Genomic DNA, 115343 nt, shown 5'->3' with positions numbered 1-115343 from the left:
ATGTAGGGCCAGAGAGTCGGGTAACGCTGTTCAACAAAGGCAAACATGGGGCATCCGAGTTGTCAGGGCGAAGATGAGTTTCAAACGACAAGCGACAAGTTTCAAGGCACGAGCCAGGAGGATAACCAATTAAAAACGCGACAACCGCACCGCGTCCGTGGGCTCTCCCCTAATAGATGCATAGAGATAAGCTTTGTCGTGTAGCCACGACGCTTGCACACAACGTGCGACGTGCAGCTTCTCCCACAGCGCGGGCAGAAAATACTCCGCCACCAGCAGGGGCGCGCCGCGTTTGATAAAGCGCGATTGGCGACCCCAGCATAGCGAATGATGTTGGTCAGTCGAAGCGAGTCGGGCCCACACCTGATCCCGCTGGCAGATCGGGCGGTTATACAGTTCAAGGCCAAGGGAGCGGCTACCCATGTGCCCCAGGGAGCGGTTTGCACCGGCAAGGCTAGTGAGCGGCAGCACACTGCGGGCAGCAACCACCGGGGTATCATCCAGATGCAGTGTCACTTCACGGATCAATGCAGCGCGCCTTACCGGCAGCGATAACAGCCGCCGTTCATCGGCTCGAGGTAAGGCAATAGCATGTAGGCCGGGAACCACGCTGAAGTGGCCGTAGCGCTTGAGACGCCGTGTCAGAGAGTCTGGATCAGCCATCCAGTCCCGAATAATCGGGGGCAGTACCAGCTGTTCCAGTGGGCGCCAAAGGCTATCGGGGTGCAGGGCAGCAGGCAACATGGCTCTCTCATGATATCGCGCACTATCGCGGGCGGCAGGACTATGGCCCATGTCTTACGGTAGAGCAAGCGGCGCCCTAGTGCTTCAGGAATCAGAGAACAGCAACCTTGAGCTTATGTAAGACGGTGCCGGCTGGCATTGATTTTTTTGCCTTACGCCGATAGGTTAACGCCCCCTGAGAACGCCCTGTATGTAGCACAGTAAGTAAGAGCTTACTTTACCTGACGAGGTTCACAATGAAGAAGTGGGAATGTGTAGTGTGTGGTTTCATCTATGACGAAGCCGAAGGTCTGCCCGATGAGGGTATTGAGCCGGGTACCGCCTGGAACAACGTGCCGGAAGATTGGGTCTGCCCCGATTGCGGCGTGGGCAAGGACGACTTTGAAATGGTAGAAATTTAAACCACTACCTCAGTCACTCCGCCTGTCCATTAATTGTTAAGGATTACTCATGCATCCTATTGTCATCGTCGGCACCGGCTTGGCCGGTTTCAACACCGTCAAGGAATTCCGCAAGCTGGACAAAGAAACCCCCATCGTCATGCTCACCGCAGACGACGGCCGTAACTATTCCAAGCCTATGTTGTCTGCCGGCTTCAGCAAGGGGAAAACCGCCGATGACCTGTGCATGGCTACCCCGGAAAAAGTGGCTGAGCAACTCAATGTTGACGTTCGCACTGGCGTGCATGTAGCCGGCATTGATGCCACTAACAAGCGCGTACTGCTGCCCGATGACCACCTGGACTACAGTAAACTGGTACTGGCGCTGGGTGCCGACACCTGGACACCGCCGCTGGAAGGCGATGCAGTGGGCGAAGTGTTTTCCGTCAACGATCTAATGGACTACGGTAAGTTCCGAGCAGCCGTGGAAGGCAAGAAGACCGTGACCATCCTCGGCGGAGGTCTGATCGGCTGTGAATTCGCCAACGACTTATCCAACGGCGGATTCAAGGTATCTTTGGTTGAGCCCATGGGCCGTTGCCTACCATTGCTACTGCCTGAGCAAGCCTCAGAGGCGGTGGGCCGTGGGCTGGCGGATCTGGGCGTGCAGTTCCACTTTGGCCCATTGGCCAAGGCTGTACATCATGGCGATAACGGCCAGTTGGTGACCGAATTGTCCGATGGTAGCCAACTGGAGTCCGACGTAGTGTTATCGGCTATCGGTCTACGCCCGCGTATCAGCCTGGCCAAGGAAGCAGGGCTGGATACCAATCGCGGCATCCTGACCGACAAGAGCCTGCGTACCAGCGCGGAGCATATCTATGCGCTGGGCGATTGCGCTGAGGTGCAGGGCCATGTGCTTCCCTACGTTCTACCGTTAATGGCGTCTGCCCGTGCCTTGGCAAAAACCCTCGCGGGTGAGACCACTGAAGTCAGCTACGGCGTCATGCCGGTAACCATTAAAACCCCGGCATGCCCAGTAGTGGTATGCCCTGCTGCAGAAGGCAGCGAAGGCGCCTGGGAAGTGGAAGCCGAGGGTAATACCGTGCAGGCTCTGTTCCGTAGCAAGGATGGCAGCCTGTTGGGTTATGCGCTCACCGGTGAAGCGGTCAAAGAGAAAATGAAGCTCAACAAGGAACTACCGGCAATAATGCCGTAACAGCCACAAGCTGTTAGCGACAGGGCGCGGGCGGGATAAGTAAGCGAGACGAATTCTCTTGCCCCGCGCTACACTATGGAACAGCCATAGAAGTCATTGGCTTGCATGGCCTATTTCCGTATTGCAATTTGACGCTTGCCCCTGACAGACAAGGATTTCTCATGAAATTTGCACTGGTATTGCTGGTTCTTGGTTGGCGGTTACGCTGGTTGGCGTGGCGTAACACAGGCTTTCAAAAGCAGCTGGAGAACCGCAATGTGGTGATGCAGTGGCGCACCTTCGCGGGCAAGCCGGCGCGCAGTTTTCATTTCATGCCAGGCAAGGTCGTGTCCAAGGCGGGTATTCACGGCAAGCCCACGGTAACCCTGAATTTCAAAGACGCAGGCTATGCCTTCCGCACCTTGCAGGAAGCGGGCAAAAACCAGATGGCGTTCATGGAAGGCATGCAGGCCGGTAATATCAAGATCGAAGGCGATCCGGGCCAGCTTATGTGGTTTATGACTTTAATGAAATTCATCATGCCCGGTGGCAAAAAGTAAACGCTGCCCCCTTACTCTGCTCTTTACGCGCAACCTAAGGCTACATGCTGGATTACGCACGTAAGGAGCTCTTGTAGCTCGAGTGCACCCAAAGGACACAGGCCTGAACCGAGAGCCTCAGTAGCCAAACGCTCTCCAATCCATTTGCTTCAAGGACGGTATATGTTGATGGCTCAACGTATTTTTGCATTCTGCTCGCTCCTATTGCTGGCGGCCTGCGCCACCACCACCGAAACCAATTCCACCTGGCAAACCAAAACCGACGAACCACGGCCGAGCTTTGCCCACCTGTATGTGCTGGTGCTGTCAGAAAACCCAGTGGCCTCTGCTGCTGTAGAACAGCAAGTAAAGAAGAGCCTGACCAAGCGCAAGGTGGAGACCACCTTAGGCAGCACCACGTTGCCGGCAACTAACCGGCAGGCAGCGGATTTTCGAAGCAAGGTTGAGCAGGCTGTAAAAGATAGCGACGCCGATGGGGTCATGGTGGTGACACTATTAAAGAGCCAAGAGCGTGACGAATACATGCCGCCCACGGTGGATTACCTGCCTATGGCTTCGGCGCCCATGTATCTTGGCTATGGCCCCTATGTAAGCTACAGCCATCGCGCGCTGTACCAGCCAGGTTATTATCAGAGCGCCACTGACTATTACCTGCAAACCCAGCTTTACAGCGTCAAAACGGCGAAGCCCGTGTGGCAAGCTCAATCTCGCAGCATGAGTCCCTACAGTCTGAAAAGCGGTGCCGAGGGCTACGCCAAGAGCGTGGTAAGTAAGCTTGACCGTGATGGCGCCCTGAAAAGATGATCTTGCCTAGCCGGGAGCCAGAGCCCGGCCTAGCCCCCCCTTGCTTTGACTCTATCTCAAGCTCTACCTTCCGATTCTGATTCTGACCATTGGTCCCCCACCGTGATTCTATCTCGCTTAACGCTATGGCGATCACCATGCCGAGGGTATGATTAAGGGTACTAGTAAGTTTGCATGGGCCAGGAGGCCCGTTGAGGCCAGAGGGGACGGCATGCATTCAACCATGAAAACGCTGCTTGAGCAGATGCGAATCACCGAGATGGATATCGATGCTCGAAAGCGTCTGCTGGATTTCAATGATGATGATGTGGACGCGCTGCTACAGTGCCGACCCCATGTGGAGAGCCGCCTCGATGATATCGTTGAGATATTCTATGGCATTCAAACCAGCAACCCGGATATTGCTGCGCTGATTGGGGATGTCGATACTTTAGAGCGACTGGTGAACGCCCAGCGTCATTACATTCTGGACCTATTTTCCGGCGTCTACGACTTAGAATACACCAACAACCGCCTGCGAATTGGCTTGGTGCACAAGCGAATTGGCGTTGAGCCAAAATTCTACCTTTCCGCAGTGCATTTGCTGCACCGGTTGCTGGTAAAAAACATTACCGAAGCCATTGATGCCAGTGCAGAGCGAGACCGCGCCTTGAAGGCGCTGGACAAGCTAATTTACTTTGACGTCACCTTGGTGTTTGAAACATATATCTTAAGCTTAGTGTCGGAAATCGAAACGGCAAAGGATCGTACCGAAGAATATGCGCGGGCACTGGAAGAAACGGTTGCCATGCGTAATGGCCAATTACGTATCGATGCCCTCACCGGCCTGACAACCCGCCGTTACCTTAACGAAGTCCTGCACCGAACGGTGAAGGCCGCTCAACGCCGCAGAGAACCAGTAGCGCTGATTTTCGTGGACGTGGATGCCTTCAAAGAAATCAATGATCGGCGCGGTCATGCCTATGGTGATCGAGTCCTTGTTGAGCTTGGCAAGGTGCTAAAAGAAACCGCCCGAGGTGAAGATACTTGTGTGCGCTATGGTGGCGATGAGTTCTGCGTAGTGTTGGCCAACAGCACTGAAGAGCAAGCGGAACTTGCCTATTGCCAACGGACTCGACGACTGCTGGCGGAGCGATTGCCAGAGGTCAGTATTAGCATGGGCGTGGTGCAGACGGGGCCGGATCATTTCGAAGACGTGGATGCATTGCTGTACGCTGCTGACCAGCGCATGTATTTGAACAAGCCTAGCCGGTGTGAACTAAACGCTGAGATCATGCATGATGGCGACGTCGACCCCATAACACCCAGGCCATGAATACTCCCCGGGCTGCCATGAAGCCATTCATGGTTAACCACAGGCCATGGTTATCCCAGCCACGGGAGCATACCCAAAGCATAAAGAAGACCCCCACTGACGCCAGCATGGTGTTGCGCATGGCGGTACCCCAGGTGGCGCCGACAAAGATCCCATCCAACCAAAATCCGGCGCTAGCGGTAACGGGCAGCAATAATACCCAAGGCAGATACTCGATGGCCGTGTCACGGATCGATGGCAGGTCGGTGAGTAAACCAATCAACGGTGCGCCGCCTAAGCAGAATCCCAGCAGGCCCACCAGCGCACAGCCGATGGTCCAGCGGCCGGTAGCCGCCACGGCGTCTGCAAAGGCTTGGTGATCCTGCCTGCCCTGAGCTTCCCCCACCAACGCTTCCGCAGCATTGGCAAACCCGTCCAGCAGGTTACTCAGGATTAGTAGAAAGGTAATCAGTACCGCATTGGCCGCTAGCGTAGCATCGCCGAGCCGTGCGCCTTGGGCGGTGAAGAAAAAGAAACACGTCAGCAGCGCCAAGCTACGAATAAAAATATCCCGGTTCACGGCCATCAGTGCCCACATAGCCACAGGCTGCCACACGGTTTCCCTATGCGCGGGCGGTCGCAGGGCAGCGCGCAGCCAGAACAGACCACCGGCCAAGCCCACATATTCTGCGCAGGCGCTCGCAATGGCCACACCACGGACATCCAGATTCCAGACCTGTACCAGCAATATATCCAGCAACGCATTGGTACTGTGCATCAACACCGTCATTTTTAAGGGCACGCGGGTGTTGTGGGTGCCGATGGCAAAGCCAATAAGGGCAAAATTGGCCAGCGCGGCAGGAGCACCGAGAATGCGGATGTTGATGTAATCCCGCGCCAGCCCCTGCACCGCATCACTGCCGCCCAGTAGCCACAGGCCCGCATCGCGCAGCAGCGGTGACAACAGAATCAGGGCAAACCCGAGCAGGGTCGATAGCAGCAAGCCACGCAGTAACACCACACGGGTGTCCCGCTTGCCCCCCTGCGCTTGAGAAGCAAAGCCGGTGGTACCCATGCGCAGGAAGTTGAATGAAAAATACAAGAACATGAAGAAATTGCTGCCCAACGCCACCGCCGCCAGGTAGCGAGGATGCGCCAGATGGCCTACCACCGCCGTATCCATAAGCCCCAGCAACGGGGCGGTCAAATTGGACAACAACAACGGCCAGGCCAGCATCCAGATACGTTGGTTGAGGGTCACACTCATTCAAACTCCGGAAAAACCCTTCTACTACGCCGCTGTAGGCATTCTCATTCAGGGGCATGAATCTTGCTCAGCACGGCATCAACCTGAAGGCCCATCAGTCATGCCAGGGTGCGACAGGTTCAGACCGATATCCGATTGCTCGGCGAGGGTCTGGTTCGCACCTTAAGAGGTGCTCCTACCAAAGAGGCTTGTCATGACCCCCTGCGCAACAGCGTCAGCACAAACAAGCTGCTGGCGGCCACCACGATGGATGGACCCACCGGCGTGTTGGCGTACCAACTTACCGCCAACCCGACCAGCACCGACAAGGTGCCCAGCACGCTGGCCACCGCAGCCATCTGTGCTGGCGTATGGGTCAGACGGCGGGCGCTGGCGGCGGGAATCACCAGCAACGAGGTAATCAGCAGCACGCCCACGGTGCGGATGGCACCGGCGATCAGCAGGGCCAGCAACAACATCAGTAATAGCCGGGTGCGTTGTACTGCGATGCCTTCCACCTGGGCCAGTTCTTCGTTGACGGTAATGCTGAGCAGTGCCCGCCACTGCCACAGCATCAGCATCAGAATGACCATGGCGCCTACCCACAGGCCGGTCACATCCTGCCAGCCTACGGCGAGCAAATCCCCGAACAAGTAGGCGAACAGATCCACCTGGATGCCGGTTTGCAGGCTAATGGCGATGACCCCGAGTGCCAGGGTGGTGTGGGCGACAATGCCAAGCAGGGTGTCTCCGGCCAGTTGCCGTTGCCGCTGCAGGCCGCTGAGGGCGGCAGCCAGCCCCAGGCACACCGCCACCACCGCCACATACAGGCTGATATCCAGCGCTAGCGCCAGCGCTGCGCCCAATAGCGCGCCGTGGGCCAGGGTGTCGCCAAAAAACGCCATGCGCCGCCACACTACAAAGGCACCCATGGGGCCGGAGACCAATGCCACGGCCAGCCCGGCCAGTAATGGCGGCAGTAACAATTCAATCATGATTGCAGGGCCCGTTGTGATCGTGGGAATGCGTGGCATTGCCGTGCAGATCATGGTCGTGATCATGATCGTGGGTGTATAGCGCCAGGTTAGGTGTACCGGCACCGGGGCCGAACAACTCGTGGTAGGCCGGGTCCCGGCTTACCGACTCCGGGCTGCCGGAACAGCAAACGTGGCGCTGTAAGCAAATGACTTCATCGGTGGCCGCCATGACCAGATGCAGATCGTGTGAAATCAACAGGATGGCACAGCCCAGCTCGTCACGAACGGTCTTGAGCAGGCCATAGAGAGCATTCTGCCCGGCCACATCCACGCCCTGGGCAGGCTCGTCCAGTACCAACAGATCCGGCTTGCGCAGCAAGGCGCGGGCCAGTAGTACCCTCTGCATTTCTCCGCCGGACAGCTGCTGCACCCCGCGCCGACGCAGATGGGCCACCCCGGCCCGCTCCAAGGCCGCCCGGCGGGAGGCCGTAGGCCCCGGTGCCGCCAACCACAAAAAACGGTCCACTGTGAGCGGCAGGCTGTCGTCGATCTTGATGTGCTGGGGCATGTAACCCACCCGCAGGCCTTTACGGCGGATCACCGTGCCATGGTTACTGTCTGGCTGCACTAGCCCCAGTACAAGCCGCGCCAGCGTGCTCTTACCGGCGCCGTTGGGGCCAATCAGCGTAGTGATGCGACCGGGGGCCAGGCTCAGGCTGACGTCAGACAGCACAGCGTTGCCTCCTAGCGTAACCGACACCGACTGCACAGTGACCAAAGGTTCTGGCATAAGAAAAGGGCCCGAAGTACAAAAACGTAATGATATACTGCCGCTCTTTCGCCTGCACTGAAGGGCGAGTTAACCGCAGCAAACGACAAGGCGCGCCAGAGGCGATGCAGGCTGCCTCCGCCAGATAGGGTTTCTGTTGTCGGTGCGGCTGAGTCGTTATTCGAGTGGAGCTACGCCCATCCCGCACCTTGCGACTTGGAGGTTGCTCCTGCTGCGTCATTTCAATTCAAGGAACCCCATGCGTCATTTCTGGTTAATCCTTTTGTTATTCCTTGGCTCCCCAGCCTGGAGTCAGACCGTGGTAGCCAGCGTGGAGCCGTTGGCGAAGGTACTGCGCAGCCTCTATGGTGAAAAAATTACGGTCACTACTTTAATGCAGGGCAACCAGAATCCGCATCAGCTGGCATTATCCCCTCGCCAAGCGATGGCGGTGCAGCAGGCGGATCTGGTGGTGTGGTTGGGCGCGGACGTGGAGGCTCCACTGGCGCCTCTGGTGGCGCGCCGCAAGGGCCGGACTGTGACCTTGCTGGAACTGGAAGGCGTGTACCGGCGCAAGGGTGAGCATCAGCACCATGAAGATCATGACCATGAGGGGCATGCTGCCAGCACCGACCCTCACCTGTGGTTATCCGTGGATAATATGGTGTTACTGGCGGGCGCCGTCGGTCAGCAATTTCCGCACGGGCTAACGCCGGGCCAGCCCCAATTGTGGCAGCAGGAGGCCAAGGCTCAGTTGCAAGCCGAGAAAAAGCAGTTGATGCCATTGGCGCAGGTACCCTGGCTGAGCTATCACCAGCCTTGGGGTTATCTAACCGAAAGCCTTGGGTTGGCCAACCCGTTGGTGGTATCAGAACAACTGGGGGCCGGGCCGGGTAGCCGTCGTTTTGTCACCCTGGCGGGGCAGGTGCGAGACCAGCAAGTGCGTTGCGCGGTTCAGGAACCGGAAGCTCGGGCCGGCCTGCTCAAACGTCTGTGCCCAGACTGTTACGTACAGCCGTTGGATCCGTTAGGACGCGACTCCTTACAACAGAAGTACCTGCCCTGGTTGTCAGAATTGAGTAGTGGGTTTGCTCAATGCTTACAAGCCGCCAAAGACACCTGAGATTCCAGCTCACCGAGGGGACGTGTGGCGCAACATTGTCCGGCGGTGCGGTGTCTGAGCATTGTTGGGCAATCTAAGCCAGACCTGAGGCCAGAAGGAATGCTGCTAGTACCATTTTAATGTTTGCGATCATAGTGTTACTGGTCCAGCCGCACTATTTAATGGTAATTCGTAACGCGCCATTTTGGCCATGTGTCGGGAAGTCAGGGCGGGTCAATAGAGGGTAACAAAGAGTTGAGTCATTGAGGCAACCTCCGAAACGAGTATGCTGATGCGCTTGATCTAAAAAACGGTAAGCCTGGATGTCGCATAACAACACACAATCATTGGCGATCGCCTGCTGGGATTTATCCTGGCTGCTTCAGCGCGATATTCGCGATGGTGCTTTTGCTTCGCTGGAGCGTGTGTTCGATGAGACTCAACAACGGGGCTTTAATACCCTGCGGTTGGACCCCTGCCCCCACTTGATCGCTACCCCTGAAAACGGCATCCATATGGATCGCTGTGAACTGATGCCCCAAGGTGCGCCTGCGACTGAGGTAAAAATTCGTCATCAGCTCCAGCAGGTATTGCAATCGGCCCACGAGCGGGGACTGAAGGTTTGGTTCAGCAGCCGTTTCATTAATGACAGCCGCGCCCGCCGGTCCTTTGTGCGGCGCCCGGAAGATTATGTCCGGGTATGGAGTGAAACCCTCTCGCTGATAGAGCAGTGGGGCTATCTGCACAATGTAGCAGGGGTTGATTTCTGCTACCAGTTTCCTTCCCTACCCTATGCCCACGGCGTGGCCAGGCGGGTTTTCAAGCGCTCGCCAGAGCGCTCGTTGCCATCGCACTGGTCCGCTGCCGCCGGCGAGCGACTGGAGGATTACCTGCGCGAAGTCCCCCGCGCGTTGCATGCCTTGTTTCCGTCGGTACCCGTCGGCCTGAGCACCACCGTGGCGCTCAGCGAACAGTTTCGACAACTGGACACCAGTGAACTGGATTTCCTCGATTTCAGTGTGTGGCTAGATAATGATCCACGCTATCGACTAGCCAGCGGCGACGCCCTGCCGGCTTCCGGCATGCTAGGCAAACTGGCCAACCCTATGAAGCAGCTGTTGCTGGATGCCGGCGGTATGCACTGGCAGCGGCGGCTGGAAGATCAGCTGCAACGGCGCATGGCTTTTACTCGCTTGCGTCGGCTACAACCGGTAATCAGTGAAGGCTTCGTGCGCCAGCCGCAGAATCTGCACAAGCTGCCTACCGGCTGGGCAGACCTGCACGAGATGATGGTAGTAAATGCCTTGACCCAAGGGGTGGAAAGGCTAACCCCGACCTCGTTAGCGTGTCCAAATTACCCCTGGTTGTGGCAGGAAGAAGAGTACCTCGCCCATCTGAATCACCTTATTCTATCTGGTCAATCATAGCCGCAAGCCACATCGTGCCAAGGTCTGGCTATTTACAATAGCCACTGGCGTCGCGCCAGAAACGTTAGGGCCTGTTTGCCATTGAAACCTGATCAAGCTGTTGGGGACCAAACACGCCGTCATCCAATATATTTGCCGCGTAGAAAGTCATAACCTTTATTTTAGAAGAACTAAAAATGCGTGGCGGTGAAAACGAAGCTTCTGTGAACGGCACGATCAAACCAACGCCGTTTGCCCCTCTGTTGGGCCGCCCAACCAGCATAGCGCCGATACTCGCACAGTGGGCGCAAGTCGAGGTGTGGGCACCGGAATCACCGGCCTGAATAGAAAAATCATCGTAAATCACCCCTCCAAGCATCTTTAAGATGCAATTTAGCTGTACACGAAGGAGGAATCCGGGTATCTTTACTCCCAGCTAAAAGATCGTACTTGAATCACGCACTTCATTTCGTTGTTTTCTCTGTATAACTCGTCCTGCAGTTCCGAAGTCCAAGTCCCCGTTTTTCAGCTACTTACGCCATTGAGGCGAAACTTCATTTTTTCAGGAATAGTGTTATGTCTACAGTTAAAGGCACCGTTAAGTGGTTCAACGAAGCAAAAGGTTTTGGTTTCCTAGAGCAGGAAAACGGCCCAGACGTTTTCGCTCACTTCAGCGCCATCACTGGTTCCGGTTTCAAAACCCTGGCTGAAGGCCAAGCGGTTGAGTTCACCGTAACCCAGGGCCCTAAAGGCCCACAGGCTGAGAACATCGTCGCTCTGTAAGCGATCGTTCCAGTTAAAAAAGGCGCCCTTGTGGCGCCTTTTTTGTGTCTAATTTTCTCTAACGCATAAGCATCTCATGGCATAACCCCTACCCACATTGCCCCATTTGGGGTATACCCTGACTTAACACCAAGCGCCATAATCATCATTGCATTCGCCTGAACACTTATCTGATAGGGAACTTGTGATGAAGAAACTCACCTACGCCACCCTGGCTCTGGCCATTTTTGCTGGCGCCGCAATTGTGTCTGAAGTGCCTCTGGTCGATGAAGCTCGCGCAGAATGTAGCAGCATCTGGGCCAGCTGTTCCGAATCAGAAACATCTGAGCTGCAATCCGAGCTAGATAATGCCGGCTGACCTCTCCGGGCCGCCCGCTTGGGCGGCCCATCCCCGCCAAAATGAAACAGTTTTTTTCTAGCAGAAAGTATGCAGAAGCGCGCCTTTTCCTTTTACTGATGGCGGGCTCTCTGGCGATTCTTTTCAACCATTTCTACCACGTAACCTATAGCGACCTGTCCCAGTGGAAAGGCGGAGGCATGGGCATGTTCTCCACCCAGGATGCCCCCGGCACCCGGGTAGTTTCGATTATGCTTGAAACCCCAGAGCAACAATTTCTTGCCAACAGCCAAGCTTTAGGTCGGCCACTTGCTCATTTCAATGCCATGCCGACGATAGAGAACCTTCTATCCCTTTGTCACTATGCAGCCAACAAAGTGTGGCTACCTAGTGGCACCGTGAGAACCGTTACCCTGAATGACCAAACCCTGCGCAGCTACGCTGTCGCCGGCCTTTCCGGAGACAAAACCAGCAGTCATCAGCCTCTAGCCGTAACAGGCTTGCAGCTGGTGGCATGGAAAACCTTGCTTGACGTGCCCACCGGCGCCCTTACCCGCACCCCTCTGGGCAGCGCCTACTGGAATAACGCGGAGGGCTGCCGTGTTAAACACTGACGCCATCAACCGGCGACTGAGCACCACCCTCACGTCGCCGCTATTGGAAAAGTTGTGTGGCCGGGAGCAACAGGATTTTCTTGCCGTCGTTGGGGCTTTAACTCTGGGCATCCTGATTTTTCATGGCTTTCCCCATGTCTATTTCGCCATCCCTTTCCAACTGTTGGTCATCAGTTACCTGGTCTGGCCAGCGCTACTGCGACAAGGCCCCTTCTGGTTTGTGGTCTTTTTATTCAGCTCCGCAGCCTTATGGTTGAACTGGACACACGCGGATAACCACAAATACCTGCTTTGTTACTGGGTATTCAGTCTGTTTCTAGCATTCGACAACACGATTGATCGGCCCGCTTTTCTAAGGCGCTGTGCTCGTTATCTGCTTTTCTTCACCATGATGATGGCCGTGGTACAGAAAACCCTCTCTCCGGATTACCTAAGTGGCGATTTCTTTGAGTTTATTCTCATGACAGATAGCCGCTTTAGTGCTCTGGGCTCACTGGTAACGGGGATGGATGGCGATATTTTCTCTGAAAACCGCCAACTTTATGTACGGGCACTAGACCCCTTACTTGCCGACCAACCCACCGCCACACTGCACAGCTCTGAGGCCTTGCATCGCTTGGCGTTGGTGATTACTTGGGTCAACTATGTAGACCAAATTGCCATTGCCGTCATGTTACTGCTTCCACTCTCCCGGCGCGGTGAAATTTTCAAACATCTGCTGTTGATGGCTTTTATCATTCCTGTTTACGCAGTAGCTCCGGTCATCGGGTTTGGCTGGTTGATCATCATTTGGGGATATTGTCTGGTGCCTAACGACGTGGCCGGCTTAAGGCTAGGCTACTTGGGGTTATTCCTGTTACTTTGTATCTACGAGTTTCCTTGGCTGAGCCTCTTGGTTTATTCCCCATGATCCCCAATCCAAACGACACCTATCTGGTTTACGATGGCGAATGTCCCGCCTGCCGTAACTATGTGCGCTTTATCCGTTTCCGTAACACGATTGGGCCATTACATCTAATTGATGCCCGCCAAGCGCCGCAATGGGTAGCCCATATGCAGGAAAAGGGCATTTCCTTGGATGACGGCATGGTATTACTCCTCAACGGTCACTATCTCCATGGCGCCGATGCGGTGCACCATATCGCCTTACTCAGCAGCCCAAGCGGCCTATTTAATTGCATTAATGCTTTTGTGTTTCGCTCCCGCAAGCTGTCTCGTTGCCTTTATCCTGTGCTTAAAATATGCCGCAACACACTGCTGTTTCTTATGGGGAAAAAGCCGCTAAATACCCACTAACCTCTACCCATTTACCCCGCTCCAAACCCCTTACCAGCATATCGAATACCGTGGTGCGCTAAACACAGATTTTTCTATACTTAGCGGCTCACCGGTTCAGGGCGGATCAAGACTCAAACAATTCTTTGATGGGCATCAAATCCGGGTATTGCGCCTGTTCTTTCTTCGCCTGGGCTTGAAAGGTCAACATCATATCGTCGGGCCGGAACATACCCGCTTGCCATGTAGCCATGTATTTCAGGCTATCCTCAACACTGTGGTCACGGCTGTAATTAAGCATTTCCTTGCAGCCCATCACCGCCAGCGGAGAATTCGCAGCTATATCCGCAGCAATGCCCATCACGGCCGCTAGCATGTCATGCGTATTACCGTAAACACTATTGACCAGCCCTTGCTCCGCCGCCTCTTGGGCGCCAAACTTGCGACCGGTATAGGCCAGCTCCCTCACCAGGCCTTGGGGCATCAACTTAGGCAGACGCTGAAGTGTACCCACATCCGCAGTCATACCCAGCGGGGTTTCCTTGATGGTAAAGAACGCGTCCTCTGTGCAGTAACGACTGTCCGCCGCACACACCAAATCCAATGCGCCACCAATACAGCCTCCCTGAATCGCTGCCAGCACTGGAATTCGCACCTGCTCGAGCACACTCAGACAATCTTGCAGCTGCAGCACCACCCGGCGAAGGTTCTCTGCCATTCGTCCCGGGTCCCCTCCCATTGGGGCACCACTAGGATCCGAAAACACCGCCAAATCCATGCCCGCAGAAAAGTGTTTGCCTGTGGAAGAAATCACCACCACTCGAGCATCAGTGCTCGCCTCTATATCCCGCAAGCAACGGGGCAACTCCAGCCAAAAATCCTTGTTCATACTGTTCAGCGATTCAGGACGGCTGAATTGCACGTGGGCAATAAAATTTTGCACGGTAACATCAAACGAGCGGTATTCAGGTAACGCAGACATGCGTCTTCTCTCCCATTGTTATAAGCACCATTGCCAATGGCTTCCGGCATTTGCAACACAGCCTTACCCAATCTGCCCACATTGAACAGATCCGATCACGCACTAAACTGTGCTCATGACGACATTTTAGAATTCGCCCCCCCACCATTAGTACCCAATCCATTAACCACCATTTAGTGTTCCTAGAAACACCATAAAAAACGGCGCGGGGAGCTGGCGCGCCGTTTTTCCTCTGCGTGCTTTCAAGGCACGCAATGATCAATTCATCTCTCATCCCCAAAGCAATAAGAACACCAGCTCGCACAACACCACGCTGGCCCCAAGCGTATCACCGGTATAGCCGCGTAGGTGTCGCCAAAGATATCCACCCCACAGCAACGCCACCACAACAACAGATAACAGCGCAGGAATTACCGCACCCGCCAGAGCCGCCACAACCACGGTCAGCGCGGTAGCCACACACAACCGCTGCGTACTAAACCCTTCTGCCACCGGTTTGCTTTTACTGGTATTTGGATCCGTTACATACGGCAAATATCGCATTAACCACAATGGCGTTAACCGGCTAACGACCGGGCTCAGCAATAAGGCAAGCCAGACCGTTTTCGCCTCCGCCAGCAACAGGCCCTTTAACCCCAACGCCATGATCAGCGCCACCGTCCCATAGGTGCCAATGCGGCTATCTTTCATGATTTCAAGGCGCCGGGCCACGGTATAGCCACCCCCTAGCGCATCCACGCTGTCCGCCAGCCCATCCTCATGAAAAGCCCCGGTGATCCACAGGTGGAACACCAATATTAGCGCCACACAAATTCCAGTGGCCCAGAAAGCATCGAGCAATACAAATAAGCCCGCGTACAGCGCGCCCAGCAACAGCCCCACCAGAGGAAAATACACGCTGGAGCGATTCATTAAGGTCTGGCTGTAATCAATACGTACCAGCATCGGTATTCGGGTGAGAAAACCCACCGCCAGCCAGAACGCCTGCCACTCTTCTTGCCAGTCTCTGTGGGTAAACCTTTGCTGCGCGTGGTGATGACTTTGATGCTTCTTCATTAGGCTTCCTGCTATCAATCACGATAAGGCTATCTCTTTTCCCGCTGCGCGACGCCATACCGAACAAGGCGCACAACTAGGCGCCCAGGCTAATGATAAAATGCGACGTGGAGACGAGAAAGAACGCCTTCCTCTCGCCCTCGGGGGCATCCCCCCGCTGGCCAAAACAACGCAACGGCCTGGCGCTGCGACACATTACTGCACGGAAGCGCGGCATAACTCCAGCCATCGTTCGATCCCCGGGCTACGGTACTTTTGGCGGTGCAACACAAAATAGAATTCCCGATTGAAGTCACGGTGTGGCACCGACAACTCCACCAAAGACCCTCGCTTGAACGCCTCTTGCAAGCACACCCGCGACAGACAACTAATCCCCAACCCTGTTTCCACCGCCCGTTTAATGGCCTCAGTGTGTTCCAGCTCTAGGGCCAGATCTAACTCAGCCACCAGGCCATGCAAAGCCCGCTCGAAGGTCTGACGAGTACCCGAGCCCGACTCACGGACAATCCAGTGGGCCGCGCGCAGGTCCTCATCAGTAAGCGCTTGCTTACTTGATAGCGGATGATCCGGGCTACAGAAGACCACCAGCTCGTCCTCCCGCCAAGGTAACAGCTCCAGATCTGGATGATTCAGCTCACCCTCTATCAGGCCCAGATCCAGCTCAAAGCTCAGCACCCGATCAACAATGGAGCGAGTATTAGCCACCTCCAAGTGCACCCGGGCGCCGGGCTGCTGAGCCATGTAATCCGCCATAATCGCCACCGCCAGATAATTGCCAATGGTCAGAGTGGCGCCCACATTCAGACGTCCCAAGTCCCGGCGGGATTGCAGATCGGATTCCAGCTCACGGGCCTGGGCCAGCAGCGCTTCTGCACGGGGCCAGAACTGGCGGCCCAGCTCATTGAGCTTCAATCGCTTGCCGGCCCGCTCAAAAAATTTTATATCGTAAAGGCCTTCCAGTTCCTTAAGTGCCCCGGAAGCCGCCGACTGAGACATGCTCAGATGGTGAGCCGCATGGCTCACATTTTCAAAGTGCGCAATGGCCAGAAAGACTTCCAGCTGCCTGAGGGTATAGCGCATGACCATCTCTTTATGATTGAATGAGAATTATTATTAAATGAATGATATCGGATTCCCCGATAAGATCTATCGGTATAACCCATTTTACCGATAATCTCCATTCGGTTAAATTTCCACCATCTGGAATTTTGGAATAAGCGCTGATTTAACTATGTCTAATTTGAATACCGAAACCGTCAAAAGCGTTCGCCACTGGAACGACACCCTGTTCAGCTTTACCACCAGCCGGGACCCGGGTTTCCGTTTCAAAAACGGACATTTCACCATGATTGGTCTGGAGCAGGACAACGGCCGCCCACTGCTGCGCGCCTATTCCATTGCCAGCGCGAACTATGAGGAAGAACTGGAATTTTTCAGCATCAAGGTGCAAGACGGCCCGCTGACGTCCCAGCTGCAAAACATTCAGCCGGGCGACAAGATCTACGTGAGCCGCAAGCCCACCGGCACGCTAGTCGCCGACCACTTGCTGCCGGGCAAAAACCTGTGGTTGCTATCCACTGGCACGGGCCTCGCACCGTTCATGAGCATCATCAAGGATCCGGAGGTGTACGAACAGTACGACCGCGTCATTCTCACCCACGGGGTGCGTCATGTCTCCGAGTTGGCCTACCAGGACACCATTGAACACGAGCTGCCAAACAACGAGTTCTTCGGTGAGTTCGTTAACGGCAAACTGCTCTATTACCCCACCGTCACTCGAGAGCCGTTCCGCAACGAAGGTCGCCTCACCGACCTGATGACCAGCGGCAAGATTTTCGAGGACCTGGGCCTGCCCAAACCAAGCCTGGAAAACGACCGCTTCATGCTGTGTGGTAGCCCGGCCATGCTCAAAGACACCACCAAGATCCTCGACGACTGGGGCTTCAAGGAAACCCGCGGTGGCGAGCTGGGTGAGTACGTGATCGAACGAGCGTTTGTAGAGAAATAACACAAGACGCAACATGTTTTTCGCTGTATTCAATACGCGATAGCAAGCGTTTGACGTTCACCGCCACTTTTTTGGGGTCTGTCTCATTCTCCGCAACGCAAAAACTTCGTTAGGCATGCCGCTCTCGCCACTGGCTGGGCGTCATGCCCATCGAGACCTTAAAAGCGCGGGTGAAATTGGCCGGGTCGGCAAAGCCCAGCAACTGGCTAATACGCTGAATTTCCATATCGGACGCTGCCAGCAGATGGCAGCTGTCACGGCGTCGGGCTTCTTCTAGCAGCGACTGAAAGCCCAGCCCCCTTTCCTGCAAACGGCGCCGCAAGGTACGTGCTGTTAGGTGTAGATGTTCGGCAAGCTGCTCCGGCGTCGGGTAGCCCTCAGCATCGAGAACTAACAGCTCACGCACCTGACGCAGCAGGGTATCGCCTGGGGCCAATAAGACACTCTCCCGCTCACATTGGATCAAAGCCTGACTCAATGCTTCCGGGTTTGCCGTGGGCAACGGGCTGTCCAGCCACCGCACCGCATCCGCCGCCCATATACCTGCCCTAGCTTGACGATAACGCACCAAAACCACACTATCGTCCAGGGTTTGGGCTGACGCCATCGGCTCGCCCTGCAACCAAATTTCCGGCATCAGCGACAGGCCCGGAAGGATAAACCGCATGCCACTGGCCATGCTGCCCAGCATGGAGCCCAGCACCAGATCTCGCACTGTGGCTGGCAACATCACTTCCGGCAGCAACTCAAAAAACAGGCCGCTACCTTCGACCTTTACTTCAAGGGCGGCACTACGGCCCCGCAGGTCCCAGAAACGTTCCAGCAGGCCAATCGCTTCCCGGGCGGTACCCGCACACATGAGCAGGTAGCCTAAGTTGCCGTGGGCAGTCAGAGGCATACGCTGCCCCACGGCCAAGCCAATGCCGTTGTCGCCGGTCAAGGCTGCCGCGGCCGCAAATACCTGAACGGTCTCCTGCAAAGACACTTGCCCAGAGGGGTCGTCCAACCGTGACGGGGCTAACTCGGCCCGCGCCAGCAGCGTATCCCGATCGACTCCCCGCTGAACAGCCACATCCACACACATGCGTGGATAGGTCACCGGCTGATTCCTTTGGCGAGTCCAGTCGGGGAATTGTGTCCAGGGTATGGTTGTTTTCGGCTCAATCAATTTGGCCACCAATGACAAGTGCTTTGTCCGCCAAGCATCTCACGCCCCCACTGCACTCACCAGTACCGTATAGGCCATCTCCCACCGTTCCTTTTCCGCCAGGAGGCTCAATATGAATGCACCGGCAAAGCCGCTTCACGATAATCCCGCCGATAGCCGACCGGCCATGATGATTCCCACCGTCCGCCGCCCGGAGTTCGACCTAGCTGACGATGTGCCTAAATACTGGTGGGATAGCGACCCGGTTAAAACCTTGATGCTCAGCGCCCTGTCTGCCAGCTTTCCCGCCGGAGAGCGATTTTTCATCGACTCAGTGCGCCATTACCAAGACCGCATTAACGACCCGGAGCTGAAAACGGCGGTACACGCTTTTATCGGCCAAGAAGCCCACCACTCCAAAGAGCACAAACTGCTCAACGGCTACCTGGAAGAGCGAGGGGTTGGCCTTGGCCGCTTAGATCGTGAAATTCAGGTTTTTATGGACTGGATGCGCAAGAACCTGTCGCCGGAACGGCAGCTGGCCCACACCGTGGCAGTGGAACATCTCACCGCATTAATGGCCGAGGAGTTTCTGCTCAAGTATAGCGCTCTGGATGAAATGGATCCGCGCATGGCGCCGATCTGGGCTTGGCATGCCATTGAAGAGTCCGAGCACAAGGCAGTGGCGTTTGATGTGTACAAGCAAATCGGGGGCAGTGAACTCACCCGCATCACAGAAATGGCCTTCGTGAGCGTTCTATTCCCGCTCTTTTCTACCCTGCATTTGGCACAACTAATGAAGGAACAGGGCGAGTTGACCAATGTGAAGTCGTGGCTGGGCGGCCTCAATTATATGTGGGGCAAACCTGGGGTATTCCGCAAGCTGCTGCCCTCCTACTTCAGATTCTACAGCCCGAGCTTCCATCCCTGGCAGCACGATTCCCGCGACCTTGTGGAAAAAGCCAAGAAAAAATGGCTCGGTAACTGGGCCTGATTTTCATTTTTTCAGGAGACTACACGCCCGGGCGCCTGATGCTTTAAGTCACAGATACCAATTTAAAAAATTGTGTTTTATAGCCTCCGGCGCCCGGGGAGTCTCATTCCACTTCGACCAGATCAAAGCTCTGTTTAATCTTCCCTCCCTCACGAATCGAGGTAAGCACGCTATTCAAGCGTGTCGGATCAAACGCCTGCGTCTGCAACTTGGCAATCTCGACATACAGGTTGGTTGCCGCTAGCACATTACTGGAGATGTCTTGGTCGCTATGTACCACGCCAAAACTCACGTCCGGGCCGATCAGGTCGATAGTCTTGTTATCCAGCAACAGAGTATCGAACTCTGAGACTAGCGCGTGGGTAACGGTGTATTGTCCAGCCGGGGTGGTAATTACCTGGGGGGTTTCAAATTCGATGGTTTCTCGTGATTTCACATAGGTCCCTGGCGCCGCTACCGCCATGGGCAAGGCAAGACCAAAGCGCACCGATTTCGCCTTGGCGGATTTCACGTTGCCCTCTTTGTCGATAACAAATTGACGGCGCAGACCCGGTTCCATGCCCAGCGCCATCACCCGCCCCGTTTCATCCTGCCAAGAGAGCCCTACTTCATAACCGTCATCAAATTCCTGCAACACTTCCCAGATAATAATCTGGTGTCCTCTGGCTGGATTTTTTATAACCGACTTGTCACCGACCTTTGCATCTTCATGGATATAAACGTGATCCGGCGCTTTCATTGCCGCAACCATGGGTACTTCCAGCAGGGAACAACCCTGCAGCATAGCCAGAGCAGAAAAACCTGCCATCTAGGCAAATCGACATTGCGTCATTAACCCCATACCTTCCCCCGATTAAAAATGCGCCGCAGCACTAAAAAGATAACATTACCGTATAATGTCGGACTACTGCGTTAATTTTTTATTCATTTTGTATGAGATCAGGTGGAGCAAGAGATCGCTATCACTTGTCCAACGACAAGCTCCACGTTTAGAGTCTGCAGAACACGGGGCATCACATAAAATGTTGGCGGGTAGCGAAGACGCATGCACACCGCGCCAGTTTATTCACCAGGTAGCGCTATTTTTTCGAGCTAGGCTGTAAGGTTACCGGCCGGGCTAATGCATCAGTGGCTTGCGGTGGTTTTTCGTCTAGGTCTTTTCGGGCGCCGCAGGCAACACATTCCATCCATTGCTGATCACCCTCTATGACGCGCTGTATCTTGTCCATCTGCCCACACTCAGGGCAGCTAGCACCAGCAATAAATTGGCGTTTCATCATCTCTCTCTAGTTAACGCCAAGCGCCCGGTGCCACACGTATTCGCGTCGACTCCGGGCGTTCGGTATCAGGTATTTTATCCATTAATCCCGCAATGACGTAGCAACGGTTCTACGCTCGGTTCACGACCACGGAACGCCTTGAAAAGCTCCATGGGTTCGCGGCTACCGCCTTTGGCAAGAATTTCCGTACGAAATGCCCGTCCGGTTTCTTCGTTGAACTCGCCCTCTTCTTCAAAGCGAGAATAGGCATCCGCCGATAACACTTCTGCCCATTTGTAACTGTAATAACCTGCGGCATAACCACCGGCGAAAATATGCCCGAAGCTATTGGGGAAACGGTTAAATGAGGGCGGCCGAATCACTGCTACTTGTTCGCGCACCTCATCCAATATCTGATAAATATTCAGCCCCGGCTGGTATTCAGCATGGATGCGCATGTCAAATAGAGAAAATTCAATCTGCCTCACCATCTGCATGGCACCCTGAAAGTTTTTTGCGGCAAGCATTTTTTCCAGCTTTTCCTTCGGTAACGGCTCGCCAGTTTGATAATGACCGGAAATCAGAGCAATGCCTTCCTCGGTCCAGCACCAGTTTTCCAAAAACTGGCTAGGCAGCTCCACCGCATCCCACGCCACACCATTAATCCCGGAAATACCGGACACATCTTGCTCGGTGAGCATGTGGTGTAAACCGTGGCCGAATTCATGGAACAGGGTCACGACTTCGTCGTGGGTCAACAAACCCGGCTTACCACCAGCCGGCGGGGCGAAATTACAGGTCAGGTAAGCCACCGGGGTCTGCACGCTGCCATCAGGCTGACGACGACGGATGCGAGCATCATCCATCCAAGCCCCCCCACGCTTGCCAGTACGGGCATACATATCCAGATAGAACGCCGCACGGACACCTCCATCGTCATCCACCAACTCGTAGAAGCGCACATCCTCGTGCCAAGTGTCCACGTCTTTGCGTTGTTTAAACTGAATGCCGAACAGCTTGCCGACCACCGAAAACATGCCATTGATTACCGTGTCTGCCGGAAACCAGGGGCGCAACTCTTCTTCTGAAATATCGTAGCGGGCTTCGCGTAAACGCTCACTCCAAAAACCAATATCCCATGGATTCAAATCCCCCACGCCTTGCTCGGCAGCAAACGCTTTGAGTTCCGCTAGCTCCTGCTCCGCCTGGGGTTTGGCGCGGCGCGCCAAGTCTTCGAGAAACTGTACAACCTCACTAACATCTCTGGCCATTTTCGTCGCCAAAGACTTTTCCGCGTAGTTAGCGAAACCCAATAGCTGAGCCTGTTGATGTCGCAGCGCCAGGATCTCATCGATAATTTTCGCATTATCAAATTGGCCAGCTTGTGGACCTTGATCAGAGGCCTTGGTGGTCCAAGCGGTATATATCTCTTTACGCAGTTCTGCGTTCTTACAGTGGCTCATCACCGCAATAAAAACCGGGGCGTCCAGGGTCAGTAGCCAACCCTCTTTGTCCTCTGCTTTAGCCCGATCTGCGGCGCCGGCCTTCGCGCTTTCGGGCAAGCCATCGAGTTCATTTTCATCGGTGATGTGTTTGCTCCATGCTTGAGTAGCATCAAGCGCGTTATCCGAGAATTTGCTGGTCAACTCAGATAACCGTTTTGAATTTTCCATGTATTGCGTTTTCTTTTCTTCCGGCAAGTCCACACCGGACAAACGGAAATCGCGCAGAGTATTGTCGATATCTTTTTGCTGGGCTTCACTCAGCGTGGCCCACTGATCGCTATCGCGCAGCGCCTGATAGGCAGCACAAAGGGCCGTATTCTGCCCCACTTCAGTACCGTATTCGCTAAGCAGCGGCAGGCAACTATTATAGGCATTACGCAAGGTTTCATTCTGGGCCACGGCATTCAAATGCCCGGCCGGGCCAAATGCTTTACCGAGACGGTCATCTTCCTGATCCAATGCCTGTACCAGGTGGTCATAATCGAAATTACCTTCGGCCAGCACCTGCTCGATACGGGCACGGCCCTCTGCTACCAGCTGCTCCACGGCAGGGAGAACATGTTCTGGCCGGATCTGTGAAAAAGGGGGAAGTGCTGGATAATCAATCAGCGGATTGTTGCTCATGGGTGTCCTGTCCTGCTTCGGGTTCAGCGTGTGTCTGCGCGGGCGGCAGCCGGTGACGAGCAGTGTCGTCCGGCTGCAACAGCATCTGGAATACCAGCCACTTGCTTAGCAGAAAAACGCCAAGCAAGATCAGTATGGCTAACATTATACGGGCGGGCTGGCGTTGCATGCTCGTCCCTGGCCATTGAAATGAACTATCGAGTGTATCAGTGATGGGGATTCGCCGCTTTGAAGACAAGGCCCCGCAGTTGGGGAAACGGGTATTTGTAGATGAGGACGCCACCGTGATTGGCGAGGTCATACTGGGCGACGATTGTTCGGTGTGGCCCAAGGCTGTGATTCGGGGCGACATGCACGCTATTCGTATCGGTAACCGGGTCAGCATTCAGGATAACGCTGTACTACACATCACTCACGACTCCCCGTTCAATCCCGGCGGCTTCGGGCTGCAGGTCGGCGACGATGTCACCCTGGCTCACCAAGCCATGTTGCACGGCTGCACCCTCGGCAACCGGGTCATGGTGGGTATGCAGGCAATCATTATGGACGGTGCTATTGTGGAAGACGATGTGATTGTCGCCGCCGGCTCATTGGTTGGGCCCGGCAAAAACCTTGAAAGCGGCCACCTGTATCGCGGCCAACCCGCGCGCAAAATCCGTCCGCTCACCGAGAAAGAAAAAACCTTTTTGCCTTATGTGGCGGGTAATTATGTGCGCTTGAAAGATCGATATTTGAAAAGCAGCCAATAATCAGAACATCTAGTAGCTGAGCAAAAATTAAGCGCTTCCTAATCGGTGATTATTCCCTTCGTTCACTTTCCTGATCGCACGTAAGCAAGCTCACAGCTAAATTTTCCACATGAACGACATGTTGCCAAAACTGGCGCTTTCATCCCGGCTGCGCAGAGGCGAGGTGGAGCTTTGTATTGCCAAAGTGAACGAAAAGGTATCCCAGTGAACGCCGCCGCCCGCGGTCACACCCAACACCCCGTCGCGCGTTTCCACGTTATATTGCCTAGCGTGGGTCTCCAGGTAGGAATATCCAATATACTCACCAAAAGTGGAGATAAAAACTTCCCAGCCGAAGCCTGTGCCATCAAACAGCCCAACCAATGAGCCGGCTGTACCAATACCCGCATAGTCAGGAATAAAATTACGCGGCAGATTGTGACCCACACGAAAGAAGCCACCGGCGGAACTGGTCCCGTGAAAATTGTTGGCATCTACACCCCAGGCATAACCGAGCTCACCCTGAAGCGCTGAATCCCACTGGAACTGTTTGAAACGGCGGGCATTAATGAAATAGAGGCCGCCAATCAAGTCCGTGCCCAACTGGTTATCCCACCCCTGCGGCTCATCAGACCCGGTGACCTTGTGGGCCAATTTTTGGCTTTGCTCCGCGCCCGAAGACGGACCCACTACACCAAGTCGCATGCCGTACCCTACCAGGCTATCGTCATCCCAACTGAACAGCCCCATTTCCAGGTTGCTGTATCCCGCATAAGGTAAATCATTGTAATTGGGGGCGGACTGACTGATATCCTTAGGCGTAATCATCATCTGTTCTAAGCTGAACGTCAGAGCATGCTGATCATCACGGAAGGCAATCCCCGGTAAGGGCGATAAAAAATCCGCCACTCCACAGGTAACATTGCTATTACTCTCACAATGGTCGTGAGCCTCTCCCACCCAACTGATACGCACGCCATTGGTGTAATGCCCGTCAGAACCAACAAACAAGTCATTATCCCAGGACAAGCCGAATGTAGAAGCTATAACACTTACTGGCAGCAATACGCCTAACAACAGAATAAAGCGCAGAAACATATTTCACTCGGCATCAATGTGAAGCGGCCCTGATGATGAGCCGTCCCCCAACGCACAGGGGGGTTAAAAACGCCAACGACGCTGCATGACCAAAAACGCAAACGATGCTGACCACGTTATCAATATCAAACCATTCAGGGCTTCTACCCCAGCAATCAGACGCAAGGTTCCCACTGGAAATAGATCCCCCAACCCCAAAGAGGTATAGCAGGCGGCAGAGAAATACAGGTGATCCAAAAAACTGCCGTTCACCGCCCCGCCAATGCTCATGGCAGTATCTCCCACGTCCAACAGCAGATACACCCAAGCATAGAGTGTTATTTCCACCATGTGAGCCGCGAACATAACAATCACCACCACCAGGATTTCGCCGCGGAAACTTTTCCAGCGCTTAAGTAAGCCTGACAGGCTAGCCAAGGTCCAATAATGCAACATCACCGTAGCCAGCACCATGATCAGACTGACCACAGACGCGTACACGACCTCATACATTACTGTACCGTCAGCCATGGGCTGCTAACGCAACGAGGCCATGACGGGCGCGGTATTCGGACGCCAGCCCCGCCAGATTTCAAATGCTTCCGCGGCCTGCTCAACTAACATACCCAAACCATCCGCTGTAGCCGCAGCCCCTTGCTGCTCTGCCCAGCGCATGAACGGGGTGGGCTCACTACCATAAACCATGTCGTAGGCCACCGCGCCCTCTGCCAGCAAACCATCAGGCAAGGCGGGCATCTCACCGTGCAAGCCCGCCGAAATCGCATTAATTACCAGATCAAACTGCCCCATAAGGTTATCCAGGCCACCCCCCAGCACGGGTGGGCCTTCTCCTTTCATGACGTTGCCCGCCAAGGCTTCGGCTTTCTCCTTGGTGCGATTAGCAATGCGCAACAAGGTGGGCTCTTGCGCCAGTATCGGCCCCAGCACACCGCGCACAGCACCCCCCGCACCCAGAATAAGCACCCGCTTCTTACGAATTGTCCAACCCTGATTATTACGGATATCTTTTACCAAGCCCGCGCCATCGGTGTTATCCCCATGCAGCTGATCGCCATCCCACCACAGGGTGTTCACCGCACCGGCCTGGTCTGCCCGCTCGGTGATGGCATCACACAGCGCAAAGGCTTGCTCCTTAAAAGGAACGGTGACATTTGCCCCCAGCCCGCCGGCCTCACGGAAGGCCTGCACCGCCCCTGCGAAATCATCCAAGGGCGCTTCGCGTTTTTCATATTGCACGGGGTCGCTATGCTGGGCAGCGAATGCATGGTGAATTTCTGGCGAACGCGAGTGACTTACCGGATTACCAAAGACACAATATAACCCGGTATCCGCCCTGTCTTTTTCTCCGCTCATACCCACTCCCGGTGAATCAAAAATTTATGGTAAAGCTCACTCTCGGCACTGTTCGGTTCGGGGTGGTAATCGTAGTCCCAGCGTACCAACGGCGGCAGCGACATTAGGATTGACTCGGTACGGCCACCAGACTGCAGGCCAAAGATAGTGCCGCGATCGTAGACTAGGTTGAACTCCACATAACGACCACGGCGGTACAGCTGAAACTGGCGTTCGCGATCGCCAAATTCATGATCTTTACGGCGCGCCAAAATCGGCTGATAGGCCGGAACATAGGCATCACCGATGCTGCGCATCAAGGCAAAGCTCGTATCGAAATCAAACCGGTTCAGATCATCAAAAAACAGCCCCCCCACCCCGCGCGGTTCATTGCGATGCTTGAGATAGAAGTAATCATCACACCAGGTTTTGAATTCCGGATAGATTTCCTTACCAAATGGTTGGCAGGCAACTTTAGCAGTCTGGTGCCAGTGCACCACGTCCTCCTCGAAGCCGTAATAAGGCGTTAGGTCAAAGCCGCCGCCAAACCACCACACCGGGGCTTCGCCTTCTTTTTCTGCTACAAAAAAGCGGACATTGGCATGGCTAGTAGGGACGTAGGGATTTTTCGGATGAATCACCAGTGACACGCCCATGGCCTGAAAACTACGGCCGGCCAACTCGGGGCGCGCCTCAGTAGCCGAGGGCGGCAACTGCTCACCGAACACATGGGAAAAGTTCACTCCACCCTTTTCAATCACGGCACCATTTTCCAGCACCCGACTACGACCACCCCCGCCTTGCTCCCGCTCCCAGCTATCTTCACGGAAAGTGGCTGCGCCGTCTTCAGCGCCCAGCGCATCGCAAATTCGGTCCTGCAAATCCAACAGGTAGTCTTTCACCGCCTGCAGCGAAACCTCTGACATGGTGCTCTCCCCCGGGGCTATCGGTGTATTCATGGTCGCAAGATGCGCCCACTTTCCAAGTCAATAATGGTAGAGGGTTTGGCTGCCCGGTCACAGGCACCACTGACAATAAAGTCGAGCTGGTTACCCAGCTGGCGAGCCACCTGATAACGATTACGCGCTGCCGGGCGGCCACTGATGTTGGCACTGGTGGAAATGATCGGCTGACCGGCCAGCTGGCATAACTGCCGCGCCAGCGGGTGGTCCGGCACCCGCACCGCCACCTTACGGTGCTCCCCTCGCACCCAGGCAGGCAAGCGATCACTAGCATCAACCAGGTACGTTATCGGAGCCGGCCATTTTTTCTCCAACTGAGCCGATTGCTGTTCGTTCAGGTGCAAATACGGCGCCAACTGCGCCAAGCTCTCACCAATCAGAATCAGCCCTTTGCTCACCGGCCGATGTTTGATGGCTAGCAACTGCATAACCGCGTTTCGGTTAAAAGGGTCGCAGCCCAGACCATAAACGGACTCGGTAGGATAGGCCACAACGCCGCCTTCCTGAATGATCTGTGCCGCACTGAGCAGATGCTGATTCATGACAAAGCCCTGAAAGCAAAAGCGGCAAATTACCCTGCACAGCTCAGGGACTCAAGCGTGGGAATCCATGGAAAGACCTTGCCTGCTCAATCTTCGCTACCCTGACGCTTAAGATACCCGCCAGCCACCCGTTCCACCCAGCCCTCCAGCTCCAAATCCGCCAACTGCCCAGCGAGCGCCGCGACCGGCAAGCCAGTCCGCTCCTGTAGCGCGTCAAGAGAATTAACCCCACTGGTGAGCTGGGTCAGCAATGCTGGCGCTTCGCAGTGAATCCCGGCGGCCTCGACACTACGCTGAAAATCACCAAAAGCCTGAAATATATCGTCCACGGACTCCAGCCAGCTGGCGCCATCACGCAGTAGCTGGTGGCATCCCTTGCTGAGCGGATTATGGATGCTGCCCGGAATCGCAAAGACCTCTCGGTTTTGAGCCAGCGCGGTACGTGCAGTAATCAACGAACCACTTTTAATGGCGGCCTCCACCACAATAGTCGCCAGGCTGAGACCGCTGATAACACGATTACGCATTGGGAACTGTGCCGGAAGCGGACGCGCGCCCGGCGCGAATTCCGACACCAGCGCACCCCCAGTATCCACAATTTCTTCAGCCAACGAACCGTTACGGGGCGGGTAGATGCGATCCGGGCCATTACCCATTACTGCCACCGAGCGCCCAGCACTGACCGCACCACGATGTGCCGCAGCATCAATACCCAACGCCAACCCACTAGCAATTACAAATCCACTTGCCGCCAGTTTGCGAGCAAATCGGCGGCTATTATCTAGGCCATCGGCAGACGCATTACGCGCCCCCACGATCGCCAGAGCCGGTGAATTCAACGCCTCTACGTTACCGCGCACGGCGATTACGCCAGGAGGATCATGAATCTGTGCTAATAACGGCGGGTAATCTTCATCACCAAACGCAATCCAGCGCCAACCTTGTCCGCTCAATTGCTCATAATACGCCTGGAGATTACCCGTATTGTCCAACAGGCTGGCTCGCTCTTTCAGGCCGGCCGGTAACAGAGGAAGAAAATCAGAGGCCGCAGCAGAGACGCTCCGGTGTTGTTTCAAAGCGCGCCCCAAGGCCGCTGAAGAGGGGGAAAACAACGCCTGCAATAGAAGGCGCTTAAATTGTCCGTCCATTCGCCCACCTCCTTGTGTGCGTGACGGTTTATCAGGCGTCGAAACGCCGGCGGTGAGCGCTACCGCATAGGAATCAGTAACTACCCGCCGGACTTTCAGCGATGTCGTTCATGTAAATAGGTCGAGTGGACTCCATAATCAAGCTGTAGCTGACCTTATCGAAAACCCGGAAGATCACCATGGAACCCGTTCTCTCGCGGGGCAGCTGAACCATGTCACCCTGCTGACGATCACGAACCACTTCGCCCTGACCATATATATCCAACACATTGCCTTCTTTCAGACCATCACGCAGGCCCTTGTTAATCACTACTACGTCGTTACGGGCCACACTGTTAAGACGATCGAAGAAGCGAATCACTTTCGCCTCAATCTTAGTATCTGGTGCAGACGGGTACAGTACGGCTCGAACACGGCGATCTTCCGTGGAGAACAGGCGGTCATCAATTCGCAGATCCTCACTGGAGTCGGTGACTCGTAGAGAAATCATGTCGTCATCGTGGCTGGACACTCGACCGAGGCCGATTTGACGAGCTTCGTAGCCCAGCACCTCATTGGTATCCGGGTCCACGTACTGTTCACCGGTCCGATAAAAACCGTAGCCCTGCTCCAAACCTTCCCATTGCGTTTTAGTGTCACGGGCATAGACCGTATCGCCTTCACCGAAGATGACACGTCGATCACGGCCACCCACCAGATAAGGCGCTTCAATGATTTCCTGGCGATCGACCACCAGCCCTTCCTTCAGATAGGACTGGATGGCACTAGCCGGAATAGCAGGAATAGCCTGGTCATTGGCAATTTCACGCACCCGCGGGGTGAGTTTCACTGTACCATTGGACATCACGGTCTCTTCCACGCCCCGCTTCACCGAAAGGCGCGGTTCACCGTCAACATAGGAAAGGCGGATTTCGTCACCGGGATATATCAGGTGAGGGTTACTGATTTCCTCATTAATCTGCCAGATTTCTGGCCATTGCCACGGTTCTTGTAAAAAACGGCCGCTGATATCCCAAAGGGTATCGCCGTTTTTCACGAAATACTTGCTGGGGTGCCCATCTTTGAGCACCACCGCTGCGGAGGCCATACCAGACACCGCCAGCACCAGGCCAAAGGTCAAGGCGCGCTGGACCGATTTCATCATCATCGGATTCCTTTTATCATTATTGGACTCATCCCCGAGAGCGACCGCGACCCCTTTATTGTAGACGCGGTTCCTTTTGGATATTAGCAATGCGATCATATATTTAGCAACCGAAATTCGAGTACTACTGCAACTTCTGAGAAGGTACATGGCTAAACTGGAAATACTAGAATTCCCCGATCCCCGGCTACGCACAGTAGCAAAGCCGGTGGAAAAGGTAGATGACGAGCTTCGCAAACTGATCGACGACATGTTCGAAACCATGTATGCGGCCCCAGGAATCGGCCTAGCAGCCACCCAAGTTGATGTGCATATCCAGCTGATCGTTATGGATCTGTCTGAAGATCACAATAAACCCATGGTATTCATCAACCCGCAGATCACCCCTCTCACCGAAGAACAGGCCCCGTACGAAGAAGGCTGCCTGTCGGTGCCCGGGTTCTACGAAAAGGTGACTCGCCCGGCACGGGTGCGCATTAATGCTTTGGACCGTGACGGCAACGCTTTTGAAGTGGAGGCAGACGAACTGCTCGCCACCTGTATCCAGCATGAAATGGATCATTTGGACGGCAAGCTGTTTGTGGACTACGTTTCCCGCCTGAAGCGAGACCGCATTAAGAAGAAGCTGGAAAAGATTCACCGGCAGCAGGGCTGAATTGAGAATTTACATTTTAAAAGCGCGAAACAGCTTCCAAGGTAACGAACCGTCGTACCCGCGATTTCAACCTTACCGCGCGGCCATGACCTTAAACGTGAATTGCCTGAAGAGATGCCCGCTTGCGCTTTCAGCTTTGCTCTAGCCACGCATCTCCACCATTGACACTAACCGACCTAAAGGCCATTTTTTGAAACCCTTACGTCTCGCCTTCGCCGGCACCCCGGATTTCGCCGCCGCCAGCCTACAGGCCGTGCTGGATAACGGTCATCAGGTTGTGGCAGTGCTTACCCAGCCGGATCGCGCCGCCGGGCGCGGCAAGAAACTGCAGCAAAGCCCGGTCAAACAACTGGCCCATAGCCAAGGCATTACCGTACTGCAGCCGGAAAACCTCAAGGGCGAAGCCATTCACCAGCAGCTGCGTGACCTAAACCTGGATGCACTAGTAGTGGTGGCCTACGGCCTGATCATTCCTCAAGCAGTGCTGGACATGCCGCGGCTGGGCTGCCTGAATGTGCACGGCTCGCTATTGCCGCGCTGGCGCGGTGCCGCGCCCATCCAGCGGGCCATTACCGCTGGCGACACGGAAACCGGCAACACCATTATGCAAATGGAAGCCGGGCTCGATACCGGCCCCATGCTGCTGAGTGAATCACTGCCCATCGGCGATAGCGAAACCGGCGGCGAACTGCATGATCGATTGGCCGCCCAAGGCGCTCGCCTGCTAGTCACCGTGCTGCAGGACCTAGAAAAGTACCTGGCCAACGCCACGCCACAACCAGATGAAGGCATCACTTACGCCCATAAGCTAAGCAAGGCCGAAGCGCGGCTGGATTTTCGCCTGCCCACAGGCGCCCTCTACAATCGCATTCGAGCTTTCAACCCTTTCCCGGTGAGCTGGGTGCCGCTGAACGGTCAGCCCATGCGCATCTGGCGCGCCAGTGAAAGCCCACAACCGGCACAAGCAAATGATGAACCGGGCTATATTCTCAGCGTGGACGACCAAGGTATCCATGTGGCCACCGGCGATGGCAGCCTGATACTTGAAGAACTTCAATTGCCCGGCAAACGACGGATGGCGGTATCCGACCTACTACGAGGCAACCCCACCTTGTTTTCGGTAGGCGAACCGCTGGGCGATGCCATTATCAATGAATCTGGTGACCACAGTGGCAACGCCTGACCCGCGCCTGAGCGCGGTACGCGCGCTAAACCGGGTACTGCCAGGCAAGGGCGACGGCGAAAGTCTCCGCGAGGTACTGCGCGACTTCCCATTGCAAGGTAGCGACGGCGGACAAATGCGCGATATTTGCTTTGGCGTCTGCCGCCATTTGCGTCCTCTCAATCACTGGCTTAATCAACAGCTATCCAAACCCCTCAAGGGCAGCGCCCAACCGGTACGCCTAGCCTTGCTGGCGGGCCTCTACGAGCTATGGTTCAGCAACCGGCCGGCCCACGCCATCGTCAACGCCTACCCGCAGCTATGCCGAAAGCTGAAAGCCCCCTGGGCTGCGGGCCTTAGCAATGCGGTGCTGCGCAAAGCTAGCCAGATCACCCTTGAGCAAGCCGTGGCCGACGCCCCCATCAATATCCAGTTAAGCCTGCCGGACTGGCTGTTTAAACGCTGGGAAAAGGATTGGCCCAACAACGCCGACGCCATGGCCCGCGCCAACCTGCAAACGCCCCCATTTACCTTGCGAGTAAATCGGCAGCAGCAACAACGAGCTGATGCCATCGCCGCCTTGGGCGAAGGCGCCCGCGCCGGCTACATCGCCCCTTACAGCATTTACCTGCAGCCCGCCCGCCCGGTGCTCCAACTGCCCGGCTTTGAGCAGGGCGCCCTGTCCGTTCAGGACGAGGCCGCCCAGTTGCCTGCTGAATTGCTGCAAGCCCCGGCAAAGGGTCGCATCCTGGATGCCTGCGCCGCCCCCGGGGGCAAAACTGGTCAACTACGTGAGAAATTCCCAGCCGCAGATCTCTCTGCGCTGGAACTAGAAGGTAAACGGCTAGCGCGCATCCGCGAGAACCTGGCGAGGCTGGGCACCGACGTGACCCTGCTGCAGGGTGACGCCAGCGATCCGAAAACCTGGTGGGACGGCACCCCCTTTGATGCCATTTTGCTGGACGCGCCCTGCTCCGCCACTGGCATCCTGCGCCGCCAGCCAGATGTGAAGTGGCATCGCAAAGCCTCGGACATCGGTGTACTGGTTGATTTACAAGCGCGCATGCTGGATGCACTATGGCCCCTGCTCAAACCTGGCGGCATGCTGGTGTATGCCACCTGTTCGGTACTGCGAGACGAGAACGATCATCAGGTGCGTAACTTCCTGCAACGTCAGCCACAGGCTAGGGATGTGACGCCACGGCCGGAAGGGGCCACAATGGTGGACGCAGGGTGGCAACTGTTCCCGGAACAACACGGTCCGGACGGTTTCTACTTGGCTTGCCTGCGTAAAGAATCGGGGGCCCAACTCAGTTCATGAAAATTATTATTCTCGGTGCTGGCCAAGTCGGCGGTACTCTGGCCGAAAACCTGGCCAATGAACGCAACGACATCACCGTCATCGACACCGATGATGAGCGCCTGCGCGAGCTGGGCGACCGGCTAGATATCGGCACAGTACGCGGCATGGGCTGCTACCCGGCCGTACTCAAGAATGCCGGCGCTGAAGATGCGGACATGCTCATCGCGGTGACCAACTCTGACGAGGTCAACATGATTGCCTGTCAGGTGGCCTACTCCCTATTCCGCACACCCTCCAAGATCGCCCGCATTCGTACCGCCCACTACACCAGCCGCTCGGAAAAACTGTTCAACGAAAATGCCCTGCCCATTGATGTAATCATCAGCCCCGAACAGGTGGTAACCGATTACATCAAGCGTCTGATTGAACACCCAGGTGCCCTGCAGGTAGTAAACTTTGCCGGCGGCCGAGTACAACTGGTCGCTGTGCGGGCCTATTACGGCGGCCCACTGGTGGGCAACGAATTACGCGAATTGCGCACACACATGCCCAACGTGGATACCCGCGTGGCGGCTATTTTCCGTCGTGGCCGCCCCATCATCCCGGAAGGCAACACGGTTATCGAAGCCGATGATGAAGTGTTTTTCATCGCTGCCAAAAATGATATCCGTGCCGTTATGAGTGAACTGCGTCGGTTAGAACATAACTACAAGCGCATCATTATCGCTGGCGGCGGCAATATTGGTTACCGCCTAGCCAAAACTATTCAGCATCGCTACAACGTTAAAGTCCTTGAGCGCATGCCCAAACGGGCTGAATGGCTGGGTGAAAAACTACACCAAACAGTGGTGCTGCAAGGGTTGGCCACCGACCGAGACGAACTACTCAAAGCCAACATCGAAAACACCGATGTATTCTGCGCGCTGACCAACGATGACGAAGCCAACATCATGGCCTCACTGCTGGCAAAACGACTGGGCGCTCGTAAAGTGATGACCCTGATTTCCAACCCGGCCTATGTAGATCTGGTACAAGGGCATGACATTGACATCGCCATCTCGCCTCAGCAGTCCACCATTGGTAGTCTGCTTAGCCATGTGCGCCGAGGCGATGTAGTCAATGTTTATTCCCTTCGCCGGGGCGCGGCAGAAGCCATCGAAGCGATTGCCCACGGCGACGCCAAGTCATCCAAAGTGGTGGGGCGCGCCATTGATGAAATTGACCTGCCAGAAGGCACCACCATTGGTGCCGTAGTGCGCGGCGAAAAAGTGCTGATTGCCCACGACCATGTGGTGATCGAACCGAACGATCACGTCATCCTGTTCCTGATCGATAAACGCCGAACCCGAGACGTGGAAAAACTATTCCAGGTCGGCTTTACGTTTTTTTAGGAAACGCATGCACGCAAAAACGCAAAAATGCACTACGCACAAGCAAAGCCGTGGCTTCATCAGGTTGCCGCGTGATGCGTGGTCCGTGCCGGTTTTCCAGCAGGTACCCTCATGCACTTCGCGTTAATTTCGAAAATCCTCGGTCTGCTGCTCGTCGTCTTCAGCTTTACCATGATGCCGCCAGTGGCAGTGTCATATTGGTATCAGGAAGGCAGTGAAACCCCCTTTCTAATTTCCTTTGTGATTACCCTAGCGCTTGGGTTGAGCCTTTGGCTGCCGTTCTTTCGTAATAAATCAGAGTTACAGACCCGTGACGGCTTCCTGGTGGTCACTCTTTTCTGGTCGGTACTGGGTGTAATCGGGGCACTACCGCTAATCATCAGCGATGACGTGCCGGTGGGATTCACCGATGCGGTATTCGAATCCATATCCGGCCTAACCACCACCGGCGCCACCATTCTGTCGGGAATCGATTTCCTGCCCAAATCCATTCTGTACTACCGCCAGCAGCTGCAGTGGCTCGGCGGCATGGGCGTAGTAGTATTAGCCGTAGCGATTTTGCCCATGCTTGGCATCGGCGGCATGCAGCTATACAAGGCCGAAATTCCCGGCCCCATGAAAGATACCAAACTGACCCCGCGCATTGCGGAAACCGCCAAGGCGCTTTGGTTTATCTATCTGTTCATTACCATTGCTTGCGCCGTCCTTTACTGGGCGTTTGGCATGACTGTTTTTGATGCCATCTGCCACAGCTTTAGTACCGTCGCCACCGGAGGCTTTTCCACCCACGATGCCTCCATGGCCTACTGGGATAATGCCCTTATCGATTGGACAGCCACCATTTTTATTCTTATCGGCGGGCTCAACTTCGCCTTGCACTTTGCCGTATGGCGAGGCCGGTCACTGCTGGCTTATCTACGAGACCCAGAGTTCCGCTTTTTCATCGGCTTATTCCTGATCTACACCGCCATCATTACTGTCGGCCTGCTGTTCTTTCATTATGATTTTACCGTGGATGACGCCCTGCGCCATTCCGCCTTCCAAGTAGCCTCGTTCAGTACCGGTACCGGGCTGACCAGCACCAACGCTGCAGCCTTCCCTGGGTTTATTCCCTTCTTGTTGGTATTTACCAGCTTTATTGGCGGCTGTGCCGGCTCAACCGGCGGCGGCATGAAAGCCGTACGCGCAGCGCTGGTTTACCACCACAGCATTCGCGAACTACGTCGACTCATTTACCCCAACGGCGTGTTTGCTTTGCGCTTCGGACGTCAAACGATTCCCGACAGGGTGCTCCAAGCAGTATGGGGCTTTGTGGGTGTTTATATCGCTATTTCGGTTATTTTTACCCTACTGTTTACTATGACCGGCATGGACCTAACCACTGCTGTCAGCGCCGTGGCGGCCAGCCTCAACAACCTAGGAGTGGGTATCGGCCAGGTAGGTGGCGGCTTTGCCAATATCACCGACAGCGCCAAATGGATGATGACCGTACTAATGGTCGCCGGACGGCTGGAAATCTTTACTCTACTAGTGCTATTCACGCCGATGTTCTGGAAGCAGTAACACAAACTGCAACTAATCGTAACACTACGAGCACCCACCAAAGCCTCTCCCCACCCTCTTTAGTATGCGTATACAACGCTGAACGGGCTTTCTATCGCTATAGGCTTACATAACCCTCCCTTTTTAAGCCCGATTAGTTATCTTCCGCTCTCCATTGATGCCATAAAGGAATAAAAATACATCAAGCCAAAATTAACCCGTTTTCAAACCATTCTTTTAATGCCCTTAATAACAATAACTTAAACATAAAACAGCAATAGTTTCGCTTCATCATCTCTTGCGAATACCATTCAAGTATATAAGCAAAGGGGGAGGCACTTAAAATTTATAAGTAGCGACAGTCCAAATGTGATTTGGTTTACAGAATGTTACGTTGAATAACCTAACAACAACATTTGGAGTACAAAAATGAACAATTTCACTCGCATCATATCCATCGCCGCTATCAGCGGCATCAGCTCAATCGCCATAGCCAACACCGGTGAAGTAATTTTCAACGGGGTGGTCAGCGACACAACGTGCACGTTGGATGTCTCCCAACAAGGGATCGCCCAAGCAGATAACACCGTCACTCTGGATCCAATTACTACCGCCGAGTTCCTAGCTTCAGATACCGCCTACAAGGCAACCGGATTCTCCCTTGTTGCTACCGATGCAGGCTCTGCGACATGTAATCTGACCGGCAAAGGCGCCTCCGTACAGTGGACAGGTCAACTTTATGTCGGTCATAACATCCTGCAAAACATCGCTACTGGCGGTGCTGCCAATGTTGGCATGCAGCTGCTTGAATCTGATGGCACAACACCAGTAACCGTTAATGGCTCTCCATCGATCATTGCCGATGCTTCAGGTGCGAGTCTTGACTTCAATGTAGGCTATGCCGCCACTGACGCTACCGCAGTAACAGAAGGTCAGGTTCGCTCCATCGCCAACTACTCAATTGTTTTTAACTGAGTGAAGCACCGGGGGGAGGCCTGCCTCCTCCCCTTTACGGCGAAGGGCGTCCCAAATGGCACATCAGAAGAAGAGATATACGGTTAACTCTTTAGGGCTATTCATTCTGATTGCCTCAGCGCAAGCGGCTAATGCCGAGCAAGAGACTCAAACAACAACCCACTTCACATCTCATTTTTTTGTCAACCAGAACAATACCAACATAGACATTAGTCACCTTGAAAAGGGGCAAGGTCTGATACCGGGGATTTACCCTCTCAGCATTTCAGTTAACGGTGCTCAGGTCACAGATACAGACGTGGAAGTCATCTCTCAAGAAAACGGCACAGCACCATGCATCACTCACCCTCTCGCTGTGCAATTGGGAATCAATACCCCCTACTATTCTCGTTACACAGATATAACCATGCGCTGCATCGATATAGCTGCTGCACCAAACAGTTTCTTAACACTGAACGCCAAACGCATGAATCTTGATATACGGGTCCCACAAATTGCATTAACCACAACCCGGCAGTTGATAGAGCCAAATTTATGGAATAAGGGTATCAACAACTTTCGGATGAACTATCTGGCTTCAGGAAGCAAGCAATCAAGAGACCAACAAAGCAGTAGGTCCCAATTTTATACTGACCTCAATCTGGGTGCAGATATCAATGGCATTCACTTTCGTAGCAACCTAAATTATTCAGACTCTACCGGGCAAGAGGCTGACTGGCAGAGTAAAGAAAGCTATGCCTACACCGCAATACCCTCTTTGAGAAGCGAACTCACCGCGGGGGAAACCTTTCTTCGCAGCAATCTCATCGACGGGTTTGCCTTTACCGGAATCAGTCTAGGCACTGATCGCGCCATGCTAGAACCCCGATTTCAGGGTTATGCACCTGTCATTAGGGGCATTGCCCAGAGTAACGCCAGGGTATCAATTACGCAGAACAGCTATACCATTTATGAACAGTTTGTCCCACCGGGTGAATTTGCCATTGATGATATACCATCGCTGAGCAATGGCGACTTAACCGTCACTATTACTGAAGAAGATGGCTCGCAAAAACGCTTTGTTCAGCCCTACACCCAAATCCCGAATCTAGTCAGGCCGGGGCTATGGGAGTATGCAATTACAGCAGGCAAATATCGTAACGATAATACCGATGAGCCTTGGTTCATCAATGCTGAAATCAGCCATGGCTTGGATAACGATGTTACCTTATTTGGCGCAAGCCTAGTAAGCCAAGAGTATTCGATACACACCATGGGAGTAGGCTTCAACCTGGGCAAACTGGGTGGATTTTCTGTGGATGCGTCCAGATCATATTTCCGCCCCGACGAAATTGGAAAAGATGCGGATGGTAACAGTTACCGTTTTTTCTATGCCAAATCCCTAACCCGATCCACCAATATTCAGATTCTCGGTTATCGTTATTCTACCGAGGGGTTTCGCACCTTTAATGAAGCGGTAATCGAATCAGACGGCAGCATTATTTCGCAAAGAAAAAGTCGGGCAGAAGCCACGCTCACCCAAAGTTTAGGAAGTTATGGCTCACTATACTTCACAGGGTCTCAGGAAAAATATTGGAAAACCAAAGGGGAGAGAAATTTTCTTGTTAGCGGTTACAGCAATAATTATAAGGATATGAACTATAGCTTATCTTTCTCACACAACGAAAACCTGAACGGTAAGCGTGACAATACCGTTAGCATCAGCGCCAGCCTGCCTTTGGGTTCGAAAAACAGGCGCCCCACTTATATCAATTATCAGCAAACCCACAGCGATGCCGGGACAGACTTCAATGCAGGCATATCAGGATTACTTTCCGATGAGCGTTTCTCATACAACGTAACCAGCGGCAGAAGCAACGACGACCTTGTAGAAAGCTCAGCTCGGCTATCTTATTCCGGTCAAAGCACAGGGATCACCGCTGGCACCTCACATAGCAAGTACCATGATCTTTACTTTGCTCAGGCAGGCGGCTCGGTTCTTGTTCATAAAGGTGGGATCATTTTCGGTCGCCGACTCGGCGAAACGGCGATCATTGCAGATACTGGAGGTGTAGAAGATGTTACCTTCCAAACCGGGGCTCTCCCTATAACCACCAACAGCAAAGGGATGGCTTTACTGCCTCAAGTCCAACCCTACCGCCAGCAAGAAGTCTCCATGGATTTTTCCAAGCTTGATGCCAACCTGGAAACCAGTAATCGTAGCCACTTTATCACCCCCGAACGGGGTGCGGTGTCCCTTGCCAAGTTCAACATCTACCCAACCCAGCGGTTCCTGGTTCGTATAATGAGCGACAACGGTCAAGTCGCTCCTTTTGGCAGCCTTATTGTTGATGCTGGCGGTAACAATGTTTCCACTATTGATAGCAGCGGTTACGCGCTAATTAACCACACCCAGAATCAATCTAGTTATTTCATTCCCGGTACCGGTTGTACTTTCAGCCTGCCTGATCAAATTGAATCTGCGCCTGGCATTACGATCATTGATAAGCTGATATGTGTTACCAGCGGAGACAATTAATGAAAAAGACATTTATTTTTATCGTCGTTATCTTTATTTTTATCAGCAGCCACGCTCAAGCCGCTTTCGTGCTTGGCGGTACGCGAGTGGTCTACAACGCAGGCGACAATGACGTCACCCTCTCTGTTATGAATACCAGCTCGCTGCCCTATGCTGGGCAAGCATGGACTGATCCTTTCCATCAGGAAGCAGGAAATTCGATCCACAGCGACGCGCCGAATTTTGTTATTACCCCTCCGGTGTTTCGAGTAGAGCCAGGAGAAACCCAAAAACTACGTTTTATCCTGGCCACGCCCCCTCCAAGCGAAGAGGTGGAGTCAGTTTATTGGATCAATGTTCAGGAGATTCCACCGGAGCCTAAAAATTCCAACACGCTACAATTTGCTCAACGTATTCGGATCAAGCTTTTTTATCGGCCTGACGCACTAAATGAATTATCCGCCTCGGAGGCCCCGACATCCTTGAAAATCAGCCTCACCGAGGAAGGGGTGAGCATTAAAAACCCGGCCCCCTTTTCTGTTTCTTTTTTTTCTCCTCTACTGGAAGACAAGACGGGAAAAAAACATCCTCTAGACGAATTATTAACCTTGCTACCTGGCGAGGAATTCATTGTTAAGTGCCAACCCTGTGGTTACACCCGATTCCATTTCCAAAGTATCAATGATTTCGGTGGCATTGATGACCATGAGCCGAGGGAGATCTCACCATGATTCGATTATTACTAGCCATCATGGGTGTTCTTTTTATGGGCTTATTTAGCCATTCGGCCAGTGCTGTCGGTTTCTGCCTGAACGGCCCCTTCGATCAGAACATCGTCTTTCAGAGATCATCAGGGTCCGTGGCCATTCCTGGCGATTCCTCTGACAGCTACTCTGTCGTCATTGAAGAAACATCAACCTATACCGGCTGTATTTCCGTTGGCGTCATCCCCACTATTTATAGTGAAATCAACTCCCCTTTCACCAATACAGGAAATTTCCCACCGCCTTCAAGCGTATCGTTACCTGCTGGATTTAGCAGTCAAACCGCCTCGCGGTTACAAGTTTCCTCTGGAATACATCTACAAACTTTTTACGCCATCGAAAAAGGTCCATTTACTCGCTATTGCGGACTCAATGGTAACGTTTGCTCTGGAGCGCTATTGAGCCTTGATGTTCTCTCCTCGATAACATTTCATACTTATACTGTTATCACATTCGGCACCATGAACAGTTTTATCGGTAGCAGCATCAGCCAATCAGGAGGGATTGGTCGAATGGAGATCAACACCGGCCTTTTGGGGAGAATCAATGTGGATATTTCCGCCACCATCAACTATATATTCACTCGTTCAAGCTGTGATCTTGCTACGCCCTCACAAACCGTCACGCTGGACCCAGCAATGGCTTCCTCGCTAACACCCGGAAGCTATGTATCCGCTACGCCTTTTGATATTCAGCTTGTTAACTGTGTGCCACCTCGATCACTCTCAGATTCAGGAAACAGCTTTTCCGGTTCACTAATCCGTGTTGCCTTTCTACCCGCTTCTGGTCAGCTGGTTGCAGGTTCCACCACTGACCTTCGACCCCTTGATCAAGGCATGCCCGGCGTTGCAGAAGGTGTCGCTTTTCAACTCAGGCAGCGCAATACCGCTACCCCTGTCACACTGGATGGACAAACCACGCTTACTGCCCCCCTTGGGACACGCAACCCTGCTGATACGACTGAAACCTTCGAGCTGGAAGCCGGCCTAGTTAAAGTTAATGGTGAAACGGTGACTGCTGGCAATGTATCTAGTGCCGTCACCTTCGAAGTCGAATACCGCTGACCCGAATCTTTCGGCTTCTCAAAATAAAAAAGCCTCGGCATAGTCGAGGCTTTTTTATTCAGCATTGATAAAGAACAGTTATCCGCATTAAGCGATATTGTTCACTCGCTTGCCATCGCGGAACAGTTGATCCAATTCACCCTCGTAATACGCTTCTACTCGAGGATTCATCACCTTTCTCCACAGTGGCGGTATCAAGGCCAACACATACATGGTGGCGTAACCTGCCGGCAACTGCGGACTTTCTTCATAATGGCGCAAGACCTGATAACGACGCTTGGCGTAAGCATGGTGGTCACTGTGGCGCTGTAGTTGAAACAGGGCCAAGTTAGTTAACAAGAAGTTGGAGTTCCAGCTATGTGCAGGTGTCACCCGCTCGAAACGCCCCTTGTCATTCACACGGCGATGCAAACCGTAGTGTTCAATGTAGTTAATGATCTCTAAGGCTAGGGCGGCAAAGAAACTCTGCCCCAGAAAGAACACCACCCCCTGCCAACCCCAAAGCAGTCCGAATGTGGCCGCGAACAACGCAGAAATGCTGTACCACCAGATAAGTTCATTATGAACACTAATGTTCTTCTTCCCTTTACGCTCCAGGTATTTTTTTTCCAGACTCCAGGCGTTAATGAAGTTATGTACAAACGCCTTGGGAAGAAAGTTATACAGACTTTGGTTATAACGGCTGGACGATGCGTCATCCGGGGTAGATACGTGGACGTGATGACCCCGCACATGCTCCACCTTGAAACCCGCATAGGTGACGCTAGACAGCAACAAACCACCCATCCAATTTTCCACTTTGGGATCTTTGTGGATCAACTCATGCCCCAAATTGATTGCGATAATGCCACCTACGGTGCCAATAGAGACAATCCAACCGATTTTGCCCAGCAGACCGTAGCCATTGTTCATGAAAATATGACCAGCATAGAACAATACCGCGATCCATACGAAGCCCATGGCGATTGCAGAGACCCGGTAAAAAACTTCCTCACTCATAGTGGGAACCTGCACATCTTCACTGGGATTAGTCGGATCTTTACCCACCAAATAATCCAGTACCGGGATAATCCCGAAGATGAAGGCATACATAAACCAGGCCCAATAATCCTGCGTGCCACTTTCCACCCCCACGAAGGCAGAAAAAGGAACAAGCGGCACCATAATTGCCCAAAAAGCCAGGTAGCCATATTTTTTCATTTTTAGCATTACATCAGGATTCGTATTCTCGAACATGGCTCACACCTCGCTAGTTCAAGCCAAACAGTCACAGTCATCAATGTCACGGTGAGACTACCCATGAGTTCATGAATTGTCAAACAACTCAATTAATGAGATATTAGGCCCATGATGGATAATGGCCCAAATTAGACAAGGCCCCAGTAAGGACCCCACCATGTCGCTACAAGCCGTGAGCCTCAGTGAACAAATCGCCCGACATCTAAGCGAACAGATCATTACCGGCGAACTCGCCCCCGGCAGCCGGTTGCCGGAAAATGATCTTGCCAAGCAATTGGATGTGAGCACCAACTCACTCAGGGAAGCCTTTCGGCTCTTGGAAAAGCAGCACATAATTGAGCTTCAACCGCGCAAAGGCGCACGTGTTTGTGAGGTCACCGACAAGCAGGTACGCGATCTTTACGATTTCCTGTTTATGCTACTGTCAGGGCTCGCCGGGCAGGCCGCCGCCCGTTGGCAACCCGGCGATATCGAAGATTTAGTGGAAATGCTGCCACAGCTTGAGCAGCACTTTATGAATAACGATATGCGCTCTGCACATAAGCTAGCTTTCCATTTTGTGGAAATCGCCACCCGGCGCTTCGCCCATAACCGCTATTTGGCCAGCAACATTCTGAACCTCATCCCCCTCCTTAAACGCTATTCCTTTATCGCTCTGCAGGAAGATATCTCGGAATTCGATGTATCACTCCAGATTTTCAAGCGCCTGCAAGTCAATGTCGTCAGCCGCAACGTGGCCGATGCTGAAGCGGATATCCGCGAATACGGCGAGAATCAATGTCAAATCGTTCTGCGCGCCATTGCCAAACGCAATGTGGCTTAGCAAAGAAGCTAAAGGGTTAACCTTACGACGCCACGCATACAACGATTAAATAGCACCTTGTTTTCCTGGTGCCTCAGGCGCACTTCCCCCCCTCGCTGATACCGACGCCGTAGACGGCATTCTGCTAACGGCGGAGGAAGGGTATAGACCTTAACCCATACAGCATTAACACTGGCCTAGGTGACGAAACGGCTGCTGTTCCTCCAACTCAAAAGCCAACTCAATCAGAGTACGCTCATCACCAAGACGCCCATTCAGTTGTACTCCAATAGGCAGCCCATTTTCTGCTTTTCCAAGGGGGAGAGAGAGGCCCGGACTACCCGACGCGTTATTGGCAGGAGTGAAGGTAGAGTAGCGAAGTAGCCGTTCAAGCTGAGTGTCAAAATCCACATCAGCGCCAAGATACCCCAGTTCAGGGGTAGTATGGGCGAGCACAGGAGTAAGAACGACATCGTATTGGCTAAATACTTGGGCATAGTGGGCCTGGCTTTGTTTGAGTTGACGCAACATGCCGGGGGTCCTCACAAAGCGCTGTCGGTAATAGCGGGCCAGTCCCTGTGAGAGCGGGTCCAATTGCTTGCTATCGAACCCTTGGGGAAACAGGACCCGCCCGAATTTGCTCACAAAAAAAGCCAGCATGGCCCAGTAGAGCAAGAAATCATCCACGAAACGCCGCGGCAGATCGATATGGGCCACATCCACATGATGGCCCAGCCCAGCCAGCCGTTTACCCGTCGCCTCTACCGCTGCACGAGTCTGCGGGCACGTGGCGTCGCCGGCGATAGAATCCACCATCAGGCCAATACGTAGACGTTGCTTGCCAGGGCGACGAACGTGGCCGATAGGCGGCAGTTTGCGGTTACGGTAGTACTTTTCGGCTTCCGCAAAGAAATTGGCGGTGTCGCGCACGGTACGACTGAGTACGCCATCACTGATGATATTGATTGGCAAGGCTTTGCCAGCTTCCTGAGTAACCAAGCGACCACGAGTACTTTTCAAGCCCACCAAGCCGCAGGCAGCGGCGGGGATGCGAATAGAGCCCCCACCATCGTTACCGTGGGCAATGGGCACAGCTCCAGCTGCCACTAAGGCTGCGCTGCCACCAGAGGAGCCGCCAGCAGAATACTTAAGGTGCCAAGGGTTACGAGTGGAGGAACCCTGGGCCCACTCCGTGGACGCAGTGAAACCAAAAGCCGGCAGGGTGGTTTTGCCTAGTATATTAAAACCTTGGGCCAGATATTGTTTGGCCAGCACGCTGGTTTTCTTCATGGGTTTAGCCCCAACCGCAGCACTGCCATGACCTGTAGGCAGCCCAGCCAAATCGATATTGTCTTTAATTAAGCTGGGAACACCGGAGAAAAAACCATTAAAGCCGCCTTCATTCGCTCTATCTCGGGCGTCGATGAATGTTTCCAAAGCCAAACCATTAATGACAGGGTTAACCCGTTGCAAGCGGGCAATGGCGGCCTCCGTAACATCTTTAGTTGTGATGTGGCCTTTGCGCAAGCGTTCTGCCAAGGCCGTGGCGTCATCCGTGCCTAGGGCGTCATCACTAAAAGCATGCAGACGGTATTGGCTCATAGGGCTCTCGCGTGTTGAAAATACTATTGGTACGAATGTACCTTTTTGAGGCAAAGAAGACGGTGGCTGATTGGGCCAATCAGGCCTCTAATCACCCTCGGGCCCGTTCTACTCGTTTGTGCTGGGCAAGCAAATGGCGAGCCAGTGTTGTTAGCTCGGCAATGCTGCGAACCACAGCGTCAGGGCGATGGGGGTGTTTAACTGTATGTGGAAAGATCTTATCCAGCCATGCTTGATCCCAGTTAGCCCCATTATAGAAAACGGAAGTCACCCCAGCTTCCTTGGCCGCAATAACATCCGTGGTGCTGTCGCCTACATACCAGCAGCTTTCCGCGGGCGGTTTATCGAGGATTTTCATGGCTTCATATAGCATCTGAGGTGAAGGCTTACGCTCTTCGACATCGCTGCCGCATACCACCACATCAAACAGATCTTCCCAGCCGCTGCCGTCCACTAGAGCCAGTTCGTGTTCCAAAAATTCGCGTTTACGGTTGGAAATCAGGCCGAGCCGTATATTCAGCTGGCGAAGATGCTCAAGTTGCTCGCGAGTGTCCGGTTCTAGGGGGTGAACCTCTGCTACATATTTGCGATAGGCTTGATCAAAAACCCGGTGGGCACGCTCTTTAGCTTCCTGATCACTACCGAATAGCACTTCAAAAATGTCGGTGCGGGATATTTTTCGCTGGGAAACAATTTTGGGATGAAGTCGACGATGATCTTTAACGTAAATCAATAGCTTGGCATCTTCGATGGTCTTAGAGTCATCCGGATCCAGTAGCCGATTCCAAAGGTCAATTTCATGCAACTGAGGAAGAATATCATCTACCGCGTGATACATGGCGTCGTGGGTATCCACTAGGGTGGCATGCCAGTCAATGAGGATAACATCAGGGCGGGCATGGGGAAGTTGCAGAATGCTCATGATGACCTTGAATGTGAGAAGTGCGTGATTGTTGCTTATTTCCTTGTTGCTGTTTTGCCATGGCGTAGCGGTCTACTGCATCTAGACATCAACGTAGGGGGTAAAGTTGCCACTCTACGTGAGATGTCAGATGGCCAGGAAGCGACGTTTCTTTTCTTCTGATTTCAAACAGAAAACCACCAGGTTGATGCCCCATTCAGGCTACACCGTTCTCCACACCACTGCATCGTTGGAGGGGAACATCGAGCGCGCTACGATTATCTGGCATGAGAGAACGGCATTCTGTCGAAAAGCATTACCGCTCTGTTGGTATCAGGCAATCTGTAGCGTACGTATTGGAAGCCCCTTAACCAGCTTTCAACAGCCCGCTATATATGAACCGCGGCGTTTGAGCTATTCGATTGCGGTGCTTACTCTCTACGCACAACGAGTCGTGGATTAGACTATGCCCAACAGTCCAAACCCAAACCTGATCATGAAGGCTCTGGGGCATACTTATGGACAACGATGCAAACCTTGAAACTCCATAGCTCTTAAATCAAGACAGCCAGTTTGCCGTCGGTAAGTTCCAGCAACTGTTGTGGCTCTATCAGGTGAATGGCCACAATCAGTACGACCCTCACTCCTTCAACGCCCCATCTTCTCAACCAAAAAATCCACACACTGACGCACCTTCGGCGACAAATGCCGGTGGCGAGGGTAAACAACCCACACAGCGGTATGCGTGCAGGCGTACTGATCTAACACCGACACCAACTGACCACGCGCCAAGTCTTCCCCCACATAATAATCGGGTAATTGTGCCAGCCCGATGCCCTTGCGAGCCGCATCCAGCAAGGCGGCCCCAGAATTGCCTTTCCAGTTTCCCTGGACCTTGCTGTGGCGATGCTGGCCGTCCACATCAAAGGTCCACTGCTCCGACGAGCCCTGCAGACAATTATGGCCGCTTAACTCCCCCAACGTATGTGGGCGAGCATGGCGAGAAAAATAGCCCGGCGAGCCCACCACATATTCCCGTCGCGGGCAGAGCTTACGCGCAATCAGGGAGGAATCCGGCAAGGCCCCGGTGCGAATGGCTACATCGAAACCTTCATCCACGATGTCCACCCGCCGGTTGGTGAAATCCAGCTGCACGGATAATTGCGGGTGACGCGCCAGAAAGTCGTTCACCAGCGGCGCGATGAAACGCTCGCCAAAAGTGGTGGCGCAGGTCAGCCGCAACACCCCCGTGGGCTGTTGCTGGAAATCACTGATCGCATTCAGCGCCTCCTGAAACCCATCAAACAATTGGCAGCAATGCTCGAAATAGACCGTGCCCGCATCCGTGAGCGTTAACCGCCGGGTGGTGCGATACAAAAGCTGCGTCCCCAGCTGGGTTTCCAGCCGCGCCACCAACCGGCTCACATGGGAGCTGGACACGCCCAAGTGCCGGGCGGCCCGTGCAAATGAACCACCACGCACCACCTCCACAAAGGCCTCAATCCGGTCCCAATGCTGCATTGTTGCTCCTGAGCAATAATCTATTGCTGAATTGTGCCTTATTTCCCTATTGCATACCCAGTAGACTCAATGCTCGTTTAATTATGATCTGGAGACAGGGTATGAAATCGCGCGCCGCCGTGGCCTGGGAAGCAGGTAAACCTTTGGTTATCGAAGAAGTCGATGTGGCCGGCCCCAAGGCCGGCGAAGTGCTGGTACAGATCGTCGCCACCGGCGTCTGCCACACCGATGCCTACACCCTGTCCGGGAAAGATCCGGAAGGTCTATTCCCCTCCATCTTCGGCCATGAAGGCGCCGGCATCGTCCAGGAAGTGGGCGAAGGCGTCACCAGCCTGAAACCCGGTGACCATGTAATTCCGCTCTACACCGCCGAATGTCGCAAGTGTAAATTCTGCCTCAGCGGCAAGACCAACCTGTGCCAGGCCGTGCGTGCCACCCAAGGCAAGGGCCTAATGCCCGATAGCACCAGCCGCTTCTCCCTGAAAGGCAAACTGCTGCACCATTACATGGGCACCAGCACCTTTTCTGAATACACCGTGGTGCCGGAAATTTCCCTAGCCAAGGTGAGCAAAGAAGCCCCGCTGGATAAAATCTGCCTGCTCGGCTGCGGGGTCACCACCGGTATTGGTGCCGTTCTTAATACCGCCAAGGTAGAAGCCGGCTCCACCGTGGCCGTATTCGGGCTCGGCGGCATCGGCCTGTCGGTGATTCAAGGCGCGGTGATGGCCAAGGCAGAGCGTATTATTGCCATCGACACCAACCCGGGCAAAGAAACCCTGGCGCGGCAATTTGGCGCCACCGACTTCATCAATCCCAAGGATTACAACGACTCTATTCAAGAAGTGATTGTCGAGCTCACCGACGGGGGCGTGGACTATTCCTTCGAGTGCATCGGCAATGTCAACGTGATGCGGTCTGCTCTGGAGTGCTGCCACAAAGGGTGGGGTGAATCCATTATTATTGGCGTAGCCGGTGCCGGTGAAGAAATCTCCACTCGCCCGTTCCAGCTGGTAACCGGTCGAGTCTGGAAAGGCTCTGCCTTCGGCGGCGTTAAAGGCCGCACAGAGCTGCCCGGTTATGTGGATCGTTACATGAAAGGCGAAATCAAGATTGATGAATTCGTTACCCACACCATGGGCCTGGAAGACATCAATACCGCCTTCGACCTACTTCACGAAGGCAAGAGCATTCGGTCCGTCATTCTTTTCTAGCCTTTACTGTGGCAGCCAGCCTGCTGGTGAAAATCGCTTGCAGGCGAGCTTCCACTACCGTTTTAGAGGGGTTGCCTCATGTCCGATATCGAACTGGTTTCTGCCACTAAATCCTTTGGTGGCTGGTTGAAACGCTATAAACATCACAGCCAGGCACTCAACTGCGAAATGATCTTTGCCCTCTACCTGCCTCCGGCAGCGGAGGGCAATGATGTGCCGCTACTGTGGTGGCTGTCCGGGCTAACCTGCACCGATGAAAATTTCATGCAGAAAGCCGGCGCTCACAGAACTGCAGCCGAACTAGGGCTGGCCATTGTTTGTCCGGATACCAGCCCGCGGGGCACAGACCTACCCGGTGAACACGACAGCTACGACTTTGGTTCCGGTGCCGGCTTCTATGTAAATGCCACCCAGTCGCCCTGGAGCCAGCACTACCGCATGTACGATTATGTAACGGAAGAATTGCCCGCGCTGGTTCAGGAACATTTCCCCCTCAACGGCAAGCAGGCCATCAGTGGTCATTCCATGGGCGGCCACGGCGCCCTGGTCTGTGCGATGAAGAACCCCGGCCGCTACACCTCAGTGTCGGCCTTTGCCCCGATCTGCAACCCCAGCCAATGCCCATGGGGCGAAAAAGCCCTAGGCGGCTATTTGGGTGAAGACAAGGAACGCTGGAAAGCGTGGGATAGCTGCGAGCTACTCAAACGCAGCGGCAGCCCGCTGCCGCTAATGGTGGATCAAGGAGACGCGGATAATTTCTACCGCGACGGCCAGCTTCGCCCGGAAGCATTAAGCGCCGCCTGCGAAGAAGCTGGCGTACCAATCACCCTACGCATTCAGCCCGGTTACGATCACTCCTATTTCTTTATCGCCAGCTTCATTGATGATCACCTCAGGTACCACTTTTATCACTTGAGCCAGTAAAGTCCGGCAAGGCGTGTTGCAACCACAACATTCATGGCTTGTATGCCTCCCCCATCTGCTTGCGGGTACGCGCCGGCGTCGTACCCGTCCAGCGCCGGTAGGCACGACTGAAAGCACTGTGTTCGGAAAACCCCAACAACAGGGCAATATCCCCCAAGGTCAGCGACCGGTCTGCCAGGTAATGGCGCGCCAACTGCTCGCGAGTACGATCCAGCAACTCTCGCCAGGTTAATTGCCTCTGCGTAAGGCGCCGCTGCAGCGTCCGCACAGACATATGCAGCTCAGCGGCCAGCCGCGGCAAGGTCACTGCCGCTTCCGGCATTAACCTCACCATGGCGTGTTGCAGTGCCCGATCAAAACTACCGGACCCCGGCAACGCCGACAGCATGGCCTGGGCTTGCCGGTCCAGCAGGCTACGCATGCTCGGGTCGCTGTGCGGCAAGGCAATGGCGAGAAAATGCACAGGAAAGGCCACGCAAGTATGTGCCTGTTCAAAAACCACTTCACAACCAAAGAAAGCCTCATACGCTGCCCGAACCGGCGCCGCGGGGGCGGCAAAGGCGAACGCTACCTGGGCCGGCACCGGGGGGGCGTCCACTTGCCGGCGTAGAAAGCTGATCAACGCCGCTATGGCGACGCTATCCGCCAGCTCCCCAGTGGTAATTTCGCCGGGCCAACGCACCAATATCTGATCGCCTTCCCCCACCGCCTCCACCATGTCCTGGCCATAGAACAGGGTTTCATAGCGCTGGTAGGCGAGCATGGCCTCGCCCAAGGTCCGGCAGGTGAGAATCAGATATCCCAACATACCCACATGACGGGGCTGTATTAGGGCGCCAATTTCCAGCCCTGGCGCCAGCCGCTCCGGGCGCAACGCCACCGCTTGCTGCAATAAATCCCGCCATAACGGCAGCGGCACCAAATCCGCAGGGGATCGGCTGTCCAGCACGGCTCGCAATGTCGGAGCCGGCAGGTTTTCTCGATCAAGCCAATCCGTGAGCAGTTGCACCCAAGCACCAGTAACGCGCATGGCGGTGGCCATGGGATCTCCTTATCGACAACGTTGCCCTATTGGCGCCAATTGTCAAAAATAAGGCACAGATCGTCAATACAGGAAGTCGTACTTGTCGCACACTGCCAGCTCTACCACGCTCCTCACCAATCTCGAGGCTCCCATGGCACTAATGGACTGGTTCAACAATGTCTGGCAAAACAGCGGCCTGGCACCACTCTGGAATGTGCTGCCCAACTGGCTAGCTCTGGATGCACGGCAACTGATTTTCGTGGTGGCAACGCCACTCTTTATCGGCCTGTTTCTGTGGGAGTACCGCAAGATTCGCCACAACAATCGGTTGGTGGATGGTCGTGAATCGTGGCTGAATTTCATGCTGGGAGCAGGCTATCAAACCACCGAACTGCTGTTCGCCGGGCTGATTGCTTTTCCGGTGTATGCCTTTGCCTACCAACACCGTCTACTGGACGTGGAGTTGACCCTATTCACGGCCATTGGCCTGTGGTTGCTGGTGGACTTCTGTTACTACGGCTTCCATCGCACCTCTCACCGGGTGCGCTGGTTCTGGGCCGCCCATGTGACCCACCACTCTTCCGAGCGAATGAACTTCTCCACCGCCATGCGTCAAAACGCTACCAACATTTTTAATGGTGGCTGGCTGTTCTACGTGCCGCTGGCGTTCCTGGGCTTCAACCCGGTGTGGATCGGGGTGTGCTATGCGCTATCGCTGGTGTACCAATACCTTATTCACACCACTCTGGTGGGCAAGCTGCACCCGGCCATCGAATTCATTTTCAATACCCCCAGCCACCACCGTGTCCACCATGGCCGCAACCCGGAATACATCGACCAAAACTATGCCGGTGTCTTTATTATTTGGGACCGTCTGTTCGGCACCTTCGTGGAAGAAAAAAACGACCAGCCAGTGGAGTACGGCATCACCCGCCCGGTGTATAGCAACAGTCTGGTGGTGAACTGGTGCCACGAATACCTGGACATGTTCCGAGCCATGGGCCAGAAAGGCCCGCTAACGCAGCGCCTGAAACATCTATGGAAACCGCCGGAATGGGAACGGGAGCAGTCGCGCTAAAATTAAAAGACCTTTGCATCACCCGCAAAGAAACCTTCAGCAATAATCACCGCCGCCATAGAATCTACCCGGCTATCTGCTTTCTTAATACCGGTACGTTCGCGGGCTTCGCGGGTGCTCAGTCGCTCATCGATCAACCACACTTTTTTGCCGAAGCGTCCGTGCAAACGATTGGCAAATTTTCGCGCGCGGACAGTAGATTCACTGTCGCTGCCATCCATATTGAGCGGCAAACCAACCACCAATGCTTCCGGCTCCCACTCTTTTAGCAGCGCGGCAATGTCATCCCAGTTGGGCTGGGTGTTTTTGCAAGGCAAGGCTTTCAGAGGAGTGGCGGTACCCAGCAGCTCGTTACCGCTGGCCACTCCGATTTTTTGTGTACCGTAATCAAAGGCTAAAATCATAATGAGACGGCATACTCCACGCTAGACACCCCAGGCTGGCACCGGGTGTTGTATGGAGCCTTCGGCATGTCAGCGTGAGTCAACAATGCCCCGCCTGCGTAGCGATCAGGCTCATATCAACACCAATGCGGGCAGCGGCAGCGTGCCAAGTTTGTTCAAAAGGTGTCTCAAGCACCAATTCGCGGCTGGCGGGAGTGCTGAGCCAGGCATTATCGACTAGCTCCTGTTCCAACTGACCGGCATCCCACCCAGCATAACCAAGACAAATGAGCGATTGTTCAGGGCCTTCACCAATAGCGATGGCTTCCAGGATATCGCGGCTAGTGGTGAGAATCAGTCCATCGCTGAGAGGAATGCTGGCGTGCCAGCGGGTAGCCGCGCTATGCAGTACAAAGCCGGCCTCCTGCTGTACTGGCCCACCGGCCACCACCCGATGTCGTTCCGACGGCGGCACTTCGATCTCGATATCCATGTCGCTGAGAATATCGCCCAGGCTGATTTGCACCGGACGATTAAGCGTCAGCCCCATGGCCCCTTCACTACTATGTTCAACGATATAGGTAACGGAATGTTCAAAATCCGGATCGGCCATTTGTGGCATGGCCACCAGCAACTGGTATTTCAAAGGTGAGTTTTCCATGGACACAGTATCCGGGGCAGAAGAGAGGGCTGCAAGCGACAAGCCTATCGCCAATTCGATGCTATTGCCGAAACGTACCAGCAGCGCCACGGCCCTAGGTTGATTTTACTTCAGTGGCCAGCGAAACAACATGCACCCATGCCCAGCTCTACCCTATCTTTGTGAAAGCCACTACTTAGACGACACCCTGCGATTACTATCGAATTTCCAGGTACGGATAATTTCCAGCACATCCATCTTCCGGCTCATTTCAGTCGTGAATGTATCGAACGGTGCAGCCAATCGCACGCTCTGAATCGCCGCTTGATCAAGGAATTTATGGCCTGAGGATTTAAGCAGTCGCACTTCTTTTAGGGTGCCATCTTTCTGGATCGCCACCATCAGGCGCGCCGCTCCGTATGTGTTGCTGCTCAGTGCCCGGGCAGGAAAGTTACGGGTCCCCATCGTTTCCACTTTGCGACGAAAGCCATCGATGTAGACCGCTTCAAAGTGAGCCTTGGTAGAAACTGATGTCAGGCGACGTACCCGGGGACGCTTGGCGTAAGCCTGTTTCTGTTCATCCAGCCGTGCCTGCAAGCTGGCAATCTGCTGGCTCAGATCCTGCAGGTTTTCCTGTTTAGCCACTTTCAAAGGTTTAGGATCAGTCTTTTTTTTCTGGTCCGCACTAACCTTATCTTCACTGTCCTGGGCCGTGGTAATCACCAGCTCCTGGCTGACCCGATCCCTGCGTTCCTGGGTAGTCTTTTCCTTGAGCTGCACCTTTTCCAGCTGACTGTCAGCAAAATCAGCCTGCTCGGTAGTGGTAAGCTCCCGCTTGTCAGCCTGATCCCCGGAACCGTGCTGGTTACTCTGTGCAATGAAATCTGCTTCCTCTGGCTCACTATCGCTATGATGTTGGGCTAGGGTTACTTCCAAGGTATGGGGAGCCGCACGCTGCAGTTCCGGGGCAAAGCTCACCCCGAAGATCAAAATGCCATGAAATGCCAACGCAAGAAAAGCCGTGAAGGTGAGGCGATCAGAAGCGGTAGCAGATGCAGGGTTTGATTCCATATTATTGTTTTCACTACAACTCTTAGACGACTTTAGTTAACCATTGGATTCCAATCATGGCGGGCAACACCCGCCACACTAGGGTAGCAGCCAGTGTGTCCCGCCCCTGCGGTCGGATCTATGATGTCGACCGCAACTCGAGCAGAGCGTCAAATAACTGCCCGGCAATGTTGATATCAAAAATCGCATCCAACTCTCGGACACAAGTAGGGCTAGTCACATTGATTTCTGTGAGGTAGTCACCAATTACGTCGAGCCCCACAAAATAAAGTCCTTTGCGCTTCAGCGTCGGCCCCACCTGTTCACAAATCCAGCGATCCCTGTCACTCAACTCCCGGCCCTGCCCAGTCCCCCCCGCCGCCAGATTGCCTCGTAACTCGCCTTCTTTGGGAATCCGCGCCAACGCATAGGGCACCGGCTCTCCGTTGATCATCAGAATGCGCTTGTCCCCTTCAGTAATTTCCGGCACAAAGCGTTGCGCCATGATCGGCGTCTTACCGTGCTGGGTCAGTACCTCGATCACCACCGAAATGTTCGGGCTATCTTTGCGTACTCGGAAAATATTGCTACCGCCCATGCCGTCCAGCGGCTTCATCACCGTATCACCAAACTCCTGTACAAAATCTCGCAGCAGGGTGGACTGACTCGATACCAGTGTCGGCGCACAACACTGCGGGAAATCAGTAGCGAACAGTTTTTCATTACTATCACGCACGCTGCCCGGACGATTCACCACCATCACCCCTTCCTGCTCTGCCTTTTCGAGCAGGTAGGTCGCATAGATGTATTCCGCATTAAACGGCGGATCCTGACGCATCAGAATAATATCCAAATCCGCTAGGTCGTGATTCACAGTATCGGCCAGGCGGTACCAATCGTCGTTATTGTCGGTGACAGACAGTGTCCGAGTGATGGCAAAGGTGCGACCATCACGTATGTACAGGTCCCCCGGCTCCATATAAAGCAGAGACCAGCCGCGCCGCTGTGCCTCCAGCAGCATGGCAAAGGTGGTATCTTTCCAGGGTTTGATTTTGGCGATAGGGTCCATCACCACACCAACACGCAGGCTCATGGGGTCTCCGTTCTATAAGGCGCAGGCAACTCAATCGCTGCCGGCGGGGGAATTGGTACGATCTGTGCTATGAACCAAGCAATGTTAGCAGCGCACAGAGCGGTTCGCTATTGGCGCCGACGCTTATTAAGTAAGGCCGTTAGCGGGACATTTTCTCAAGTTTCATAAGGCCTTATAGATTGAATATAGAATCTATGTTAAAAACTTCGCATGGGCTAACGACGCTACAAGTCCCGCTCAGAAAGTCATTAGAAAGGCTAAAAATTACAATAAGTTGCGGCCAATTACGGTCCACGGTTGAAGGCAGTTTCCATGACTGACAATTTCCAAGACCTCAAGGTAATGGTAATCGACGATTCCAAGACGATTCGTCGTACCGCCGAGACTTTGTTAAAGAAAGCAGGCTGTGAAGTAATCACGGCCACCGATGGCTTCGATGCCTTGGCCAAAATCGCCGACAGCAAGCCCCATATCATTTTCGTCGATATCATGATGCCGCGTCTCGATGGTTATCAGACCTGCGCGCTGATCAAAAATAATAGCGCCTTCAAGGCAACCCCGGTGATCATGCTGTCGTCCAAAGATGGCCTGTTTGACAAGGCCAAGGGACGCATCGTTGGTTCCGATGAGTACCTGACCAAGCCGTTTTCCAAAGACGAGCTTTTGGGTGCCATTCGTCAGCATATCAATGGTTAAGCGGTTAAGCCGCTAAACCTGAAGAGGAAAAGATGGCACGTATTCTGATTGTGGATGACTCGCCCACTGAAACTTACAAGTTGCGCGAGATTCTAGAAAGACATGGCCACGAGGTGATCGAGGCCGCCAACGGCGCTGATGGCGTTGCCACCGCGCGCTCCGAACTCCCCGAGCTGGTCTTGATGGATGTGGTAATGCCTGGCCTTAACGGTTTCCAAGCCACCCGACAACTCACTAAAGGCGCCGATACTGCCCATATCCCCATTGTTATCGTCACCACCAAAGATCAGGAAACGGACCGTGTCTGGGGGAAACGCCAAGGCGCTCGGGATTACCTGACCAAGCCGGTGGACGAAGACGTGCTCCTACAAACGGTCAACCGCATGCTGGACGACGCCTGAAGGAGCTCCTCATGAGCAACAATGCCTCCTCCGCATACATCAAACTGGCTGAATACAACCAGCGCTGTCGGGAGCAGGCCAACGATCTGCCCATGCAGCAGGACGCGGTTAGCTACTGGAGTGGTGTGGGCTTTGTGCTTGATGGCAAGAAATTCGTGGCGCCACTGGATGAGGTTTCCGAAATCCTTTCCGTGCCAGCTTACACCCGGGTTCCCGGCGCACGAAGCTGGATGAAAGGAGTCGCTAACGTTCGAGGCCGCCTGATGACCGTGATGGACCTCTGCGGCTTTCTGGAAAAAAGTTCACCGGTTCAAGAACGGCGCCGTCGCTTGCTGGTGCTGGACCAGAACGACCTCTACACCGGCATGGCCGTGGATGAGGTATTGGGGATGCAGCACTTCCCCATTGATGAATTTGTGGAATCACTCCCGGTCAGCGATCCCGCCGTCACGAATTTCGTGCGCGGGGCCTACCGGCGGGAAGGGGAGTATTGGTCCGTGTTCAGCCTGACTCGGCTGGCAGAGGATCCACGTTTTATGCAGGTAGCCCATACTGGCTAATCGTATAAAGCAACTCGGGGATCATAAGAAGAGTGTACGCTAGGCCAGGAGCCAGATTATGAAGTTCAATTCAGGAGCATTGTTCGAAAAACTGCGGGGGGGCGCAGGCGAGGGCAACACGCTGAATATTGCCCTTTATGTAGGCCTAGCCATCTTTATCGTACTAGCACTGGCTAACTTTCTGCTGTCCGCCACTACGGCAAACAAGGCCCAGGAAAACATCACCCGCGCTTCCGAGATGCGGGTGATCTCCCAGCAAATTGCCAAAAACGCCCTGGAAGCGGCCGCCGGCAACGCCGACGCCTTTGAATTGCTGGATAAATCGCAGAAGGGCTTCCAGTCAGCCTGGAACGCCGTAAAAGACGAACAGGTTAGCGACCCTGAAGCCATGGCCCGTCTGCAAACCCTATGGGATGAAGTGAACGCCAACGCCGACGTGATTCTGAAAGGGGAGGACACAGTACTGGACCTGCACGAAGTGGCAGATACGCTGGCCCAGACCATCCCTTCCCTACAGGCCGAATACGAAGGCGTGGTGGAAATTCTAGTGACCACCGATGCCGCCCCAGAACAAATTGCTTTTGCACAGCGCCAGTCCTGGCTGGCTGAACGCATCGTTAGGTCCATCGCCAAAGTGCTAGAAGGCGGCGACGGCGCGGTAATCGCTGCAGATTCCTTCGGCCGTGATGCCAGCCTGTTTGGTCGTATCATGAACGGCATGATTGAGGGTGACGCGGCCATGGGCATTGACCAGGTAAACGACCCCGATGCCCTGGATTATCTGGCTGAAATTGCTGACTTGTTCGATGAATTCGTTAACCAGTCCGTGGATGAAATTCTAGAAACGGCCCCCGAGTTGTTCCAGGTACGTAACGCAGCTGACACCATCTTCCGCCGTTCTCAGGACCTGTTGGAAGAATCCACCAACCTGAACAACCAGTTTGAAAACACCACTAGCGGGCTGTTTCCATCCGTATGGCTAGGTGGCGTGTCCGCGGGTCTCGCGGTGCTGTTCTTCTTTATCATCATGGCCCAGCGGAACCGCCAAGCGGCAAAGCTGAAAGACGAACTGGAAAGTGAAAACCAGCGTAACCAAGCGGCAATTCTACGTCTGCTCGACGAACTGGGCGACCTAGCAGACGGTGACCTAACCGTACAGGCCACTGTCACCGAGGATTTTACCGGTGCCATTGCTGACTCCATCAACTATTCCATTGACCAACTGCGTAATCTGGTACAAACGATCAACAACTCGGCGGTACAGGTCGCTTCCGCAGCCCAAGAAACTCAGTCCACGGCGATGCACCTGGCCGAAGCCTCCGAGCACCAAGCCCAGGAAATTGCCGGCGCCTCCGCTGCGGTGAACGAAATGGCAGTGTCCATTGACCAGGTATCCGCCAACGCCGCCGAATCAGCCGCGGTAGCAGAGCGGGCAGTAGCCATCGCCAACAAGGGCGCCGAAGTCGTACAGGCCACCATCCACGGCATGGACACCATTCGCGAACAGATCCAGGAAACCTCCAAACGGATCAAGCGTTTGGGTGAGTCCTCCCAGGAAATTGGTGACATCGTATCCCTGATTAACGACATTGCCGACCAGACCAACATTCTCGCCTTGAACGCCGCCATTCAGGCATCCATGGCCGGCGAAGCCGGCCGAGGCTTTGCAGTCGTTGCGGATGAGGTACAGCGCCTCGCAGAACGCTCCGCCGCCGCCACCAAACAAATTGAAACCTTGGTAAAAACTATTCAGACCGATACCAACGAAGCCGTTATTTCCATGGAAGCTACCACTGCCGAGGTCGTAAAAGGCGCGCGCTTGGCACAGGATGCGGGCGTGGCACTGGAAGAAATTGAAAGCGTATCCAAAACCTTGGCAGACCTGATCCAGAACATTTCCAACGCGGCGCGTCAGCAAGCGGCCTCTGCGGGACATATCTCCAACACCATGAACGTGATTCAGGAAATCACCTCACAGACCTCTGCCGGTACTACTGCCACGGCTCGTTCCATTGGTAACTTGGCTGAAATGGCCCAAGACATGCGTAATTCCGTTGCCGGCTTCCGCCTACCGGAGCACTCCTGATCCGGCTTAAGCCGGGCTCAGGAGCAATGCCATGGGTGCTGCAATGACAGATCGCTGGTCGATCAAACGCATGCCCACTATGAATGCGGAGCAATTCCAGCTGTGGCAAACGCTGCTGGAAGACCGCACCGGCATGACGCTGTCTAACGAGCGCAAGACCTTCCTCGAAACCAGCTTAAACATGCGCATGCGCGAGCTGGGCATTGAAGACTACGAGACTTATTACGAACACTTAGTTATGGGCTCGACCCAGTCACGGGTCATGGAGTGGTCGGTACTGGTGGACCGCTTAACCGTCCAGGAAACCAGCTTCTTTCGGCATCCAGGCTCTTACGCACTGGTGGAAGAATTTAGCCAACGCTTCATGGCCGAGCAACCGGGTGGGGCCAGCCTAGACGTGTGGAGCGTGGGCTGCTCCACCGGCGAGGAGGCTTACTCCCTCGCCATTATAATTAACGAACAATTTTCCACTAGCGAACAAAAACTGTTTTACGGTATCACCGCCACGGATATCAGCCTGCCCACCTTAGCAAAAGCCCGCAAAGGCGAATATGCAGCGCGCCGAGTGCTGCAGGTTGACCCGTTGATACGGCAGAAATATTTCACGCCTAGCAACAACGGGCAAACAGTAGAAATCACCCGCGACCTGCGCGAACGCATTTGTTTTGCTCGACTGAACGTGCTGGATCTTAGCACTGCGCCAATAAACAACATGGACCTAATTTTTTGTCAGAACATGCTGATTTATTTTCGCCGTTGGCGTAAGCGCCAGATCCTGAACCGACTGGCAGAACGGCTCGCACTGGGAGGCATTCTGATACTTGGCCCCGGTGAAGTTACCGACTGGCAACACCCGGACCTGGAGCGGGTCCATTTTGCCGATACACTGGCATTTCGGCGCTGTAAATAACAAACACAGAAAGAAATAAAACAACACGCGGCACGCATAAAAGAAAAAAACTTGGGGTAGCACTAAGCAGCAATCATCAACACGAGGATGCTGCATGTTGCGCATTAAAAAAGCCGTCCCACCCAAAAGGCGGGTTTATATATGACAGGAGACGTCATGAGTGACCGTCACGATTATCTGGCTCTGGACTGGGTTCGCGGGGAAATCCAGGAAACCCTGAACCAAGCGCAGCAGACATTGGAATCGTTCGAGAACAATCCGAACGACACCACTCGTATGCGCTTCTGTCAGACCCACCTGCATCAGGTGTACGGCACCTTGCAGATGGTTGAGTTCTACGGTGCGGCACTGTTCGCCGAGGAAATGGAGAAACTAGCCCAAGCCCTGCTCAACGGCAGCGTGAGCAATGTGGCTGACAGTCAGGAAACCCTGATGCGGGCGATCCTGCAGCTGCCCCCGTACCTAGACCGAGTCGCCAGCAACCGCCGTGACCTGCCGGTGGTCCTGCTGCCGCTGCTCAATGATCTGCGCGCAGCGCGCGGTGAATCGCTATTGTCGGAAACCGCCCTATTCAAGCCGGACCTCAGCGAAGCAACCGGCCAAGGCCAGATTCGTGACGACAAGCTCAACGATCCCCACTTTACCCAGCTGGCGAAAAAGATCCGCCAGATGTTCCAAACCGCCCTGCTCGGCATTCTGCGTAACGATAATATAGGCAAGAACCTGGGCTACATGGCCAAGGTTTTCACCAAGCTGGAGCAAGTCACCGGCGACGCGCCTCGTGCACCGCTATGGTCGATTAGTAATGCACTGGTAGAAGGGCTTTCAGAAGACGCCATTATCCTTGGCTCTTCGGTGAAACTCATGCTCGGCCACGTCGATCGCAATCTGCGGGAGCTGGCTGTGGACGGCGCCGCCAGCCTCAACCGCCCCGCCCCCACCGATCTGATCAAGAACCTTCTTTACTACGTGGCCAAAGCCGACGTGGACAGCCCCCGCATCCGTGATGTCCAGGCCCGTTTTCGGCTGGACGAGGCACTGCCCTCCGATGACCTAGTCAACACAGAGCGCCAGCGGATGACCGGCCCGGACGCCCAGGCCATGAGCTCCGTGGTGCAGGCGCTTTCCGAAGAACTCACTACCGTCAAAGACACCCTGGAGCATTTTGTTCACAGCGGCGACTCCGACACCAGCAAGCTGCAGCCCCTTACCCTTACCCTGAAACAGGTGGCCGACACCGTGGCCGTACTGGGCCTTGGCCAACCTCGGGCGCTGGTGGAAGAACAACTGCACGCTATGGAAGGTATCGTGGCCGGCAAAGCACCTGCCGAACGTGAAACCCTGATGGATATCGCCGGCGCGCTGCTCTATGTAGAAGCAACCTTGGCGGGTATCGGCGGCGACCGCCGTAACGCCAGCCACAATCGCCAAGGCGACGATATGCCTAGCCATGTAGGCCAAGCGATGGATGCTGTACTTCGCGAATGCCGCGCTGGACTGGAAGAAGCCAAAGACGGCATCGTGGAATTCATCGCCTCACAATGGAACCCCGAGCCCCTGCAAGAGGTACCAGCACGCCTGAATGCCGTGCGCGGCGGTCTGGAGGTGATTCAGCTGGGCAAACCCGCGCTGATTTTGCAGCAGTGCGTGCAATTCATCGAAGAAAAGCTACTCGCCGTAGATAAGCCCAAGCCTGACTGGCGCAGCATGGACACCCTAGCTGACGCCATTACCTCAGTAGAATATTACCTAGAGCGTCTGAGTGACGACCCGGAAACCACCGACGATATCCTCCAGCTGGCCCGTTCCAGTGTGGAAATTCTGGGCTATCCACTGCTAGAAGAACAAAACTTTGTCGATAGTGATGTTAAATCCATTGAACTAGCCACTTCGGACATGGGTAGCAGCGCCCTGGAACATGATATGGACGCCTGGTCCGGTTTTACTGATAAAGCCGAACCGCAAGATAACAATAGCAGCAACGATGAGGCGCGGATCAATTCCCCCCAGGAAATCACCTTACCGGCTGAACCAGAAGAGGAACCGCAAACACCCGCTACAGCGGCTACCGAAACTCAGGCGCAAGACGATGATCTGATTGATGACGAAATCATTGAGATCTTTCAGGAAGAAGTAGGCGAGGTGCTGGACGCACTAGACCAGTACTTCCCTCGCTGGGTCGCCAACACCAGCGATGAAGAATCCTTGGTAGAATTCCGCCGCGCCTTCCACACGCTGAAAGGATCTGGCCGCATGGTCGGCGCCAGCACCGTGGGCGAACTGGGCTGGTCCGTGGAAAATATGCTCAACCGGGTTATCGACCGAACCATTGAGCCCAGCGCCGTGCTGATTGCCCTGGTGCAGGAAGTCCGTAACCGAGTACCTGCATTGGTCGATGCTTTTACGCTGCGCCAAACCGACCCATTCGACGTACAGCCTTTAATCGACGCCGCCGACACCCTAGCCAATGGTAGCCAGATCAGGCAGGTCCCCACCTTGGCCGGTGCGGCTAGCAACACCACCCACAGCAATGACAACGCAGGAATTCTCGACGACATCGTCATGGACACCACCGCCGATGCCACTCTTGACAGCCCTGCGGACGCTGAATACATCACTCTAGACAACGCCAGCGAAAACGAGAACCTAGAACTAACCGAACCAGCACTAAGCGACAGCGCTAATTGCGAGCCTGCCGACAATGACCTGTCCACTGAGGACCTGGCCGCCTTTGAAGCTGCTGCCAGCGAAGACGCCCTCAATCCTTGGGAGACAGAGAGCAGCAGGGATGATGTATACCTGCTTCCAGCGGACAACGATCCCACTGGAATCGACGAAGGCATCAGCCTGGATTTACCAGAACAGGAACCCGCTGACGACGCTGATAGCGATACCAGCAATGCATCCATAGAAAGCCTATCCGACATCCCGGACATGAGCTGCGCCCCCTTTGAAGAGGACAGCAACGAAAGTGGCCCAGACCCCATGTTGCTGGAAATCTTTTCCAGCGAAGCCCGTCGCAGCCTGGCACTAATTGCTCAATGGCTGGCCAACAACGACACCGACCTGTCCGAGCACCCGGTGGATGACGGTGTCCACCGTGCCCTACATACTCTTATGGGCAGCGCGCGGATGGCCGAAATCGAAGCAGTAGCCGAAGTAGCCGAGCCAGCAGAAAAACTGACACGGGATCTGATTAGCAGCAACCGCCGGGCCAACCAGCAGCAGATAACTCTACTGGCTAAAACCCATGACTTGATTCTCGCCAGCCTGGATAAAATCACCTCGCGCCCCCCAGGTCATCTACCTGGCGCCGACGAATTGGTCCACTCCCTGAATCAGCAACGCGATCAACTGCAAGATAGCAGCAGCAACGATCCAGACCCGCACATTCTTTCTATTTTCCTATCCGAAGGCATGGATCTGATCGTAGATTCGGAGCCACTACTAAGCCAGTGGGCACAGCACCCCGAGCACACCGATGAACTGGTGCACCTGCGCGATGCATTGGAACGGCTTGCCAACAGTGCTGCCACCTCCGACCTCAACGAAATCCACGATCTGGCAGCAGCGCTGACGGGCTGTTACAGCGCGGTGCAGAGCGCTCATCTGGCTTACAGCGAGCGTCTATTCACCTTAGCTAGTGAAGGCCAAGAAGCGCTGATGAATATGATGGACTGCCTGGCCGCCGGCCAGACCGTCCACGCGAAACAAGAATTAGTAGAGGCCCTGCGTAAGCTGACGGGAGGCGACGACCCTAACGGCAGCCTGGCCGACAGCAGCAGCGACATTACACTGGGCAGCACAGTTGTAGTGACCCAACGGGCTGAACACACCACGGATAGTCACCGCTACGAAGCCCACATGGACCCGGAGCTAATGGCGCTGTTCCTGGAAGAGGCCGAGGAAATCCTCGAGTCCGCCAGCCACAGCCTCGACCAGTGGGAGGCCGGCGACAACAGCAACATCAGCAGCCTGCAGCGTGACCTGCACACCCTGAAAGGCGGCGCGCGCATGGCCGGTGTCGCTCCGGTGGAAGACCTGGCCCACGAACTGGAAAACCTTTACGAAAGCTATAACGCGGGGCAACTGGAATCCCACGCGGCGCTGTTCCACCTACTGCACCAATGCCACGACAGCCTGGCAATGATGATCGAAAATCTGCAGGCCAACACTCCCCCTGCCGATCATGCTGAACATAGCGAGCAAAAAAACAGCTTGGCCACCCCACAACCCAACACCACTGGCGCCCCCATTACGATTGAGGACGCACCCGCGTCCATTGATGTGCCCCCTCAACCGAAGCGCGACCCAGAGTTGGTGGAAATTTTTCTGGAAGAAGCGGATGAAATTCTTGAGTCTGCCGGCAACAGTCTGGAATTGTGGATCAGTCAACAGGACAACCTGATTGAACTGCAATCCCTACAACGGGATCTGCACACCCTCAAAGGGGGGGCTCGCATGGCCGAAGTCCCGGAGCTGGGAGACCTAGGCCATGAACTGGAAACCCTGTACGAAGGACTGGCCCAAAGCCAACTGGCTATCGAACCCAGCTTATTTGATTTGCTTCACCGCTGTCATGACCAACTGGCTGAGATGGTGGAGGCACTGAGAACCAACCAACCGCTGCCAAATGGCGGGGTACTGATCGCCGCTATCCACGACTATATGGCTAACCCCGTAACCTTTGCCTTGCCCGCATTATCAGCCATACAAACGGTACACCCCAGCCCCCCCTCTGCCGACGTGGTTGAGCAAAACCCTCCCGCGACCAGCCATGAATCCGCATCATCAACCCCGGCGGCTGATGATGCATGGCAAGCGGACAGCGACCCTGAGATTCTGAATATTTTCCTGGAGGAGTCCGAAGAATTATCGGAAATCATTAATGCCTGCCTAACCTCCTGGAGGGATAATCCGCAAAGCACAGACTTCACCGACGACTTAAAACGGGCGCTACATACCCTTAAAGGCGGTGCACGGCTGGCCGGGCTCAAGCAACTGGGTGATATCAGCCACAATTTTGAAAACTATTTACTGGCGCTGGAGCGTCGTCGTCAAACCCCGGCACCAAGCGATTTCCAGCCCATGCTCCGCTGGCATGATCAAATCAACCGGGGCATGGAGTCCGTCGCGGCGGCGGCACGAGCCAATACGCCCGCCGCCCAGGGGGCAAACACCACCGATCAGCTTAATACCTTACTAACCGCCCCTCCTCAGCCGGCCCCCCAGCAACCGCAAAAAGACGCCCGCCGTCAGCGACAGGCTCAAGCGCAACCACAGGAAATGGTTCGAGTCGGCGCCGATGTTCTTGAAGCATTGGTAAACCTAGCCGGGGAAACCTCTATCAACCGTGGCCGGGTCGAGCAGGGCATCACTGAGTTTGCCTTCAACGTAGAAGAGATGGGCAACACCGTACAGCGCCTCTACGAACAATTACGCCGATTGGACTCGGAAACAGAAGCGCACATCATGTCCAACTATCAGAAGGGCGTGGATCTCGGCGAACACGACGAGGACTTCGATCCGCTGGAAATGGACCAGTACTCCGAACTGCACCAGATTGCCAAGCAGCTCTCCGAGTCCGCCTCTGACTTGCTAGACCTGAAGAACACCCTGCTGGACCGTAATAAAGACACGGAAACCTTGCTACTACAGCAAGCGCGCATTAATACCGAGCTGCAGGAAAAGCTGATGCGCACCCGCATGGTGCCATTCAGCCGTTTGGTGCCACGGCTGCGCCGTATTGTTCGCCAAATCTCCGGTGAAGTGGATAAGCGGGTAGACTTCGATGTGATCAATCCGGAAGGGGAACTGGATCGCTCCCTGATGGAGCGCGTGGTCGCCCCACTAGAGCATATGCTCCGTAATGCCGTGGATCATGGCATCGAAACCGGTGATGCTCGCAATGCCGCAGGCAAGAACCCTACTGGACATATAAACCTCGAACTGGGCCGCGAAGGAGGAGAGGTTGTCATCACCCTCTCCGATGATGGCAAGGGTATCGACACCGATGCGGTGCGCGAGAAAGCAATAGAACAAGGCCTAATCGCCGAAGACGCCCAACTCTGCGAACAGGAAATCCAACAATTCATCTTCCACGCCGGTTTCTCTACTGCCGCCGCAGTAACTCAGATCTCAGGCCGCGGAGTAGGCATGGACGTGGTGGCCAGCGAAATCAAGCAAATGGGGGGTTCAGTCGCCATCGACTCCCATAAAGGGCAAGGTACACGCTTCATCATTCGGCTGCCGTTCACCTTGGCCATGAACCGCGCCTTGATGGTAAAAGCCGCCGACGATTCCTACGCAATCCCGTTGAATCAGATCGAAGGCATCGTGCGAATCAGCCCCTTCGAATTACAGCACTACTTCGAAGAAGAGAACCCGGTCTATACCTATGTGGGCCAAGATTACCAGTTACAGTATCTGGGGCACTTTGTTCACGGCAACCGTGTACCGCATTTGGAGAATCAAACCACCCCCATGCCGGTACTGCTAATTCGCAGTACCGAACATACCGTGGCTATTGTGGTAGATGAACTAGTTGGTTCCCGGGAAGTGGTGGTCAAAGCCGTAGGCCCGCAGCTAGCGACCATAGCCGGCATCAGCGGCGCCACCATCCTCGGGGATGGTTCCGTAGTCATCATTCTTGATATCCATTCCCTGATTCGTGCCGCTCATGTGCAAACCACTGCCCTTATCTCGGATGAGGCGGTTCCGGCCCTGCCTCAAGAACCCGAAGAAGAAGCCCTACCCCAACGCGAAACTCCGCTGGTCATGGTCACTGATGACTCGGTTACCGTGCGCAAAGTGACCACCCGCTTGCTGGAACGTAATGGCTACGAAGTGGTCACCGCCAAGGACGGCATGGATGCCATTGCCAAGCTGGAAGATATTCGCCCGGATGTAATGCTGCTGGATATCGAAATGCCCCGCATGGACGGTTTCGAAGTGGCCAGCCATGTGCGGCACGACAGCCGCTTACAAAATGTGCCAATCATCATGATCACCTCCCGTACCGGCGAGAAGCACCGCGAACGGGCCTTCGATATTGGCGTTAACTGCTACATCGGCAAACCGTTCCAAGAGAGCGAACTGCTTTCCACCATTCGCGAGCTGCTTGGTGAACTGCAGGAAGTGGATAACGGATGACCGCGCCCGGGCGTGTTGGCGTTATTGCCGACAGCACATTGCAAGGGCACCTGCTCTCCAGCGCAGTGAAAAGCCAGGGTTATCAGGTCGTAGTCAGCACCGAACCCGAAACCTTGGAGGATCGCTGGCTGGAAACTGACGCGCTGGATCTGCTGGTCGTTGATCTGTCCAGTGAAGATCGCTGGCAGCAGTTTCTTGATGACCTGCTGGAGCGAGCTGAAGTGCCGATCCTGTTTTGTGACGGCCAGGCACCGGCTCGCACCGACGTCCTCTATCCCAAATGGGAACGGCGCCTAGTCACCAAACTGGTGAGTTTTATCGGCAAACCGGCAGCAGAAGAGCGGCTTGAGGTAATTCCCGCGCGCCCGCCCCAAGTACGCATTCCCCAGCCTCGGGAGTTTCATGCCATTCGCCCCGGCGACCGGCCCCGGCAAGTGTGGGTACTGGGCGCCAGCTTGGGCGGACCGGCCGCGGTGAAACGGTTTCTTGACTGCCTGCCGGCCAATCTGCCAGTGGCCTTTGTTCTGGCACAACACATTGACGGGCGCTTTCTAGATACCCTGTGCGGGGTGCTGGGCCGAGACAACTCGATTCATTGCAAGATCGGGGTTGATGGTGAAGCCCTGCGCCACGGAGAGCTGGCCATTGTGCCGGTGAAATATGCAGTACGCTTTCGTCACGACGGCCGTATCCAGTCAACCGGTGCACCCTGGGAAGGCCCCTATGCGCCGTCCATCGACCAGGTGATCCAGTATGGGGGCGAAGGCTTTGCTCGCGCATGCGGGGCCATTCTATTTTCCGGAATGGGCAACGACGGTGCTATCGCCGCCCCGCGTCTGGCAGCCACTGGCTGCCCGGTATGGGCACAAAGCGCAGAAACCTGCGCGGTCAGCAGCCAACCGGATTCGGTACGCGAAACCGGCTGCGTGAGCTTTAGCGGCTCACCAGAACAACTTGCACTACAACTGGTGGAACGAGTAAGAAGGGAACTGACACAAAACCCATTCCCAATGCATCCAGAGTATTAACAACCGTAACGGCTCGTGCTCGGCCCCGCAGCCCGCGACGAGAGACACGATGACAAAAGAAGGAACAGCACTATGGCGCAGTTGCCCTCCGATATTTCCAGTCTGCTGATCCCTATGCAGGGGCGCCCTTGGCTGGTGCCCAATATTGTGGTGGCTGAGGTGATTCCACTGCGCCAACCAGATCGTCCTGGCCATGGACCGGAGTGGCTGCTGGGTTGGCTAAGTTGGCGCGACCAGCAAATCCCGCTGCTGTCATTCGAAAAACTCAACGAGTCAGGCCAGGTCACCATTGGTCAGGATGCTCGTATAGCAGTGCTGAATACGGTGACTAGCCAAGTACCCTTTTATGCCATGATAGTGCAAGGGATTCCTCGTCTACTGAAAGTGAGCAAAGATGACCCGGTGGAAGAACCGATGGATACCGGACCTGCTGAAACCATGTACATTCAGGTCGGTGGCGACCTAGCGGTGATTCCTGATCTAGACGCCATTGAAGGCGCCGTGGCGGGGCTGCAGAAACCGGCATGATTGATCGTGACAGACTAGCCATCCTGGCGGCGGAAGAGTCCACCAGCCCCCGCAGCGGGAAACCGTTTCGCAACCGCTTTGCCACCCCACACCACGGCCTCGGTGCTTTTTTGCGCTGGCAATGGGACTCCCGAGGGCGCTTCCCGGCGCACCAGTCCTTCCCATTACACAGACCCGACCCGGAGCAATTGCACAAGCCAGGCCATCGGCCTCAGATTACCTGGATCGGTCACGCTACTTACCTGTTCCAGCACCATGGCTGGAACCTGCTCACCGACCCGGTGTTCTCCGACCGCTGCTCACCCTTTAGCTTTGCGGGGCCGAAACGGGCGGTACCGCCGGCACTGACCGTGGATCAGCTGCCCGACATCAATGCGGTATTGATATCGCACAACCACTATGACCACCTAGATAAAGCCTCAGTAAAACAATTACAGAAACGTTTCGGCCGCGATATTCTTTGGTTCGTGCCCGAAGGTATTGCTCCCTGGCTGCGCAAACTGGGGGTAGAAAGAATCATCGAGCTAGGCTGGTGGCAAAGTGACTATCACGGCCAGGTCGAGGCTTTCTGCCTGCCCGCCCAGCACTTCAGCGGGCGCGGCCCTAACGACCACAACCAAACACTGTGGTGCAGCTGGCGCCTAAATTTCCCGGATTTCAGCCTCTATTTTGCGGGAGACACCGGTTATGCACCATTATTTAACGAAATTGCTAAGGTATTCGGACCGGTAGATCTGGCATTATTGCCCATTGGAGCCTATGAGCCGCGCTGGTTTATGTCCCCTGTGCACATTAATCCCGCGGAGGCGGTAAAAATTCATCAAGATATCCAAGCTCGTCAGTCTCTCGCCATGCATTGGGGCACCTTCGTGCTGACGGATGAACCCATGGATGCACCGCCGAAAGCCTTGGCCAAAGCACTCTCAGAGCAACACATCGAACACGTACATTTTCAGGTTCCGCAACACGGCGAAACCCTGACCATTGAACTAACACATGAATAAACAATATCAAGGCCGCCGCCTGTGGCTGGTGGTTCGTCTACTGGCTTGGTTACCATTACCCTTGGCCACCGCTTTCGGCGCATTTGTAGCCACCCTGATTACCCTGGCGCCGCTACGCTACGCCAGCGCCTATCGAGTGGTGCTAATTAACTTGCTTGCGACCCACCCAAGCATGTCCTTGGCCGAAGCCAAACGCATCGGTCGCCGTAGCATGGCGGAACTGGGGCGCACCCTCACCGAATTCAGCCATGTCTGGCACCGCCCGGTCCAAGAGACCCTTGCCCGAGTTACCCAGATCCACGGCGAACAAGCCTTTCTCGATGCTTGCGCTAGCGAGCGCCCCGTACTCATGTTGTCCTTGCACCAGGGGAGCTGGGAAATCAGCAATCTATATTTAGGCGATAAGGGAAACCGCGAAAAGACCTTAATCATGTACCAACCCCACCCGGCCACCTTAATGGATGCCATGGTCAAAGCGGCCCGGGAGCGCACCGGCTCCGTCCTCATTCCCACCAATAGTCAGGGGGTCAAAAAAGCGCTGGCGGCCATGAAAGCTGGCGGCACCTTAGGCATTCTCTCCGACCATAACCCGGGAAACCGCAGCAATCCGGTGGTTCCTTTTTTTGGCTATGAGGTGCCCACCCCTGCCCTGATCGATAAACTGGTACAACGCTATCGGCCCCATGTATTTATCGTTTCGTGCATCCGTGGCGAGGGTGGGGTGAAAGATATCCAGCTCCATTTCGAGGAGGCCCCGGAAATCGAACAGGCTAGCGATACCATGGAAATCCTCACCACCATGAACGCTGGCCTGCAGCGTTGTATTGACCGCAATCCGGGCCAATACCAATGGACATACAAGCGCTTCAAATGGGGCCCACGCGGTCGGCGCAATTGGTACAGACACTCCCTGCAATTGCTTCACCGCATCCGACAAGGGGAGGACCGCAAGTCTCTCGGCTTGCACCCTGACACTGACAAAGATCAGTAAAACAGTCTTAAGCATTGGTTAACCTTCTACTAGTAAACTTCGGTTAACAAAAAGGGGGGCACTATGGCAACTAAACCGACGAACTGGCACCCATTACATAAAGGGCTTCACTGGCTAGTGGTTTTGCTACTGGTGATGGTCTGGGGTGCCGTAGAGCTTCATGAGTTCTACGAGAAAAGTGACCCCATGCGCGAATGGTGGAAAATGCTACACTTTTCCTTAGGGCTAACCGCCCTAGTCGTTATGCTCATTCGGCTTTATGGCCGCGCCCTTTACCCTAGGCCGACGCCGATTGGTGCTGTTTGGCAGCGTCAATTATCCAGCCTTGTGCATGGGCTGCTATACATAGTCATCTTGGCCATGCCCCTCAGCGGCTTTGCCATGCGTCAGCTTGCTGGCAAGAGCATCGAAATTTTTGGCGCTCTCACTGTACCTCAACTGGTAACGGTGAATATGGATCTAGCCAAGCAAATCGCGTTCATTCACAAAGACGTGCTGTGGACCATTCTGCTAACGCTAGTTGTCATTCATATCGCAGGGGCACTGTGGCACCATTTCATCAACAGAGATACGACCCTACAGCGCATGCTCCCAGGCAAACACAATGACACGCTGTAATAGACTTCATTTCCCTCTATCCGTGCAGTGTAGGAGACAACGTGCAGTCGAGTGGAAAAGGGCTCGCCTGCTAACGGTCTCCTACCAACGCTAACGCTCCCCATCTAAACAAACAGCACCGGCCACCCTCGCCTCCCGAATCCTTCTGCACAGACTGTAGACCCGCCCCTCACTGGTCGGAAAACTATTGTGCAAGCAAGAGGGCAGATTGCCTGTACCCCGCTGTGGCGGCACAATGCCTGTGCACTGGGCCGTCCAACGGCTCCTCACATTTTTTCCCCCAAGAGAAGCTTGCATGACTATCCAAAATGACAAGGTCGCCACCTTGCACTACCGCCTCTTCAACGCCGACGATGGTAGCGAAATTGAAAATTCCCGAGACAACGGCGAGCCTATGGCCTACCTGCATGGTTACAACAATATCATCAAGGGCTTGGAATCAGCGCTGGAAGGAAGAGCGACCGGCGACAACGTGGATGTGACCATCAGCCCTGAAGACGGCTATGGTGAGTACGACAACACGCTGTTCCAACGCATCTCCCGCAAGTACCTGAAACACGCTGGTAAGCTTGAGCCAGGCAAAGTCGTCACCGTCTCCACCGACGAAGGCCCACGTATGCTCACCATCCTGAAGGTGGGCCTAAAAACTGTCGACGTGGACGCCAATCACCCCTTGGCGGGTAAGGCTCTGCGTTTCGTTGTCGACATCACAGATATTCGTGATGCCACCGACGAGGAAATAGCCCATAAGCATGCCCATGGCGCTGGTGGGCACCAGCACTAAAATTGGCGTCGAGCCACTGAGCTACAACGCGGGGTAAGCTTTCCAGGTCGATCCACTTGCGCCCGCGCTTTTACCGTGAACCGCACAAAACCATAGATTTAGGGCCGCGTTCTAGCTCGTAGCTTGTCGCTATATCATTTTCAGTCTTTTCCTACCGACGTACCTGCCATCAACATGCTATCTTTGTGCATCAGAATAATACAAAGGGGCACAGGCATGGATCTTCCGGAGTACAGTTACTGGATCATCGCAGGACTCGCGTTGGTGATTGCCGAATTTGCCATTTCCGGTCTGGTTGTGATTTTCTTCGGCATTGCCGCTTTGTTGGTGGGCAGCCTTAAATTTATTGGCCTGCTCGACGACACCACCTGGGAGCTCACCGTTTTCGCGATCACCAGCCTGTTATCACTGGTCTTTGTGCGACGCGTTCTTAACGACAAACTGATGGGCCGCGAACAGCAACGAGAAGGCGAAGAAGACAGCGCTGGCTTGATCGGCCACAGAGCCACCGTGGCTGAAGCCTTTGCCAAAGGCACGGGTACCGTAAACTATCGCGGTGCCCGCTGGCAGGCACAATGCAGCCACCCCCTTAATCCAGGGGATATAGTGCGCATCACCCAACACGAAGGGCTTTGGCTCACCGTGGAACCTTGGCCCGTGATATCCCCACAAGACACTCAAAAAAACTGACTCCGTGACAGTCGAACATCCCACTTTTCGTTTTTATCGCTACTTTGACTTTCGACACAATAAGGAACTGTACCCATGGCTGGTTTGATTATTTCCGGACTGCTCGCCCTCGGCGTTGTCGTTTTACTGTTTATGGTAATTCGCATCGTTCCCCAGCGAGAAATTTATGTGGTTGAACGGCTGGGAAAATACCAGTCATCCATGGATGCTGGCCTACACTTTTTGATGCCTTTTATTGATCGTGTCGCCTACAAACATTCTCAGAAAGAAATTGTTCGCGACGTACCGCGCCAAAGCTGTATTACCAAAGATAATATCGAAGTTTCTATCGACGGCGTGATGTATCTACAAGTGGTCGACCCCAAAGCTGCCAGTTACGGTGTAGACGACTATGTCATGGCTGCCCAGCAGCTGGCTCAAACTACTCTGCGCTCCGTTATCGGTAAAATCGATCTAGACAAAACCTTCGAAGAGCGCGGCGAAATTAACATGGAAGTAGTTAGAGCTGTGGACGAAGCCGCACAGCCCTGGGGTGTAAAAGTCCTACGTTACGAAGTAGCCGATATTAACCTTCCCGTCTCCATCAAAGATGCCATGGAGAAACAGGTTCGTGCCGAACGTGAACGTCGCGCCGTGGTTGCTGAATCCGAAGGTGAACGCCAAGCAGCGATTAACCGTTCCGAGGGTGACCGCCAGGCAGCGATTAACCGCTCTGAGGGTGAGAAACAGGAGATGATCAATATCTCTGAAGGTGAAAAAATGAAACAGATCAATGAAGCGGAAGGGCGCGCTCAGCAAATTGAACTGATTGCCACCGCCACCGGCGAAGGTCTGCGCCAGGTTGCCGCAGCCGTGAAGGAAGACGGCGGCCAGGAAGCCGTTAGCCTGCGCATTGCAGAGCAATACGTGACCGCCTTCGAAAAAGTTGCCAAGGAATCCACCACCATGCTGCTCCCCCAGGGCCTCAGCGATATCGGCGGCACCGTCGCCAGCCTGCAAAAAGTCCTTAAGACCGTGGAAAAAACCCCGGCCTGAGGAGCAAGTTAAAAATTGAAAAGCGCGACCGGGGTAAAAGCGGTAATCGAAACCGCTTTCCCCGCGCCGCAGCGCCAGGCGCCTTTCACAGCCACTACCGCGCAAAATTCAACACACAATCTCGCGCCTTTTCAACTTCAAATTTCAAACTCACCTGCAAGGCTTGCATTCTCTTCTTATCACCCCAATAGCCTTGATATCCCATTACAAAGATTCAGGAGTCACCATGTCCCGTCATTTTGAAAAAGCCAACGGCTTGTTCGAGCATCCGGACGAGGTAACCCAAGAATACCTATTCAATCAAACCATGCTGCGCGTTAAAGATCCGAAACGCAGTCTGGATTTCTATACCCGAGTGCTGGGCATGCGACTGGTGCGCAAGCTTGATTTCCCTGAAATGAAATTTAGCCTTTATTTTCTTGGCTATCTAAGTGAGGAAGAAGCGGGAGACGTACCCAAAAATGATGCCCAGAGACTGACTTTCACCTTCGGTCGTGAAGCCATGCTAGAGCTAACCCACAATTGGGGCAGCGAAGAGGATCCAGACTTTTCTTACCATGACGGCAATGCTGAGCCCCAGGGTTTCGGCCATATCGGTATCACCGTTCCCGATGTATATGCCGCTGCCGAGCGCTTTGAGAAAATGGATGTGACTTTCGTCAAGCGTCCGGATGACGGCAAAATGAAAGGTCTCGCTTTTATCAAAGACCCCGATGGTTACTGGATTGAGATTCTTCAGGCCGACATGATGGAACAACAGCAATCCTAATCATCATGTTGCGTACTATCGTAGTAAAACCCCGTCCGGCTCGTTAGATCGGAACGAAAAAAAGAATCAGCCCCCATGCTACAATACCGCCATCACTGCGGTTAAACATTGGGGGTTTTCTTGCTGACACGCCTTCCTCCCTGGGTCGAAGTTGGAGCCTTTTTGCTCGCGTTTCTGGCGGGCAGTGTCAATGCCGTAGGGCTACTGGGCTTTAGCCATCAATCCGTTTCTCACCTGACAGGCACCTCATCACTGTTAGGCCTAGCATTGGCCGAATTAGCTCTCAGCAATGTATTACACCTGCTTTTCACCCTGATAAGCTTTCTCGCCGGCGCCATCCTCAGCGGCTTACTCATTACCAGCACGGCCCTCAAACTTGGCCGCCACTACGGTTTTTCCCTGCTGATTGAAGCGGCCCTACTCATCTTGGCGATGCTATTTCTGCAACGTGGCAATGATATCGGTGTCTATCTGGCATCCATGGCCTGCGGCTTGCAAAACGCCATGGTCACCACTTACAGCGGCTCCATCATTCGCACCACTCACTTGTCAGGGATCTTCACTGATTTGGGCATCATGCTCGGCAACCGTTTGCGCGGTATTCCTCTCAATGGGCGCCGGCTGTTGCTGTTTCTCTTGCTGATTAGCGGCTTTATCTGTGGCGGAGTCATCGGCACTTTATTATTCCGCCTGCTGCATTTTTCTGCGCTGATCGCGCCGGCAACCTTAGCCGCGTTACTAGCGGTAATTTATTGGGGATACAGCCGACAACACCGCTAACGCCATCCGTATCCACGCAGGGTCACCACGTTAATTGTTCGGAGAACCAGAGCCGCAGACGTCATTGCTGCCAGGCATAATCCATCTGCCGGGCGGTGCGCTCGGCCAGCTCACGGCTGTGCAACCGCTCAACCAAATGCAGACTCATATCGATACCCGCAGAAATACCCGCAGAAGTGAGTCGGTTTCCATCTTCAACCCAACGCACTTCGCTGTGAACGTCTAGGTCAGGAAAACCCGCGCGTAGCTCAGCAAGATCTTCCCAGTGCGTTGTCACTTTTTCATTGGAAAGCAACCCCGCCTTGGCCAACAGAAACGCACCGGTGCAGACCGACGTCACCCAACCAGCCGGCTCTCCAGCCCGGCGAATTGCGCAAAGCAGGGCAGGGTTACGGATGGCCTGAGTATGTACACCCCCACTAACCAACAACACATCCAGCGGCGGATGATCATCTAGGGTGAAGTGGCTTTGCACGGAAAACCCTCCACGAGCCATCACCGTTATGGTTTCACTGATCAATGAAACACACCAAGGCGTGACCTCACACAAGCGAGCCGCCGTAGCAAACACCTCATAAGGGCCAGCAAAATCCAATACCTCGGCATCATCGTAGATCACAATCCCGATTTGCTGCATGACGGTTCCTATAGATTATTTAGCAGAAGAAACGCGCCGAATCACCAGAGTAATGCCGCCCAGAATGGCCGCCGATGCCAGCACCAGACGCAGAGTGAGCGCCTCATCCATCCACAATACGCCCGCCAGCGCTGCAAGCACCGGCACGCTCAATTGCACCGTGGCTGCCGTAGAGCTAGCCAGCCCACGCAACGCCAGATACCAGGTAGCGTAACCGGCTCCCGATGCCAGGGCACCGGACAACGCCGCATACAGCAGCCCCGACACCTTTGGCCATTGGCTCGGCCAAGCGAACAGCGCCAACGGTAGCAGCCAGATCAATGCACGCAGGAAATTGCCCGCGGTGACCGCCGTGGCGTCGGCCGCGCCCTTGCCCCGCAGGGAGTACACACCCCAGGCTGCACCTGCCACCAGCATCACTATTGCTGCCGCCAGCGGCGGGGCCGTCGCGCCGGGCAACATCAACGCCACCAAGCCACTCAGCGCCAATGCCAGCCCCAGCCACTGGGCTCGCGCCAAGCGCTCCCCACGATATAAACCAACACCCACCATGGTGGCCTGCACCGCGCCGAACAGCAGCAAGGCGCCCGTACCTGTGGCGAGCGCCACGTAAGCCAGCGAAAACCCGGCGGCGTAAACAAACAACGCTAAGGCCGAGCCATGATTACCCTGTGTGACCATGGCTTTCACTTGCCGGTCTCGCAGCAACAGGATCAGCGCCAACATCAGCGCTCCGGACAGCAAACGCACTGCGGTAAAGCTGGCGGCATCAATGGCGCCTTCACGCAACGCCAAACGGCACAACACCGAATTGGCCGCAAAAGCCAGCATCGCCAAAGCCGTCAAGACCAGGCTACGTTTCGCTGACATCAACAAACCACCCATAGTGCGTTCACGATGGATCTTGGCCGGATCTCCACTCGGCTATTTTTCTGGCCGATTAACGGCATACCCTCTCCCTGCCTTTTGCGTGCGGCTAGCCCACCTCGCCCAGCAACACACTTACCGTGCCCACATTAAACAGCACCGTGCACCAGAAAATTCCAGTGAACGGTTGCTTACGGGTTTTGTGACGAAACAGAGAACGAGCCAACATCGCACCGGGCCACCCCCCGGCCAGCGCCAATAGGTGCAAGCTTTGCTCAGAAGTACGAGAACCCCCTCGCACGGCGACGCGCTTATCCCACCCATAAAGCCCGAATACAAGCACCGACGGCACCGCATAAACGCCTGCCAAGTAGGGCAGCAGCCTGTTGTGGCGGGCATAAATGCCCAACACTAGCGCAAACACTGCAAGGGCCATCAGTGCCGCGATGATGCCCGATGCAGCAACTGCCTTGGAACCTGTGCGACGGCGCGATCTCCGGGGCCGGGCCTTCCCCTTAGTGGCCATGCCAGGCCCACAGGGCCGCCAGCAACGCCACCGGGGCGGTTTCCGCTCGCAACACCCGGTTGCCTAACGCGAACGGGCTAAAGCCCGCATCCGCCGCCTGCTGTAATTCATCATTGGAAAAGCCACCTTCCGGCCCCGTCAGCAACGCCAGCTCCGTTTGCCCCTGCAAGGCAGCCGCAGAGAAGGACTTTTCGCCCGGATGGGCTATCAACTTCAGGGCGGGAAGATCAGATGTCAGCCAGTCACGCAGGCTCAGCACGCCGTGCACCACCGGCACCCGGTTCAGGCCACATTGCTCACAGGCACTGATAGCGACTTGCTGCCAATGGCCCAGCTTCTTTTCCTGACGCTCACCCTTTAGGCGGACTTCACAACGTTCCGTGTCCAGGATCACCAGGGCAGTGGCGCCCAGCTCAGTGGCCTTCTGGATCGCATAGTCCATGCGCTCGCCTTTGATCATCGGCAACGCCACCGTCACCGCCAAAGGAGCGCAACGATCTTCATCCGTGAACGTAAGCGGCTCAATGCAGACCGCCTTTTTGTTGATGGCAGAGATACGCGCTAACCATTCACCGCCGCGGCCGTTAAACACCACTAATTCATCAGCCACCGCCATGCGTAACACCTTGCCAATATGGTGGCTTGCGCTAGCACCCAACTCTACAAGCTGACCTACATGAAAGTTCTGATCATCAAAAAAGCGGCGCGGCATGGAATCTCCATCACGAATAGGTGCCAGCGGGAAAAACAAAAGGCTACCATACCTGCGCCACGCCCCCGGCGTGATTTTGCCAACCCGATGGATGAGACATTGCCTATGGGCGAGATTGTACAGTCGGCATTCCGGCCACCACTATGGTTACGCAACCCCCACCTGCAAACCCTGTGGGGGCCCATGGGCCGCACCCTGCCGGAAGTCACGCGGCGCACGGAACGGCTGAACCTGAAAGACGGTGATTATCTGTTGCTAGACTGGGCCGGACCACAGAGCCAACCCGGGCAGCTGACGGTGATGTTATTACATGGGCTATCCGGGTGCAGCGACTCCCATTACATGCGCGGCATACAAAAAGTGTTGGCTGAAGCGGGAATCCGTTCTGTGGCCATCAACAGTCGCGGGGCCAAAAAACCCAACGACACCGCGTTGTGTTATCACGCGGGCGAAGTGGATGATGTGGATGCAGTGATCGACCATGTGTTCCACGAAAACCCCACTGGCCACCGCATTGCCATCGGCGTCTCTCTAGGCGGCAGCCGGCTACTGAACTGGCTGGCCCACCGGGACAACAACCACCTCAGTGCCGTAGCCACCATTTGTGCTCCCTTGCGGCTGGATATCTGTGCCAACCGGCTGGATCAAGGCTTGTCGAAATTGTACCGCCAACACCTGTTAAAAAACCTTTTGACCAACTTCGAAAGGCAGAAAATCCATCTGGACAAGGTCAACCCCCCGGAGGCCAAACGACTACATCGCCTGAACATGAATAGCATCCGTTCGTTTTGGCGCTACGACGACCAAATCATCGCCCCGTTATATGGCTTTCGGAGTGCCTGGCATTATTACGCGCAATGCTCCGCGGGTCCCAAGTTGCTACAAATCCGCACCCCCACGTTGATGCTGCAAAACCGTGACGACCCGTTTATGACTCCACAAACGTTACCCCGGCAGGAAGAGCTCGGGCCAGCGGTGACACTGGAGGTAAGCGATTACGGTGGGCATGTGGGCTTTGTCGGCTACAAAAGCCAGCGTTACTGGTTAGAACAACGGCTATTAGCGTTTGTGCAAGGTTTCGGGATTCGCTGAGGCTCCACAGGCAGCCCTCAGCAACCCGAGGGTGACAGCTCAACAGCATGGCCCAGCAGCAACTCGCTGGTGTTATGGGCGGCTCGATAACGCTCTTTCATTTCCGCCAGGTGATCTCGAGCCTCACCTTTTAGGAAGGGCTCCTCGAGGCAAATAATCTGGTACACCCCATGACGCATCAAGCTCTCATCCAGCTCCTCATTAGCAGCAGCATCCGGGCGCAAACCATGTACCAGGGAGGCCCACGATGACATCAGCACCCAGGTATTGACCATCAAACCCTGCAGTTGCTCATCATCCAACGCCAGTATCCCGCTGCTACGCAGCTTTTCGTAAATCACGGTCCCGCGTACCAGAATGGCTTCCACAAACTGTTGATAACGTGTTGCTAGAGCAGTCTCCTCCGCGTGCAGAAAATGAGACAGGTCGCGGTGAAAAAATCGATACTGCCACATGGACGCCAACAGCCCCTCGAAATAATGCACCTTCACCTGCCAGCTCAACGGCCCCTGAGGCGCCTCCAACAAGCTCAGCAATTGTTGTTGGTAACGGTCGAAAAGCGCTGACACGATCACGCCTTTGTTTCGAAAGTGGTAATACAGGTTGCCTGGACTAATCCCCAGGGCCTCGGCAATGTGGTTGGTGGTCACGTTGCGCTCTCCTTGTCGATTGAACAAGACAAGGCTGGTTTCCAAAATGCGCGCTTTAGTGCTGGTCATAAGGGGCCAAATGTGGTCTTTCTGATACACGATGTTGACTCTTAGAGTAATTACTCTAAAAATCAGACTCAAGATTAATTTTTAATCACTCCATCATACATAACAATTCAACTAGGGAGGCGAGGACCATGGTCGCCGAAGTAAAAGATCTGCACAGAAATAACCCAGACATCGCCCGCTTGCAGAGCATATTCACTGCTCAAAAAGCCGCATACCGTCAGAACCCTTACCCTAGCGCCGAACAGCGTCTTGAGTTAATCAGCAGACTCAAGCCATTGCTGGTCGATCATGTTGATGCTTGGATCGACGCTCTGAACAACGACTTCACCACCCGTGCTGCGGATGAAACCAAACTCGCAGAAATCATGATGACCCTAGAAGGGCTGAAATACACCACTAAGAAACTACGCAAATGGATGAAGCCCTCCAAGCGCCATGTGAGCGCCATGAATTGGCCGGGCAAAACCTGGGTGGAATATCAGCCGCTCGGCGTGGTGGGCATTATCGTGCCCTGGAACTATCCGGTGCAGCTGGCGGTAGTACCGCTAATTACTGCTCTGGCCGCCGGTAACCGGGTGATGATCAAGATGAGTGAGGCCACACCTCGCACTGGCGCGCTGCTGGAAAAATTGATCACCAACATCTTCCCACAGGAACAAGTTGCCGTGATCAATGGCGAAGTGGATGTAGCGCAGGCTTTCTCTGAACTGCCTTTCGACCACCTCCTTTTCACCGGCTCCACGACCATTGGCAAGCACATTATGCGCGCGGCCTCCGCTAACCTGACTCCAGTCACCCTGGAACTGGGCGGCAAAAGCCCCTGCATCATCGGCCAGGACTTCCCCATGAAGGACGCGGCCGAACGTATCGCCTTCGGTAAATGCTTGAATTCCGGACAAACCTGTGTGGCTCCAGACTACATTCTCTGCCCAGAAAATCGCGTGCAAGAATTTGTCGACGCATGGAAAGCCCAGGTTACCCAGTCCTACCCGACCATGGTGAACAACCCGGACTTCACTGCCATTGTGAACCCACGCCAGCAAAAAAGGCTGCTGGGTTATCTCGACGACGCCAAAGCCAAAGGCGCAGATGTAATTGAGATCAACCCGGCTAATGAAGACTTCAGCGGTAGCCAGAAGGTGCCACACACCTTGGTACTGAATGTGAACGACGACATGGACATCGCCCAAGACGAGATCTTCGGCCCACTGATGATTGTCGTGCCTTACAAAACGCTGGATGAGGCCATCGAATACGTGAACGACCGGCCCCGCCCGCTAGCGCTTTACTATTTCGACTGGAATCAGGACAACTGCAATCGTGTGCTCAAGAACACACACTCCGGCGGCGTATGCCTGAACGACACCATCTCTCATGTAGGTGTAGATGACATACCTTTCGGCGGCATCGGCCCGTCTGGCATGGGCGCTTATCATGGCCCAGAAGGTTTCCAAACTTTCTCTCAGGCCAAAGGCATTTACAAAAAAGGGAAGATGAACGCTACCAAATACATACTCCCTCCCTACGGGCGTAGTATCCATAAGCTCATCTACAAGTTCCTGCTGAAATAAAAGTAACCGTAGCTGCTATAGGAGCGTCGCTCATCGCGTCATTCAAACTTAACTAGGTGCCCGTTACCACAAAGAGCACCTAGTTAAGTTGGGCTATTGCGCCGCTCCTACACTACAGATAACGACTAATACAAAAAAAAGAGTGCGCAATGGATCAGGAAATCAATCGCCGCGGCTTCCTCAAGCTCAGCGCCGCAGGCAGTGCTGTGCTGGCTACCGGTTCCGGGCTGGCCCTGCTTACTGGTTGCTCCAGTAACGACGGACCTGCAACCGGCTACAAACACTTCCGCCAACAAGACGTCGACCTGCTTACCCCGCTGGTGGGTGCCGTGCTCGGCCCTGCCCTCACCAATGTAGGCGCTAGCGCTGAAGACGGCATGAAAGCCTTCGATGACCTACTCGAAGGCGGCATGCCCGGCACCCGGGCTGCACTATTTCAGGTGCTCGATCTGATGCAACTGGGTGCCGCCCGCTGGTATATAACCGGCACCTGGGCCAGCTTTGCCGATCAGAGTGAACAAGAAATTAAGCAAACCCTCACCGAATGGTCCGCCAGTGAGCGAAGCCTATCACGCATGGCCTTTAAAGGGCTGACCCAGCCGATCCATATGGCTTGGTATGTAAAACCGGCCGCCGCTCGCAGCACCGGCTACCCCGGCCCGCCCAAGAAAATTATTGCCTAACACGGGCCGCTTGCGGCCTTTATCGCGTGTACTGCTAGCCAAAGAAAAAGGATAATGCCATGCAGGACCTCACTACCCTTACCATCAACGTGAAAGACCCGTGGAAAAACCCAGCCAACGGCTGGGATGTTATCGACGGGCGCACCATCACCGACAACCGCACTTTAGAAGCCGATGTCATCATCGTAGGTACTGGTGCTGGCGGCGGCGTTAGTGCAGAAATACTCAGCCAGCGCGGCCTCAAAGTCATACTGGTGGAAGCAGGCAAACTAAAAAGCTCCGACGACTTCAAACTGGATGAAGGTAAGGCCTACCGTGACCTCTACCAAGAGGGCGCGCTACGCGCTACCAAGGATGCCGGCATGACCGTAATGCAGGGGCGCACGGTGGGCGGCACCACCGTGGTTAACTGGACGAGTAGCTTCCGCACCCCCCAGAAAACCCTGCAATACTGGCACGATGAATTCGGCGTACAGGGGCTTAGCCAGGCACAAATGGCTCCCTGGTTTCAACAGATGGAAGATCGTCTAAACATAGAAAAGTGGGCCATGCCGCCCAACGCCAACAACGACATACTGAAACGGGGCTGCGATGACAAAGGCTGGCATTCCGCCATTATCCCCCGCAACGTAAGCGGCTGCTGGAACATCGGTTATTGCGGCATGGGCTGCCCCACCAACGCCAAGCAATCCATGCTGGTCACTACCATTCCCAGCGCTCTAGATCACGGCTCCACACTGATTTACAGCGCTCAGGCCGACACCCTGATCATTGAGGGTGACAGCGTTACCGGCGTGCGAGTGCGGCCACTAAACGATGACAAAAAGCCTACCGGCGCCACAGTAACACTAAAAGCCAAAACCGTAATTGCCGCGGGGGGGGGCATTCAAAGTCCGGCACTGCTGATGCGCTCCGACGCCCCAGACCCGAACGGGCTAGTGGGTAAGCGTACCTTCCTGCATCCCACCACGTTTGTGTTCGGTCTCTACGATAAAGAAATCGCTCCGTATTACGGCGCCCCACAATCCATGTATTCCGACGAGTTCACGTTTAAACACGGAGTCGATGGCCCGGCGGGTTACAAAATGGAAATGATGCCCATGCATCCGGGCCTGTCTGGTGCATTAATAGGCGGATTCGGCGAACAAGCCCGGGAAGAAATCGAACGTCTTCCCAACTTGGCCACCGCTATTGCCCTAATTCGCGATGGCTTCCATGAAGATAACCAAGGTGGCACCGTGGAGTTGCGTGATAACGGCGAACCTCTGCTCGATTATCCCGTCAATGACTACCTGCTGGAAGGTGCCAAACGATCCCACCTGACCATGCTGGAAATGCAATTTGCCGCTGGCGCCAAAGAAGTACGGCCCAGCCACGCTCATGCTGGTTACTACAAAAGCTGGAAAGCAGCCCGCGAAGGCGTGGCACAACTGGACTATGCCCCTGTCGTTACCGCGCTGGGCAGCGCCCACGTTATGGGCGGGCTAACCATGGGAGCTGATGAGAGCCGCTGCACCGTCAACAGCGACGGCAGCTACAAGCACCTGAACGGCCTCTATATCATAGACGGCTCCGTATTCCCCACCAGCATTGGCGCCAATCCACAACTCTCCATCTACGGCCTCAGCGCCCGCAATGCCTCAGCATTGGCCGATAAACTGAAAGGCTGAACCACCGCCATCATCCCCCTGCTACGTAGTTACCCTGCGTAGCAGGGGCACGTCCTTACCCCTCTATGCGTGCTTTTTTCTCATTTTCCCTGTCAAAACCTCAGGAAGCAGGCGAAGCCACGCGCTAAATGAGGTATAAGTGCGGCATGAAAACCCCACAACGTTTACAGCCCCTGGTCGATGATGGACTCGTCGATGAGGTCATCAGCCGTCTGATGAGTGGCAAGGAAGCCGATATTTTTGTGGTTCGCTGTGGCCAAGAGATCCGCTGCGCGAAAGTCTACAAGGAAGCCGCCAAGCGTAACTTCAAGAAAGCCGCCCAGTACCGGGAAGGGCGCAAGGTACGCAACAGCCGACGCAGCCGTGCCATGGAAAAAGGCTCGAAGTTCGGCCGCGAACAGCAAGAAAAGATCTGGCAAAGCGCCGAAGTGGATGCCCTGCGATTACTCGCCCAGGCCGGCGTCCGCGTGCCCAAACCCTACGACATGCTCGAAGGTGTGCTATTAATGGAGCTGGTCACCGACGACGAAGGCGACGTCGCGCCTAGGCTCAGCGACGTTGTCATGTCCGCCGAGCAGGCCGAAGAAGACCACGCCCTGATGATGCAATACGTGGTTCGCATGCTCTGCGCCGGCATCATTCACGGTGACCTGTCAGAATTCAATGTCCTCGTGGACGATTATGGCCCGGTAATCATTGACCTGCCCCAGGCCGTGGATGCCGCCGCCAACAATAACGCCGAGGCCATGCTGTATAGGGATGTAGATAACATGACCCGTTACTACGGCCAATACGCACCATCACTGCGCGGCAGCCGCTACGGCCAAGAAATTTGGGCCTTGTATGAAAGCGGGGAACTGACACCAAACAGCGAACTCACCGGCCAGATGAATGATGATGGGCACATTGCCGATGTAGATGATGTATTGGCAGAGATTAAAGCCGCTTTTGAAGAAGAACAAGAACGCCGCGAACGCATTACCAACAACCACGACGATCCCTACGCCTAAGAAAGGCCGGGCAGGCGGCATTCCCTCACGCCTCCCGGCACAGCATCAAGAGAAGCGGTTAGTAGGCCCTTTTCATTTGCATAGCGCCAAGCAGGATACTTGCTATCCACTTTACGCAAACGTACGGCGAAGTCATCCCGGATGGTATCGGCTGGCCTACTGTAACAAACCAACGACCAACGACAACTTCAGCAACAGCTTCACCTAAGTCGGCTTTCTGATCCTCTTACTAAACACGAGAAAACCTCTGCAAAACACCGTACGTGCTCAGCCATCCATAAGCCCCCTAAATATTCTAACGCTCACGCAAAAGAATAATGTAGTGGTCAACTAATACCGGACAGTGATTTAGGTTTTTCCTCGGCCATGGCGGATGCAATCCCGCCATTGTAGCTGTGAGGCCTGTGGTGATTGTAGTAACCCATTAGATAGTCACCGATATCTTTCTTTGCTTCGGGCAAGTCGCGGTAGCCCATCGTAGGAACCCACTCTGACTTTAGGCTTCGGAACAGCCTTTCCATTGGCGCATTGACCCAGCAATTGCCCCGTCGGCTCATGCTTTGCTGCATCCGATAGCGCCATAGACGCTGCCGGAACATGCGGCTGGCGTACTGGCTGCCCTGATCCGAGTCGAGCATGACTTTATCGGGTTGACCACGCTGTCCCCAAGCATGATCCAGGGCCTTTACCACAAGATCTGCATCCGGGTGGCTGGAGACCGCCCAACCAACAACCCGTCGTGCGAAGAGATCAAGCACGACGGCCAGATATAGGTGATATCTCCGCACCACACCTGATTAGGGCTTGCTACCGTAAACTCTCGATCCAGATGGTTCGGTATATCTGGCCGCTCTACTGTCGCCTGCTTGTAGGCATGGGGCCCGGGCTGCTTACAGATTAGTCCCAGTGCACGCATAAGACTGCGCACTTTGAACCGGCCAACTTTCTTCCCCTGCTCATTGAGAAGCTTTTGTATCGTGCGGCTTCCCACTGAGCTTCTACTCTGCCTGAATAGACGATTAACCATCGCCTTCAGGGTCACACGCTCCGCATCAATGTAGTGGCGTCGCTGACGATACTCGTAGTAGCTGGAGCGGCTCACATCAAACGCCGTACAGACCGATTCAACAGGCTCCTCCTCACTCAACTGGTCTATCAGCGCGTACGATTCAGATCGTCCTACATCAAGAGAGCGGTAGCCTTTTTTAGTATGCTCTTCTCCCGTTCCAACCGATCGCAGCGGGCCTCCAGCTCCTGAATACGCCGCTGTTCAGGGGTAGGGCTTTGCCTTTGGGCGTGACCCCATGGCGCTCAGCTTCAAGCTGCTTCACCCTGCGCCGCAGCGCACTCTCGACAACACCAAGCGATACGCTAACCTGAGAAATTGTATAGCCTTGATCCAGCACTAGAATCGCGGCCTCCTGCTTGAATTCAGGAGTAAAGGAACGTCTTTTTCTGGTCATCTGGCACCTCGCTTAAGGTGGTAACTTTACCACCTACGTTGGTGTCCGGATTCATTAGACCACTACAGACATACCGCCAGCGGTGTATCGCCAGAAAGTAGAAAACCCTAGTTTAGAACTGTCTCACTAAAAGGGGAGTGGACAAAAAGATGACGGGCATAAAAAAATGATTATGCGTTTCGCGTGTTGACTAAAAAGCAAGCCCTACATATACGTATTCCCCTTACTTTATATAAGCGAATGCTTACATCAGATCGCCATTTCTGAGGAGCCTGCTCGCCTGCGCGGCCTATCCTATGGTGCCTACACGCTCCACACACACAGCTAGGCACACCTGCAACTCTGTCACTGCATCAGGTATGCTTGCGGCACAACAGAGGGTATCCGGCTATACCCGGGTACAGTTTCTACCGTGACAAAGCGAGCCTCAGCATGACCAACCGCGTAATTTACCCCGGCACCTTCGACCCGATTACCAACGGCCACCTGGATCTAGTGGAACGGGCCGCCAAAATGTTTGATGAGGTCGTGGTAGGAATCGCTGCGAGCGAGAAAAAAGGCCCACTCTTCTCTCTGGATGAACGAGTAGAGCTAACCCAGAGCGTGCTCTCTCACCTTCCGAATGTGCGAGTCACCGGATTTTCCAAGCTACTGGCTCATTTCTGTCGTGAAGAAGGCGGTAACATCTTGCTACGGGGCCTGCGGGCCGTCAGTGATTTCGAATACGAGTTCCAGCTGGCCAATATGAACCGCAAGCTCGCTCCGGAGTTGGAAACGGTTTTCCTCACGCCGGCAGAGCACCTGTCTTTTATTTCCAGCTCACTGATTCGTGAGATCGCATTGTTGGACGGCGACGTGAACAACTTTGTGCCACCACTGGTGGCCGAGGCGCTGGAAGAGAAACGCAAGGCGCGACAGAATTAGAACATCGCGACCCGCTTCTAGCGGCAAGCCAAAACGCGATTCTCTACACGATGATCTGAAAAGAGCGTAGCTGCACCCGAGTGTTGAGGCGAGAGCAGGGCCTAAAGTCAAATCATCCACGATAACCGTGTCGTTGCTTGTTTCAACGCCAATAACAATGCAGGAAGCTTCCTGTGGGAGCGCCGGTTAAAGCACGTCTACCAGGGTATAGCTGAATACACGGAGGAATCCCCATGCGCCATCTGCTTTCGCTCCTGCTGCTAATTACTGTTACCGCCCAGGCCGCCGGGCCAGGCAAGAGTGCGGTTGCCAGTGCCCATCCACTGGCAACTCAGGCTGGGCTGAATATTCTGGAGCAGGGCGGCAATGCCTTTGATGCGGCAGTCGCGGTGGCCGCCACTTTGGCCGTGGTCGAACCCTATTCTGCCGGCATGGGCGGCGGTGGCTTCTGGCTGCTACACCGGGAACAGGATGGCTTGCAAACCTTTGTAGATGCCCGCGAAACGGCTCCCGACGCGGCCACCGCTGCCATGTACCAAAACAAAGAGGGTAAGGTGATGCGCGACTGGGCAGTAAACGGCCCCAGCGCTGCCGGCATTCCCGGCCAAGCCGCCGCTTTCGTCCATCTCGCGGACAATTACGGTAAGTTGCCGCTCACTTCCACTCTAGCCCCCGCTATTGCTTTGGCCGAACACGGCTTCCATGTAGAGGAGCATTACCGCAAATTAGCAGGTTACCGGAAAGACGTGCTTAACCGCTTTCCGGAAGCCGCCGCTATCTTCCTGCACAACGGCAAGGTGCCGCCCAACAACCACCTGATCAAACAAGCAGATCTTGCCCGGGTACTCAGAGCCCTCGCTGAAAAGGGAAACGCGGGCTTTTATCAGGGCGAAGTGGCCAAACAGCTGGTAGACGGAGTGCAACAAGCTGGCGGTATCTGGACACTGGACGATCTTGCTAACTATAAGGTTGTAGAGCGCACCCCCACCGTCAGCCAGTTCCGCGGGGGCCGGGTAATCTCAGCCCCACCACCGTCGTCTGGCGGCATCGTTATGGGCGAAGCGCTCAATATTCTCAGCCAACTCAACGACGGCAACACCGCAGAAATAACCCCGCACCTGGCCATCGAGGCCATGCGCCGCGCCTATCAGGACAGGGCACGGTATCTTGGCGACCCGGACTTTGTGGATATACCTGTGGATAAGCTGTTGAGCATAGGCTACGCCAAGCAACGCGCCAGCAGTATTACTCTCGACAAGGCCACTGCCAGCAGCAGCCTGGGCGAGCCCGTCGGCGTAGAAGAAGGCTTTCATACCACCCATTTTTCGGTACTGGATAAAGACGGCAATCGAGTGGCCGCTACGCTAAGCATTAACCTGCCATTCGGTAGCGGCTTTGTGGCCCCCGGCACCGGCGTTCTTCTCAATAACGAAATGGACGACTTCTCCGCCAAACCCGGCAGCCCCAATGCCTATGGCCTGGTCGGCAGCCAGGCCAACGCCATTGCCCCCGGCAAGCGCCCCCTGTCATCCATGACCCCCACCTTCGTGGAGTTCGACGACCGCATCGCCATTCTCGGCACCCCCGGCGGCAGCCGCATCATTTCCATGGTAATGCTGGCCGTGCTGGAAGCCAGCAACAACAAACCAGTGGAAGACTGGGTCAACGCAGTGCGCTACCACCATCAATACCTGCCCGACGAAGTGCAGGCGGAGCCGGCATTCATCGACAGCCAAGCCGCAAAAGACTTGGTACGTAGGGGGCATAAGGTGGTTTCCACTGGCCGTAACTACGGCAACATGCAGGCTATACTGTGGCGCCAAGATAGTGGCGAGGTCACCGCTGCCAGCGACCCACGAGGGATCGGTAGCGCCGAAATTCGAGCCCCACATTCATCCAAGGAGCAATCAACAGAGTAGAGGCAAAGCGTTAACTTAATCCTAGGCCAGCAGGCTTTTCTGCCCTCAAATGGAGGTTCGCGTGGACGCTAATGTCACCCTACACCCCCTGAATCAGGGCTTTGCTAACGATCTGTTTACACTCACCAACAGTAATCGAAACTTCCTGCGCGAATGGTTGCCTTGGCTGGATCAGGTGTTAACGGTCGACGACACAAGACACTTCATTGAAACCGCTGAAAAAATGGCCGCCACTGGTGACGCCCACTCCTTTGCCATTGTTCATTTGGGGACTGTATGTGGCGTCACCGGGTTCAATAATATCAACCAACCTCATCACACAGGATCCATCGGGTACTGGCTCGCGCAGACCCACACGGGTCAGGGCATCGCGACAAGTGCGGTCAGGCAACTCCTCAATATTGGTTTCACAGAATATACACTCAACCGGATCGAGATCCGCTGTGCGCTGAACAACAGGCGAAGTCGAGCCCTGCCGGAACGATTGGGTTTTGTGTACGAAGGAACGCTCAGGCAAGCCGAATGGCTTTACGACCGGTTCGTAGATCAGGCGCTCTACGCGTTACTCAAATCCGACTATCGACCATAAATTCGACCGTCGAAAATGACCACACCCTAAGCCCTTACCCACGGCCCCGTGGCCCTTATACTGCAGCAAGTGATCCGCTGGTACTCTTTACCGCTAACTTACCGCCTAGCGAGTTACAGTCTGACAAGGTCGCCTTTATGCGATCTCTGCTCAATCCTGCTCTCCCGTTGATGCAAGCCCCATGGCTGGCCAGCAACCGGGCTAACCATACCATCTGACCGCAATATTTTCTGAGCGCCCCACACGGGGGATAGTCAACCGTCTAATGCATGAGTTAGGCTACTTTCCGGACATCGCGCCTGCCTTTTCACTAGCCGGCAACGCCATTGGCCCATTGCGCACAGCAGCAGAAGCGCTGTGCAGCGGTAACGCCTGGCTAGCCGATGAGTTTTAACGGCGGATAGACACAATGGGGGAGGCTTATCTCCTCTCATCCTAAGGCTGTCGTCAGCCGTGCTATGGCCCCATTTAACCTTGTGAGCAACTTGGCAAGCGTCAGAATCAACACCCTGTTTACTGCCGCGCCTGGCAGTGTGAATCATCTCCGTCCGCTTGCCGGACGTAATAGGAGCAACCACCATGCAACGTATCGAAATTCACAAGACCTTTCCGTTTTCCGTGGACAAGCTGTTCAACTTTCTCAGCGTGCACGAAAATCTGGAACTGATTTTTGCCCCGGCCAAGATCAAACGTATTAAAGACGGACAGGACAGCCCCAACGGGGTAGGTTCTACCCGCAAAATGCAGATCCTGATCGCGCCACCGTTCGAAGAAACCGTCACCAAGATAGTGCCTAACGAGCGCATTGAATACGCCATCACCAAGGGCAGCCCTCTCAAGCACCATAAGGGCGTCATGCGCTTTTCCGAAGCCGCCAATGGCGGCAGCAAGCTGGACTACACCATCGAGTTTGAAGGCAAGTTGCCACTGATCGGCCCGATCATCAAAGCCGGCCTGGGCCAGGCTATCGGCCGAGGGCTGAACAAGCTAAAGCTGTAAACCGCACCCTGTAGGTCAGATTAGCCACAGGCATAATCCGACATTAGGCAATGAACTCGGCAGCAGGCTGCCGGGTTCCGCCGCTTCACGGCTAAGCCGACCTACAAACGTTTCTCTAAAACCCGCATAAAAAACCGCCGACGCCCTTGCTTGTGCAGACATCGGCGTTAAACCGGTTATTTTTTGGTGTTTCAAGGCGGGTTAGCCGTAAGGGTCACCCGCTGAACCTTCTCAAAATTTATAATCGAACCGTACATTGGCCCCACGTGGCGCCCCGTAGAACGCCTGCCCAACGTACAACGAGTTGTAATATTTTTCGTCCGTCACGTTGTTCACGTTCAGGGTGGTGGTCAGGTGTTTGGTCCAATCGTAGCTGGCCATCAGGTTCACCAACGCATAGCTATCCTGGGTGGTTTTCGGTACGCCACCCGTGCCGCCCCGGTAAATGCTGTCCTGCCAGCTGACCTGCACACCGGTTTTCAGTTTCTGGAGGGCGGCGGGACGATAGGTGGTAGACAGGCGGACAATTTCCCGCGGGGTATAGGTGCGAATTTCATCGCCGTCCTGGTCTTCAATTTCCAGCCAGGTGTAACCACCGGCTAATTGCCAGCCGGGCAGAATTTCACCGCTAATTTCCCCTTCATAGCCAAAGCTTTCCACATCCACACCGCCGTAATAAGTATCAGGGCCGATCATCCCAGCGGCTTCTGCCAGGTTTTCCTGATCTGTTCGGAAGGCAATCAAGGCAGTATAAATCCGACCATCCTTCCATTCGGATTTCAGGCCCAGCTCTTGAGTTTCACCAGTTACTGGCTCCAGGCGCTGACCTGTGATGTCTTCTTCGGTCTGTGGATTAAAAATTTTAGTGTAGCTACCGTACACAGAATGCACATCCGTCAGGTCGTAGATCAGACCAACATAAGGCACGGTTTCGCTGGCACTGGCATCTTTACTGGCGCCGTAACCTTCACCCTCGCTGGTCACGTCCACATAGCGAGCGCCGCCAATCAGGGTCAGCGGGTCGGCCAGGCTAAGGCGAGTGGCCAGGTAGGCGCTGCGGTAGCGGTCATCCCACTTGCTACCGCTGGTGGAGGCATCGAAGGTCGGCTTGGGGTAACTACCACCAAAAGCCCAGTCCGGAGTCAGCGCGGTTCCGATGCCCTGCCCATAGTTTGAGGTTTCCTCAATACGGCCTTTCGCATAGTTAGCTCCAATCACCATTTCGTGAACACGGCCGCCCACTTCGAACGGGCCGCGGGCGTACAGATCAAACACACGCTCGGTGACCTTGTCGTCATACTGGCTGGGGTAGGCGAACAGGCCGGTTTCGTCCTTGTTGGGTGTGCCGTACACATAGAACAACTTGGATTCACCTTCCATCTTGCGGTAGTTGAACACCGCATTGGCTTCCCAACCGTTATCGAAACGCTGCCGCAGTTCGGCGAACACAGACTCGGTATTACTGTCCCAGTATGCCCAGTCGGCGGCGGTGCTGGTTTCCACGTCGTAGTCGGTCGCGGTGCCGTCGGAATAGAACAGCGGCAGTGACCCCCACATGGGGCTGTCTGCATTGCTGTTCTGGTAGCTATAACCCAACGTGAACAGCGTTGAATCAGTCACATCAGCCTCAACCACCCCGTAGAAAACACCACGCTCATTTTCATAACGGTCCAGATAAGAATCACGATTCTGATACGCTGACACCATACGACCACGGACCCGCCCATCCTCAGTCAGGCTACCGGAGGTATCCACTTCAACACGGCGGTTATCCCAGGAGCCATAGCTCGCGGAAAGTGTGCTATGGGCATCTAGTGTAGGGCGCTTGCGAACATAATTGACGGTGGCGGAAGGATTGCCCAAACCGTTCATCAAACCATTGGACCCGCGCACAATTTCCACCCGTTCAAACAGGCTCGTATCCGTATCTCCATTAACGATTTCGTAGGGCAACGGCATGCCCAGTCCGTCGTACTGGTAGTTGGTAATTTCAAAGCCGCGAGCGTTGTAATACACCCGATCGGTTTCCACTTGGTCAACCACCACCCCAGGTGTAGCCGCCAATGCTTCGCTCACCGACACGATCTGGAAATCATCCATCAAGGTCCGCGACACTACTGAAACCGACTGCGGCGTTTCCCGACGGGTCAGCGACAACCCGGTGGGTGCGCTCAGCGGGGTTTTCGGCTGGTAGCTTTCCGAAGTATCGGCAAGCGTGCCTTGGTTTGTTTCTTCATTCACCGTTACTGACGGAATTTCATGTACGTCATCGTTATCGGTTTCCACCTCTGTTGCCGTCGAAACCAGTGGAAATAGCAACAGTGAGGCCGCCAACGGGCGGCCCCAAAAACGTGCAGAAGTGATGATCATGATCGTGCCTGTAATTGTCTCTGCATCCCGGACCATCACTAACCGCTACTAACATACCTTGCGCTAGCGCGAGCGACCGGACTCAGGAACAGATGATAATGCAGGCGCGAACCATTCTCAATTGCCCCCTGTTTTTTGGCCTGCTTTGCCCTCAGACAATAACGATTGCAGTTCAGCCCTCCCTCTCGCGTTGGTTTCCACTAACATCTCCATGTCCGCGCGATGTTCAATCTGTTCCAGTAACAGGCGCTCATCCAACTCCCGAAAACTGCGCACCAAATCAATGGCCGTGGACTCAGGCACCCCTAACTGCATTAACGTCAGGCGCGCACTCAGCAGGGCGGATTCAAAGCTTTCTCGAATCACTTGCTCCACTCCAAGGGCATGCAGCTTGTAAGCGTGATAGCGGTCACGGGCACGAGCCACGATGGTCACATTGGGGAAATGGTCGCGCACCAGCTCTGCGGCTTTCAAAGAAGCGTCCACATCATCCACGGCCAGCACCAGCACCTTGGCCTGTCCCAGCCCGGCGTTGTGCAGCAGATCTAGCCGGGTCACATCACCGAAGTACACCTCATTACCGTAACGACGCAGCAAATCGATTTCGTCCGGGTCCGAATCCAGCGCAGTGAAGGGGATCTGGCGCCCCACCAGAATCCGGGCAGTGATCTGCCCGAAGCGACCTAGCCCAGCAATCACCACCTGGGGGTGGTGATTGCTGGGCATGTCTTCTTCTTCCAGATCCTTGCGCGGTGCCTTGCCATCCGCCTTAGGCCACAAAAGCGTTACTAGTTTCAGCAACAACGGGGTACAGGCCATAGACAACGCCACCACCAGATTCAGCTGCCCGGCCAGAGTGCTATCGAGTAAATTCAACGTCTGAGCCTGAGTCAGCAGCACAAAGGCAAACTCACCGCCCTGGCTAAGCAGAATGCCGAACATGACGGTACTGCGCCATTGCGCTCCACGCAGTCGGCTAATGGCGACCAGTACCAGCCCCTTTAGACCCAATAACATAACCAAGAACAACGCGATGTTGCCCGAATGATCCAACAGCAGACGCAAATCCATGGTCATGCCGATGGCCAGGAAAAACAGCCCGAGCAACAGACCCTTGAATGGCTGGATATCGGTTTCCAGCTGCTCCCGATACGGCGAATTGGCCAGCAGCACACCCGCCACAAAAGCCCCCAGCCCCATAGACAGCCCCAGGTGTTCCATCAACGCCGCAGAACCCAACACCAACATCAGTGCACTGGCGGTCATCAGCTCCCGGTTACGCAGCTTGGCCTGCCAGCCGAGCCACGGGTTCAACGCATACTTGCCCGCTAATACCATCGCCGCCAGCGCAACGAGGCCTGCCAATAACTGGGGGCTATCTTCACCCGCCTGGGCCCCGGCCAGTAACGGCAGCAATAGCAGAATCGGGATCACAGCCAAATCCTGAAATAACAGAATGGAAAAGGCTGATCGCCCCTGAGAGGTACCCAGCTGGTTGGTTTCCACCAGCATTTGCACTACAAACGCCGTGGAGGACAGCGCGAGGGTGGCCCCGATCGCCACGCTTTGATGGCTATCGAAGCCCAACAAATAAAAACCGCCGGTCAATAGCAAGGCACTGAACACCATTTGGCTGGCCCCCAGCCCTACCAGCCGCTGGCGCTGCGCCCATAGTTGCTGCGGGGCCAGCTCCAACCCGACCAAGAACAGCATCAACACCACCCCCAACTCGGCAAAATGCAGTACATCGTTACCGCCACTAACCAGCCCAAACCCCAACGGCCCTACAGCAATGCCCGCCGCCAAATAGCCCAGAATGCTGCCCAGCCCCAGCCGTTGGAACAACGGCAACAACACCAGTGTCGCCCCCAGCAACACCAGCGCCTGCGAGAAAAATCCGTCCACACCGCTCTCCTTTTTGTCTTAGCTAATGCTAGCGGATTTCGTTTGTTCACGTTGTTAAAGGCATTTAGCGCACGTTTTGCACCATAATTGCCCAGGGAGCAGCAAACCCTTAGTATTGCGCTCTTTTTCTGCCCTGGATTAGTGCACACCATGAGCAAGCAAAGCGATCAGCTCCGCCAGCAACTAGTGGGTGGCGTGTTACGGCAGCTGCATCTGGAAGCCATGAGCGAACGCTTTAATCCCCGTGTGGTGTTGGCACTGTTTAATCTCGTCAATGGTGGCCTGAGCATTGCACTGATCGCCAGTGTGGCGCTGGTTACTCAGCAAGCGTTTATCTTTCCCTCCCTGGGCGCCAGCGCCTTTCTGTTATTTCATCTTCCCTTGGCGGAAGCCGCGTCCCCCCGCAATGTGCTGTGCGGCCATCTGATCGGCGCACTGTGTGGCTGGGCATCGTTATGGGTATGCGGGCTGCATGATGCGCCAGCCGCCTTCATTACCGGGGTAGAATGGCCCCGTGTGGTGGCGGCAGGGCTGTCATTGGGCATGGCCAGTGCATTGATGATCCTGTTTCGGGTGGCTCACCCCCCGGCCGCCGCCACCGCACTGATCGTGTCGCTGGGGCTAATGCATGAGCTGCAACAACTGCCGGTGTTGCTTAGCGCCGTGGCATTACTGGTTGCTCAGGCTTTCGTAATCAATCGGCTTGCCGGCATTCCTTACCCATTGTGGAAAACCCCTCAACCGAACACCTAATACCCCGCGCCCCGACACAATGAGAATGATTCCGTTTTATGCTAGGCTGCGCGGCATTGTCAGCCCGGTTGGATTCTGCATGCGCGCATTACTGGTTCTACTTCACCGCTGGTTCGGTCTCTTCATTGCCGCTTTTCTGATTATTGCCGGCTTGACCGGAGCCGTGATTTCTTGGGATCACGAATTGGATGAATGGCTTAACCCGCATCTTTTTACAAGCCAGAGCCAAGGCGAGCCACTGCCCATGCTGGAACTGGTCCGTCATGTGGAAAACGCGGACCCGCGAGTCCGGGCCAGCTTCTTTGCCCTAGAAGCAGAGCCGGGCCATAACGCCGAAATCTGGGTGGATGCCAAAGTAAACCCGGACACCGGGCGGCGCTACGAACTGGGTTACGACCATGCCTTCGTAGATCCGGTTACCGGCGAAATCGTCGGCAAACGCGAATGGGGGGAAATCTCCCTGCACCCGGAACACCTGATGTCGTTTCTGTACAAGCTGCATTTCACCCTGCACCTGCCGGAATGGAACGGCATCAACCGCTGGGGCATCTGGTTGATGGGTGCCGCCGCCATGGTCTGGTTATTCGACACGTTTATCGCCATGGCGCTGACTCTGCCGCGCAAACGCCGCACCCAGAAACCGGCGGGCAAGAGCTGGCTGCAACGCTGGAAACCCGCCTGGATGATTCGCCGCGGCGCGGGCGCCTACAAACTGAATTTCGACCTGCACCGGGCCGTCGGCCTGTGGACCTTCGCTTTATTGTTGATGCTAGCCTTTACCTCATTTTCCCTAAACTTATACCGAGAAATCTTTTACCCGGTCATGTCTATAGTGTCCGAAACTACCCCCGGGCCGTTTGAAACACGCACGCCCACCGCATTGCATGACCCCGTAGAACCCCAGGTTAGCTGGCCTGCATTGTTCCAAAAGGCTCGAACGCACGCGGACAATCGCGGCTGGGACGAGCCCATGGGTGACACCTTCTACAGCGACAATTTTGCGGTCTTCGGGGTGCGCTTCTACTACCCAGGGGAAGACCACGATAGCGGCGGAATGAAGGTGAAGAGCCTCTATTACGATGGCCGCAGTGCCGCTTTAATTGGTGAGGAAGAGCCCTGGGAAGGCACCGTCGCGGATGTCTTCAGCCAACTACAGTTCCCCCTGCATTCTGGTCGCATCGTCGGTCTACCTGGGCGCATTATCGTCTCAATCATGGGCATTGCGGTCGCCATGCTCTCCATCACCGGGCTGGTAATCTGGTGGAAGAAAAGAAAGGCGAGGGTAACGAGCAAGCGTCGTAAACAAGAAGCAGCGATGGCGGCTACCACCACGCCTTGAGCATTGCAGAAAGCGTGTCACTCCAAGGGCCGGACAAACGCTTTTACGTTGCTGCCTAGGGCTTCACTCACTCCCACGCTGCGGTTCGCAGTTAGGGAGCATCGCCCACGAAAGAATAGAGGTATGTTTGCCCAAACAAAAACCCCCGCGTTTGCGGGGGGGGGGGTTGTGTTTACCACTTGAGGGGAGCGTCCGAGGATCCCGGCGTCGCAGCCTGGCCAGCGGGTGACGCCAACGAACGTTGGGCCTGCTTGTCCGAGCGTACCCGGTCACCTACTTGCAAAGGGCTCGCTTCACCTTCCACTCGAGCAATGCCGTAGTCGGTGCGTACATCGCTCACCTTAAGGGTGGCCAAGGCTTCGCCTTCCAACTTGATGGTCATACCGGTATCCGGGTCTTTCATTTCCCCGGCAGGACGATACACCTTCATGATGCCGCCTTTCTCCAAACGCCCTTGGCCCTGGCTCAGAAATACCGCCTCACCATCAACTTTAATCACCTGCACCGGATAAAGCACGTCAGTGGCATCACCGGCAATGGCGCGGGCAATTTCCGGGTAGATCTGATCGGCTAAACGCTCCGGGTGATTACGGTCGTCGATGTTGAGCTGGCGGGCAATCTCACGGATAACCGCTTCTGATTTGTCCCACTCGTAAAGATCGCTCCACAGAATTTCCGTGGTAGTGGTGTCGATAAGACGATAGCGGACCCGCACATAGGGGGCGTAACCACCCATCTTAGCGCCGTAGAACGCTTGCGCGCTGTCGCCAATCTGGAAGTCTTCAATGGTACCCACCAACAGCAGATCCGCGCCCTTACGCTGACCCAGCCGTGCCATTTCTTCCGGGGCGATGCTGCCTTGGGCCACCACGCCCAACTCTTCATCGACATCCGCAAGGTAGGTACGGTCCAGCACCCGGTAGCGACCGGACTGGGAAAATGCCATTGTTAGGTTATCTTGAAGTTGATGCTGCACTTGGCTCGCGGGCACCTTGATATCACCGAGATCATAGCTGCTTTTGGCGCTCTCAAAAGTAGCAATGGCAATGCCTGGCAAGTGAGAGCGGTCCGGGCCGATAGTCTTGGGCCGCAGGATCTCCGCTTGAATCTGCGCCTGCCAGATACCGTCATTTACCTGCTTCACTGTCTGGACCTGGTAGGTTTTTATGTTACCCAGCGTTGGCAACTGCGGCTCCGGCACCGACGTCTCTTTGCCCTGCCAAGTAGACACATCTCCCTTTTGGTTGATCACCCATTCATACACATTTGTGCGGAAATTAGGATCCACCGCCAAGGTCACACCACCTCCCTGACGCACAGCCGCGACCAGGGCATTGGTCATGGCTTGCTCCGGGTTATCGCCATACCCCCGCGCTGACACGGAAACGGTTTCGGTCATCGCATAGCTCAAAGACGAACAAAGCAGCAGGATAAGAAAAAAGGGAGAGAAAAGACGTTTGATCATGAAAGATCTCCTTGCCAATAGCGGCAACCGCTCCACCACTTATATCACGAATAAGGCCGGCATGAACCGGGAACAAAGCGTATCAATAACGCCGTTCCCGCGCACCCCAATAACGGAGGCAAGCCTCCCTGCCTCCAACCGCCTCGGTAGAACTAGGCGTGGGTTGCCGTAGTCATTTGCCACCGCAAATACCGTCGCTTTACAGGCCGAACAGGCTTTTGGATTTGGTCTTGCGGATTTCTTTCTCGTTCGCCCACTCAATGATACCGGTCTGGATGTTGAGCAACTTCAGGGTGAATTTGTAATACACATCTTTGGTGCTGCCATCACGCTTCACAATGGAAGAAAAGTTACCGTACATCATGAACTCAGCGCCGATTTGACGACCCATGGCCGCGGCAGTGCTCTGATCCACCAGGCCGGAATCACTCTGGTAATCCAACTGTTCGCGTACACGATTAACCACCGTCATGTCGGCAAAACGAAATTTACCGGAATTGATCAGCTTGGACTGGATGGTATCTGTGATGGATTCCGTATCCACATGCTCGGTGGTCTTGTTCTTGATGCGATCGACAAAGACCACCGGGCGACGGCTCTGGGTCATCTGCACAATGGGCGGGAACACCAGCATGTCATCCACCATCTTGCTGGCAATCATCTGCAGGTCAGTGGAACCGAAGTCGGTATTCACGGTTTCACGGCCTTGGGCATCACCATAATCCACAGTGGAACAACCAGACAGCACCAATGCAGCGCCGAGCATCATCATTGAAAATAAACGTACCATTCTTATTTCTCCTTGTTCCTTGTTGCGTCAGCTGGGCTGACCGTTATTCCTGCACCCAGATTTCGAAGCGCACGGCGGACGGGTTGGGGGACACCCCCTGCACACTGTTCTGGCTACGACCGGCCATCACCACCTGCCGCCAGGGCTGGGCTTCTGGCTCAAGCTCGAAACCGTCGGCATCAAACCATTTGAACTTGTATTGGAAGTCGAGCTGGAATTTCCAGTCGTTTTCCAATACAGCCTGAACCTGAAGCAAATCGCCAACGCGCTTTTGACGCAGGTCTACAACGGAAATGCGGCTGGAGAGCAAGCTATTGCTGGAATGCACCTTAGTGACGACTTCGCCGTCTTCGGTTACTTCCATCTGGCCTTTATTGCTGGCGGAACATGCCGCCAGCACCAACGCTACCAGTATTGCCAACATCGGGCGTAAAAATGTCATAGGGGACCCTCCTGAACGGGTAATATGCGAGTAATCAACTGGCCAGGTACGGCCACTGCATGAATCACGGTGAGGCCCCGGCGCACGACCGGAACCGTCAGCGTTCTGTTACCTGCCGGGGTACTTAGCACTAATACGTGCTCACCTTGAGGCAAGTGAAGTCGGGTAGCCTGAGCATAGGCTGGCAAGCTCAGCCAGCTGCGACGGTCGGCCTGCTCACTAACCAAATTATAAATCTGAGTGCTCAATGAGCCTAATAGGCCGAAGTTGTCGTTGGCCTGTTTTTGCATGTTGTATTTAGCCGTGGCCCGCAGCGTCTGGCGTACCAACATGCCGGGCATGCGCTCTTTCAAATCTTTCGCGGCCAAGCCGCCCACATCCGCCAACACCACGGTTTCGCCCAACGGCTGGCTAGCGCTGTCGAGCACTCGCAGGCTGTCCGGGCGTGGCTTGCTGCTAATCGCATAGGTCGGGAATGCCACGGAAAACACCCCGTGGACAGTGGGAATCGGCAGGGAGAACTCTTCCCGGGGTTGCACAAAGCCCTGTTCATAGAGCACCGCCACCATGCCCTCATCACTGCCACTCCGAGCCTCTGGGTTAGACACCCGTTCCACGTCTTCCTTAATCATATCGATGCCGGAATGGATCTCCAGCGCTTTCTTGTAATCGACCAAGGCATCGTTATATTCACCATGCGCCTCCCAGAACAAGGCAGACAGATAGAAGGTCCAGGCATTCTGGAAGCTGGCTTTAACGTCACCGGCTACCGCATCAATACCCTCGAAGTAACCATCGAACTGGGACACGTCCACGTCGTTCTCTTGCGCCTTTTCCTCAGCCTTAGCGATTTCCTTTTCCCGTTTGCTGGCCGACACCCGCTGCTCCAGTGCCGCCGCCCGCAATTCTACAGCGGTGCCGGTGACATCGTTTTCAGCCCAATAATTCATGGCCTGATAGGCACGGGTAAAGATGCGCTCGTAGTCCGGTGCCACATAAGGGCGGGCATTATCGTTGGTGAGCAAAGAGGTGCCGCTGGCGGCTAGAGAGGACACTTGGATTTTCGCGCTGGCGTCTTCAGCATCGTATTTGGACACCGCATCGGCAAAGGCATTACGGCTGACCTCACCCTGGCCATTGAGCTGCGCGACCCGGCCTAACTCTTGAAGATACAACACGCCATCGCCCCCGGCGGTGGCTTTCTCCAATTTCTGCATGGTCCCCAAACTGGCAGCCTCATTCCCCAATGTGGCTTTCCATTTTTGTGCCTGGCTGGGGTAAGAGACGAACAGGGAGTTCGTGGCACACCCACTCAGCGTTGCCAACAACGCCACCCACAGGCATCCCTTCCTTAATAAATTCATGGTCTTAGTGTACGCCCCAAGAAAAAAGCCGAAGCAGGCAAGTTAGCCTGACTCCGGCTTTTTGTCGAGCAGTTCACATATCGCCGGCACAATATGCCGGCGCATGTATACCGCAAGCTCTATGCCCTAGAACAGCACCCGGGTACGAATGGTGCCGTCGATAGTGCGTAGCTTTTCCAGCGCCAATTGGCTGTAGCCCTTATCCACATCAATAACCACGTAACCAATCTCTTCGTTGGTTTGCAGGTACTGGCCACAAATGTTGATGCCATTTTCGGAGAAAACCGTGTTGATCTGAGTCAGCACGCCGGGCACGTTCTTGTGGGTGTGAAGCAGGCGGTGCATATCTGGATGCGGGGGCAGAGCCACTTCCGGGAAATTCACCGCACCTAAGGTAGCGCCGTTGTCGGAATAACGGATCAGCTTTTCGGACACTTCCGTACCGATGTTGACCTGGGCTTCCTTGGTGGAGCCACCAATGTGCGGAGTCAGAATCACATTATCGAATTCGCGCAGCGGGCTGATGAACTCGTCATCGTTACCTTTCGGCTCTTCCGGGAACACATCGATGGCCGCGCCCAACAGGTGGCCGTCGTTCAGGGCCGCCGCCAACGCTTCAATGTCGACAACCTTGCCGCGCGCATAATTGATCAGGTAACCCTTGGGCTTGATCGCACGGATCTGCTCTTCCTGAATCATCCAGCGGGTATCAGCAGTGTCCGGCACGTGCAGGCTCACCACATCAGACTGGGCCAGCAGATCAGTGAGAGTACCCACCTGCTCAGCGTTACCCAGCGGCAGCTTAGGTACCACGTCGTAGAACTTTACTCTCATGCCCATGGATTCAGCCAACACGCTCACTTGCGCACCGATGTTGCCGTAACCCACGATACCCAAGGTCTTGCCACGGATCTCGTAACTGTCCTTGGCAGACTTCAGCCAGCCACCACGGTGGGCAACCGCATTCTTTTCCGGAATGCCGCGCATCATATTGATGGTGTGAGCAATCACCAATTCCGCCACCGAGCGGGTGTTGGAGTAAGGCGCGTTGAAAACCGGGATACCACGCTTCAGGGCGGCCTTCAGGTCTACCTGGTTAGTGCCAATACAGAAACAGCCAACGCCAATCAGTTTTTCCGCTGCCTCAAACACCTCTTCGGTGAGCTGGGTGCGGGAGCGGATGCCAACAAAATGAGCATCCTTGATTTTGGCAGTCAGGTCATCCCCGGTGAGCGCGGTGGGCAGCAGCTCCACATTGGAGTAACCATTCGCTTTCAGGTTCTCCACGGCGTTTTCGTGGATGCCCTCGAGCAGGAGAACGCGGATCTTATCCTTCTCAAGAGAAGTATCGGCCATGATTCTGTCTCGGTAGCCTGTGAAATGGGCGCGTATGTTAACATAGCGCGCTCAAATTGAGAGCAACCCATGCTGTACTTCTGCTCAAGTCAGCGTGAACCCGTTTCAACCCCCCGGTTAAACCCGTTCAGGAGACCTGTTGATGACTGCCCTTGCCCATGCTGCCTTAGAGCAACTAACTGATTTGCTTGGCAATCGCTGCCTCACCGACCAGGAAAGCGCCGAACGTTACGGGGTCGACTGGACCAAGGTATGGGCACCGGCACCCTGTGCCGTGGCACTGCCGGAAACCACCGAGGAAGTGCAACAGATCGTCGAAATCGCCAACGAGCATGGTTTGCACCTCGTGCCATCCGGGGGTCGCACCGGCCTGTCCGCTGGCGCAGTCGCCGCCAACAATGAGCTAGTCGTGGCCTTTGATCGTATGAATACGATCCTCGATTTCAACGAATTCGACCGCGCCGTCACCGTACAGCCCGGCGTCATTACCCAGCAGCTGCAGGAATTCGCCGAACAGAAAGGTCTGTTCTATCCGGTCGATTTTGCCTCCGCCGGCTCCAGCCAAATCGGCGGCAACATCGGCACCAACGCCGGTGGCATCAAGGTAATTCGCTACGGCATGACCCGCGATTGGATCACCGGCCTGAAAGTGGTCACCGGCAAGGGTGAACTACTGGACCTGAACAAGGGCCTGATCAAGAACGCCACCGGCTATGACTTCCGCCACCTGTTTATCGGCTCTGAAGGCACCCTGGGCTTTGTGGTAGAAGCCACAGTAAAACTGGCCCGCGAGCCCAAAGACCTGACCGCCCTGGTACTGGGCGCGCCAGGCTTCCGGGAAGTAATGAAAATCCTCCATGCCTTCCAGCAGGACATCGACCTCACCGCCTTCGAGTTCTTCTCCGACAAGGCCATGGCCCACGTGCTGGAACACGGTGTCGCCAAGCCTTTCGATACCGAATGCCCGTTCTACTGCCTACTGGAATTCGAGCAATTGTCTGAACAAATTGGCGACCAGGCCATGGCCATTTTTGAACGCTGCGTGGAAGAAGGCTGGGTACTGGACGGCGTCATGAGCCAGTCGCTACAGCAGCTGGATCAGCTGTGGCAGCTGCGCGAACGCATCTCCGAATCCATCGCCCCTCACACCCCCTACAAGAACGACATCTCCGTCACCGTCTCTAAAGTGCCGGACTTTGTCGAAGACATCGACACCGTGGTGCAAGACGCCTACCCGGATTTCGAAATCGTCTGGTTCGGGCACATTGGCGACGGCAACATGCACCTGAACATCCTCAAACCAGCAGACCTGCCCAAGGAAGACTTCTTCGCCAAGTGCAATAACGTCTCCAAGTGGGTGTTCGAGATCGTGCAGAAATACAACGGCTCGATTTCCGCCGAACATGGTGTGGGCATGACCAAGAAACCCTACCTCGAATACTCCCGCAGCCCGGAAGAAATCGCCTGCATGAAAGCGGTGAAACAGGTATTCGACCCCAACAATGTGATGAACCCGGGAAAACTGTTCGATGTTTGATGAGATCAACGAAATCCAAGTAGACCCGGACGGTTACCAACATCGCTGGATCGACGGCTCCGCCATGAACATGCCGGTGGGCAAGGTGGTCTGCGTGGGCCGCAACTACGCCGACCACGCCAAAGAGTTGGGCAATGAAACCCCGGATGCCCCTATTCTGTTTATGAAGCCCGCCACCGCACTAACCAGCCTGCACGAGCCGCTAGTGTTGCCCGAAGGGCAAGGGCCGGTGCACCATGAAGTGGAAATGGTCGTGCTGATCGGCAAACGCATCCGTAAGGAAACCCGCCTGGATCACGTGCGCTTCAGCGTCGCCGCCTACGGCATCGGCCTGGATCTGACCCTGCGCGAAGTGCAGAACCAGTTGAAAGAAAAAGGCCACCCCTGGGAACGGGCCAAAGCCTTCGACGGCGCCGCCCCGGTATCCGGCTTTATCGATGCCCGCGGTATCTCGGTGCGCCAGGACCTGGGCGTTACCCTAGAACTTAACGACGCCGTAAAACAACACGGCCACACCGGCCAAATGCTGTTCCCCACCTTCGAGCTGTTATCGGAAATCAGCCAGACCTTCACCTTGGAACCAGGCGATGTAGTTTTCACCGGCACCCCCGCCGGCGTCGGTCCGCTGAACAGCGGCGACAAGTTCACCGCCAGGCTGGGCAACATCATTCAGGTGTTTGGCTCCGTCGCCTGATAACGGCACAACTCCCGCCGCCGCCTTCCTGGCCCCTCATGATGGGAGCACCCCAGGAACCGCGAAACCGCCAAACACGGTGTTGAATACGGGGATCTCCAGTAGCCTTGGAGCCATAGTGAGGCGCAACGCGCCTCTATGTGATGACCAAAGCAAAACTGCCTGTGAGATTTCTGAGCATGAATGTTTACATCGCGAAGCCCCCAAGGGCGGCATACGGCGTATGTCAGAACAGGTTATCGCTCAGCGATCAAACCACCTAGCCCCTCTCATTACACCCGCACTTATGCCCCAAGCCGCTTTGTGCCAAGCTGCACATTGAGCTAGCAGTGAGGGCAAGCCCCATGAAGAAACTGAAAAACGAGAAAGAGCTGGTCAAGAAAGCCATACAGATAGGGGTCGCCTACGCAGAGAAACGCGGCGTGGTGGAATTTGAAGCAACCGATTCTGCCTCCGAGAAGTTGCTCTATATTTATCGCCTGCTGGTCCATGACAAGATCATCCAGCCATTACCAGAGGACCAGGTGTCGCAACCCACGATTCAGCACAAGCTGGCGATCTGGGCCTCTAAACAACCGTAATGAAACAATAACGCCGTGCTATGGGCTCTGGGTCTTACGCGCGGCAAACACCGTACCCAGCAAAATAATAGCGAGCAGGGCAGCGGTGTCGCTGCCCAAATTACGGTCGTTGATAGCGCTATTATCCTCTGTGAAATAGCGCTCTAACCGTGATTACATCATCCGAAAGTGTTTTCGCAAATTTTCGTTGACCCAGCCGCCCAGCCGTTCACGACCAATACCGTCGACAAAATCCCGCACCTGCTGCGTATAGGCACGATCTTCTTCAAGAATATGGTGGAACAGCCACTTTTCCAAAACCCGCAATAGCGACTCTGCCACGTCGACACCCTCTTCATGACGCCGCAGCAGGGACTCAATGTGAAAGATGAACTTGCGATGCTGAGAGTGGTGATCATCCAGCTTGTCGTAGCCGGCCCGCTCCATCAGTGCTTCCTCAAAACTGAAGTGGGATTCGGTGTAGTCCACCAGATCATAGAGCACTCGGGCCACGCCCAGTTGGGCGCCAGGCTGGCCGACTAGACGGTCTAGGTCGTTGATGTAATCCACGATGCGTTTATGCTGCTGGTCGATGACCAAAATGCCCAGTTCATAGGCCGGGCCCCATACGAGGCGCATGATCCCTCTCCGGTTAGTGGTGTGGAGGCAAGCAATATGGGCTTTACGCTAGCAGCGGGCAGGGTAGCCGATGTAGACATAGATCAATGTTTAAACAGCAGTGTGCTGAGTAAAGTCCACAGCCGAGAAAACCGTCCTCCTACAGACGGTGAGGGTTAAAAGCGGGATAATGACCGCCACAGCCATTCCTCGACTCGGTAGCCCCGCCATGGAAATCAACGTCAACTTCCTCGATAACCTTCGTTTGGAAGCCAAGTTCGACGACTTTACTGTCATCACAGACCAGCCCATCCGCTACAAGGGCGATGGCTCAGCACCCAGCCCATTTGATTATTTCCTGGCATCGTCGGCCATGTGCGCGGCCTATTTTGTGAAGGTGTACTGCAAGGCGCGGGATATCCCCACCGATAATATCCGCTTGTCGCAGAACAACATCGTTGACCCGGAGGACCGCTACAACCAGATCTTCAAGATTCAGGTTGAGCTACCGGAGGATATTTCCGACAAGGACCGCCAGGGGATACTTCGCTCGATTGATCGCTGCACGGTGAAGAAGGTGGTCCAGACCGGGCCTGACTTCCAGATCGAGCAGGTGGACAGCCTCACCGAAGACGCCCAGGCCCTGCTGATGGTGGAACCGGACGAGGCCCACCGTACCTTTATTGAAGGCAAAGACCTGCCGCTGGAGCAGACCATCGCCAACATGACCGCGATCCTCGCGAAATTGGGGATGAAGATCGAGATCGCCTCCTGGCGCAACATCGTTCCCCATGTGTGGTCTCTGCACGTGCGCGACGCCGCCTCCCCCATGTGCTTTACCAACGGTAAGGGCGCCACCAAGGAAGCCGCGCTATGTTCAGCACTGGGCGAATTCATCGAACGCCTAAACTGCAATTTCTTCTACAACGACCAGTTCTTCGGGGAAGAGATCGCCAACAGCAACTTTGTCCATTACCCCAACGAAAAGTGGTTCAAACCCGGGCCCAACGACGCGCTACCCGAGGGCATTCTGGATGACTACTGTTTGGGCATCTATAACCCGGAAGGGGAGTTGGGCGGTTCCAACCTGATTGATACCAACTCCGGCCGTGCCGACCGGGGCATCTGCTCATTACCGTTCGTTCGCCAGTCCGACGGCGAGACCGTGTATTTCCCCTCCAATCTCATTGAAAACCTGTTCCTGAGTAACGGCATGAGTGCCGGCAATACTTTGGCCGAAGCCAAGGTGCAATGCCTGTCGGAAATTTTTGAACGGGCGGTGAAGAAGCACATCATTGAAGAAGAGATTGCCCTGCCGGATGTGCCCCAAGAAGTATTGGCCAAGTATCCCGGCATTGTTGAAGGTATCACCGCCCTGGAGGAACAGGGTTTCCCGGTACTGGTGAAAGACGCCTCTCTAGGCGGGCAGTTTCCGGTTATGTGCGTAACGCTGATGAACCCGCGCACCGGCGGGGTTTTTGCCTCCTTTGGTGCCCACCCAAGCTTCGAAGTCGCACTGGAACGCAGCCTTACCGAGCTGCTGCAAGGTCGCAGCTTCGAAGGCCTCAACGATTTGCCACCGCCCACGTTTAATAGCCAGGAAGTCTGCGAGCCCAACAATTTCGTGGAACACTTCATTGATTCCAGCGGGGTCGTGAGCTGGCGTTTCTTTAGTGCCCAGGCCGATGAATCTTTTTGCGAATGGGATTTCTCTGGCACTACAGAAGAAGAAAGCGCGCGCCTGTTTGGCATTCTCGAAAGCCTGGAGAAAGAAGCCTACGTGGCTGTCTACGAAGAGCTAGGCGCACCGGTGTGCCGGATTTTGGTGCCGGATTTTTCCGAGGTGTACCCGGTGGAAGATCTGGTATGGGACAACACCAACATGGCGCTGGATTACCGCGAGGACATTCTCAATTTGCACCGCCTCAGCGATGAGCAGCTGAGCCAGCTGGTGGAACGGCTGGAAGAAAGCCAGATTGATAACTACACCGACATCATCACCCTGATCGGTATCGAGTTCGATGAGAACACCGTATGGGGCCAGCTCACTATTCTGGAATTGAAGCTGCTGATCTATCTGGCATTACAGCGCCATGAAGATGCGCTGGAGCTGGTGGACATGTTTATTCAGTTCAACGACAACACCGTGGAACGCGGCCTGTTCTACCGAGCTGTTAATGCGGTACTGGAAATTACCCTGGACGAAGAGTTGTCACTGGATGACTACCGCACAAACCTGGGGCGCATGTACGGTGAAGATACCCTGGAAACCGTCATTGGCGCTGTTGAAGGCAGCCTCCGTTTCCCCGGCCTGACCCCCACCAATATGCAACTGGAAGGGCTGGAAAAACACCAACGCCTAATCGAAAGCTATAAAAAGTTGCACGCAGCACGGGCAAAATAAGACTTGAAACAAGCCAGATCAACGCGGAGAAAATATCATGAGCACAATAGCAAAACGGTTTTGGTCGGTGTTGTTACTGCTGGTGCCTGGTTTTGCGCTGGCCGATACAGCGGCAATGGCAACCTATCTCTCTGCCAAACCGTTACGAATGGAGATACGTTATTGTGAGTGCGCGGTCACTGCATCCGATGGTCGCTCAACACGTCCCTTGCCTTCATTCATGGCTTCAGCTGACGCCCTGAACGTTGCTGTGGATATTGAGGATAAAGGGTTCATTGCCTCTGAACCGTTCACTCTGGGCTACGCCATACAGCCGGACCCTGAGCAGCCTGACCAATTCCGCTTCCAGTTCGTTGGTGACTACAGCACCAGCCAACGAGGGCATAGCACCGCACAGGCCACATTGCTTCTGGTAAAGAATCAGTGGGTAACTCTTTTCGGTTCAAGGGCAGGGAATACTGAAACAGGGGTTGCCGTGCGGCTAACCGACGCGACCGGACCATAGACCTGCCAACGCTATCGGCGGTCAGGCGTTAGCCACATTAATAACCACTTTTCCCCGGCAGCGGCCGGAACGGCTGCGGTTATAGGCCGCTTCGCTCTCTGCCAACGTAAAAACGCTATCGATTACTGGTGTCAAAGAACCCGCTTCCACCATGGCCTTTAGTGTTTCCAGATCACGCCGATAAGATTCGACCACCACTGTGCCGGCTTTTTTGCCCAACAGCCGATAGAGCGGGGTGGCCAACATAGATTTGCCATCGCCACCAGTGGAAATGAAGTAGCCCTTCTTGCCCAACAGCGCGGCACACGTTAGCGGCGTTTCATAAGATGTCACATCGAATACCAGATCGAACTCACCTGCCGAATGGCGGTAATCCCCCTGGGTGTAATCAATCACCGCATCCGCCCCTAACTCACGAACAAAATCGGTGTTCCGACCACTGCACACACCGGTGACATGCAGGCCCAGGTTTTTCGCTATTTGAACGGCGAAACTACCCACTCCACCAGACGCGCCGATAATCAATACCTTTTTCCCCGCTTCCGCTTTCCCTTTACGCAACCCTTGCAGCGCGGTGAGGGCGGCCAGAGGCATGGCGGCGGCTTGAGTAAATGACAGGTTCTCCGGCTTTTTTGCAATACGGCGCTGATCAATCAGGGTCAGCTCTGCCAGCGATGCGGTTCGCAGGCGCATATCCATTCCATAAACCGCATCACCGATCTCAAAGTCACTAACATTAGGACCCGTGTCCACCACGATGCCTGCCAGGTCATCACCAAACAGGGGCTTTAGTTGTTTAACCATCACCGGGCTCGCTGCCACCGCCAAATTGTAGTTCAGCTTCCAATCCTTGGGGTTAACCGACGCCGCATGGACGGCCACCAGCACGTCATCCGCTTTTAATCGTCCTGGAGCATCTGTCTCAATCAGGGAGAGGGTGGGCTTGAGGCCCCAGCCGGTGGTAGCGATGGCTTTCATGGTTTAGCTCCTGAGGCATTAATACGGCCCCAAGCTTAACAAAGGGCAAGAGAAGGTGAGCAATCCTATAACGCCAAAGGGATAAGCAGTTTGTGTCAATGAATAACGTTGCTATCCGCCGTCTTTGCTGGAAATAAGCGACTTATTACAGGGCTCAGGATTCTTTTTCATCATAATGTCTCGAACGTTTATCCTTACACCGTAACAGTGCAGGATAGAGCCCTATATTTTCGTATAGCTTCACTCATGATGCTCGCTCTACTAGCCGGCTGAGCCGCTAACACCATAGCAAATTCCAATCACCAGACCTGCCAGCGACCGGCCACGAAAGAACCACACTGGATTTTGGGGCTTTTGCAGAGGCGAGAGGCTTTCTCTAAAGCTCGGCGTACTATTCAAACAATGTTTCTGCCAAGGTTGCTTCATCAAAATGACGACGACCTTTGAACGCGATCGCATGCTCGCCTGGCTGGCGCATGGCGCCGGCAGACGGTATTCCCATGGGCCATAAATAGAACCGCTCTGCCCGTTTTGAGATTGGCACAAGCCCACGGGCATTGAACAGGCTGGCGACAGTACCATCTTGATGTTTCAACGCTCGGAGCGCGTTGGCATCAGCCAGCTGATAGGAGCTGGTAGGTAAGAGATCTGATGTCGGGGTCACGCGAACCAGATAATGGGTGTCTGGCTCCAGCAACAGAGTGATGCGTTGATCATAAGCATCCACCACGTAGCCGGGATAGAACACCGGCTTATCACCCTCTATGTCTGCCGCTTTCAACGTCGGGTCGACAAGATAAATTTTGTGATAACAGCCACATGGGTGAATGCTGTCGTAAAACAGCACCTTGCCATTGGGCTTGAGGGTCACCCGCCAAATCACCCCATCAAGAGAGCCCGCATAAGTATCCAGCCAACCACGTTTCGGGCGCTTGCTGAACCAAAATTGGTAGTTGATTTGTAGAAGGTTTTTGCCACGAAAATGGGTCCAGCTTGGCCAAGTATAACTGACAGGTGTCTCAGTGCGGATTACCGGCGTATGCGTTTCATCTAGCTGAATCTGCCCCGGCACATTCCAAGGCTGGGTGTCGGACACCGCAACAACCGGCGCGTAGTGCGATAACATTGCCTGCCATTGCTCTGTATCCGGCAAAGGTATGCGCAGCGGATTCGCCGACAATACGTCCGGCGCCACCGGCACAGTGCCGCCCGTAGGCGGCGAAAACTGTTGCCGCGGTTGACGCGCCGGATCACGAAAACGCGCACTCATTTCTCGGTGGTAATCATCAATCGATCCTGTGGCCAGCCAGGCCATAAGAGGGTACATCCCGGCTACCCGCAACCACGTAGCATAACTGTCCGGAATTTCGGCTTGGGGTAACACAGAAAAATCTGTTCGGGCGGCGAGCACCGGTAGGCAGGAGGCCAGCAATGTTTGCGCTGTTTGCGGGGAAAATCCATCACTATCCGTGGTTAGCCGCTGAACCAGAACGGACTGATCTCGCCAGGCCTTGGCTGTAGCCAAACGAATCCACTGCTGTTGTTGAGGCTCACTGACGGCCTTGCGCTGCTGAAAGGCTAACCAACGATTCACGCCCAAGTGAGGAAAACCTGTCAGCGTTCGTGCCTGCGCATCACCAATGCCGGCTCGGGCCAAGGCCTGCTGCAAAGCAAAATACCCGGTTTCGCAATCAGTATCAGCCAACCCGGTGAGCGACAGGCTCAGCAACAGTACCGTCAGTGCGTTGCGCATTATTAGCATAGTTCTCCAGCGCGGCCAGCGCCGCTTCCCTCTGCCCAGGTGCGAGCCGCGGTCAGCCAACCATGTGGTATTCCGCCTCCCGTGTTGACTCGTTGCTCATACACCACCGATTACAAGGCTGCGCCTGCAACGCCCCGCGGCACAGCAAGCTAATCAGCCCTCACCTGCCGCCGTTGTTCCGGCGGAGAGCGCATTATACTGTGCCGGCAGCTCAGTATAATAGGCACGAAACCGGCACGCATGAGCAAGCCCTTGGCCTGATACCACCGTCGTTATGCGACTGCACCGGGATTAATAGCACATTAGCCTGTTGCGCCTGCCACAGACCGCGCGGCTTGAACGGTTCCAGGTGCCAACAGCAGAGAACCTATGGCGATGGCGATGGCGATGAGAGAGGGAACAACAAACACCGGGACACTGCGAATCACCCGCACAGTCTGTGTGAGCAATACCTAGTGTGGATCCACTTTGCCACGCAGGGATTTGGTTTTCCCGTGCTTGGTCTTGCTGTCCAGGCGGCGGCGTTTGCTCCCCAGGGTAGGGCGGGTGGCCTTGCGGGGTTTTTGTTCCACCGTCACGCTTTTTATCAACTGGGCCAGCCTGGCTAGGGCATTTTCCTTGTTCATTTCTTGGGTGCGGAACTGCTGGGCCTTGATCACCACTACGCCATCACTAGTAATGCGCTGGTCACTCAACGCCAACAGTCTTTCCTTGTAGCGGTCGGGCAGGGAGGAAGCGCGAATATCGAAACGCAGGTGGATCGCCGAGGCGACCTTGTTCACGTTTTGGCCACCACTGCCCTGGGCGCGAATCGCTTGTAGATCGATCTCGTTGTCCGGAATCTGTAAATCACGACTGACTTGAAGCATAACCATAACTGCGGCAAAGGGATTGCCAGCCTAACAACAAGAAACAGCAATGACTATTATCTCGCCTGGTGCCGCACGCCAATACCCGCTCTTACGGCATCAGCAGCACGGAAGCCCAGCACAAAGAAAACAATCAGCCTTTGCCCCACATACGCGGCAACACGTTAAGCTGACCGGGTTGTTTGCGGTGCAGCAAAGCCATGCCCACATGGCCAATTATCATGACCAGCAACACCCAACCTAATACCCCATGAAGCAGGTTTGCTGGCTCTATCATCCAGGTAATCTTGTCACCCTGGAAGCCCGCCATCAGCTCAATCCCAAAAGGATTAAAGGCTCTACCGGAGCCATATTGGCGCAACAACGCCAAGGCCGGAATTATGAACAATAATCCGTACAGGCTCAGATGCCCCCATTTCGCAGCCAGACTGAGGGAAGGCGGGCGGCGGGCCAGATTGATCAGCGCCCAACCCAAGCGAATCACCAGCAACACCATCAAAACCAGCCCCAGAGGTTTGTGTGTTGGCCAGAAAAACGTTTCAAACGCTGTGTCTTCAAAAGCATAGTGAGACAAAGCCGACAAAAACTGCCAAACCAACAATAGAGCCATGCTCCAGTGCAACAATCGGGTGAGGCTGCCGTAACGCGTGGGGGAATCGTTCAGCGACATGAAGTTCTCCTAGTAGGTCGCACAGGGCGGCCTAAGGTCTTTAGTTATAATTAAATGCTATTTATAAACTATGACAGACAAATGTGCAGGCAATATGGAATGCTCTCGCGGTTCTGAACGTTAAGCCGCAGGCCGAGCTGAGCACCGACCTGCGCACACCGAATCAGACGACCGGGACAGCGAAGTGGATCATTACATGAACCTGCATTTCACCCACAAGGAAGCCGAGAATCGCCCCCACAGTAATCAGTATCCATTCATCCTGCTGAAAAGCCGGGCGTAACAACCCTTCGAATTCTTCTTCGGTCAGTTCCTGCATTTTTTCTACCATGAGGTTTTTCAGGTCCATGGCTTCTTCTGCATAGGCTTCCATATGGCTGAGTGTTTCAGGCAAATACTGCATGACTTTTTCGGATACCGAGCGTTTCATTTCCTGATATTTGGTACTGCCCACCGCAAACACCACCAGCGGTTTAGCCACCCCGGACTGCTCATCTAGCGTCCGTTGTACCTGCTTTTGCACTAGCCCGAATAATCGGTCTGACATGGGCCCTTTGAGAATCGCTTCAATCACGGCAGCCGGAGTAACAATTTCGCTAGCCACCAACTCACCGTAACGAGCCGCAACCTGTTTACGGCGCTTCAAAAACAGACCCTGCCATTCAAACAATCCCAGATACCGCACTGGTTTTTTGGGGTTAAAGATCATTTTCAGGGCCAGCCAATCTGTGAACCAACCGGTAAACAACCCGAACAGGGGGATCACCCAGATGTTATGGGTAAAGGCCCACACCACCGCTTGAATAAGGCCGATGGCAAAACCGAAATAAATGCCGGAATTACGAATAAATTTGAATTCCACATGACCGGCCTCCAAAAACACGCGGTTGAGCAGCTCTTTGTCACGCACCAGAGCATTGATGACTAAATCTTTGAGATCGAAAACCCGGGTGATGTTATTTTTAATATCCTCCATGATCTGTTCGACCATGTGCGGCGCTTCATTCTGGATTCTCTTAATAATTAAACGCTTAACCGATTCCGGCGCGGCCTCCCACAGGCCTGGCTGATATTCTGCAGCCACTTCTCGGGTGATATCTTCCACCGAGCGAATCAAGGGCTCACGAATTTCCTCTGCCACCCGATGAGGATCCAGTTTATTGAATACATCCTCCGGTTTCAGTAATCGCTCCATCATCAGGTCACAGGCAATGCTGGCCATGGTAGCCGCCTTGCCGGGCACAATGCCCTGCCAACCAAAAAATGGCCGCCAGCCGACAAATTGAAGCGGTTTGAACATCATCTTGATGGCCACCACCTTGGTGCCATAACCAATCGCGGCGGCCACAAAAGGCATGGACAGATAGAGCGCCCAATTGGCCTGCACATCAGCCAATATCAGGTTGAGATCGGTAATCACGGGCTACTCCTCAATGTCCGCCGGGGTGGTCATTAACGTCCATAACTGGCGACCCAAAGGACTAATTCGCAGGGTTTCCCTGCGGATAGACAGCTTCGGCAAGTGAATTTGCAACTCTGCCTGCGCCTTACGAAAATCACTGTCGCCTTCACACAATTCGTAATCCGTTCGCAGCGATTCGGTGAAATCGCTAGCGATAACTAGCCCTTGAGCAAACAAATGGTTCAGGTACAGAGCAATGAAGTCGTTACATTGAATACCCGCAGCCCGGCCGGCGTTGGAATAACGGTAGAGGACTTCGCCACGGGAAAAGCGACTGCCGCTATAAAGCGTGAGAAGCGCAAAGGCACTGCCATCCGAAAGCGCCGCCAGCAATCGAGCTTCATCACCGGTTAAGCTCGCCAAATGCCGTTCAACCAGCATGGTCTGTGCCTGGGGAACGCTCTGCTCTATGGACACACCCAGTAATTGATGCAAGTTTTGCGGGCTACCCTCCAATTCACCTGGATGATGAAGTGCTTCCAGGCGCTGTTTTAGCCCGTGCAACAACTCATGCTCTACCTCATGGTAGCGGGCATCCGCCCGCTGTACGGGAGGCAACTGTAGTAATAGTTGCTGAATTCGCGCCCGCAGTGAGGCCGGCGAGAGGGGAGAATCAGGCACGTTGGTTCCCTGTTGTTATTGTCGTTATGGGCACACTCTGGCGTCAGCTCTATGCCTAGCCGCAAAGAATACAGTGCACCCTTTTATTGTTAATTTTCCGGTCTTTTTACCTGGCTGCCAAGTTACCGTGCGTATGTTTTACGCAACGAAAGCACTATCAGGGGCATTCTCGCAGTGCTAAAACGCGTTTGCGCAAGTCGCTGGCTTGCACCTCCTGGGGCGAGACGCCTGTGCCCACGGCCAATTTGATACGTGACCAGAAACGACGGGGCAGATGCGTCAAGGCCTTGCCGCCCTTATGGCTGAAAACGCTACCCCACAGTCCGGATAAGGCCATCGGAATCACCGGCACAGGGCTGTCGCTAACAATTTTTTCAATCCCGGCACGGAATTCATCAATCTCGCCATCTTCGGTTAGCCGGCCTTCTGGAAAAATACACACCACCTCCCCGGCTGCTAATTCTTCTCGAATACGCACAAATGCCTGTTCATAAATCTTCGGGTTACGGGATTTGGAATCAATCGGAATCGTCTTACCGGTGCGGAAAATATAATTTAGCACCGGCATATCGTAAATCGGTTTAAACATGACAAAACGAACCGGACGGCGGATGGCACCTGCCAACA

The 115343-nt window shown here is 54.8% G+C and carries 112 protein-coding genes (2 of these 112 cut by a window edge); 60 read left to right on the top strand and 52 right to left on the bottom strand.

The window, feature by feature from the left end:
• Together ubiA and ABO_RS00825 are read right to left on the bottom strand one after the other, a co-directional pair.
• On the bottom strand, nt 1-47 hold the beginning of the coding sequence (gene ubiA, locus ABO_RS00830) for a 4-hydroxybenzoate octaprenyltransferase (protein ID WP_011587462.1). It extends 826 nt beyond the left edge of the window; only the first 47 of its 873 coding nucleotides appear in the window; the start codon lies at nt 45-47; its stop codon lies beyond the left edge, outside the window.
• Between the two features lie 82 nt (nt 48-129).
• Entirely contained in the window at nt 130-744 is a 615-nt protein-coding gene (locus ABO_RS00825; protein WP_011587461.1) for a chorismate--pyruvate lyase family protein, read from the bottom strand.
• A 236-nt stretch (nt 745-980) separates the two neighbouring features.
• On the opposite strand from ABO_RS00825, the gene rd reads away from it, so the two are divergent.
• From rd to ABO_RS00800, 5 genes are all read left to right on the top strand, one after another.
• Nucleotides 981-1145: a rubredoxin gene (gene rd / locus ABO_RS00820; RefSeq protein ID WP_011587460.1), complete on the top strand. Its 165-nt coding sequence runs from the start codon at nt 981-983 to the stop codon at nt 1143-1145.
• A 49-nt stretch (nt 1146-1194) separates the two neighbouring features.
• Nucleotides 1195-2343, top strand: coding sequence for a rubredoxin--NAD(+) reductase (locus tag ABO_RS00815; RefSeq protein WP_011587459.1), 1149 nt, complete (start codon nt 1195-1197; stop codon nt 2341-2343).
• Between the two features lie 161 nt (nt 2344-2504).
• A complete protein-coding gene (locus ABO_RS00810; protein WP_035461490.1) occupies nt 2505-2882 on the top strand; it encodes a hypothetical protein in 378 nt (125 codons plus the stop codon).
• 162 nt (nt 2883-3044) lie between these two features.
• Complete coding sequence (locus ABO_RS00805) at nt 3045-3686, top strand: hypothetical protein (RefSeq protein WP_041704614.1); 642 nt, start codon at nt 3045-3047, stop codon at nt 3684-3686.
• A 211-nt stretch (nt 3687-3897) separates the two neighbouring features.
• On the top strand, nt 3898-5001 hold the full coding sequence (locus ABO_RS00800; RefSeq protein WP_046961615.1) for a GGDEF domain-containing protein: 1104 nt from the start codon (nt 3898-3900) through the stop codon (nt 4999-5001).
• On the opposite strand, the gene ABO_RS00795 is transcribed toward ABO_RS00800, so the two are convergent.
• The 3 genes from ABO_RS00795 to znuC all read right to left on the bottom strand — a co-directional run bounded on the left by ABO_RS00795 (nt 4958) and on the right by znuC (nt 7993).
• The gene (locus ABO_RS00795; protein WP_011587455.1) at nt 4958-6247 is read right to left on the bottom strand and encodes an MATE family efflux transporter; all 1290 of its coding nucleotides are present in this window, start codon (nt 6245-6247) and stop codon (nt 4958-4960) included. The two genes, ABO_RS00800 and ABO_RS00795, sit on opposite strands and share 44 nt — an antisense overlap.
• 191 nt (nt 6248-6438) lie before the next feature.
• Nucleotides 6439-7221 (bottom strand): zinc ABC transporter permease subunit ZnuB, encoded by a 783-nt coding sequence (gene znuB, locus ABO_RS00790; RefSeq protein WP_035461496.1) that lies wholly within the window; start codon nt 7219-7221, stop codon nt 6439-6441.
• Nucleotides 7214-7993: a zinc ABC transporter ATP-binding protein ZnuC gene (gene znuC, locus ABO_RS00785; protein WP_011587453.1), complete on the bottom strand. Its 780-nt coding sequence runs from the start codon at nt 7991-7993 to the stop codon at nt 7214-7216. The genes znuB and znuC overlap by 8 nt, the downstream gene beginning before the upstream one ends.
• A gap of 238 nt (nt 7994-8231) precedes the next feature.
• On the opposite strand from znuC, the gene ABO_RS00780 reads away from it, so the two are divergent.
• From ABO_RS00780 to ABO_RS00750, 7 genes are all read left to right on the top strand, one after another.
• A complete protein-coding gene (locus tag ABO_RS00780) occupies nt 8232-9095 on the top strand; it encodes a metal ABC transporter solute-binding protein, Zn/Mn family (protein ID WP_011587452.1) in 864 nt (287 codons plus the stop codon).
• A 302-nt stretch (nt 9096-9397) separates the two neighbouring features.
• Nucleotides 9398-10501 carry a cellulase-like family protein gene (locus ABO_RS00775; protein ID WP_011587451.1) on the top strand — a complete coding sequence of 368 codons (1104 nt, stop codon included), beginning with the start codon at nt 9398-9400 and terminating at the stop codon, nt 10499-10501.
• Nucleotides 10502-11056: 555 nt separating this feature from the next.
• Nucleotides 11057-11263 carry a cold-shock protein gene (locus tag ABO_RS00765; RefSeq protein WP_007149147.1) on the top strand — a complete coding sequence of 69 codons (207 nt, stop codon included), beginning with the start codon at nt 11057-11059 and terminating at the stop codon, nt 11261-11263.
• 187 nt (nt 11264-11450) lie between these two features.
• Nucleotides 11451-11621, top strand: a complete 171-nt coding sequence (locus tag ABO_RS14440; RefSeq protein WP_155849272.1) for a hypothetical protein — start codon at nt 11451-11453, stop codon at nt 11619-11621.
• Nucleotides 11622-11662: 41 nt separating this feature from the next.
• The gene (locus ABO_RS00760; RefSeq protein WP_011587449.1) at nt 11663-12214 is read left to right on the top strand and encodes a hypothetical protein; all 552 of its coding nucleotides are present in this window, start codon (nt 11663-11665) and stop codon (nt 12212-12214) included.
• Entirely contained in the window at nt 12201-13124 is a 924-nt protein-coding gene (locus tag ABO_RS00755; RefSeq protein WP_011587448.1) for a hypothetical protein, read from the top strand. Before ABO_RS00760 ends, ABO_RS00755 begins: the two co-directional genes overlap by 14 nt.
• Nucleotides 13121-13510, top strand: a complete 390-nt coding sequence (locus ABO_RS00750) for a thiol-disulfide oxidoreductase DCC family protein (protein ID WP_041704602.1) — start codon at nt 13121-13123, stop codon at nt 13508-13510. The genes ABO_RS00755 and ABO_RS00750 overlap by 4 nt, the downstream gene beginning before the upstream one ends.
• A gap of 106 nt (nt 13511-13616) precedes the next feature.
• Here the strand turns inward: ABO_RS00750 and ABO_RS00745 are convergent, their stop codons facing one another.
• The 3 genes from ABO_RS00745 to ABO_RS00735 form a co-directional block, all read right to left on the bottom strand.
• Nucleotides 13617-14471 carry a crotonase/enoyl-CoA hydratase family protein gene (locus tag ABO_RS00745; protein ID WP_011587446.1) on the bottom strand — a complete coding sequence of 285 codons (855 nt, stop codon included), beginning with the start codon at nt 14469-14471 and terminating at the stop codon, nt 13617-13619.
• A 270-nt stretch (nt 14472-14741) separates the two neighbouring features.
• Nucleotides 14742-15527 (bottom strand): adenosylcobinamide-GDP ribazoletransferase, encoded by a 786-nt coding sequence (gene cobS, locus ABO_RS00740; RefSeq protein ID WP_011587445.1) that lies wholly within the window; start codon nt 15525-15527, stop codon nt 14742-14744.
• A 195-nt stretch (nt 15528-15722) separates the two neighbouring features.
• Nucleotides 15723-16607: a LysR family transcriptional regulator gene (locus ABO_RS00735; RefSeq protein WP_041704598.1), complete on the bottom strand. Its 885-nt coding sequence runs from the start codon at nt 16605-16607 to the stop codon at nt 15723-15725.
• 151 nt (nt 16608-16758) lie between these two features.
• On the opposite strand from ABO_RS00735, the gene ABO_RS00730 reads away from it, so the two are divergent.
• The gene (locus tag ABO_RS00730; protein WP_011587443.1) at nt 16759-17535 is read left to right on the top strand and encodes a ferredoxin--NADP reductase; all 777 of its coding nucleotides are present in this window, start codon (nt 16759-16761) and stop codon (nt 17533-17535) included.
• A 109-nt stretch (nt 17536-17644) separates the two neighbouring features.
• On the opposite strand, the gene ABO_RS00725 is transcribed toward ABO_RS00730, so the two are convergent.
• The gene (locus ABO_RS00725; protein WP_231868095.1) at nt 17645-18634 is read right to left on the bottom strand and encodes an AraC family transcriptional regulator; all 990 of its coding nucleotides are present in this window, start codon (nt 18632-18634) and stop codon (nt 17645-17647) included.
• Between the two features lie 181 nt (nt 18635-18815).
• Here ABO_RS00725 and ABO_RS00720 point away from each other — a divergent pair, with 181 nt between their 5' ends.
• Nucleotides 18816-19676, top strand: a complete 861-nt coding sequence (locus ABO_RS00720) for a metal-dependent hydrolase (protein ID WP_011587441.1) — start codon at nt 18816-18818, stop codon at nt 19674-19676.
• Nucleotides 19677-19779: 103 nt separating this feature from the next.
• On the opposite strand, the gene ABO_RS00715 is transcribed toward ABO_RS00720, so the two are convergent.
• The 4 genes from ABO_RS00715 to ABO_RS00700 all read right to left on the bottom strand — a co-directional run bounded on the left by ABO_RS00715 (nt 19780) and on the right by ABO_RS00700 (nt 23233).
• Nucleotides 19780-20484: a hypothetical protein gene (locus tag ABO_RS00715; RefSeq protein ID WP_011587440.1), complete on the bottom strand. Its 705-nt coding sequence runs from the start codon at nt 20482-20484 to the stop codon at nt 19780-19782.
• Nucleotides 20485-20755: 271 nt separating this feature from the next.
• On the bottom strand, nt 20756-20956 hold the full coding sequence (locus tag ABO_RS00710) for a YheV family putative metal-binding protein (protein WP_011587439.1): 201 nt from the start codon (nt 20954-20956) through the stop codon (nt 20756-20758).
• A gap of 74 nt (nt 20957-21030) precedes the next feature.
• Nucleotides 21031-23064 (bottom strand): oligopeptidase A, encoded by a 2034-nt coding sequence (prlC, locus tag ABO_RS00705; protein WP_011587438.1) that lies wholly within the window; start codon nt 23062-23064, stop codon nt 21031-21033.
• A complete protein-coding gene (locus ABO_RS00700; protein ID WP_041704593.1) occupies nt 23042-23233 on the bottom strand; it encodes a hypothetical protein in 192 nt (63 codons plus the stop codon). Before ABO_RS00700 ends, prlC begins: the two co-directional genes overlap by 23 nt.
• Nucleotides 23234-23276: 43 nt before the next feature.
• Here ABO_RS00700 and ABO_RS00695 point away from each other — a divergent pair, with 43 nt between their 5' ends.
• Entirely contained in the window at nt 23277-23813 is a 537-nt protein-coding gene (locus ABO_RS00695) for a gamma carbonic anhydrase family protein (protein WP_041704587.1), read from the top strand.
• 96 nt (nt 23814-23909) lie between these two features.
• Here ABO_RS00695 and ABO_RS00690 read toward each other — a convergent pair whose 3' ends face one another.
• From ABO_RS00690 to ABO_RS00660, 7 genes are all read right to left on the bottom strand, one after another.
• Entirely contained in the window at nt 23910-24890 is a 981-nt protein-coding gene (locus ABO_RS00690; protein ID WP_011587436.1) for a lipid A deacylase LpxR family protein, read from the bottom strand.
• Nucleotides 24891-24953: 63 nt separating this feature from the next.
• Nucleotides 24954-25400 (bottom strand): ion channel, encoded by a 447-nt coding sequence (locus tag ABO_RS00685; protein ID WP_101235032.1) that lies wholly within the window; start codon nt 25398-25400, stop codon nt 24954-24956.
• A gap of 6 nt (nt 25401-25406) precedes the next feature.
• Nucleotides 25407-26243, bottom strand: coding sequence for a shikimate dehydrogenase (aroE, locus tag ABO_RS00680; RefSeq protein WP_011587434.1), 837 nt, complete (start codon nt 26241-26243; stop codon nt 25407-25409).
• On the bottom strand, nt 26240-27148 hold the full coding sequence (hemF, locus tag ABO_RS00675) for an oxygen-dependent coproporphyrinogen oxidase (protein ID WP_011587433.1): 909 nt from the start codon (nt 27146-27148) through the stop codon (nt 26240-26242). The genes aroE and hemF overlap by 4 nt, the downstream gene beginning before the upstream one ends.
• A gap of 29 nt (nt 27149-27177) precedes the next feature.
• Entirely contained in the window at nt 27178-27726 is a 549-nt protein-coding gene (locus ABO_RS00670; protein ID WP_011587432.1) for an L-threonylcarbamoyladenylate synthase, read from the bottom strand.
• Nucleotides 27727-27812: 86 nt separating this feature from the next.
• Nucleotides 27813-28874 (bottom strand): DNA-processing protein DprA, encoded by a 1062-nt coding sequence (dprA, locus tag ABO_RS00665; protein WP_011587431.1) that lies wholly within the window; start codon nt 28872-28874, stop codon nt 27813-27815.
• Nucleotides 28875-28947: 73 nt separating this feature from the next.
• Nucleotides 28948-30018 carry a LysM peptidoglycan-binding domain-containing protein gene (locus tag ABO_RS00660; protein ID WP_231483530.1) on the bottom strand — a complete coding sequence of 357 codons (1071 nt, stop codon included), beginning with the start codon at nt 30016-30018 and terminating at the stop codon, nt 28948-28950.
• A 148-nt stretch (nt 30019-30166) separates the two neighbouring features.
• Here ABO_RS00660 and def point away from each other — a divergent pair, with 148 nt between their 5' ends.
• From def to ABO_RS00615, 9 genes are all read left to right on the top strand, one after another.
• Nucleotides 30167-30673: a peptide deformylase gene (gene def / locus ABO_RS00655; RefSeq protein ID WP_011587429.1), complete on the top strand. Its 507-nt coding sequence runs from the start codon at nt 30167-30169 to the stop codon at nt 30671-30673.
• A 190-nt stretch (nt 30674-30863) separates the two neighbouring features.
• Nucleotides 30864-31856: a methionyl-tRNA formyltransferase gene (fmt, locus tag ABO_RS00650; RefSeq protein WP_011587428.1), complete on the top strand. Its 993-nt coding sequence runs from the start codon at nt 30864-30866 to the stop codon at nt 31854-31856.
• The gene (rsmB, locus tag ABO_RS00645) at nt 31825-33156 is read left to right on the top strand and encodes a 16S rRNA (cytosine(967)-C(5))-methyltransferase RsmB (RefSeq protein WP_148201411.1); all 1332 of its coding nucleotides are present in this window, start codon (nt 31825-31827) and stop codon (nt 33154-33156) included. The genes fmt and rsmB overlap by 32 nt, the downstream gene beginning before the upstream one ends.
• On the top strand, nt 33153-34529 hold the full coding sequence (gene trkA, locus ABO_RS00640; protein WP_011587426.1) for a Trk system potassium transporter TrkA: 1377 nt from the start codon (nt 33153-33155) through the stop codon (nt 34527-34529). Before rsmB ends, trkA begins: the two co-directional genes overlap by 4 nt.
• 111 nt (nt 34530-34640) lie before the next feature.
• Nucleotides 34641-36092 (top strand): TrkH family potassium uptake protein, encoded by a 1452-nt coding sequence (locus ABO_RS00635; protein ID WP_011587425.1) that lies wholly within the window; start codon nt 34641-34643, stop codon nt 36090-36092.
• Nucleotides 36093-36500: 408 nt separating this feature from the next.
• On the top strand, nt 36501-37046 hold the full coding sequence (locus ABO_RS00630; protein ID WP_011587424.1) for a fimbrial protein: 546 nt from the start codon (nt 36501-36503) through the stop codon (nt 37044-37046).
• Nucleotides 37047-37101: 55 nt separating this feature from the next.
• A complete protein-coding gene (locus ABO_RS00625; RefSeq protein WP_011587423.1) occupies nt 37102-39564 on the top strand; it encodes a fimbria/pilus outer membrane usher protein in 2463 nt (820 codons plus the stop codon).
• Entirely contained in the window at nt 39564-40274 is a 711-nt protein-coding gene (locus ABO_RS00620) for a fimbrial biogenesis chaperone (protein ID WP_050731492.1), read from the top strand. Before ABO_RS00625 ends, ABO_RS00620 begins: the two co-directional genes overlap by 1 nt.
• Nucleotides 40271-41371, top strand: coding sequence for a fimbrial protein (locus ABO_RS00615; protein ID WP_011587421.1), 1101 nt, complete (start codon nt 40271-40273; stop codon nt 41369-41371). Before ABO_RS00620 ends, ABO_RS00615 begins: the two co-directional genes overlap by 4 nt.
• Nucleotides 41372-41458: 87 nt before the next feature.
• Here the strand turns inward: ABO_RS00615 and ABO_RS00610 are convergent, their stop codons facing one another.
• Complete coding sequence (locus ABO_RS00610) at nt 41459-42607, bottom strand: alkane 1-monooxygenase (protein WP_011587420.1); 1149 nt, start codon at nt 42605-42607, stop codon at nt 41459-41461.
• 160 nt (nt 42608-42767) lie between these two features.
• Between ABO_RS00610 and ABO_RS00605 the strand changes: the two genes are divergently transcribed.
• Nucleotides 42768-43433 (top strand): GntR family transcriptional regulator, encoded by a 666-nt coding sequence (locus tag ABO_RS00605; RefSeq protein ID WP_035461551.1) that lies wholly within the window; start codon nt 42768-42770, stop codon nt 43431-43433.
• Between the two features lie 165 nt (nt 43434-43598).
• On the opposite strand, the gene ABO_RS00600 is transcribed toward ABO_RS00605, so the two are convergent.
• The 3 genes from ABO_RS00600 to ABO_RS00590 form a co-directional block, all read right to left on the bottom strand.
• The gene (locus tag ABO_RS00600) at nt 43599-45014 is read right to left on the bottom strand and encodes an amidase (RefSeq protein ID WP_041704579.1); all 1416 of its coding nucleotides are present in this window, start codon (nt 45012-45014) and stop codon (nt 43599-43601) included.
• Between the two features lie 91 nt (nt 45015-45105).
• Nucleotides 45106-45936 carry an HAD family hydrolase gene (locus tag ABO_RS00595; protein ID WP_011587417.1) on the bottom strand — a complete coding sequence of 277 codons (831 nt, stop codon included), beginning with the start codon at nt 45934-45936 and terminating at the stop codon, nt 45106-45108.
• Between the two features lie 627 nt (nt 45937-46563).
• Nucleotides 46564-47436 carry a LysR family transcriptional regulator gene (locus tag ABO_RS00590; protein ID WP_011587416.1) on the bottom strand — a complete coding sequence of 291 codons (873 nt, stop codon included), beginning with the start codon at nt 47434-47436 and terminating at the stop codon, nt 46564-46566.
• Nucleotides 47437-47537: 101 nt separating this feature from the next.
• Here ABO_RS00590 and ABO_RS00585 point away from each other — a divergent pair, with 101 nt between their 5' ends.
• The gene (locus tag ABO_RS00585) at nt 47538-48647 is read left to right on the top strand and encodes an S-(hydroxymethyl)glutathione dehydrogenase/class III alcohol dehydrogenase (protein ID WP_011587415.1); all 1110 of its coding nucleotides are present in this window, start codon (nt 47538-47540) and stop codon (nt 48645-48647) included.
• A 78-nt stretch (nt 48648-48725) separates the two neighbouring features.
• On the top strand, nt 48726-49571 hold the full coding sequence (fghA, locus tag ABO_RS00580; RefSeq protein WP_011587414.1) for an S-formylglutathione hydrolase: 846 nt from the start codon (nt 48726-48728) through the stop codon (nt 49569-49571).
• Nucleotides 49572-49602: 31 nt separating this feature from the next.
• On the opposite strand, the gene ABO_RS00575 is transcribed toward fghA, so the two are convergent.
• Nucleotides 49603-50613: a helix-turn-helix domain-containing protein gene (locus ABO_RS00575; protein ID WP_011587413.1), complete on the bottom strand. Its 1011-nt coding sequence runs from the start codon at nt 50611-50613 to the stop codon at nt 49603-49605.
• Nucleotides 50614-50746: 133 nt separating this feature from the next.
• Between ABO_RS00575 and ABO_RS00570 the strand changes: the two genes are divergently transcribed.
• Nucleotides 50747-51673 (top strand): sterol desaturase family protein, encoded by a 927-nt coding sequence (locus ABO_RS00570; RefSeq protein ID WP_041705199.1) that lies wholly within the window; start codon nt 50747-50749, stop codon nt 51671-51673.
• Nucleotides 51674-51675: 2 nt separating this feature from the next.
• Here the strand turns inward: ABO_RS00570 and ruvX are convergent, their stop codons facing one another.
• The 4 genes from ruvX to gshB all read right to left on the bottom strand — a co-directional run bounded on the left by ruvX (nt 51676) and on the right by gshB (nt 54839).
• Nucleotides 51676-52077, bottom strand: coding sequence for a Holliday junction resolvase RuvX (gene ruvX, locus ABO_RS00565; protein WP_011587411.1), 402 nt, complete (start codon nt 52075-52077; stop codon nt 51676-51678).
• Nucleotides 52078-52156: 79 nt separating this feature from the next.
• On the bottom strand, nt 52157-52717 hold the full coding sequence (locus tag ABO_RS00560; protein WP_035461621.1) for a YqgE/AlgH family protein: 561 nt from the start codon (nt 52715-52717) through the stop codon (nt 52157-52159).
• Nucleotides 52718-52888: 171 nt separating this feature from the next.
• Nucleotides 52889-53767 carry a TonB family protein gene (locus ABO_RS00555; RefSeq protein WP_011587409.1) on the bottom strand — a complete coding sequence of 293 codons (879 nt, stop codon included), beginning with the start codon at nt 53765-53767 and terminating at the stop codon, nt 52889-52891.
• 118 nt (nt 53768-53885) lie between these two features.
• Nucleotides 53886-54839 (bottom strand): glutathione synthase, encoded by a 954-nt coding sequence (gshB, locus tag ABO_RS00550; protein ID WP_011587408.1) that lies wholly within the window; start codon nt 54837-54839, stop codon nt 53886-53888.
• A 312-nt stretch (nt 54840-55151) separates the two neighbouring features.
• Here gshB and pilG point away from each other — a divergent pair, with 312 nt between their 5' ends.
• The 16 genes from pilG (at nt 55152) to ABO_RS00470 (ending at nt 74871) form a co-directional block, all read left to right on the top strand.
• Nucleotides 55152-55535 carry a twitching motility response regulator PilG gene (gene pilG / locus ABO_RS00545; protein ID WP_011587407.1) on the top strand — a complete coding sequence of 128 codons (384 nt, stop codon included), beginning with the start codon at nt 55152-55154 and terminating at the stop codon, nt 55533-55535.
• A 32-nt stretch (nt 55536-55567) separates the two neighbouring features.
• The gene (gene pilH, locus ABO_RS00540; protein ID WP_011587406.1) at nt 55568-55936 is read left to right on the top strand and encodes a twitching motility response regulator PilH; all 369 of its coding nucleotides are present in this window, start codon (nt 55568-55570) and stop codon (nt 55934-55936) included.
• Nucleotides 55937-55947: 11 nt separating this feature from the next.
• Nucleotides 55948-56496 (top strand): chemotaxis protein CheW, encoded by a 549-nt coding sequence (locus tag ABO_RS00535; protein ID WP_011587405.1) that lies wholly within the window; start codon nt 55948-55950, stop codon nt 56494-56496.
• Between the two features lie 58 nt (nt 56497-56554).
• Entirely contained in the window at nt 56555-58582 is a 2028-nt protein-coding gene (locus tag ABO_RS00530) for a methyl-accepting chemotaxis protein (RefSeq protein ID WP_011587404.1), read from the top strand.
• Nucleotides 58583-58613: 31 nt separating this feature from the next.
• Nucleotides 58614-59492, top strand: coding sequence for a CheR family methyltransferase (locus ABO_RS00525; protein ID WP_011587403.1), 879 nt, complete (start codon nt 58614-58616; stop codon nt 59490-59492).
• 156 nt (nt 59493-59648) lie between these two features.
• The gene (locus ABO_RS00520; protein ID WP_041704569.1) at nt 59649-66644 is read left to right on the top strand and encodes an Hpt domain-containing protein; all 6996 of its coding nucleotides are present in this window, start codon (nt 59649-59651) and stop codon (nt 66642-66644) included.
• Nucleotides 66641-67672: a chemotaxis protein CheB gene (locus ABO_RS00515; RefSeq protein ID WP_011587401.1), complete on the top strand. Its 1032-nt coding sequence runs from the start codon at nt 66641-66643 to the stop codon at nt 67670-67672. Before ABO_RS00520 ends, ABO_RS00515 begins: the two co-directional genes overlap by 4 nt.
• 72 nt (nt 67673-67744) lie before the next feature.
• Nucleotides 67745-68200 carry a chemotaxis protein CheW gene (locus ABO_RS00510; RefSeq protein WP_011587400.1) on the top strand — a complete coding sequence of 152 codons (456 nt, stop codon included), beginning with the start codon at nt 67745-67747 and terminating at the stop codon, nt 68198-68200.
• Nucleotides 68197-69204, top strand: a complete 1008-nt coding sequence (locus ABO_RS00505; RefSeq protein ID WP_011587399.1) for an MBL fold metallo-hydrolase — start codon at nt 68197-68199, stop codon at nt 69202-69204. Before ABO_RS00510 ends, ABO_RS00505 begins: the two co-directional genes overlap by 4 nt.
• Nucleotides 69197-70195 carry a lysophospholipid acyltransferase family protein gene (locus tag ABO_RS00500; RefSeq protein ID WP_011587398.1) on the top strand — a complete coding sequence of 333 codons (999 nt, stop codon included), beginning with the start codon at nt 69197-69199 and terminating at the stop codon, nt 70193-70195. The genes ABO_RS00505 and ABO_RS00500 overlap by 8 nt, the downstream gene beginning before the upstream one ends.
• A 63-nt stretch (nt 70196-70258) precedes the next feature.
• Entirely contained in the window at nt 70259-70813 is a 555-nt protein-coding gene (locus ABO_RS00495; protein ID WP_011587397.1) for a cytochrome b, read from the top strand.
• A 295-nt stretch (nt 70814-71108) separates the two neighbouring features.
• Nucleotides 71109-71597, top strand: coding sequence for an FKBP-type peptidyl-prolyl cis-trans isomerase (locus ABO_RS00490; protein ID WP_035461581.1), 489 nt, complete (start codon nt 71109-71111; stop codon nt 71595-71597).
• Nucleotides 71598-71813: 216 nt separating this feature from the next.
• On the top strand, nt 71814-72287 hold the full coding sequence (locus ABO_RS00485; protein ID WP_011587395.1) for an NfeD family protein: 474 nt from the start codon (nt 71814-71816) through the stop codon (nt 72285-72287).
• Between the two features lie 75 nt (nt 72288-72362).
• Nucleotides 72363-73322, top strand: a complete 960-nt coding sequence (locus ABO_RS00480) for an SPFH domain-containing protein (protein ID WP_011587394.1) — start codon at nt 72363-72365, stop codon at nt 73320-73322.
• 226 nt (nt 73323-73548) lie between these two features.
• Nucleotides 73549-74091 (top strand): lactoylglutathione lyase, encoded by a 543-nt coding sequence (gloA, locus tag ABO_RS00475; RefSeq protein WP_011587393.1) that lies wholly within the window; start codon nt 73549-73551, stop codon nt 74089-74091.
• A gap of 162 nt (nt 74092-74253) precedes the next feature.
• A complete protein-coding gene (locus tag ABO_RS00470; protein ID WP_231483531.1) occupies nt 74254-74871 on the top strand; it encodes a YoaK family protein in 618 nt (205 codons plus the stop codon).
• A 61-nt stretch (nt 74872-74932) separates the two neighbouring features.
• Here ABO_RS00470 and ABO_RS00465 read toward each other — a convergent pair whose 3' ends face one another.
• The 4 genes from ABO_RS00465 to ABO_RS00450 all read right to left on the bottom strand — a co-directional run bounded on the left by ABO_RS00465 (nt 74933) and on the right by ABO_RS00450 (nt 77613).
• On the bottom strand, nt 74933-75508 hold the full coding sequence (locus ABO_RS00465; protein ID WP_011587391.1) for a DJ-1/PfpI family protein: 576 nt from the start codon (nt 75506-75508) through the stop codon (nt 74933-74935).
• A gap of 15 nt (nt 75509-75523) precedes the next feature.
• The gene (locus tag ABO_RS00460) at nt 75524-76378 is read right to left on the bottom strand and encodes a DMT family transporter (protein WP_046962254.1); all 855 of its coding nucleotides are present in this window, start codon (nt 76376-76378) and stop codon (nt 75524-75526) included.
• A 106-nt stretch (nt 76379-76484) separates the two neighbouring features.
• On the bottom strand, nt 76485-76811 hold the full coding sequence (locus ABO_RS00455; protein WP_050731491.1) for a DUF1294 domain-containing protein: 327 nt from the start codon (nt 76809-76811) through the stop codon (nt 76485-76487).
• Nucleotides 76812-76890: 79 nt separating this feature from the next.
• A complete protein-coding gene (locus tag ABO_RS00450) occupies nt 76891-77613 on the bottom strand; it encodes a 16S rRNA (uracil(1498)-N(3))-methyltransferase (protein WP_011587388.1) in 723 nt (240 codons plus the stop codon).
• Between the two features lie 105 nt (nt 77614-77718).
• On the opposite strand from ABO_RS00450, the gene ABO_RS00445 reads away from it, so the two are divergent.
• Entirely contained in the window at nt 77719-78705 is a 987-nt protein-coding gene (locus ABO_RS00445; RefSeq protein WP_035461625.1) for a YheT family hydrolase, read from the top strand.
• Between the two features lie 17 nt (nt 78706-78722).
• On the opposite strand, the gene ABO_RS00440 is transcribed toward ABO_RS00445, so the two are convergent.
• On the bottom strand, nt 78723-79424 hold the full coding sequence (locus ABO_RS00440; protein WP_011587386.1) for a TetR/AcrR family transcriptional regulator: 702 nt from the start codon (nt 79422-79424) through the stop codon (nt 78723-78725).
• Between the two features lie 128 nt (nt 79425-79552).
• Here ABO_RS00440 and ABO_RS00435 point away from each other — a divergent pair, with 128 nt between their 5' ends.
• From ABO_RS00435 to ABO_RS00420, 4 genes are all read left to right on the top strand, one after another.
• Nucleotides 79553-80995 (top strand): coniferyl aldehyde dehydrogenase, encoded by a 1443-nt coding sequence (locus tag ABO_RS00435; protein WP_011587385.1) that lies wholly within the window; start codon nt 79553-79555, stop codon nt 80993-80995.
• Between the two features lie 149 nt (nt 80996-81144).
• Nucleotides 81145-81678 (top strand): twin-arginine translocation signal domain-containing protein, encoded by a 534-nt coding sequence (locus ABO_RS00430; protein WP_011587384.1) that lies wholly within the window; start codon nt 81145-81147, stop codon nt 81676-81678.
• Nucleotides 81679-81737: 59 nt separating this feature from the next.
• Entirely contained in the window at nt 81738-83348 is a 1611-nt protein-coding gene (locus ABO_RS00425) for a GMC family oxidoreductase (protein ID WP_011587383.1), read from the top strand.
• A gap of 146 nt (nt 83349-83494) precedes the next feature.
• Entirely contained in the window at nt 83495-84358 is an 864-nt protein-coding gene (locus ABO_RS00420) for a PA4780 family RIO1-like protein kinase (RefSeq protein ID WP_035461587.1), read from the top strand.
• A gap of 326 nt (nt 84359-84684) precedes the next feature.
• Here ABO_RS00420 and ABO_RS14625 read toward each other — a convergent pair whose 3' ends face one another.
• The 3 genes from ABO_RS14625 to ABO_RS14615 all read right to left on the bottom strand — a co-directional run bounded on the left by ABO_RS14625 (nt 84685) and on the right by ABO_RS14615 (nt 85821).
• Nucleotides 84685-85146 (bottom strand): IS3 family transposase, encoded by a 462-nt coding sequence (locus ABO_RS14625; RefSeq protein WP_269763796.1) that lies wholly within the window; start codon nt 85144-85146, stop codon nt 84685-84687.
• Nucleotides 85044-85385 (bottom strand): IS3 family transposase, encoded by a 342-nt coding sequence (locus tag ABO_RS14620; RefSeq protein WP_269763800.1) that lies wholly within the window; start codon nt 85383-85385, stop codon nt 85044-85046. The genes ABO_RS14625 and ABO_RS14620 overlap by 103 nt, the downstream gene beginning before the upstream one ends.
• A 178-nt stretch (nt 85386-85563) precedes the next feature.
• Nucleotides 85564-85821, bottom strand: coding sequence for a transposase (locus tag ABO_RS14615; protein WP_011587380.1), 258 nt, complete (start codon nt 85819-85821; stop codon nt 85564-85566).
• A 432-nt stretch (nt 85822-86253) separates the two neighbouring features.
• On the opposite strand from ABO_RS14615, the gene coaD reads away from it, so the two are divergent.
• The 4 genes from coaD (at nt 86254) to ABO_RS00390 (ending at nt 90252) form a co-directional block, all read left to right on the top strand.
• On the top strand, nt 86254-86745 hold the full coding sequence (coaD, locus tag ABO_RS00405) for a pantetheine-phosphate adenylyltransferase (RefSeq protein ID WP_035461592.1): 492 nt from the start codon (nt 86254-86256) through the stop codon (nt 86743-86745).
• A gap of 233 nt (nt 86746-86978) precedes the next feature.
• Nucleotides 86979-88664, top strand: a complete 1686-nt coding sequence (gene ggt / locus ABO_RS00400; RefSeq protein WP_011587378.1) for a gamma-glutamyltransferase — start codon at nt 86979-86981, stop codon at nt 88662-88664.
• A gap of 61 nt (nt 88665-88725) precedes the next feature.
• Nucleotides 88726-89253: a GNAT family N-acetyltransferase gene (locus ABO_RS00395; protein WP_231483534.1), complete on the top strand. Its 528-nt coding sequence runs from the start codon at nt 88726-88728 to the stop codon at nt 89251-89253.
• A 579-nt stretch (nt 89254-89832) separates the two neighbouring features.
• Nucleotides 89833-90252: an SRPBCC family protein gene (locus tag ABO_RS00390; RefSeq protein ID WP_041704560.1), complete on the top strand. Its 420-nt coding sequence runs from the start codon at nt 89833-89835 to the stop codon at nt 90250-90252.
• Between the two features lie 231 nt (nt 90253-90483).
• On the opposite strand, the gene ABO_RS00385 is transcribed toward ABO_RS00390, so the two are convergent.
• A complete protein-coding gene (locus tag ABO_RS00385) occupies nt 90484-92622 on the bottom strand; it encodes a TonB-dependent siderophore receptor (RefSeq protein WP_148201409.1) in 2139 nt (712 codons plus the stop codon).
• Between the two features lie 117 nt (nt 92623-92739).
• Nucleotides 92740-94527: a monovalent cation:proton antiporter-2 (CPA2) family protein gene (locus ABO_RS00380; RefSeq protein WP_011587373.1), complete on the bottom strand. Its 1788-nt coding sequence runs from the start codon at nt 94525-94527 to the stop codon at nt 92740-92742.
• A gap of 150 nt (nt 94528-94677) precedes the next feature.
• On the opposite strand from ABO_RS00380, the gene ABO_RS00375 reads away from it, so the two are divergent.
• Both ABO_RS00375 and ABO_RS00370 read left to right on the top strand, forming a co-directional pair.
• Nucleotides 94678-95280, top strand: a complete 603-nt coding sequence (locus tag ABO_RS00375; protein WP_011587372.1) for an HPP family protein — start codon at nt 94678-94680, stop codon at nt 95278-95280.
• Nucleotides 95281-95359: 79 nt separating this feature from the next.
• Nucleotides 95360-96619 (top strand): PepSY-associated TM helix domain-containing protein, encoded by a 1260-nt coding sequence (locus ABO_RS00370; protein WP_011587371.1) that lies wholly within the window; start codon nt 95360-95362, stop codon nt 96617-96619.
• A 172-nt stretch (nt 96620-96791) separates the two neighbouring features.
• On the opposite strand, the gene ABO_RS00365 is transcribed toward ABO_RS00370, so the two are convergent.
• From ABO_RS00365 to serA, 5 genes are all read right to left on the bottom strand, one after another.
• Complete coding sequence (locus tag ABO_RS00365; protein WP_011587370.1) at nt 96792-98084, bottom strand: CsgG/HfaB family protein; 1293 nt, start codon at nt 98082-98084, stop codon at nt 96792-96794.
• Between the two features lie 199 nt (nt 98085-98283).
• Nucleotides 98284-98874 (bottom strand): penicillin-binding protein activator LpoB, encoded by a 591-nt coding sequence (gene lpoB / locus ABO_RS00360; protein WP_011587369.1) that lies wholly within the window; start codon nt 98872-98874, stop codon nt 98284-98286.
• Between the two features lie 43 nt (nt 98875-98917).
• On the bottom strand, nt 98918-99316 hold the full coding sequence (locus tag ABO_RS00355) for a YcfL family protein (RefSeq protein ID WP_011587368.1): 399 nt from the start codon (nt 99314-99316) through the stop codon (nt 98918-98920).
• The gene (locus ABO_RS00350) at nt 99313-100680 is read right to left on the bottom strand and encodes a COG3014 family protein (RefSeq protein WP_011587367.1); all 1368 of its coding nucleotides are present in this window, start codon (nt 100678-100680) and stop codon (nt 99313-99315) included. Before ABO_RS00350 ends, ABO_RS00355 begins: the two co-directional genes overlap by 4 nt.
• A 126-nt stretch (nt 100681-100806) precedes the next feature.
• Complete coding sequence (gene serA / locus ABO_RS00345) at nt 100807-102036, bottom strand: phosphoglycerate dehydrogenase (protein ID WP_011587366.1); 1230 nt, start codon at nt 102034-102036, stop codon at nt 100807-100809.
• Between the two features lie 142 nt (nt 102037-102178).
• Here serA and ABO_RS00340 point away from each other — a divergent pair, with 142 nt between their 5' ends.
• The 3 genes from ABO_RS00340 (at nt 102179) to ABO_RS00330 (ending at nt 104848) form a co-directional block, all read left to right on the top strand.
• The gene (locus ABO_RS00340; protein ID WP_035461604.1) at nt 102179-103573 is read left to right on the top strand and encodes an FAD-binding oxidoreductase; all 1395 of its coding nucleotides are present in this window, start codon (nt 102179-102181) and stop codon (nt 103571-103573) included.
• Nucleotides 103566-104267, top strand: coding sequence for a fumarylacetoacetate hydrolase family protein (locus tag ABO_RS00335; protein WP_011587364.1), 702 nt, complete (start codon nt 103566-103568; stop codon nt 104265-104267). Before ABO_RS00340 ends, ABO_RS00335 begins: the two co-directional genes overlap by 8 nt.
• A 344-nt stretch (nt 104268-104611) precedes the next feature.
• Nucleotides 104612-104848: a DUF5062 family protein gene (locus tag ABO_RS00330; protein WP_035461606.1), complete on the top strand. Its 237-nt coding sequence runs from the start codon at nt 104612-104614 to the stop codon at nt 104846-104848.
• Between the two features lie 153 nt (nt 104849-105001).
• On the opposite strand, the gene ABO_RS00325 is transcribed toward ABO_RS00330, so the two are convergent.
• Complete coding sequence (locus ABO_RS00325; protein WP_011587362.1) at nt 105002-105466, bottom strand: bacteriohemerythrin; 465 nt, start codon at nt 105464-105466, stop codon at nt 105002-105004.
• Nucleotides 105467-105674: 208 nt separating this feature from the next.
• Here ABO_RS00325 and ABO_RS00320 point away from each other — a divergent pair, with 208 nt between their 5' ends.
• Nucleotides 105675-107849 (top strand): OsmC domain/YcaO domain-containing protein, encoded by a 2175-nt coding sequence (locus ABO_RS00320; RefSeq protein WP_041705193.1) that lies wholly within the window; start codon nt 105675-105677, stop codon nt 107847-107849.
• Nucleotides 107850-107886: 37 nt separating this feature from the next.
• Nucleotides 107887-108354 carry a hypothetical protein gene (locus ABO_RS00315; RefSeq protein ID WP_011587360.1) on the top strand — a complete coding sequence of 156 codons (468 nt, stop codon included), beginning with the start codon at nt 107887-107889 and terminating at the stop codon, nt 108352-108354.
• Nucleotides 108355-108375: 21 nt separating this feature from the next.
• On the opposite strand, the gene ABO_RS00310 is transcribed toward ABO_RS00315, so the two are convergent.
• The 7 genes from ABO_RS00310 to ABO_RS00280 all read right to left on the bottom strand — a co-directional run.
• Nucleotides 108376-109332, bottom strand: coding sequence for an NAD(P)-dependent alcohol dehydrogenase (locus tag ABO_RS00310; protein ID WP_011587359.1), 957 nt, complete (start codon nt 109330-109332; stop codon nt 108376-108378).
• Nucleotides 109333-109723: 391 nt separating this feature from the next.
• Nucleotides 109724-111094 (bottom strand): hypothetical protein, encoded by a 1371-nt coding sequence (locus ABO_RS00305; protein ID WP_011587358.1) that lies wholly within the window; start codon nt 111092-111094, stop codon nt 109724-109726.
• Nucleotides 111095-111546: 452 nt separating this feature from the next.
• Nucleotides 111547-111963, bottom strand: a complete 417-nt coding sequence (arfB, locus tag ABO_RS00300; RefSeq protein WP_035459646.1) for an alternative ribosome rescue aminoacyl-tRNA hydrolase ArfB — start codon at nt 111961-111963, stop codon at nt 111547-111549.
• 133 nt (nt 111964-112096) lie between these two features.
• Entirely contained in the window at nt 112097-112633 is a 537-nt protein-coding gene (locus tag ABO_RS00295) for a cytochrome b (RefSeq protein WP_011587356.1), read from the bottom strand.
• A 163-nt stretch (nt 112634-112796) separates the two neighbouring features.
• Nucleotides 112797-114053 carry a hypothetical protein gene (locus ABO_RS00290; RefSeq protein WP_011587355.1) on the bottom strand — a complete coding sequence of 419 codons (1257 nt, stop codon included), beginning with the start codon at nt 114051-114053 and terminating at the stop codon, nt 112797-112799.
• A gap of 3 nt (nt 114054-114056) precedes the next feature.
• A complete protein-coding gene (locus ABO_RS00285) occupies nt 114057-114716 on the bottom strand; it encodes a hypothetical protein (RefSeq protein WP_101234992.1) in 660 nt (219 codons plus the stop codon).
• Nucleotides 114717-114873: 157 nt separating this feature from the next.
• Nucleotides 114874-115343: the final stretch of an MFS transporter gene (locus ABO_RS00280; protein ID WP_041704549.1), read on the bottom strand. It continues 1417 nt past the right edge of the window; the window shows 470 of its 1887 coding nt (coding positions 1418-1887); its start codon lies off the right edge, out of view — the gene reads right to left on this strand; the stop codon is at nt 114874-114876.

Origin of the sequence: Alcanivorax borkumensis SK2 (assembly GCF_000009365.1) — a bacterium.
In the GTDB taxonomy this organism is placed as follows: Bacteria; Pseudomonadota; Gammaproteobacteria; order Pseudomonadales; family Alcanivoracaceae; genus Alcanivorax; species Alcanivorax borkumensis.
The sequence above is the reverse complement of the archived record's forward strand: the minus strand, read 5'-3'. Positions and strand labels throughout refer to the sequence as shown.

Bases quoted from the DNA above. Each gene is read 5' to 3' on its own strand.
- ABO_RS00825 (WP_011587461.1), bottom strand. From the start codon at position 744: ATGTTGCCTGCTGCCCTGCACCCCGATAGCCTTTGGCGCCCACTGGAA.
- rd (WP_011587460.1), top strand. From the start codon at position 981: ATGAAGAAGTGGGAATGTGTAGTGTGTGGTTTCATCTATGACGAAGCC.
- ABO_RS00815 (WP_011587459.1), top strand. From the start codon at position 1,195: ATGCATCCTATTGTCATCGTCGGCACCGGCTTGGCCGGTTTCAACACC.
- ABO_RS00810 (WP_035461490.1), top strand. From the start codon at position 2,505: ATGAAATTTGCACTGGTATTGCTGGTTCTTGGTTGGCGGTTACGCTGG.
- ABO_RS00805 (WP_041704614.1), top strand. From the start codon at position 3,045: ATGTTGATGGCTCAACGTATTTTTGCATTCTGCTCGCTCCTATTGCTG.
- ABO_RS00800 (WP_046961615.1), top strand. From the start codon at position 3,898: ATGCATTCAACCATGAAAACGCTGCTTGAGCAGATGCGAATCACCGAG.
- ABO_RS00795 (WP_011587455.1), bottom strand. From the start codon at position 6,247: ATGAGTGTGACCCTCAACCAACGTATCTGGATGCTGGCCTGGCCGTTG.
- znuB (WP_035461496.1), bottom strand. From the start codon at position 7,221: ATGATTGAATTGTTACTGCCGCCATTACTGGCCGGGCTGGCCGTGGCA.
- znuC (WP_011587453.1), bottom strand. From the start codon at position 7,993: ATGCCAGAACCTTTGGTCACTGTGCAGTCGGTGTCGGTTACGCTAGGA.
- ABO_RS00780 (WP_011587452.1), top strand. From the start codon at position 8,232: ATGCGTCATTTCTGGTTAATCCTTTTGTTATTCCTTGGCTCCCCAGCC.
- ABO_RS00775 (WP_011587451.1), top strand. From the start codon at position 9,398: ATGTCGCATAACAACACACAATCATTGGCGATCGCCTGCTGGGATTTA.
- ABO_RS00765 (WP_007149147.1), top strand. From the start codon at position 11,057: ATGTCTACAGTTAAAGGCACCGTTAAGTGGTTCAACGAAGCAAAAGGT.
- ABO_RS14440 (WP_155849272.1), top strand. From the start codon at position 11,451: ATGAAGAAACTCACCTACGCCACCCTGGCTCTGGCCATTTTTGCTGGC.
- ABO_RS00760 (WP_011587449.1), top strand. From the start codon at position 11,663: ATGAAACAGTTTTTTTCTAGCAGAAAGTATGCAGAAGCGCGCCTTTTC.
- ABO_RS00750 (WP_041704602.1), top strand. From the start codon at position 13,121: ATGATCCCCAATCCAAACGACACCTATCTGGTTTACGATGGCGAATGT.
- ABO_RS00745 (WP_011587446.1), bottom strand. From the start codon at position 14,471: ATGTCTGCGTTACCTGAATACCGCTCGTTTGATGTTACCGTGCAAAAT.
- cobS (WP_011587445.1), bottom strand. From the start codon at position 15,527: ATGAAGAAGCATCAAAGTCATCACCACGCGCAGCAAAGGTTTACCCAC.
- ABO_RS00735 (WP_041704598.1), bottom strand. From the start codon at position 16,607: ATGCGCTATACCCTCAGGCAGCTGGAAGTCTTTCTGGCCATTGCGCAC.
- ABO_RS00730 (WP_011587443.1), top strand. From the start codon at position 16,759: ATGTCTAATTTGAATACCGAAACCGTCAAAAGCGTTCGCCACTGGAAC.
- ABO_RS00720 (WP_011587441.1), top strand. From the start codon at position 18,816: ATGAATGCACCGGCAAAGCCGCTTCACGATAATCCCGCCGATAGCCGA.
- ABO_RS00715 (WP_011587440.1), bottom strand. From the start codon at position 20,484: ATGGCAGGTTTTTCTGCTCTGGCTATGCTGCAGGGTTGTTCCCTGCTG.
- ABO_RS00710 (WP_011587439.1), bottom strand. From the start codon at position 20,956: ATGATGAAACGCCAATTTATTGCTGGTGCTAGCTGCCCTGAGTGTGGG.
- prlC (WP_011587438.1), bottom strand. From the start codon at position 23,064: ATGAGCAACAATCCGCTGATTGATTATCCAGCACTTCCCCCTTTTTCA.
- ABO_RS00700 (WP_041704593.1), bottom strand. From the start codon at position 23,233: ATGCAACGCCAGCCCGCCCGTATAATGTTAGCCATACTGATCTTGCTT.
- ABO_RS00695 (WP_041704587.1), top strand. From the start codon at position 23,277: ATGGGGATTCGCCGCTTTGAAGACAAGGCCCCGCAGTTGGGGAAACGG.
- ABO_RS00690 (WP_011587436.1), bottom strand. From the start codon at position 24,890: ATGTTTCTGCGCTTTATTCTGTTGTTAGGCGTATTGCTGCCAGTAAGT.
- ABO_RS00685 (WP_101235032.1), bottom strand. From the start codon at position 25,400: ATGGCTGACGGTACAGTAATGTATGAGGTCGTGTACGCGTCTGTGGTC.
- aroE (WP_011587434.1), bottom strand. From the start codon at position 26,243: ATGAGCGGAGAAAAAGACAGGGCGGATACCGGGTTATATTGTGTCTTT.
- hemF (WP_011587433.1), bottom strand. From the start codon at position 27,148: ATGTCAGAGGTTTCGCTGCAGGCGGTGAAAGACTACCTGTTGGATTTG.
- ABO_RS00670 (WP_011587432.1), bottom strand. From the start codon at position 27,726: ATGAATCAGCATCTGCTCAGTGCGGCACAGATCATTCAGGAAGGCGGC.
- dprA (WP_011587431.1), bottom strand. From the start codon at position 28,874: ATGGACGGACAATTTAAGCGCCTTCTATTGCAGGCGTTGTTTTCCCCC.
- ABO_RS00660 (WP_231483530.1), bottom strand. From the start codon at position 30,018: ATGATGAAATCGGTCCAGCGCGCCTTGACCTTTGGCCTGGTGCTGGCG.
- def (WP_011587429.1), top strand. From the start codon at position 30,167: ATGGCTAAACTGGAAATACTAGAATTCCCCGATCCCCGGCTACGCACA.
- rsmB (WP_148201411.1), top strand. From the start codon at position 31,825: ATGAATCTGGTGACCACAGTGGCAACGCCTGACCCGCGCCTGAGCGCG.
- trkA (WP_011587426.1), top strand. From the start codon at position 33,153: ATGAAAATTATTATTCTCGGTGCTGGCCAAGTCGGCGGTACTCTGGCC.
- ABO_RS00635 (WP_011587425.1), top strand. From the start codon at position 34,641: ATGCACTTCGCGTTAATTTCGAAAATCCTCGGTCTGCTGCTCGTCGTC.
- ABO_RS00630 (WP_011587424.1), top strand. From the start codon at position 36,501: ATGAACAATTTCACTCGCATCATATCCATCGCCGCTATCAGCGGCATC.
- ABO_RS00625 (WP_011587423.1), top strand. From the start codon at position 37,102: ATGGCACATCAGAAGAAGAGATATACGGTTAACTCTTTAGGGCTATTC.
- ABO_RS00620 (WP_050731492.1), top strand. From the start codon at position 39,564: ATGAAAAAGACATTTATTTTTATCGTCGTTATCTTTATTTTTATCAGC.
- ABO_RS00615 (WP_011587421.1), top strand. From the start codon at position 40,271: ATGATTCGATTATTACTAGCCATCATGGGTGTTCTTTTTATGGGCTTA.
- ABO_RS00610 (WP_011587420.1), bottom strand. From the start codon at position 42,607: ATGTTCGAGAATACGAATCCTGATGTAATGCTAAAAATGAAAAAATAT.
- ABO_RS00605 (WP_035461551.1), top strand. From the start codon at position 42,768: ATGTCGCTACAAGCCGTGAGCCTCAGTGAACAAATCGCCCGACATCTA.
- ABO_RS00600 (WP_041704579.1), bottom strand. From the start codon at position 45,014: ATGAGCCAATACCGTCTGCATGCTTTTAGTGATGACGCCCTAGGCACG.
- ABO_RS00595 (WP_011587417.1), bottom strand. From the start codon at position 45,936: ATGAGCATTCTGCAACTTCCCCATGCCCGCCCTGATGTTATCCTCATT.
- ABO_RS00590 (WP_011587416.1), bottom strand. From the start codon at position 47,436: ATGCAGCATTGGGACCGGATTGAGGCCTTTGTGGAGGTGGTGCGTGGT.
- ABO_RS00585 (WP_011587415.1), top strand. From the start codon at position 47,538: ATGAAATCGCGCGCCGCCGTGGCCTGGGAAGCAGGTAAACCTTTGGTT.
- fghA (WP_011587414.1), top strand. From the start codon at position 48,726: ATGTCCGATATCGAACTGGTTTCTGCCACTAAATCCTTTGGTGGCTGG.
- ABO_RS00575 (WP_011587413.1), bottom strand. From the start codon at position 50,613: ATGGCCACCGCCATGCGCGTTACTGGTGCTTGGGTGCAACTGCTCACG.
- ABO_RS00570 (WP_041705199.1), top strand. From the start codon at position 50,747: ATGGCACTAATGGACTGGTTCAACAATGTCTGGCAAAACAGCGGCCTG.
- ruvX (WP_011587411.1), bottom strand. From the start codon at position 52,077: ATGATTTTAGCCTTTGATTACGGTACACAAAAAATCGGAGTGGCCAGC.
- ABO_RS00560 (WP_035461621.1), bottom strand. From the start codon at position 52,717: ATGGAAAACTCACCTTTGAAATACCAGTTGCTGGTGGCCATGCCACAA.
- ABO_RS00555 (WP_011587409.1), bottom strand. From the start codon at position 53,767: ATGGAATCAAACCCTGCATCTGCTACCGCTTCTGATCGCCTCACCTTC.
- gshB (WP_011587408.1), bottom strand. From the start codon at position 54,839: ATGAGCCTGCGTGTTGGTGTGGTGATGGACCCTATCGCCAAAATCAAA.
- pilG (WP_011587407.1), top strand. From the start codon at position 55,152: ATGACTGACAATTTCCAAGACCTCAAGGTAATGGTAATCGACGATTCC.
- pilH (WP_011587406.1), top strand. From the start codon at position 55,568: ATGGCACGTATTCTGATTGTGGATGACTCGCCCACTGAAACTTACAAG.
- ABO_RS00535 (WP_011587405.1), top strand. From the start codon at position 55,948: ATGAGCAACAATGCCTCCTCCGCATACATCAAACTGGCTGAATACAAC.
- ABO_RS00530 (WP_011587404.1), top strand. From the start codon at position 56,555: ATGAAGTTCAATTCAGGAGCATTGTTCGAAAAACTGCGGGGGGGCGCA.
- ABO_RS00525 (WP_011587403.1), top strand. From the start codon at position 58,614: ATGGGTGCTGCAATGACAGATCGCTGGTCGATCAAACGCATGCCCACT.
- ABO_RS00520 (WP_041704569.1), top strand. From the start codon at position 59,649: ATGAGTGACCGTCACGATTATCTGGCTCTGGACTGGGTTCGCGGGGAA.
- ABO_RS00515 (WP_011587401.1), top strand. From the start codon at position 66,641: ATGACCGCGCCCGGGCGTGTTGGCGTTATTGCCGACAGCACATTGCAA.
- ABO_RS00510 (WP_011587400.1), top strand. From the start codon at position 67,745: ATGGCGCAGTTGCCCTCCGATATTTCCAGTCTGCTGATCCCTATGCAG.
- ABO_RS00505 (WP_011587399.1), top strand. From the start codon at position 68,197: ATGATTGATCGTGACAGACTAGCCATCCTGGCGGCGGAAGAGTCCACC.
- ABO_RS00500 (WP_011587398.1), top strand. From the start codon at position 69,197: ATGAATAAACAATATCAAGGCCGCCGCCTGTGGCTGGTGGTTCGTCTA.
- ABO_RS00495 (WP_011587397.1), top strand. From the start codon at position 70,259: ATGGCAACTAAACCGACGAACTGGCACCCATTACATAAAGGGCTTCAC.
- ABO_RS00490 (WP_035461581.1), top strand. From the start codon at position 71,109: ATGACTATCCAAAATGACAAGGTCGCCACCTTGCACTACCGCCTCTTC.
- ABO_RS00485 (WP_011587395.1), top strand. From the start codon at position 71,814: ATGGATCTTCCGGAGTACAGTTACTGGATCATCGCAGGACTCGCGTTG.
- ABO_RS00480 (WP_011587394.1), top strand. From the start codon at position 72,363: ATGGCTGGTTTGATTATTTCCGGACTGCTCGCCCTCGGCGTTGTCGTT.
- gloA (WP_011587393.1), top strand. From the start codon at position 73,549: ATGTCCCGTCATTTTGAAAAAGCCAACGGCTTGTTCGAGCATCCGGAC.
- ABO_RS00465 (WP_011587391.1), bottom strand. From the start codon at position 75,508: ATGCAGCAAATCGGGATTGTGATCTACGATGATGCCGAGGTATTGGAT.
- ABO_RS00460 (WP_046962254.1), bottom strand. From the start codon at position 76,378: ATGTCAGCGAAACGTAGCCTGGTCTTGACGGCTTTGGCGATGCTGGCT.
- ABO_RS00455 (WP_050731491.1), bottom strand. From the start codon at position 76,811: ATGGCCCTTGCAGTGTTTGCGCTAGTGTTGGGCATTTATGCCCGCCAC.
- ABO_RS00450 (WP_011587388.1), bottom strand. From the start codon at position 77,613: ATGCCGCGCCGCTTTTTTGATGATCAGAACTTTCATGTAGGTCAGCTT.
- ABO_RS00445 (WP_035461625.1), top strand. From the start codon at position 77,719: ATGGGCGAGATTGTACAGTCGGCATTCCGGCCACCACTATGGTTACGC.
- ABO_RS00440 (WP_011587386.1), bottom strand. From the start codon at position 79,424: ATGACCAGCACTAAAGCGCGCATTTTGGAAACCAGCCTTGTCTTGTTC.
- ABO_RS00435 (WP_011587385.1), top strand. From the start codon at position 79,553: ATGGTCGCCGAAGTAAAAGATCTGCACAGAAATAACCCAGACATCGCC.
- ABO_RS00430 (WP_011587384.1), top strand. From the start codon at position 81,145: ATGGATCAGGAAATCAATCGCCGCGGCTTCCTCAAGCTCAGCGCCGCA.
- ABO_RS00425 (WP_011587383.1), top strand. From the start codon at position 81,738: ATGCAGGACCTCACTACCCTTACCATCAACGTGAAAGACCCGTGGAAA.
- ABO_RS00420 (WP_035461587.1), top strand. From the start codon at position 83,495: ATGAAAACCCCACAACGTTTACAGCCCCTGGTCGATGATGGACTCGTC.
- ABO_RS14620 (WP_269763800.1), bottom strand. From the start codon at position 85,385: ATGGTTAATCGTCTATTCAGGCAGAGTAGAAGCTCAGTGGGAAGCCGC.
- ABO_RS14615 (WP_011587380.1), bottom strand. From the start codon at position 85,821: ATGACCAGAAAAAGACGTTCCTTTACTCCTGAATTCAAGCAGGAGGCC.
- coaD (WP_035461592.1), top strand. From the start codon at position 86,254: ATGACCAACCGCGTAATTTACCCCGGCACCTTCGACCCGATTACCAAC.
- ggt (WP_011587378.1), top strand. From the start codon at position 86,979: ATGCGCCATCTGCTTTCGCTCCTGCTGCTAATTACTGTTACCGCCCAG.
- ABO_RS00390 (WP_041704560.1), top strand. From the start codon at position 89,833: ATGCAACGTATCGAAATTCACAAGACCTTTCCGTTTTCCGTGGACAAG.
- ABO_RS00385 (WP_148201409.1), bottom strand. From the start codon at position 92,622: ATGATCATCACTTCTGCACGTTTTTGGGGCCGCCCGTTGGCGGCCTCA.
- ABO_RS00375 (WP_011587372.1), top strand. From the start codon at position 94,678: ATGAGCAAGCAAAGCGATCAGCTCCGCCAGCAACTAGTGGGTGGCGTG.
- ABO_RS00370 (WP_011587371.1), top strand. From the start codon at position 95,360: ATGCGCGCATTACTGGTTCTACTTCACCGCTGGTTCGGTCTCTTCATT.
- ABO_RS00365 (WP_011587370.1), bottom strand. From the start codon at position 98,084: ATGATCAAACGTCTTTTCTCTCCCTTTTTTCTTATCCTGCTGCTTTGT.
- lpoB (WP_011587369.1), bottom strand. From the start codon at position 98,874: ATGGTACGTTTATTTTCAATGATGATGCTCGGCGCTGCATTGGTGCTG.
- ABO_RS00355 (WP_011587368.1), bottom strand. From the start codon at position 99,316: ATGACATTTTTACGCCCGATGTTGGCAATACTGGTAGCGTTGGTGCTG.
- ABO_RS00350 (WP_011587367.1), bottom strand. From the start codon at position 100,680: ATGAATTTATTAAGGAAGGGATGCCTGTGGGTGGCGTTGTTGGCAACG.
- serA (WP_011587366.1), bottom strand. From the start codon at position 102,036: ATGGCCGATACTTCTCTTGAGAAGGATAAGATCCGCGTTCTCCTGCTC.
- ABO_RS00340 (WP_035461604.1), top strand. From the start codon at position 102,179: ATGACTGCCCTTGCCCATGCTGCCTTAGAGCAACTAACTGATTTGCTT.
- ABO_RS00335 (WP_011587364.1), top strand. From the start codon at position 103,566: ATGTTTGATGAGATCAACGAAATCCAAGTAGACCCGGACGGTTACCAA.
- ABO_RS00330 (WP_035461606.1), top strand. From the start codon at position 104,612: ATGAAGAAACTGAAAAACGAGAAAGAGCTGGTCAAGAAAGCCATACAG.
- ABO_RS00325 (WP_011587362.1), bottom strand. From the start codon at position 105,466: ATGCGCCTCGTATGGGGCCCGGCCTATGAACTGGGCATTTTGGTCATC.
- ABO_RS00320 (WP_041705193.1), top strand. From the start codon at position 105,675: ATGGAAATCAACGTCAACTTCCTCGATAACCTTCGTTTGGAAGCCAAG.
- ABO_RS00315 (WP_011587360.1), top strand. From the start codon at position 107,887: ATGAGCACAATAGCAAAACGGTTTTGGTCGGTGTTGTTACTGCTGGTG.
- ABO_RS00310 (WP_011587359.1), bottom strand. From the start codon at position 109,332: ATGAAAGCCATCGCTACCACCGGCTGGGGCCTCAAGCCCACCCTCTCC.
- ABO_RS00305 (WP_011587358.1), bottom strand. From the start codon at position 111,094: ATGCTAATAATGCGCAACGCACTGACGGTACTGTTGCTGAGCCTGTCG.
- arfB (WP_035459646.1), bottom strand. From the start codon at position 111,963: ATGCTTCAAGTCAGTCGTGATTTACAGATTCCGGACAACGAGATCGAT.
- ABO_RS00295 (WP_011587356.1), bottom strand. From the start codon at position 112,633: ATGTCGCTGAACGATTCCCCCACGCGTTACGGCAGCCTCACCCGATTG.